Here is an 83,936-nt window from a genome sequence, read left to right as displayed (position 1 = left end):
CCAAACACTAAATCTATTGTGTTTTTATTTTTTTTGTGTGGTGTACTAGAGGTGGGGGGCCGGGCCGGGCCCCCCCCCCCCCGCCTCTGGCGTGACTAGCTGCAACCCTCGGCCGGAGGCGCGGTCTCCGACAGCTTCAGGCCCTGGATGCCGCCGAACCACTTCTCCAGCAGCTGCTTCATGGTGCCGTTGTCCCACAGCTTCTTCACCGCGGTGTTGACGGCCTCACACGTCTTGCTGTCGCCCTTCTTCAGGCCGATGCCGTACTTCTCGTCGGTGAAGCCCTGGCCGAGCACCTTGAAGTTGCCGCCGGCCTGCTTGGCGAAGCCCGCCAGGATCAGGTCGTCGGTGGTGACGGCGTCGAGGTTGCTGCCCGACAGCTTCTGCACGCACTCGGAGTAGGTGGCGGCGTCGACGGTCGTGGCGTCGATGTCGAGCTTGCCGTCCGGGGGCGGGTCGGTGACGCGCTTGTAGGAGTTGGAGCCGGCCGCCTTGCAGATCTTCTTGCCCTTGAGGTCCTGCGGGGTGTTGATCGCGGTGTCGTCCTTGCGGACCATGATGTCCTGGTGCGCGATCACGTACGGGCCGCCGAAGGACACCTTGCCCTTGCGCTCCTCGGTGATGGAGTACGTGGCGAAGATGATGTCGACGGTGCCGTTCTGGAGGAAGGGCTCGCGGTTGGAGGAGGCCGACTCCTTCCACTCGATCGAGGCGTCCTTGCCGCCGTTCATCTCCTTCAGCACGGCCTTGGCGACGTCGACGTCGAAGCCCTCCGGCTCCGACCCCTTCTTCAAGCCCAGGCTCGGCTGGTCCCACTTGGTGCCGACCACGACCTTGCCGCCGCCCTGGACCTTCTCCAGGACGCTGGCGTAGGTCTTGTCCCCGCCGCAGGCGGCCAGAGCGGCGAGCATGCCCACTCCCGTGACCACCGCTCCCAAACGACGCATGTGCATGTATACCTGCCTCAAAATCTCAGTGCGTGAGGATCTTCGAAAGGAAATCACGCGCGCGGTCGGTCTGCGCGTTGGTGAAGAACTCGTCGGGGGTGTTCTCCTCCACGATCTGCCCGTCCGCCATGAAGACCACCCGGTTGGCGGCCCGGCGGGCGAATCCCATCTCGTGCGTGACGACCATCATCGTCATGCCGTCTCGTGCCAGCCCGATCATCACGTCGAGCACCTCCTGGACCATCTCCGGGTCCAGGGCCGAGGTGGGCTCGTCGAAGAGGATCATCTTCGGGTCCATGGCCAGCGCACGTGCGATCGCGACCCGCTGCTGCTGGCCGCCGGAGAGCTGGGCCGGGTACTTGTCCGCCTGCGCGGCGATGCCCACCCGTTCCAGCAGCTCCATGGCCCGCGTGTCGGCCGCCTGGCGGTCCTTGCGGCGCACCTTGATCGGGCCGAGCGTGACGTTCTCGCGGATGGTCTTGTGCGCGAACAGGTTGAAGGACTGGAACACCATGCCGACCTCGGACCGCAGCCTGGCCAGCCCCCTGCCCTCCTCGGGCAGCAGCCGGCCGTCGAACACGATCCTGCCGTCGTCGATCGTCTCCAGGCGGTTGATCGTCCGGCAGAGCGTGGACTTCCCACCGCCCGAAGGGCCGATGACCACCAGAACCTCGCCACGAGAGACGGTCAAGTTGATGTCCTTCAGGACGTGCAACGCCCCGAAGCGCTTGTTGACGCCCTCCAACTGAACGAGTGGAGTGGCGTCGCCGTTCTCCGTCATGGACCAAAACGGTAGAGGTCATTAAGACGCTGGTCACTAACCAGGTGGTACCGATCCGGTCACATCGTGCCGTCAAGCTGGTGTTTTAGACGGGGGCGGCTGCCGCGAGCCGGACAACGACTACCCTTGAACCTGCCATGACTGTGACCCAGGAGAGCGCCCGCACGTACGAAGTGCGCACATACGGGTGCCAGATGAACGTGCACGACTCCGAGCGCCTTTCCGGCCTGCTGGAAGACGCCGGCTACGTGCCGGCCCCCGACGGCGCGACGGCCGACGTCGTCGTGTTCAACACGTGCGCCGTGCGGGAGAACGCCGACAACCGCCTTTACGGAAACCTCGGCCATTTGCGGCCGGCCAAGATGGACAACCCGCGCATGCAGATCGCGGTGGGCGGCTGCCTGGCCCAGAAGGACCAGGGCGACATCGTCCGCAAGGCGCCCTGGGTCGACGTCGTCTTCGGCACCCACAACATCGGCTCCCTGCCGGTGCTGCTGGAGCGGGCCCGGGTGGCCGGCGAGGCGCAGGTCGAGCTGAAGGAGTCGCTGGAGGTCTTCCCCTCCACGCTGCCCACCAAGCGCGAGTCGGCCTACGCGGCGTGGGTCGCGATCTCGGTCGGCTGCAACAACACCTGCACGTTCTGCATCGTGCCGTCGCTGCGCGGCAAGGAGAAGGACCGCCGTCCCGGCGACGTCCTGTCCGAGGTGCGCACGCTCGTCGGCCAGGGCGTCCTCGAGGTGACCCTGCTCGGCCAGAACGTCAACACCTACGGCGTCGAGTTCGGCGACCGGCTGGCCTTCGGCAAGCTGCTGCGCGCCTGCGGCGACGTCGAGGGCCTGGAGCGGGTGCGCTTCACCTCGCCTCACCCGGCCGCCTTCACCGACGACGTCATCGCCGCCATGGCCGAGACGCCCAACGTCATGCACCAGCTCCACATGCCGCTGCAGTCGGGCTCCGACCGCGTGCTGCGGGCCATGCGCCGCTCCTACCGCGCCGAGCGCTACCTCGGCATCATCGAGCGGGTGCGGGCCGCCATGCCCGACGCGGCCATCTCGACCGACATCATCGTCGGCTTCCCCGGCGAGACCGAGGACGACTTCCAGGCCACCCTCGACGTCGTCCGGCAGAGCCGCTTCGCCAACGCCTTCACCTTCCAGTACTCCATCCGTCCGGGCACCCCGGCGGCCACGATGGAGGACCAGATCCCGAAGGAGGTCGTCCAGGAGCGTTACGAGCGCCTGGTGGCCCTTCAGGAGGAGATCTCCTGGGAGGAGAACAAGAAGCAGGTCGGCCGCACGCTGGAGGTGCTGGTCGCCGAGGGCGAGGGCCGTAAGGACGACGCCACGCGCCGCCTGTCCGGCCGCGCCGCCGACAACCGGCTCGTGCACTTCGCGGTGGGCGAGGAGACCCCGAGGCCCGGTGACATGGTCACCGTCGAGGTCACCTACGCCGCCCCCCACCACCTGGTCGCCGACGGCGCGGTCCGGGCGCTGCGGCGCACGCGGGCCGGCGACGCCTGGGAGGCCCGCCAGGGCGCCCCGGCGAAGGGGCCCGGCGTGCTGCTCGGCATGCCGTCCGTCGGCCGCCCGGCGGCTCCCGCCCCGGCCGCCGGGGCCTGCTCGGCGCACTGAGTCACCGCGTTCCCGCACCCCGCCGCCCCTTCCGGGCGGCGGGGTGTCCGGCGTGGGTCAGCGGCGGAGGCGGTCGAGGAAGCTGTAACACGGCTGCCGGCGGAAGTCGTCGAACGTGGCGCACGGGTCGGGCGCGCCGGCCCGTACGGAGGGAGGCGGCGGCGGGGGAGGCGCCTGACGGTCCGGCTCGGGGACGACCCGTTCCCTGGGCGGCGCCTGCGGGGACGCGTGCGGAGCCGGACGGCGTACGGCGGCCCGCCGGGACGGACGCGGCGGCGCGACGAGCGGCGGATGCGTCGGAACCGCCTTGAGGGAGACCGGGGACGACGGCCCGCCCTCCATCGGCCCGCCCTTCAACGGCTCGCCCCTCACCGGCGGGAGCGAGGGGTCGCCCGGCTCCGTCGCCGTGGGCCGGGCGGGCGCCGGCACGGCCTCCATCCAACCCGGCGACCAGGGGCCGGGCGACCAGGGGCCGGCCGACGGGGTGGGCGGCGCCAAGGACGGCTCGACCACCGGCGAGACCGCGATCTGCGAAGGAAAATGCGATCTTGGGATAAGCGGTGTTTCCTGATCGAATTCACGACGGCTTTGCGGGCGCGATTCCGGAGAACTGGTGAATGCCAGGAAAATCCCGAGGCCGGCCGTGACGAGTACCCCGGCCGCTCCGGCCGCGGCGCCCAACCGGGGACGGCCACCTGCGCAAACAGATCTTTGGGGGGACAAGTCGTGATTCCTTTGTGATTGGTGTGCGAGCATTCCACTGATGCGGCTAGTGTGGTCCATCACCCGCGGAAGCCGGCGAGCTTTCCCCGATACGACCGCAGGGAGCTGCACCACCATGCATGATCCGACCGAGACGGATCGTCAGGAGATCCTGTCCGGGCCGGGCCCGTCCCCGAGGCCCCCCGGCAAGAGCAGGAAGACCGCCATCATCGCCGCGTCGGCCCTCGTCGGCGTGCTCGCCGCGGGCGGCGCCGGCTACCTGCTGGCGGCCAAGCCCGGCCAGAGCACCCAGCAGGAGCAGGGCTCCGGCCGTCCGTCCCCGGCCACGAGCGCCGGCGACGAGGTGTTCGAGGCCGACGAGGAGGCCACCATGGGCGACGCCACCACCGACGCCCCCGACGACGGCCTGCCCACCGACGGTTCCGACGACTCCGCCATGGGCGACGCCGTCACGGACACGGGTGGCGGCTCCGACCCCGCCGACAAGGGATCGACCGGTTCCGACGGCACCGGCGGCACGACGCAGACGGGCACCGGCAAGAAGCCCGTCACACCGTCCACCAAGGCCCCGCAGCCGGAGGGCGACACCCCCGCCGACGGCCCCGCGGGGGAGCTGACCGGCCAGTGCGCCAAGAACGGCTGCTGAACGGACCGCGCCAAGTGGCTCGCCCTTTCCGGCCGGTAATGGACCTGCTGGAGAGCCGGCCGTCCTCGTAGGGTGCCGGGCATGACGACTGACAGAGCGGCCACGTTGCGCCGGCTGCACGTGCCCGGCAGCCCGCTGATCCTGCCCAACGTCTGGGACGCCGCCTCGGCGCGCGCGGTCCAGGAGGCCGGCTTCCCGGTGGTGGCCACCGGCAGCGCGGCCGTCTCCCGCGTGCTGGGGTACGCCGACGGCGAGAGCACGCCGGTCGGCGAGATGATGGCCGCCGTCGCCCGTATCGCCAGGGCCGTGGACGTCCCCGTGACCGCCGACGTCGAACGCGGTTACGGGCTCGCGCCCGGCGAGCTGGCCGAGCGGCTGGCCGAGGCGGGGGCGGTGGGCTGCAACGTGGAGGACTCCGACCCGCGTACCGGCGAGCTGGTCGACGCCGGGGCGCAGGCGGACTACCTGGCCGGGATGCGGGCGGCCGCGGGCGACGCCCTGGTGATCAACGCACGGGTCGACACCTACGTACGGGGCCTGCGCGACCGGGCGGCGGCCGTGTCGCGCGGTCGGCGCTACCTGGAGGCGGGGGCCGACTGCGTGTACCCGATCACGCTGGCGGACGAGGGCGAGATCGCGGCCCTCGTCGCCGAGGTGGGCGGGCCGGTGAACATCCTGTTCCGGCCGAAGGCGCCGTCGTACGGGCGGCTGGCGGAGCTGGGGGTGGCCAGGATCAGCTTCGGCGGCGGCCTCCACCAGGCGGCCCACGCCTACACAGAACGCCTGCTCAAGGCCATCGAACAAGGCCACGACCCCTACCCGACCTGACCACCGACACCTGGCGCGCACCGGGGTTCCGCGGGGTCGGGGTCCTGGGCGGGCTGGCCGCCGGGGGGTGGCGGGTGGCGCGTACGCTTGCGCTCGTGCTTGTCGCCGCGGCCGTCTGCCCGCAAACCCCGCTGATCGTGACCGGGCTGCCCGAGCTGCGTGCGGCCTGTCGTACCGCGGTCGCCGCGCTCCGGGCCGCCCGCCCCGACGTGCTGGTCGTGGTGGGCGGTGCGGAGACGACCCGCTCCTACGACGGCGCCGCGGCGGGCAGCCTGCGGCCCTGGGGCTTCGAGGTCACGGTGGGCGAGGGCCCGCCCGTGCTGCCGCTGTCCCTGACCGTCGGCCGCCGGCTCCTGGACGACGCCGACCAGCCCTCCGACCGGCCGCCCACCACCGACGCCGAACGACCCCTCGCTCGTGACGCCGAGGGGGTTCCCGCGCGGGCGGTTGCCTTTGACGCCGCGCCGGCCGAGTGCCGGGCGATCGGTGCCGAGCTGGCCGGCCTCGGGCGGGTCGCGCTGCTGGTCATGGCCGACGGCTCGGCCTGCCTGACCCCGCGGGCCCCGGGCCGGTACGACGAGGCGGCAGGGCCGTACAACGACCTGATCGCCGAGGCGGTCGGCAGGGCCGACGCGGCGGCGCTGGCCGCGCTCGACCCGGTCGAGGCCGACCGGCTCTGGGTGACCGGCCGCGCGGCCCTCCAGGTGCTGGCCGGCGCGGCCGAGGGGACGCCGCTGACGGGCACGCTCCTCATGCGGTCGTCGCCCTACGGCGTCGGCTACTTCACAGGCGTGTGGAGCTGACGGCGCGGCACCGGGAGACGCGTCAAGCGAGGGGGCGGCGGCGGGGGACGGGGATGCGCATCAGGTCGCGGGCCGTGATCACTTCGCCGTCGAAGCTGCGCCGTACCTCCTCCACGAACGACGGCTCCTCGGCGAACCCGTACCGCTCGGAGAAGTGCGTGAGCACCAGCCTGCGCACGCCCGCGTCGGCCGCCACCACGCCCGCCTCGAACGCCGTCAGGTGCCCGTACTCCTTGGCCAGCGCGCTCTCGGCGGACAGGAACGTCGACTCGATCACCAGCAGGTCGGCCCCGGAGGCGAGCTCGAACACGGCGTCGCACAGGCGGGTGTCCATGACGAACGCGGCGCTCTGCCCCGGCCTGGGCTCGCTGCACTCGGCGAGCGTGACGCCCCGGACCGAGCCCTTGCGCTGGAGCTCGCCGACCTCCGGGCCGCGGATGCCGTGGCGGGCCAGCCGGTCGGGGAGCATGCGGCGGCCGTGCGGCTCCTGGATGCGGTAGCCGTACGACTCGACGGGGTGGGACAGGCGGCGGGCGATCAGCGGCCCCACCCCGGCCAGCGCGCCGGAGACCGGATGCTCCTCGATCACCGTCGTGTCGGCGAACGCGGCCGCGTGCCGCAGCCTGCGCCAGTAGGTCTCGCCGGCGGCGGGGAAGACCGCGCGCACCGGATGGCGCACCCGGTCACGGGCGATGCGCTGCACGACCCCGGGCACGCCCAGGCAGTGGTCGCCGTGGAAGTGCGTCACGCAGAGCCAGTGGACGTCGTTCGCGCTCAGCCCGGCGTGCAGCATCTGCCGCTGCGTGCCCTCGCCCGGGTCGAAAAGGTAGCCTTGCCCGTCCCAGCGCAGAAGGTACCCGTTGTGGTTACGGTGTCGGGTGGGCACCGCGCTGGAGGTGCCCAGCACCACGAGTTCACGTGAGGACATGATGACCACGGTCGCGTTCGCCGAGGTGCCGACGCCGGTCGGCCCGTTCGTCCTGGCCGTCACCGAGCGGGGGCTGGTCGCCTCGGGATGGGGATCGCCCGCTGGACTGGCCGGCCGGCTCGGCCTGGCTGAGGTTCATGATGCGGATCGTACGGCCTGCGCCGTCGCCGAGCTGAACGCTTATTTCGCCGGCGAGCTGCGCACGTTCAGCACCCCCGTGGACTGGCGGCTGATGACGGGCTCCCGGCTGCAGGTGCTGCAGGCCCTGCACCGCGTCCCGTACGGCGCCGCCGTCACCTACGGCGAGCTGGCCCGGCGCGCCGGGTCGAGCGTGCCCGCCCGCGGCATCGGCTCGATCATGGGCTCCAACCCGATCCCCATCATCGTGCCCTGCCACCGGGTGGTCGCGGGCAACGGGCTGGGCGGGTTCAGCGGCGGCGTGGGGGTGGAGACCAAGCGCTGGCTGCTGACCCACGAGGGATACCTCCAGCCGACGCTCCTCGACCTGTAGGTGGTCCGTCCACACCCGGACAGTTGACACACTGGTCGGTGTGCGCCAGCAGCCAGTCATCGCCGTCGTGGGTCCCACGGCGGCCGGGAAGTCCGATCTCGCCGTCGACATCGCGCTCCGGCTCGGGGGCGAGTGTGTCAACGCCGACTCCATGCAGCTCTACCGCGGCATGGACATCGGCACGGCCAAGCTCACCCTCGCCGAGCAACGCGGCGTCCCCCACCATCTGCTGGACATCTGGGACGTCACGGTCACGGCCAGCGTCGCCGAGTACCAGCGGCTGGCCAGGGAGCTCTTCGCGAAGATCGACGTCCCGGTGCTGGTCGGCGGCAGCGGCCTCTATGTCCGCGCGGCCCTCGACGACCTGGAGTTCCCCGGCACCGACCCGGTGATCAGGGCCCGGCTGGAGGAGGAGCTGGCCGAGCGCGGCCCGGCCCCCCTGTACGAGCGGCTGCGCGAGCTCGACCCGGCCGCCGCCGAGGCGATCCTGCCGAGCAACGGCCGCCGCGTCGTGCGCGCGCTGGAGGTGATCGAGCACTCCGGCCGGCCGTTCTCGGCCACCATGCCGTCCTACGACGCCGTCTATCCCAGCGTGCAGCTCGGCCTGGAGGTGCCGCGGCCCGAGCTCGACGAGCGCATCGAGCTGCGGGTCGAGCGCATGTGGGCGGCGGGGCTGGTCGAGGAGGTCCGCGCGCTGCTCGGGCAGGGCCTGGCCGAGGGCCGCACGGCGGGCCGCGCGCTCGGCTACGCCCAGGTCATCCGGTTCCTGGAGGGGGAGTGGAGCGAGGAGCAGGCGTTCGCCGAGACGGTCAGGGCCACCAGGCGCTTCGCCCGCCGTCAGGAGTCGTGGTTCCGCCGCGACCCGCGGGTGCGCTGGCTTCCGTACGACGCCCCCGATCTGCTTGAACGCTCCCTCGCGCACATCGCCGACCCGGGTGCGGCATAAACTCAGGCAATGCGGTTTCTCAAGGGGCACGGCACCGAGAACGATTTCGTCATCCTGCCCGATCCGGACGACGGTGTGGAAGTGACGGCCGCGCTCGTGGCCAAGATCTGTGACCGGCGGGCCGGGATAGGCGCCGACGGCGTGCTCCGGGTCGCCAGGACCAAGCAGCACGCCGAGGTGGCCGAGCAGGCCGCGGTGGCCGACTGGTTCATGGACTATCGCAACGCCGACGGCAGCGTCGCGGAGATGTGCGGCAACGGCGTACGCGTCTTCGCCCGTTACCTGGTGGACGCGGGGCTGGTGGAGGGGGCGGAGTTCTGCCTGGCCACCAGGGGCGGCCCGCGCCGGGTCCGCGTCGAGCCCAACGGCGACATCACGGTCGACATGGGCAAGCCCGCCGTGCTGGGGGAGAGCGTGGCGGGCGTCGGCGGCCACGAGTACTCCGGTCTCCATGTCGACATGGGCAACCCCCACCTGGCCTGCGCGATCGGCGACCCGGTCGTCCAGCTCGACCTCAGCCACCAGCCCGGCTTCGACACCGGGGTCTTCCCGGCGGGCGTCAACATCGAGCTGTTCAACCCGGTCGGCGTCAGCCGCGTGGTGATGCGGGTCTACGAGCGCGGCTCGGGCGAGACGCGGTCCTGCGGCACCGGCGCCGTGGCGACCGCCGTGGCCGCCGCGCACATGTCCGGCGACACCACCGGCACCTGGACCGTCGAGGTCACCGGCGGCTCGCTGACCGTCATCCTCGACGAGGACACGAGCTACCTGTCCGGCCCGGCGGTGATCCTGGCGAGCGGCGAGCTGATGCTTGCAGAATGATGTTCTCCTGAGGGATGCTGGGTCCACTTTCCGAACCGAGGAGGGGTTGAGGATGGCGGACCCGCGTACCACGGCGGTTCAGGTCAAGGCGCCGATCGGCCAGTACGGCGGCGGCTTCATGGTCTCCCGCGAGGCCAAGGCCGTCTGTGAGGAGCACGGGCTCGGCCCGCGCGAGCTGTACTTCCGCGGGCGCTGCGGGGTGCTTGGCGAGTGCCACGCCGACGTGGTCACCTCGGTGGCGGTCTTCTTCCCGGCCGCCCACGTCGAGGAGAGCTGGAACGGCGGCAGGAAGATGCCCGTCGAGCGGGCCGTCGAGCTCTACACCGAGGCGTGCAGGCAGTGGGGGCGGCGCAAGTTCGGCGGCCACGACGGCTGCGCCAGGATCGCCGAGCTGCTCGAACCGGTCGTCGCGCAGGCCTCGCCGGTGGGCGCGCCGCTGTTCGCCGGCTGGCGGGCGGTGCCGCTGCCGGACGACGCGCCCGCGCGTGCCGTCCAGCTCATGCACGTCCTGCGCGAGCTGCGCGGGGGCCTGCACGCCAACGCCGTGCTCGCGGCCGGTCTGCACCCCCTGGAGGCCACGCTCGCCGCCGTCCACGACACCACCCCCTTCGGCTACGCCGACGGCGTGACGATCGCCAGGTTCTTCACCTGGCCCGAGCCCTACGCCACCCCCGGCGCCGAGGTCGTGGCGCGGCGGGCGCAGGTCGAGGAGACCACCGACGACCTGATGGCCCCGGTCTTCTCGGTCCTGCGCGACAACGAATCGGACGAGCTGATCGAGCTTCTGCGTTTTGGGCACGCTCGTTGACCTGGCAGACTGACTGCCCATGGACGTGGACATCTGGGCCTGGGTCGGCGAAACCCAGCAGCAGCTTTCCGAGGCGGGCAACGTTGGCCTCGCCATGGCGCTGGGAGACCTTCCCGCACAGGCCTACGAGGGCCGGTATCCGCAGCTCGACGTGATGGCCCCGGCCATCGCCCAGCAGGCCGAGACGCTGGAGCTGCCCTGGCTGGAGTTCTACGCCCGCTACTGGCACCTCGTGGGCCGCATCGGCGACCGGGCCCAGGGCGCGGTGGCCATCGACGACGCACGGCAGCTGCTCACGTTCGCCCAGCGCGAAGACGTGCGCGACTGCCCGGCCACCCCGGCCGCCGTCGAGGCGATGGCCATCGTGTGGGCCAACACCGACGGCCCCGGCTACGCCGGCGACCGCCTGGAGACGGTGGGCGCCTTCCTGGAGGGCATGAGCCCGGAGCGGCCCGCCTTCAGCGGCCTGGTCACCCAGTACGTCGCGGCGCTCGTCGACGCGGGCAAGGCCGGCGAGGCCGTCGCCTACGCCGAGTCCGCGGTCGAGCGGCTGCGCACGGCCGGTCGCGAGGCGAGCTGGGAGCTCGGCGCCGAGAGCGCCCGCGCCCTGCTGGCCGCCGGCCGGGCCGACGACGCGCTGGCCGCCCTGCAGGCCGCCGCCGACCTCGCCCCCGACGACCCGCCCGCCAAGGCCCATCGCGAGGGCGTGCGCCGCGCGCTCATCCTGGCCGAGCTCGGCCGCACGGCCGAGGCCGTCGACGCGCTGCCCGACCTCGACGTGGTCGGCGAGCACCCGCGCGTCTTCGTCGAGTGGTCGCGCGCGGTCGCCAAGCTGGCCGGGTCCTCCCAGATCACCAACACCTGGCAGCTCGGCCGGGTGCTGCGCCAGTGGATCGACTACTTCGGCATGATGGGCGGCTACCGCGCCCGCGTCGAGCTCGCGCTGGTCGCGGGCGACCTGGCCGTCGCCAGGAACGGCGTGTGGCAGGCCCGGCTGCTGGCCGACCTGGCCGAGTCCGGCGCGGCGGAGCTGCGCGGCGAGACCGGCGACCTGACCGAGCGCGTCGCCGCGCTGCGGGCCGCCGCCGACGCCGCCGCCGAGCCCGCGGCCCCCGGGCCCCTGCCGGAGCGGGTCGGCCTGTTCGACGCCGCCGACGGCTTCAACGCCGACCCCGAGAAGTGGGTGGGCTGGCTCGCGCCGCTGTCCGGCGAGGACCTGGAGGCCACCCGCCGCCACACCACCACGCTCGGCTTCCTCGGCTTCCCCGCGGCGGGCGCCGACATCTACTGGAAGCTGCTGGTCGACTCCGGCGACATCGCCTCCGCCGACCCCGACGACGTGGCCTACCTGACCACCCTGCTCATCGAGGCCCGCCAGGACGAGCGCCTGGAGCAGATGGCCGCGCTGCTGCCGCACGCCGCCCAGTACCTCGCGCTGGCCAGGCTCCACAGCGCCCGCGAGCGCTGGCCGGAGACGCTCGACGCCGCCGAGCACGCGGTCGCGGCCGGGGCCGGCATCGAGGCCAGACGCCTGCTGTCCGGCGCCGCCCAGCAGCTCGACCACAACGACAGGGCGGCCGGCGTGCTGGCCGAGGTGCTCGACGAGCTGACCGACGAGGACACCTGGCGCATGATCGTCATGGCCACCTCGGCGGAAGACTGGGACACCGTGCGCAAGGGCGCGGCCAAGATCGGCATGCCGATCAAGTCCAAGCAGGGCCCGATCGAGGAGGAGATGGGCCTGATCCGGCTCATCCTCCCGGCGCCCGACGGCGGCCAGCGCCAGGTGTTGTCCATCCGCACCGGCCCGGCCACCGCCCGGCTGGCGCTGCCGCAGCCGCGCGGCATGGACTACAACGCGGGCGACCTGGTCGTGTTCGACCCGCAGCTGCTGGAGCCCGTCCCGGAAGACCCGCAGGAGCAGCAGAACTTCGTGCCGCCGTTCGCGGCCGTGCGCATCCTGCGTCCCGGCGGTTACACCAGCTACTTCTTCGACGGCGCCGCGCCGAGCGAGCAGGACTGGGCGGAGTTCACCGAGGTCATGGCCGAGCGCGGCTGGCCGATGTGGGTCTACAGCGACGAGAACTACGCCGTCACCCACCCGACCAGCGGTGAGTCGCTGCCGGGCGTGTTCGGCTGGGTCGCGGTGCCGCCGGACGTGTCGGCCGCCGAGGTCGACGCCCTGCTCGACGACGCCACCGAGCGCTGGGTGCACCCGCTGGCCTGGCTCGACCTGGCCCGCGAGATCGACGTCGAGGTCGAGCGGCACGAGCGCATCGTCAAGGAATACGGGCTCTGACGTGCTGGAGCGCTTCAGCCTCGACGGCAAGGTCGCCATCGTCACGGGCGCGTCGTCGGGGCTGGGCGTGGCCTTCGCCCGCGGGCTGGCCGAGGCCGGCGCCGACGTCGTGATCGGCGCCCGGCGCGCGGATCGGCTGGCGGAGACCGGGCGCCTGGTCGAGGAGGCCGGGCGCCGCTGTCTTCCGGTCCAGACCGACGTGGCGCTGCCGGAGGACTGCGACGCGCTGGTCGCCGCGGCCGTGGCCGAGTTCGGGGCGGTCGACGTGCTGATCAACAACGCGGGGGTCGGCACCGCCGTGCCCGCGCTGCGCGAGCGGCCCGAGGAGTTCCGCCGGGTGGTGGAGATCAACCTGCACGGCACGTACTGGATGGCGCAGGCGTGCGCGCGGGTGATGCGGCCGGGCTCGTCGATCGTGAACATCGGCAGCATCCTCGGCGCGACCACCGCCGGGCTGCCGCAGGCCGCCTACAGCGCGTCGAAGGCGGCCGTGGCCGGGCTCACCCGCGACCTGGCCCAGCAGTGGGCGGCCCGGCGCGGCATCCGGGTCAACTGCCTGGAGCCGGGGTTCTTCGCCTCGGAGATGACCGAGCAGTATCCGCCCGGCTACCTGGAACGCATGCTGGAGCTGCGGGTGCCGATGAATCGGGCCGGCGACCCGGCCGAGCTGGTGGCGGCGGCGGTCTTCCTGGCCTCCGACGCCTCGTCGTACGTCACCGGTGTCACGCTGCCCGTGGACGGCGGCATTTTGATCACCTAGACGGTCCTTGCAGTACGTTGTCGGGAATGACCGCCCCCTACGTACGTTCCTACCGTCCGGCCGATCTGGCCGCCGTCTACGACATCTGCGTGCGCACGGCCGACGCCGGTGGCGACGCCCGCGGCCAGTACGCCTCCGACCTGCTCATGGGCGACATCTTCGCCGCCCCCTACGTCTCCCTGGAGCCCGAGCACGCCCACGTCGTGGACGACGGCACGGGCCGGGCCGTCGGCTACGTCGTGGGCACCGCGGACACGGCGGCGTTCGTCCGCCGCTACCGCGAGGAGTGGATCCCGGCGTCCGCGGCCCGCTGCCCCCTTCCCGCCGACCCGCCGGTCACCGCGGACGACCTGATGCTCGCCCTGCACCACCGGCCCGAGCGCATGCTGGTGCCCGAGCTGGCCGATCACCCCGCCCACCTGCACATCGACCTGCTGCCCGACTGGCAGGGCAAGGGCTGGGGACGCCGGCTCATGAGCGCCTTCGTCGACGGCCTGCGTGCCGCCGGGGTGCCGCGGCTGCATCTGGGGATGGTCAGCACGAACGCGCCCGCGCGGGCCTTCTACGACCGGCTCGGGTTCGCGGAGCTGGCGGTGGCCGACGCCGGGCCGGTGACGTACCTGGGACGGGACACCTCGCCACTCGGCTAGCTCTTGTCCGCGGGAGTCCAGGGCCTTATGTTCGTTGCGTAGTCCGGTGCGTGTTGCGTATTAAGGAACAACCGGAGGCGTGATGGGTCGGCCGCGCGTGGTGATCATCGGAGCCGGGATCGTGGGTTGCGCGGTGGCCGACGAGCTCACCGAACGCGGCTGGAGCGACGTCACCGTGGTGGAGCAGGGCCCGCTCTTCGCCGCGGGCGGCTCCAGCTCGCACGCCCCCGGCCTGGTCTTCCAGACGAACCCGTCCAAGACCATGACCGAGTTCGCCGCCTACACCGTGCGCAAGTACACCGCGCTCGGCGCGCACTGCTTCCGGCAGGTCGGCGGGCTGGAGGTGGCCACCACCCCCGAGCGCTGGACCGACCTGCACCGCAAGCTCGGCTGGGCGCAGTCGTGGGGCGTCGAGGGCCGCCTGCTGGAGGCCGCGGAGTGCGCCGAGCTGTGGCCGATGCTGGACCGCGGCCGGGTGCTGGGCGGCTTCCACGTGCCGAGCGACGGCCTGGCCGCCGCCGTGGCCTGCGGTGAGACGCAGGCGGCGCGGGCCGTCGAACGCGGTGCGCGCTTCCTCGGCGGGCACACCGTGACCGGCGTCGAGCAGCAGGGCGGCCGGGTCACCGGCGTGTCCTGCCTGGTCGCGGAGGAGTACCGGACGATCCCGGCCGACGTGGTCGTGTGCGCGGCCGGATTCTGGGGCCCGTCGATCGGGGAGATGGCCGGGCTGACCGTGCCGCTGCTCCCGCTGGCCCACCAGTACGCGAAGTCCGGCCCCCTGCCCCCGCAGCCCGAGGGGCCCATCCTGCGCCACCAGGACCGCGACCTGTACGCCCGGCAGCACGGCGACCGCATCGGCATCGGCTCCTACGCCCACCGCCCCATGCCGGTCGCCCAGCACGAGATCGGCCCCAAGAGCACCACCATGCCCTCGGTCCAGTCGTTCACCGAGGAGGACTTCGAACCCGCCTGGCGCGACGCCGCCGAGCTGCTGCCCGCCCTGGCCGGGTCCAAGTACGAGGACGGCATCAACGGCGTCTTCTCCTTCACCGCCGACGGCTTCCCGCTGATCGGCGAGGCGCCGCACCTCGACGGGTTCTGGCTGGCCGAGGCCGTCTGGGTGACGCACTCGGCCGGGGTGGCCAGGGCGGTCGCCGAGCTGCTGGTGACCGGCCGGTCGCAGGTGGACCTGCACGAGTGCGAGCTGGCCAGGTTCGAGCAGGCGCAACTGTCGCCCGCCTACGTCGAGGAGCGCGGCCGGCAGAACTTCGTCGAGGTCTACGACGTCATCCACCCGTTGCAGCCGATGGAGTCGCCGCGCCCGATGCGGACCAGCCCGTTCCACCCGCGCCAGGTGGAGCTGGGCGCGTACTTCCTGGAGTCGGCCGGATGGGAGCGGCCGCACTGGTTCGACGCGAACGAGCCGCTGCTCGCCGGCCTCGACGAGCCGCGGATCGGCGCCGACCGGCGGGACGCGTGGGCCGGCCGCTACTGGTCGCCCGTCGCCGCCGCCGAGGCGTGGGCCACCCGCGAGCGGGTCGCGCTCTACGACATGACCTCGCTCAAGCGCATCGAGGTCAGCGGCCCGGGCGCGGCGGCCTTCCTCCAGCACATGACCACCAACAACGTGGACAGGAAGCCCGGCACGGTCACCTACACCCTGCTGCTGGACGCCGCCGGCGGCATCCGCTCCGACCTGACGGCGGCGCGGCTGGCGGAGGACAGGTTCCAGCTCGGCGCGAACGGCAACCTCGACCTCGACTGGCTGACCCGGCACGCCCCCCGCGGGGTGCACATCAGGGACATCACGCCCGGCACCTGCTGCGTCGGCGTGTGGGGGCCGCAGGCCAGGGAGCTGGTGCAGGGCCTCACGGACATGGACCTGTCCAACGACGGCTTCCGCTACTTCACCTGCCGGTCCGGGTACGTCGGGCAGGTCCCGGTGCTCGCGATGCGCGTCTCGTACGTGGGCGAGCTGGGCTGGGAGCTCTACACCAGTGCCGACATGGGGCTCAAGCTGTGGGACACGCTGCGGGCCACCGGGATGCCGGTCGCGGGCGGGCGGGCCGCGTTCAACAGTCTCCGGCTGGAGAAGGGGTACCGGCTCTGGGGCGTGGACATGACCACCGAGCACGACCCGTACGAGGCCGGGCTGGGGTTCGCGGTCAAGGAGGACAAGGACTTCCACGGCCGCGACGCGCTCCGCGCCGAGCCGTCCCGCAGGCTCGTGCCGCTGCTCAGCGCCGAGGTGGTCATGGGCAAGGAACCGGTCCGGCACGCCGGCCGCGTCGCCGGGTACGTCACCAGCGCCGCCTACGGGCACACCATCGGCCGTCCGATCGCCTACGCCTGGCTGCCGGCCGAGCTGGCCGCACCGGGGACGCGGGTGGACATCTCCTACCTCGGCCGCCGCGTGCCCGCGGAGGTCGCCGCCGAGCCGCTGTTCGACCCCCGGATGGAGAAGATCAGACGTTGACCCACCCCGGCTTCCTCTGGCGCAACCCCGATCCGCGGCCCTCCTACGACGTGGTCGTCGTGGGCGGCGGCGGGCACGGCCTGGCCACCGCCTACTACCTGGCCAGGAACCACGGCCTGACGAACGTCGCCGTCCTGGAGAAGGGCTGGCTGGCCGGCGGCAACATGGCCCGCAACACCACCATCATCCGCTCCAACTACCTGTGGGACGAGAGCGCCGCCCTCTACGAGCACTCGCTGAAGCTGTGGGAGGGCCTGAGCGCGGAACTGGACTACGACCTGCAGTTCAGCCAGCGCGGCGTGCTCAACCTGGCGCACAACCTGGGCGACGTGCGCGAGGGCAGGCGGCGGGTCAACGCCAACCGGCTCAACGGCGTGGACGCCGAATGGCTGGACGCCGACGAGGTCAGGAAGTTCTGCCCGATCGTCAACGTCTCCGGCGGGGCCCGCTACCCCGTCCTGGGGGCCACGTTGCAGCGGCGCGGCGGCATCGCCAAACACGACCACGTCGCCTGGGCGCTGGCCCGCAAGGCCGACGCGTACGGCGTCGACCTGATCCAGGGCTGCGAGGTGACCGGGTTCGAGATCACCGGGAACCGGGTGACCGGCGTGCGCACCTCGCGCGGGCCCATAGCGGCCGGCACGGTCGCGCTCGCCTCGGCCGGGCACACCTCGGTCCTGGCCGAGCGGGCCGGGATCCGGCTGCCGCTGCAGTCGCACCCGCTCCAGGCGCTGGTGTCGGAGCTGCTGGAGCCGGTGCTCGACTGCGTCGTCATGTCCAACGCCGTCCACGTGTACGTCAGCCAGGCGCACAAGGGCGAGCTGGTGATGGGGGCGGGCATCGACGCGTACAACTCCTACGGGCAGCGCGGCGGGTCCCATGTGATCGAGACGCAGATGGCGGCGGCCCTGGAGCTGTTCCCGCTGTTCAGCCGGGTCCGCGTGCTGCGGACGTGGGCCGGGATCGTCGACGTCTCGCCGGACGCCTCCCCGATCATCGGCCCCACCCCCGTGGACGGCCTCTACGTCAACGCCGGGTGGGGCACCGGCGGCTTCAAGGCGACCCCCGGCTCCGGCTGGGTGTACGCCGACACGATCGCCAACGGCCGGCCGCACCCGCTCGCCGAGCCGTTCGCGCTGGAGCGGTTCACCACGGGGGCGCTCGTCGACGAGCACGGCGCGGCGGCGGTGGCCCACTGATGCTGCTCCTCGACTGCCCCCACTGCGGCCCCCGCGACGAGAACGAGTTCCACTACGGCGGCCAGGCCGGGATCCCCTACCCGCAGGCCCCCGGCGAGCTGTCCGACCAGGAGTGGGCCGCCTACGTCTTCCTGCGTGACAACCCCAAGGGCTGGTTCCGCGAACGCTGGTTCCACACGCACGGCTGCCGGACCTGGTTCACCGTCGAACGGCACACGGTCACGCACGAGATCAGGAAGGCGCCATGAGGTTCACCTTCGACGGCCGTCCCCTCCAGGGGGAGCCCGGCGACACGCTGGCCGCCGCGCTGCTGCGCAACGAGGTGCGGGTGGTGGGCCGCGGCGTCGAGTCAGGCCGCCCGCGCGGCGTCTTCTCGGCCGGCCCCGAGGAGCCGAACGCCCTGGTCCGCGTGGGTGCCGACCCGATGCAGGCGGCCACGACCGTGGAGCTGTACGACGGGCTGGAGGCGTGGAGCCTGCGCGGCAAGGGCCGGGTGGACCTCGACGCGGCCGACGACCGGCGTTGCGACAAGGGGTACCTGCACTGCGACGTGCTGGTGGTCGGCGGCGGCCCGGCCGGGCTCGCGGCGGCCGCCGCGGCGCGCGCGGCCCGGGTGATCCTGCTCGACGACCAGCCCCGCCTGGGCGGCGACCTGCTGAACAGCCGGGTGCTGCTCGACGGCGCGCCCGCGCTCGACTGGGTGGACTCGCTCGACCTGTCCGGCGTGCGGGTGCTCACCAGGACCACGGCCGTCGGCTACCACGACCACAACTACGTGGTGGCCGTGGAGCGGCGGGCCCGCGGCGAGCGGCTGTGGCACATCAGGGCCCGCCGGGTGATCCTGGCGACCGGCGCCCACGAACGCTCGCCCGCCTTCCCCGGCAACGACCGGCCCGGCGTCATGCTGGCCTCCGCCGCCCGCGCCTACGCCAACCGGTACGGCGTGCCGCCCGGCCGCCGGGCGGTCGTCTTCGCCTGCGCCGACTCCGGCTACGAGGCCGCCGCGGACCTGCGCGCGGCCGGCGTGGAGATCGCCGCGATCGTCGATCCGCGCCCCGAAGGACTCACCCCCGACGCCCTGGCCGGGCAGGTGATCAACGGCACCACGGCCGGCGCGGACGGCGTGCTGACCGGTGTGCGGGTGGGGGAGCGGTACATCGAGGCCGACCTGCTGGCCGTGGCGGGCGGCTGGAACCCCGCCGTGCACCTGTTCAGCCAGTCGCAGGGACGGGTGCGCTTCGACGAGGGCGTGCAGGCGTTCGTGCCGGACGCCTCGGCCCAGGCCGAATGCTCCGCCGGCGCCTGCCGCGGCCGGTACGGCACCCGCGAGGCCATCGCCGACGGCCACGCCGCCGGCCGGGAGGCCGCCGGTTCGGCCGCCTGGGAGCTCCGCGTGCCCGACTGCGACGAACGGCCGCCGCGGCCGCCCGCCGCGTTGTGGCTGGTCGAGGGGGACGGCGACGAGCCCGCCTTCGCCGACCTGCACCGGGACGTGACCGTGGCCGACCTGGCCAGGGCGACCGGGACCGGGATGCGCTCGGTCGAGCACGTCAAGCGCTACACCACCGCGGGCACCGGCGCCGACCAGGGCAAGACCTCGGGCGCGGTCGTCGTGGGCGTGATGTCGGCCCTGCTCGGGACCGCGCCGGGGCAGGTGGGCACGACCACGTTCCGGCCGCCGTACACGCCGGTGTCGTTCGCGACGCTGGCGGGGCGCGACCGGGGCGCGCTCTCCGACCCGGTCAGGACCACCGCCATGCACGCTTCGCACGTCGCGGCGGGCGCGGTGTTCGAGGACGTCGGCCAGTGGAAACGCCCCCGCTACTTCCCGCTGGACGGCGAGACGATGGAGGCCGCCGTGGCGCGCGAGTGCGTGGCCGCCCGCGCCTCCGTCGCCGCCATGGACGCCTCCACCCTGGGCAAGATCGACATCCGGGGCGCGGACGCGGGCGCGTTCCTGGACCGGATCTACACCAACACGTACTCCACGCTCGCCGTCGGCGCCTGCCGCTACGGGCTCATGTGCCGGGCCGACGGCATGGTGTTCGACGACGGCACCACGACCAGGCTCGCCGACGACCACTACCTGATGACCACGACCACCGGCAACGCCGCCGCGGTGCTCGACTGGCTGGAGGAGTGGCGGCAGACCGAGTGGCCGGAGCTCGACGTCTCCTTCACCTCGGTGACCGACCACTGGGCGACGGTCGCCGTGGCCGGCCCCAAGGCGCGGCGGGTGATCGCCGCCGTCGCGCCCGGCGCGCTCGGCCTGGCCTTCATGCGGTACGCCGAGACGGACGTGCTCGGCGTGCCCGGCCGGGTGTTCCGGATCAGCTTCTCCGGCGAGCTGGCCTACGAGGTCAACGTGCCCTGGCCGTACGGCAGGGCGTTGTGGGAGGCGGTGCTGGAGCTGGGCGCGGTGCCGTACGGGACCGAGGCGATGCACGTGCTGCGGGCCGAGAAGGGGTTCGCCATCGTCGGCCAGGAGACCGATGGCACGGTCACGCCGCGGGACCTCGGCATGTCGTGGATCGTCTCCCCGCGCAAGCCCGACTTCGTGGGCAAACGCTCGCACGCCCGCCCCGACACCGCCCGCGACGGCCGCAAACGCCTGGTCGGCCTGCTCGCCGACGACCCCGCGGCGCCGATCGAGGAGGGCGCCCAGCTCGTCAGGGGCGGGCCGGGCGCGCCGATGCTGGGGCACGTGACGTCCGGCTACGCCAGTGCGGCGCTCGGCCGTACGTTCGGGCTGGCCATGGTCAGGGACGTCGTGCCCGGGGACCGGCTCACCGCGGTGTCCGGGGCGGCGGCCACCGGCGTGACGGTCGTCGAGCCGGTCCTGTACGACCCGGACAACACCCGCCGCGACGGCGACCCCCTGGAGGAGGACGCGCCCGCGGTCCTCGGGGGCGTCCCGGCGCGGGAGAGCCCGGCGGCGGCGTTCGCCGGGCGGTTCGCGGCGGCGAGCGGGCCGTCCGTGCGGCTGCGCGAGCTGCCGTTCGAGCCGATGTGGGAGGTCCGGGGCGCCGATCCCGGTGTGGGCCTGCGGCTCGGCCCGTCGTGGTGGCTGGTGACCGGGGACGCCACGCCGGGGCCCGGCTGGGTGGACGTCTCGGGGCAGCGGACGATCCTGGAGCTGTCCGGGCCGGGGGCGGACGACGTCCTGATCACCGGCTGTCCCGTGGACCTGCATCCCGATGTGTTCCCCGGGCACGCGCAGACGCTGCTGGGCCGGGCCTCGGTGATCCTGGAACGGCGGGCGCCCGGCGAGTACCGGATCCACGTCAGGTCGTCGTTCACCGCGTACCTGGCAGAGTGGCTGTTGGACGCTCTTTTAGCGTTATAGGACCATTTAGGGGTACTTGCTATACCTAGACTTTACGAAAACCGAAGTCTGGGGGATCACGTGCGCGTACGGGCGTTCACGGCCGGTGTGGCCATGGTGACGATGTTGGCCGGCTGCGGCGGCCTGGAGGCGCAGTCGGGCGGCGGCCCCGACCCGGCCAAACCGGACTCTGCGTCGGTCTCGGACGCCCGCAAGAAGCTGGACAAGCTCAAGGTCAAGGGCCGAGCCCCGCGCACCGGCTTCGACCGCGACAAGTTCGGCCCCGCCTGGGCCGACGTCGACCACAACGGCTGCGACACCCGCAACGACATCCTCAAGCGCGACCTGAAGGACGAGACGTTCAAGTCGGGCACCCACGACTGCATCGTGCTCACCGGCACGCTGGACGACCCCTACAGCGGCAAGACCATCAAGTTCAAGCGCGGCCAGGACACCAGCACGGCCGTCCAGATCGACCACCTGGTGCCGCTGTCGGACGCCTGGCAGAAGGGCGCGCAGCAGTGGTCGCCCACCAAGCGCAAGGAGTTCGCCAACGACCCGCTGAACCTGATGGCGGTGGACGGCCCGCTGAACAACCAGAAGAGCGACTCCGACGCGGCCACCTGGCTGCCGCCGCGCAAGGCGTACCGGTGCGCCTACATCGCCCGCCAGATCGACGTGAAGAGCAAGTACGACGTCTGGATCACCGACGGCGAGAAGAGCGCGATGGCAGGCATACTCAAGGACTGCTGAGAGCATCGTCGGGGGCGGTCAGCGTCAGCTCCACGCGGGCCCCGCCGCCCTCGGGCGCCGTGACGGCGAGCGTGCCGCCGCACGACTCGGCGGTGCGCCGCGCGATGTCCAGCCCCAGGCCGGTCGAGCCGCCCCCGCTGATCCCCCGCTCCAGCGATGCCGGGTCGAACCCCGGCCCCGAGTCCTCGACGACCAGCAGGGCCCCGGCCGGTCGGGACGACAACCGGACGGCCATGGCGGTCCCCTCCGGGGTGTGCGCGAACACGTTGCCGAGCAGCGCGTCCACGCACGCGGCCAGCTCCTTGCCGCCGACGGCGACCGGCGCGGGCGCGTCGGGCAGCGACACCGACACCGGCCGCCCCTGGTCCTCGGCCAGCACCGACCAGAAGCGCACCCGCTCGCGCACCACCTCGGCCGCGTCGCACGAGCCGCGCCCGGCCGAGCGCCGCCGCGCCTCGGTGATGACCGCGCTGACCGCCCGCTCCAGCGCGTCCACCCGGGCCTGGACCCGGGCGGCATCCTCCGGGTCGCGCAGCGACTCGGCCTCCAGCCGCAGGCCGGTCAGCGGCGTGCGCAGCCGGTGCGACAGGTCGGCGACCGACTCGCGCTCGGCGGCCAGCAGGTCGCCGATGCGCCCGGCCAGATGGTTGAGCGCCAGCGCCACCGACCGCACCTCCGGCGGCCCGCCCGGCTCGGCCCGCGCGCTCAGGTCGCCGCCGGCCAGCCGGTGCGACACGCGGGCCAGTCCGACCACGGGCCTGGTCACGGCCAGCGCCAGCCGGTCGGCCAGCACGATGCCGAGCACCACGAGCCCCAGCCCGAGCACGAGCAGCGCCAGCCAGGCCGCCCGCACGCCGTGCGTCAGCTCGTCGTCCGGCACGAACACCCTGATCACGGCCGTGCCGTCGGGGGACTGCGCCGAGACCAGCACCTCCCGGCCGCCGGGGGCGACGGCGGTCACGCTGCGGCCCGTCGCGGCCAGCCGCACGGCGTCGGAACGACCGGCGGGCGCGCCCATCGTGCCCCCGCCGGGCAGGAACACCGTCACCCGCCGCGGCACCTGCTCGACGGCCAGCGGCAGGTCGGGCGTGCCGACCGCGACCGCGACGGACTCGGCGGCGGCGGTGGCCCGGCTCATCGCGCCGTTCTCGGCCACCGTGCCGATCAGCAGCGCCATCGGTACCAGCAGCGCGATCAGCACGAGCGACGTCGTCGCCGCCACCAGCAGCGCCAGCCAGCGCCTCACGACGGTCCGACCAGCTTGACCCCGACGCCCCTGACGGTGTGCAGGTAGCGGGGCTCGGCCGCGGTCTCGCCGAGCTTCCTGCGCAGCCACGACAGGTGCACGTCCACGGTCTTGTCGGCGCCGCCGTACGGGAGCCGCCACACCTCGGTCAGCAGCTCGCGCTTGGTGACCACCTCGCCGGGCCGGGCCGCGAGGAAGTGCAGTACGTCGAACTCGCGCGGCGTGAGGTCGAGGGACACGCCGTCGAGCGTGGCCGTGCGCGCACGGGGATCGACCCGTAGCCCGCCCACGGCCAGCGGCTCCGGCGCGGCCTCGCCCGCGCGCCGCAGCACCGCCCGCACCCGGGCGTCGAGCTGCCGGGCGCTGTACGGCTTGACCACGTAGTCGTCGGCCCCCGCGTCCAGGACGGGCACCATCTCGGCGTCGCCGTCGCGGGCGGTCGCCACGATCACCGGCACCCGGCTCACCGCCCGCAACATGCGCAGCAGCTCGACGCCGTCGAGGTCGGGCAGGCCCAGGTCGAGCACGATCAGGTCGGGACGGTCCTGCACGGCCAGCCGCAACCCCTCCAGCGCGGTCGGGGACGAGGAGACCGCGTGGCCGAGATCGCGCAGGCCCCGGCTCAACGATGTCCGGATGGTCACGTCGTCCTCGATGAGCAGGATGTCAGCCATATACCCAAACCGTAGACGGTCCGTGGCGATGCACCGAGCATCGTTGGCGTCGCCTTAACCTGCGCTTAGCCGTACGTGGGGGAGGGTGAGGGCGTGAAGCGTCTCGTGCTGGCCTGGGCCGTCACCGCGGCCGCCGCGACCGGGGCGGCCGTGGCCGTGCTCGGCCTGCTCGGAACCGGGGTGACCGGCACGTCCAGCCGGGTGCTCAGCGGGCCGGAGGTGCGCGCCGCGCTCTCCACGGCCACCGCGCGCGCCGCCACGCCCATGCCGCGGACGTCCGCCCGCGCCCAGGACCGGCTCATGCGCACCCCGGCCGGCACGGTGATCGCCTCCTGCTCCGGCGGCCTGGTCACCCTGCGCTCCTGGAGTCCCGCCCAGGGCTACTCGGTGGACGGCGTCCAGCCCGGCCCGGCCCGCGAGGCGAAGGTCGAGTTCGAGCCGGAGGACGGCGAGGAGGTCGAACTCAAGATCTTCTGCACCCCCGACGGCCCCGCCACCCGCTGACCGGTCCGCCGGGCCCTCAGGACTCGGCGGCGAGCGCCGACTTCTGGCGTTCCGCCTGCCGCCTGATCTGTCCGAGCACGGTCGGGTTGACGCCCTTCGACGCGAACAGCCCCACCATCCGGTCCAGGACGGCGGAGGCCCGCGCCAGGTCGCCCCGCCGGGCCTCGGCCCGAGCCAGGCGGCGCAGCACCAGGTTGAGGGTGATGTTGTCGATGCCGTCCTGCCGGACGACCCGGGACAGGTGCTCGATGCCCTGCTCGGGGTCGGGCGGCCGGACGCGCAACCGGTTGCCCGCGGTCAGCGCCTTGAACCCGCGTTCGGCGTTGAGGCCCTTGACCAGCCGGGCGTAGACGGCGAGCGGGTGGCCGCCGTACCGGTCGAGCAGCTCGTCGAGCGCCTGGTTGCCGGCGTGCAGGGCGGGCGAGTCCGAGCCGAGCAGCGAGAACAGCTTGCCCTGCTGCTCGCCCAGCATCAGCTCGGCCACCGCGTGGTCGTCCCGGCCGGCGGGCGGGCGCACCCGGATCACGCACGGCGGGGACAGGACGCGGGAGCCGTCGGCGGCGACGTACCGGGCGCGTACCCGGTACTCGCCGGGCCGCTGGAAGTAGTGGCCGTCGCGGCCGTGGCCGACGTAGGCGCTGCGGTACACGGCCGGGTTGCGGTCGTCCAGGCGGATCTGCGGGGAGGCGTCCACGCAGTGGCGCATCATCGGCCGGTACAGGACGGTCCCGCCGTCCGGCCGGGTGATCGAGACCTGGCTGAACTCGGTGTCGGGATGCAGGTGGCAGTGCGTGGCGCGCGGCCCGCCCGTGACGGCGAGCTTGAGCTCCACCACGACCGGCTCGCCCAGCTCGAACGACTCCTTGGCGCGCAGCTCCAGCCGCAGCCCTGAGTCGCCCTCGACCGGCTGCTCGAACGGGGTCGCCTCGGCGGCCCCGGTGCCGAAGGCGTTCGCGCCCATGGCCACGTCCCGGTAGAAGCCGTGGCGGAGGTGGACCAGCTCCGCGTCGGTGAACTGGAACGGGAAGGCCGCCCAGTAGCCCGGCTCGCCCCCCGGACGGTAGTTCTGCACGTAGTTCATCCACGACAGGTCGCCGAAGCCGCCGCCGGGGCCGAGCGGCTGCGGCGGCACGGCCAGGTCCTTCTGCCAGGAGTGCAGCAGGTTGAACGCGTGCCCCAGCTCGTGCATGTACGTCCGCAGCTGCGCCCGCTGGGCCTGCGGCGTCGTGCCCTTGATCTCGTCGTGGAAGACGGCCGAGCCCTGCCGCTGGGAGGCGCCGTCGTAGTCGAACATGATGCCCCGGTAGCCGCTGACGTGCCTGCTCGCCACCAGCAGCCACACCCGCCAGGCCGGCCCGTCCGCGTACGCGCTGAAGTGCTGGGTCATGGCGTGGTGCAGCTCGGCGTCGTCCCAGGCCAGGTCGGCGCCGGAGCCGTCCACCGGGATCACGCCAGGCGGGGCGAGGGTCAGCTCGACGCCGGCCTCGGCGTAGGCGGCGGCGACGCTCAGCGTCCTGGCCGGGCAGCCGGTCGGCGCGGGCAGCGAGCCCGTGCCGTACGACACGAACGGCACGGTCCCGGCCACCGAGTCCTGCTCCAGCAGCACGCTGCGGAAGTACGGGGAGGAGAAGGCCAGCCGGAAGTCGCGCCCGGCCAGCGTCGCCGTGCCGTCCCGGCCGGTGACCGTGACCGTGACGTGCTGGTCGGGGGTGTCGAAGGTGAACGCGCCCCGCCCCTCGACGCGCGTGCCGTCCCCCTCGGCCCGCACGGCCGGGGCGCCGACGACGAACGAGCCGGCGTAGGAGGGCGTCGAGCCCGTCACGGTGAACAGGTCGCCGCTGACCCTGCCGGTGGGCCTCGGCCCGTCGACGTCGACCCGGAGCGCGAGCCGGGAATCACCGTCCTGCCCCTCGTACAACCCGCTGATCATGGCAGCTCCCCGGGGATGACTGGGTCATATGCCAGGGAGACTTCTCCGGCGGCGCGGACGTGTCAACGACCTCCGCGAACTTCCAGCGCCCCCAGCAACTCCTCGGACGCCCTGGTGATCGCCTCCACCGCCCGGTCGAACGCCTCGGCGTTGTGGGCGGCCGGGGCGCGGAAGCCGGAGATCTTCCTGACGTACTGGAGCGCGGCGGCCCGCACGTCGTCCTCGGTCACGCTCTCGGCGTACGGCGGCCGCAGGGTCTTGATGCTTCTGCACATGCTCTCAACGGTAATAGCCGATGCGCTGGCTTATCTCCCTCGCGCCCGCGGCAAGCAGCTCGCCGACCTCGGGCAGCCGCTCGGGCGTGAGCCGGTACGACGGCCCGGACGCGCTGACCGCGGCCACCACCGAGCCGTCGGCCCCTCGGATCGGCGCCGCCACCGCGTTCAGCCCGACCTCCAGCTCCTCCACCGTGGCCGCCCAGCCACGCCGCCTGATCTCCTCCAGGCCCAGGCCGGCCGGAGAGGTGACGGTGCGGGGGGTGAAGCGCTCCAGCTCGCCGGCCAGGCGCAGGGCGCCGAAGGCGAGCAGCACCTTGCCGCTGGAGGTGGCGTGCGACGGGGTGCGCTGGCCGACCCAGTTGTGGCCGCTGATCGCCGCCGGGCCGCGCACCTGGCTGATGTTGACCGTGTCGCCGTCCTGGGGGACCGCGATGTTGACGGTCTCGCCGACCGCCTCGGCCAGCCGCAGGCACACCTCGCGGCCCTCCCTGGACAGGTCGAGCTGGGCCGTGGCCGCGCCGGCCAGCCGTACGACGCCGAACCCCAGCCGGTAGCGCCCCCGGTCGCCGCTCTGCTCCACCAGCCCGCCCTGCTCCAGGGCGGCCAGCAGCCGGAACGCCGTGGACTTGTGCACGTCGAGCTCGACCGCGAGGTCCGTCACCCGGGTGGCGCCCTCGCGGGCCAGGATCTCCAGGATCGCGATGGCCCGGTCGACGGACTGAACCGTCGTGCTGTTGCTCACAGCGCAACAGAATAGCCGCCGGAGCCGTTCGGCAGGCGCTACTTCGACGTGGCCGGGGCGAGCTCGCGGCCGAAGTCGGAGGCGATCCTCCGCATGCCCTCGGCCAGCTCGTCGCGGTCGAGGGCGTCGATGCGCTCGGCCGGCCCCGACACCGACATCGCGGCCACCACCCGCTCGCCGTCCCGGACGGGCACCGCCAGGCAGTGGACGCCCAGCTCCTCCTCGCCCAGGTCCATCGCGTAGCCGCGCTCATTGACCCGGTCGAGCTCGGCCAGCATGCCGGCCGTGTCGGTGATCGTGTTCGGGGTGCGCCGCGGCATGCCCGTACGCTCGAACACCGCCATCGCCTCGGCGGCCGCCCGCCCGGCCAGCAGCGCCTTGCCCACGGCCGTGCTGTGCGGCAGCACCCGCCGGCCGACCTCGGCGAACATGCGCAACCTGCGCGGCGAGGGCACCTGCGCCACGTAGACGACGAAGTCGCCTTCGAGCACCGCCAGGTTCGCGGTCTCGCCGGACAGCTCCACCATCCGCGTCAGGTACGGCTGCGCCCACACGCCCACCATGCTCTCCGCGATGCCGCCCAGGCGGACCAGGCCGCCGCCCAGCGCGTACCGGCGGTCGGACTCCTGGCGCACGTAACCGCGGGCGAGCAGCGTCTGCAGCAGCCGGTGGATCGTCCCGTACGGCAGGCCCGTCCGCGCCGCTATCTCCGACAGCCCGGCCTCGCCGCCGTGCTCGGCCAGCGCCTCCAGCACGTCGAGCGCCCGCTCGACCGACTGCACGCTCACAGCGACACCCCGCGCAAGGAAGCGTCCAGCACCTCGGCGGTGTGGGCCACCCTGATCTCCTTCCCGGCCCGGCGCATCGCCGTGGCGATCTGCATCGTGCATCCCGGATTGGCCGAGACCAGCAGCTCGGCCCCGGTCGAGGCGACCGCCTCCGCCTTCCGGTCGCCGAGGTCGCGGGCCGCCTCCGGCTGCAGGATGTTGTACGTCCCCGCCGACCCGCAGCAGATCGCCGACTCGGGGACCTCTCGCAGCTCCAGCCCGGGGATGCCGCGCAGCAGCTCGCGCGGCTGCGCCCGGACGCCCTGGGCGTGGGCCAGGTGACAGGCGACGTGGTAGGCGACGGTGAGCGGCAGCGGATGCCGCCTGGCCGCCGGGCCCAGCTCGGCCAGGAACTCCGACAGGTCCCGCACCCGGAACCCCGGATCGGCGCCGAACAGCTCGCCGTACTCCTTCATCACCGAGCCGCAGCCGGCCGCGTTCACCACGACCGTCTCGACCCCCGCCCTCCTGAACGCCCTGACCGTCCGGCGCGCCAGCCGCCGGGCCTGGTCGGCGCGCCCGGCGTGCACGCTGAGCGCCCCGCAGCAGCCCTGCCCGGCCGGGACGAGCACGTCGCAGCCCTCCAGCGCCAGCACCCGCGCGGTGGCCGCGTTCACCTGCGGGAAGAACTCGCCCTGCACGCACCCGGTGAGCATCGCGACCACGGCCCTGCGCCTGCCCCTGGCCCTGACCAGGCGCGGCAGACGCTGCCGGTGCTCCACGCGCGGCGCGAGCGCGGCCATGGCGCCCAGGCTCGGATGGGCGCGCGTCAGGAACGGCGCCATCCGCCCGGCCAGCCACATCGTCGGCCGCAGCAGCCGCAGCCTGCGCGGGTAGGGGAACAGGCTGAACACGATCTCGCGCACCGCCCGCTCCCGCGGCTCGCGCACGTGCGTGCGCTCGACCTCGGCCCGGGTCTGCTCGATCAGCCGGTCGTAGCGCACGCCCGACGGGCACGCCGTGACGCACGCCATGCAGCCCAGGCAGGCGTCGAAGTGCCCGGCCATCTCCGGGGTGACCGGAGTGCCCTCGACGTGCTGCTTCATCAGGTGGATGCGCCCGCGCGGCGAGTCCATCTCCTCGCCCCACAACGCGTACGTCGGGCACGTCGGCAGGCAGAACCCGCAGTGCACGCAGTCGCCGATCAGCTCCGGGTCCATGGTCACAGTCCTCCCGCCAGCCGTCCGGGCGACATCCTGCGCCCGGGGTCGAAGCGTTCCTTGACCCGCCGCATCAACGGCAGCGCGCTCACCCGTCCCCACCTGTCGACCCCGGCGTACGGCGCGGCCAGCACGTTCACCCGGCCACCCGCGGCCTCGACCCGCTGCCGCAGCCCGTTCACCAGGCCCCGCAGCGCGTCCTCGGCGACGGGGACGCCCGGCTCCAGCAGCACCCGGCCGGCGACCACCGACCCGCGCAGCGACAGGCCGCACCCGGCCGCCGCCCGCAGCGCCGCGTCCGCCGCCGCGGGTGGGAAACGCACCTCGACCAGCACCTCACCCCGTGGGACGACCCCCCACCAGGACGGCGGCTCGCCGGTCACCGCCCCGCCGCCGGCCAGGTCGCGCAGCGCCTCGGCGCGTGCCTGCGCGGCCGTGCCCTCCACCAGCACCGCCAGCGTCACCGGCCCGTCCGGCTCCGGACGGTCCACCTCGACCGCGCTCGGCTCGGCCTGCGCGGCCGCCAGCGCCGCCGCGGCGCCCGGAACGTCGTCCGCGGGCATCCCGGCGACCACCCAGCGCCGCTCGCCGGGCAGCGGATGCAGCCGGAACGTGGCCTCCGCGATCACCCCGAGGGTGCCGTACGAGCCGGTGAACAGCTTGCCGAGGTCGTAGCCCGCGACGTTCTTGACCACCTTGCCGCCCGACCGGGCGACCGTGCCGTCGGCCAGCACCACCGTGACGCCGATGAGCAGGTCGCGGGCGGTGCCGTGGCGGAAGGCGCGGGGGCCGGGCAGGGCGGCGGCGAGGGTGCCCCCGACGGTCGCCTGCTCGCCGAACGGCACGTCGAGCGCCAGCTCCTGCCCCCGCGCCGCGAGCGCCGCCGCCAGCGCCGCCGTCCGCACGCCGGCCTGCGCGCGCACCACCAGGTCGCCCGCCGCGTGCTCCAGGACCGCGTCCAGGCGGGACAGGCCGAGCAGCACGTCGCACCGCTCCGGCGGCGGACCCCAATGCAGCTTCGTGCCGCTTCCCGCGGGCATCGCCGCCAGGTCGGCCGCGGCGCACACGCGCAGCACGGCGGCGACCTCCTCCACGGTCTCCGGCAGTGCCACCCACCGGGCCCCCCACTCGTGCGCGGGGTCTTCGGGCCCGGCCGCCCTGACCGTCACGCCGGTGCCCGAGAACGGATCCGCCATCAGAACTGCTCCGCCCTGCCCGACTCGACCAGCGGGTGCGTACCCTTGCGCACGCCCGGCACCTCGCCGCACAACCGCGGCGTGGGGAACACCTTGCCCGGGTTGGACAGGCCGCCCGGGTCGAACGCGCACCGGACGAGCTGCATGGTGTCCAGATCGGCGCCGGTGAACATCTTCGGCATGTAGCGGGCCTTGTCCACCCCGACGCCGTGCTCGCCGGTGATCGAGCCGCCGTGCTCGACGCACAGGTCGAGGATCGCGCCCGAGACCGCCTCGGCCCGCTCGCCCGCGCCCGGTTCGGCGTCGTCGAACAGCACCAGCGGGTGCAGGTTGCCGTCGCCGGCGTGGAAGACGTTGGCCACCCTGATGCCGTGCTCGCGCGAGAGCCGGTCGATGGCCGCCAGCACGCCGGGCAGCGACGTGCGCGGCACGACGCCGTCCTGGACGATGTAGGCCGGGCTGATCCGGCCGACCGCCGCGAAGGCCGACTTGCGCCCCTTCCAGATGGCCGCGCGCTCCTCGGGACCGGCCGCCACGCGCAGCTCGAACGCGTCCGAGCAGATCTCCGTCAGTCGCGCGAACTCCCGCTCGACCGACTCCTGCGGCCCGTCCAGCTCCACGATCAGCACCGCGCCCGCTCCCCGCGGGTAGGAGCAGGCGACCGCCGCCTCGGCGGCCTCGACGGCCAGCGCGTCCATCATCTCGATCGCGGCCGGCACGATGCCCGCCCCGATGATCGCCGACACCGCCCGGCCGCCCTGCTCGATGTCCTCGAACGCGGCCAGCACCGTGGTCACCGCCTCCGGCGCCCGGCTCAGCCGTACGGTGATCCTGGTGGCGATGCCCAGCGTGCCCTCCGAGCCGACGAACGCGCCGAGCAGGTCGTAGCCCGGGTCCATGCGGTCGAGGACGACCAGGTCGCCGTCGGGGGTGACGATCTCGCACGCCTCGACGTGGTTGACCGTGAAGCCGTACTTGAGGCAGTGGGCGCCGCCGGAGTTCTCGGCCACGTTGCCGCCGATCGAGCAGACCTGCTGGCTGGAGGGATCGGGGGCGTAGTAGTAGCCCGCGTCGCGCACGGCCTCGGTGATCGCCAGGTTCGTCACGCCCGGCTCGACCACGGCCCTGCGGTCGGGCAGGTCGATCTCCAGGATCCGGCGCATCTTCGAGGTGACGATGAGCACGCCGTCCTCGCGGGGGAGCGCGCCGCCCGACAGGCCCGTGCCCGACCCCCTGGCCACGAACGGCACCCCGAAGTCATTGCACAGCCGGACGACCCCGGCGACCTGCTCGGCGGTCGCGGGCAGCACGACCACGCCCGGCGTCGCCCGGTGGCTGGTCAGCCCGTCGCACTCGTAGGTGCGCAGGCGTACCGGATCGGTGATCACCGAGTCGGGAGGCAGCAGCGAGCGCAGCGCCGCCGTCAGCGTGTCGAGCACCAGTCACTCTCCAGATCCGTCACCTCTAGTGTGCGACTGTTTCCACCGGTCTGGCCAGTTTTCGGAGGCGATTTGGCTGGGGTTTCGGGGGGTCCACTTATGTCCGGCGCTGGCGCGCCGGACATAAGTGGAAATTTCAACATCTACGGCATTTGGGCGTACGCCGGCAGCGTCAGGAACTCGGCGAAGTCGTCGTCCAGCGCCACCTCCTTGAACAGCGCCGTCGCCTGCCCGAACAGCCGCTCGTCGTAGCCCGGCTCGGCCGAGATCCGGGCCAGCTCCTCGGCGATGATCCGCTCGACCAGCTCCCTGGTCACCTGCTCACCGGTGTCGGCCAGCGTGATGTCGTTGTGGATCCACTGCCAGATCTGCGAACGGGAGATCTCGGCCGTCGCGGCGTCCTCCATGAGGTTGTGGATCGCGACCGCGCCCAGCCCGCCCATCCAGGCGGCCAGGTAGCGCAGGGCCACGTCGACGTTGCTGCGCAGGCCCGTCTCGGTGATCTCGCCGGGCGTCTCGGAGACCGACAGCAGGTCGGCGGCCGAGACGCGGACGTCCTCGCGCAGCCGGTCGAGCTGGTTGGGCCGCGCCCCCAGGACGCCGTCGAACACCTCGCGGCACACCGGCACGAGGTCGGGATGGGCCACCCAGGAGCCGTCGAACCCGTCGCCCGACTCGCGCGTCTTGTCCGCCCGCACCTTCTCCAGCGCCACCGCGTTGACCTCGGCGTCGCGCCGGGAGGGGATGAACGCCGCCATCCCGCCGATGGCGTGCGCGCCGCGCTTGTGACACGTACGCACCAGCAGCTCGGTGTAGGCCCGCATGAACGGCGCGGTCATCGTCACCGCGTTCCGCTCGGGCAGCAGGAACTCCCGGCCCCGCGTGCGGAACTTCTTGATCACGCTGAACAGGTAGTCCCAGCGGCCCGCGTTGAGCCCGGCCGAGTGGTCGCGCAGCTCGTGGAGGATCTCCTCCATCTCGAACGCCGCGGGGTAGGTCTCGATGAGCACGGTCGCCCTGATGGTGCCGTACGGGATGCCCAGGAGCTCCTGGGCCCGGGTGAACACCTCGTTCCAGAGCCGCGCCTCCAGGTGCGACTCCATCTTCGGCAGGTAGAAGTAGGGCCCCTTGCCCTTGTCGAGCTGACGCTGCGCGCAGTGGAAGAAGTAGAGCCCGAAGTCGAACAGCGACGCCGACACCGGCCGCCCGTCCACCTGCGCGTGCTTCTCGTCCAGGTGCCAGCCGCGCGGGCGCACCACGATCGTGGCCAGCTCGTCGTCGGGCCGCAGCGCGTACGTCTTGCCGCCGGTCTCGAAGTCGATCGCCCGGTCGAGTGCCTCGCGCAGGTTGAGCTGCCCGGACACGCAGTTCTCCCACAGGGGCGAGTTGGCGTCCTCGAAGTCGGCCAGCCACACCTTGGCGCCGGAGTTGAGCGCGTTGATGGTCATCTTCCTGTCGACCGGCCCGGTGATCTCGACGCGGCGGTCCGTCAGGCCGGGGGCCGGCGGCGCGACCTGCCAGTCGCCCTCCCTGACCTCCTTGGTCTCCGGCAGGAAGTCGAGCGTCCCGCCGGCCGACAGCTCCGCCTGACGCGTCTGGCGGGCTTCGAGCAGCTCCAGCCGCCTGGCGCCGAACTCCCGCTGGAGAGCCGCCACGAAGCCGAGCGCCTCCGGCGTGAGGATCTCGTCGAACCGTTCGAGCATCGGGCCGGTGATCTCCATGTCCCCCTCTTTTCCGTAGAGTGGAAAACCGATTCTGGATTGTGGAAGTGAAGCTACTCCGCCCGGGGTTCCCGGGTCAAAGGCTGGGGTATCCCTGGGACGTCTTCCGGGGCATCCCCGATGCGGAGGGGGTCATGCCCGCGAAAGGATCGGGGGCATGAAGACGATTGCTGTGGCGGGCGGGCTGCTGGCCGCCGCGCTGGTGCTGACGGGTTGCCGGATCGAGAGCATCGGCGGTGCCACGAACCAGGACACCGTGTCCTACCAGGTGACGGACAAGGTTTCCAAGCTGCAGGTCAGAAGCGACGCCGGCGATACGGTGATCACCGAGACCGACGGCACCGCCGTCCGGGTGGTCGAGACGTTGCGCTGGCGGGGCGACGACAAGCCCAAGCCGCAGCACAAGGTCGAGGGCCAGGCGCTTCTGGTGACCTATGACTGCCCGTCGGCCTGGGCGAACTGCAGCGTCGACTACAAGATCGAGGTTCCCAAGGGGCTGGCCGTCGACCTCGACAGCGACTCGGGTGACATCACCTTGCGGGCACTGAGCGGTCAGCTCGACGCCAGGCTCGACTCCGGCGACCTCGAAGGCTCAGGGATGACCGGCAAGAAGGTCTACGTCAAGGCCGACTCGGGCAACATCGAGCTCAAGTACGCCACCGCGCCGGACAGCGCCGAGCTGGAGGCCGGCTCGGGCGACGTCGTCCTGAAGGTGCCCACGGGGTCCTACGACGTGAAGACCGACGTGGACTCCGGCGACGCCTCCGTCTCCATCAAGTCCGACCCCAGCTCGCCCCGCAAGATCTCGCTGACCGCCGGTTCCGGCGACGTGACGCTCTCGGCGGGATAACCAGATGATGACGCCGGGGATGTCGTGCCACCATCGTGGGAAGACACCGAGGTGTCCAGACGTTCCCTCATAGAGATGACACGAATGCACGAATACACCGCGCTCGACGAGTTCGAGACCGGCGACATGGACCTCGAGGAGCGCCAGGCGCTGCGCCGCGTGGCGGGCCTCTCCACCGAACTCCAGGATGTCTCCGAGGTCGAGTACCGGCAGCTGCGGCTCGAGCGGGTCGTCCTCGTCGGCGTCTGGACCTCCGGATCCGCCGAAGACGCCGAGAATTCCCTGCTGGAGCTCAAGCTCCTGGCCGAGACCGCCGGGTCCGAGGTGCTCGAAGGGCTCATCCAGCGGCGCCAGAAGCCCGACCCGGCCACCTACATCGGCTCGGGCAAGGCCCTGGAGCTGCGCGACGTGGTCGAGTCGACCGGCGCCGACACCGTGATCTGCGACGGCGAGCTGGCCCCCGGCCAGCTCCGCCAGCTGGAGGAGACGGTCAAGGTCAAGGTCATCGACCGTACGGCGCTGATCCTCGACATCTTCGCCCAGCACGCCAAGAGCCGCGAGGGCAAGGCCCAGGTCGAGCTGGCGCAGCTGCAGTACCTGCTGCCGCGCCTGCGAGGCTGGGGTGGCAACCTGTCCCGCCAGGTCGGCGGTCGCGCCGCGGGCGGCGTGGGCATCGGCGGCCGCGGCCCCGGTGAGACCAAGATCGAGCTCGACCGGCGCCGCATCCGCGAGCGCATGTCCAAGCTGCGCCGCCAGATCAGCGGCATGTCCACCTCGCGCGAGACCATGCGCCACCGGCGCCAGCGGCGCGAGGTCCCGGCCGTGGCCATCGCGGGTTACACCAACGCGGGCAAGTCCTCGCTGCTCAACCGCATCACCGGTGCGGGCGTGCTGGTCGAGGACGCGCTGTTCGCCACGCTCGACCCGACCGTGCGCCGCGCCCGCACGCCGGAGGGCCGGCTGTTCACGATCGCCGACACCGTCGGCTTCGTGCGCCACCTGCCCCACCAGCTCATCGAGGCGTTCCGGTCCACGCTGGAGGAGGTCGCCGACGCCGACCTGATCCTGCACGTCGTCGACGGCTCGCACCCCGACCCCGAGGGTCAGCTCGCGGCCGTCCGCGAGGTGTTCGCCGACATCGAGGGCGCCTCCGAGGTGCCCGAGGTGGTGGTGATCAACAAGGCCGACGCGGCTGACCAGGAGGTGCTCGACCGCATCGCCAGGCGCGAGCGCGACAGCATCGTGGTCTCCGCCCGCACCGGCAAGGGCGTCCCCGAGCTCATGCGGCTCATCGAGGAGCGGCTGCCGCGCCTCGACCACGAGGTCAACCTGCTGGTGCCCTACGACCGGGGCGACCTGATCTCGCGGGCCCACAAGGAGGGCGAGGTGCTCTCCGTCGAACACGTCCAGGACGGCACCGTCCTGCACGCCCGCGTGCTGCCGAGCCTGTTCCAGGAGCTGGAGCGGGTGGGCAAGCCGGTCGAACGCGTCTCTTAGCGGGACGGCTGGGCAGCTCTCGCTCAAAGTAGCGCAGAGCTGCCCAAATAGGGCAGTGGTCCCCGAACCCTGGGGTTGCTAGGATGGCCAGACCTAACGTTGGTCTGGTTTTTTGGTTTCGGTTCTGGGTTTCGGATGATGACGTCGAGTGCGAAAGTCGTCAGCGGGGGCCATGGGGGCGAGGCGTGGCAGGGTGACGGATGGGATGAGTGGTCTTTCTTCCGAATAACCCTGTACACCGAGCCCGGCTGTGAAATAACGTAACTGAACTGAAATCGCCGGGTCACGTCTCCGGCGATACGGTCACCGCACAACATCACGCGGATGAGAGCAGGAGACCCCCCATGTCGTCCGGACCCGGAGCGGACTCAGTGGGCGCGGCACAGGCCGTGCGCTGGGTGCTGCGCCTGCACGGGGTGGTGCGATGACCGTTCGGCTCTTGACCAACATCGGCCGCCTGTGGACGGGTAACGAGGTCCTCAGCAACGCGGCCATCCTCGTGCACAACGACCGCATCGCCTGGGTCGGGCGGGCGCCCGACCTCCCGCAGAGCGTGCCCGGCGTCGTCGACGACATCGTCGACGTCGACCACGTGGAGAACCTCGGCGGCGCGCTCGTCACGCCCGGCCTCATCGACGCCCACACGCATCCGGTCTACGCGGGCAACCGCTACGCCGAGCTGGCCATCCGCACCGGCGGCTCCAGCGCGGCCTCGATCACCGCGGCGGGCGGCGGCGTCGGCTCCACCGTCACCGTGACACGCGGCACCGACCCCTGGACGTTGTGCAACGGCGTGCGCGAGCGGCTGCGGAGCTGGCTGCTCAGCGGCACCACCACCGTCGAGGCCAAGACCGGCTACCACCTCACGCGCGACGGCGAGCTGGCCGACGTGCGGCTCCTGCGCGAGCTGGAGAAGGAGCCGATGATGCCGCGGGTGCACGTCACCTTCCTCGCGGCGCACGTCGTGCCTCCCGAGTACTTCGGCCGCCAGCGCGAATACGTCGAGGCCGTGGGCGCCTGGTGCGCCGACGCGGCGGCGGCCGGCGCCGACAGCGTCGACGTCTACTGCGACGAGGGCCACTTCACCACCGAGGAGTCCCGCTGGGTCCTCGCCTCGGGCCGTAACGTGGGGCTGCTCCCGCGCATCCACGCCGGCCTGTTCAGCCGTCGCGGCGCCGTGCAGCTGGCCGCCGAGCTCGGCTGCGCCTCCGCCGACGGCCTGCACCACATGTCCGACGAGGACATCGCGATCATGTCCCGTTACGGCGTGCCCGCGGTGGTCTGCCCGGCCACGGCGCTCCAGCGCGGCCACGTGCCGCCGGTCCGCCAGATGATCAAGCATGGCGTGCAGATCGCCCTCGGCAGCGACCACAACCCCGGCTACTGCGGCATCACCTCGATGTCGCTGGTCATCGCCATGGCGGTGTCGGCGTTCGGCATGAGCGTCAACGACGCGCTGCGGGCGGCCACGCTGGGCGGCGCGACCGTCCTCGGGGCGCCCGACCGCGGGGTGCTGGCTCCCGGGCGGCTGGCCGACATCGTCCAGTGGGACGCCGACCACGAAGGCGCCTTCGCCTGGTCCTTCGGGCTCAAGCCGCGCCGGGTCTGGCGGGGCGGGACGCCCGTCCAGTAACCCCGGACTCGGGATCGGGTGGCTAATCTCGGGATATGCCGCCCTCTGTCGCCGTTGTCACCGATTCCACCGCTTACCTGCCCGCTGTGCCCGGTGTGACGGTGGTGCCGGTACAAGTGGTGGCCCGCGGCATCCCGCACGACGAGGACACCTTCACCGGCGACCTGGCCACCGCCACCACCTCGCGTCCGTCGCCCGCGCGCTTCGCGGCCTGCTACGACGCGCTGGCCGCCGCCGGGGCCACGGGCGTGGTCTCGATCCACCTGTCCGGCGAGCTGTCCGGCACCGTCGAGTCCGCCCTCGCGGCGGCCAAGGACGCGCCCGTGCCGGTGGAGGTGATCGACAGCCGGTCCATCGCGATGGGCCTGGGCTATCCCGTGCTGGCGGCGGCGCGGTCGGCCGCCGCCGGCGCCTCCCTGGCCGACGTGGCCGCCGCCGCCCGCCGTACCACCGCCGTCACCCGGACCTTCTTCTACGTGGACACCCTGGAGTACCTGAGGCGGAGCGGCCGCATCGGCGCCGCCACGTCGTTGTTCGGGTCAGCCCTCATGATCAAACCGCTGCTGCACATCGTGGACGGGCGTATCTCCCTGCTGGAGAAGGTGCGGACGTCGGGGCGGGCGATCGCGCGACTGGAGGACCTGGCGGTGAAGGCGGCCGTGGAGCTGGACGGGGCCGGGGTGGCCGTGCAGCACATGGGGGCTCGGGGGCGGGCCGAGGCGTTGGGGGAACGGTTGTCCAAGCGGGTGGCGGGGGTTCGTGAGGTGCGGGTGGTGGAGGTGGGGGCGGTGATCGGGGCTCATGTGGGGCCGGGGATGCTGGGGGTGACGGTCACGGGGTACGAGGGGTGACCGGCTTGGCCCGTTTGTTTAGGGATCGTCGTCTGGTCGGTGCTGTGTTTTCCACAGCCATCTCGTCTCTTGGCTTCGCTGTCCCCAGAATTCGGTTCGGTAGCTGGGGAGTGCGGGTGGCTTCCGTAGGTTCGTCGGCGTGCGATCTCAGGACCCGACGGCAGAGCGGACCATAGCCGAATCCAGGCTCCGGTCGATCACGAGCCCTGCCCGCCGGCCGCGTCCGGGACGACGCAACAGACATCCTTACGGCGACGAGGCCCAGAACCTCCCGACGTCCCGGCTCAGAGCAGCCCCACCTTCTGCGTCCGCTTCTCCTGCGGGCCCTTCTTTCGTGGGCCCTTCTTCGGCAGGCCCGGCGCGGCCGTGGGGGCCCCTCCTGGCGGCTCCTTGGAGTGACTCGCAGGCGAGGCCACCGGCCCGCCAGGTCGCCCCTCAGAGGGCCTCAGGGGCCGACCAGCGGAATGAGCCTCGGCCCGACCTGAGGGATGAGCGTCGCGTTGAGCCTTCGTCCGAGCTGTGGGGGGAGCCTCGGCCTGAATCGGGGGCCGGGCGTTCGGCGGGGCCTCAAGCGATGTCGCGGCCCGAGCATCAGGCAGAGCAAGAGGATGAGCCGGAGGAGAGCGTCCTCCGAGCCGAGGGGCGGGCGGGGCGTCGGAGCGGGTCGTGGATCGAGTCCCAGGCCGCCACAGAGGCGCCTCCGCACATCCCTCGGCGGCTCACAGGCAGCCCCGCCCCCATGCCCCCGACCTTCCAGGCGTTCCGCGACGCCATCACCTCGGCCCAGCCCTCCACCACCATCGACCTCAGCAAGCCCGGCCTGCGCGTGCTCGTCGCCGTCGGTGCCCTGGCCGTCGCGGTCGCCGTCTTCCTCGTCTGGCGCTCCCAGCCCACCCCCGAGCCCCTCCCGCCGCCACCCGTGGCAACCCCTCCATCCCCGTCACCCACCGCCGCCAAGGTGACCGTCCAGGTGGCGGGCAAGGTCCGCAATCCCGGCGTCTACCTGCTCCCGCAGGGCTCCCGCGTGACGGACGCGGTGACGGCGGCAGGCGGGCTCAAACACGGCGCCTCCACGGGCCCCCTCAACCTGGCCAGACGCCTGATCGACGGAGAGCAGATCATCGTGGGCGCCCCCTCCGCGGTCGTCGCCGCCGTACCGCCCGGATATCCCGGCGCCGACCCCGCCACAGCCATCCTCGACCTCAACGCCGCCACCCCCGACCAACTCGAAGAACTCCCGGGAGTGGGAGAGGTGCTGGCCGCCAGGATCGCCGAGTTCCGCACCGCCCACGGCGGTTTCACCAGCGTGGACCAACTTCGCGAGGTGAGCGGCATCGGTCCGAGAAAGTACGAAGAGATCAAGCCGAAGGTCCGCGTCTGACATGCCGCCCCTGTCCGATCCCTCGCGCCGCGGCCCCGCTGCGATCCCCGTGCCTCCCGTCGCCACCGCCCCTCTGCGTCCCGCCGCCGCGGACGACGGCGAGCACAAGCGTTCCTGGACACTCGTCCTCCCGGCGCTGTCCGCCTGGGCCGGCGCCCTGATCATGCTCGGCCAATCGCCCATTGTGGGCATGACGACAGCCGCTGTCACCGCCCTGGCCGCCGGTGCCCTGGCCTGGCACACCCGCTCGCCGTTCACCCGCTCGCCCCTCATCTGTTCGCTGATCAGCAGGTTCCTGCCTGGGGCGTTCGGGCCTGTCCTGTCCGCCTCTCCACTGCTGCTGCCGTTCAGCCGCCACCGGTCGCCACGTTCGTCGTCCTCTCCCTCGGGACGGGGCCCTTCCGGTCGGCCTTCGCCCTTCTGGGGTGCCTGGCGGAACGTCGTGCTCGCCATGCTCATCTGCGCGGCGGCGACCTCCGCGTCTGTCGCCTTCCGCGTCCAGGCACTGACCACCGGCCCGGTGGCCGAGCTCGCCGCCAGGAACGCGACCGTGACCGCCCAGATCGTCCTGTCCGATGACCCGAAGCGCAGGTCACGCAGAAGCGGCCACTTCAACCGGGACAGCTACGTGATCCCGGCCACGCTCAAGATCATCGAGTCGGCTGCGGGGGAGGGAGGCAGATCCACTACCGGTCAGCCGGAGGGGAACCGTCCCGGTCTCCCTGGAGGGAGTGACGGAGGTGTGACGCAGGCATCCCCGCCACCGGAACGCCAAGCCGTCGATGTCCCCATCACGGTGTTCGCCGGCGGCAACGCCTGGAGCACCCTGCTGCCGAGCCAACGCCTGCAGGTCACCGGCCGCCTGGCGCGACCAACGCCCGGCGACCTGGTGGCGGCCATCCTCCTGGTACGAGGCGAGCCCCGCATCCTGACACCACCTTCGTCCCTGCAGACCATGGCGGGCGCCCTCAGAACCGGCCTCCGAACAGCCGCCGACCCCCTGCCGCCCGACCAGCGCGGCCTCCTGCCCGGCCTGGTCGTCGGGGACGTCTCCCGCATCGACCCTCAGGTGGCCGCCGACCTCAAAGAAGCGGGCCTGAGCCACCTGAACGCCGTAAGCGGCGCAAACCTTGCCATCGTCGCAGGTGCCGTCCTGGCACTCTCCCGCCTGGTCGGCCTCCCCCTGCCGCTGAGAGCCGTTCTCGCGGCTGTCGCGATGCTTGCGTTCACCGTGGTGGCCAGGCCGTCCCCGAGCGTTCTGCGCGCCCTGCTGATGGGCCTGGCCGCCGCGCTCGCCCTGGGTACCGGGCGGGCCAAGGACGGCCTCGCCGCCCTCTCGGCAACCGTCCTCCTGCTGGTGCTGTTCGCGCCGGAACTGGCGCGTTCGTACGGCTTCGCCCTCTCGGTCGCGGCCACCGCCGGCATCCTCCTCCTCGCACCACGCTGGCGCGACAAACTCTCCACGCCACCACCGACGGAGACCGGCGACCGCGACGCCACCACAGCGTCCACAGCGACAGGCCGGAAACCGGAGGAGAGGAAGCGCAGCAGCGTGTACGGGCGTGCAGCGAGCGCATTCGACGAGGCCGGTGACTGCCGTGCGACCTCGCTCCCCGAAGATGCGTCCGCTGGCCGAGGGCGTGCCGTCGCAGGGATGTGCCGCTTGCCGAGGTGGCTGGCGGAGGCGCTGGCCGTGTCGGCTGCCGCGCAAGCGGCCGTGACGCCCGTCCTGGTGCTGATGTCGGGTCAGGTGACGCTGGTGGCGGTGCCCGCCAACCTGCTCGTGGCTCCCGCCGTGGCTCCCGCGACCCTGCTCGGTTTCGCCGCCGCCCTGGTGGCTCCGATCTGGCCGGACGCCGCCGGCATGCTGGTCATCCCGGCCGGATACGCGGTGGGCTGGATCGTCACCGTGGCTCGCTGGGCCGTGAACGTCCCTCTGGCCACCCTGCCCTGGCCGGGCGGCCTCCCCGGTCTGGGGCTCCTCGTCCTCGCCGTGGCCGTCGCGATCCCGGTTCTCAGGCACCGTCGTTGGCGGACGATGGCGCTGCTGACGGCAGGGGCCGCTCTGGTCGCCGTCCTGGTGATCCGTCCGCTGACGGGGGCTTGGCCGCCCAAGGGCTGGTTGATGGTGATGTGCGACGTCGGGCAGGGCGACGGCCTGGTGGTGGCGGCCGGCCCTGGACGAGGCGTGGTCGTGGACACCGGCCCGGACCCGGTCGTCATGGATCGATGCCTGCGCAGGCTCGGAGTCGAGGACGTTCCCCTGCTCGTCCTGACCCATCCGCACGCCGACCATGTGGACGGCCTGCCGGGCGTGCTCAGGAACCGGCGCGTGGGAGCCGTGATCGTCAGCCCTCGGCCGACGGCGGTGCAGTCCAGCGCGCGGATCTCGGCCGTACTGGCTCGACACCGGATTCCCGAAGGGAACGCGGAACCTGGCACGCGATGGCGGTTCGGCCCGTCCGAGCTCACCGTCGTCGCCCCTGACCCGACGTCAGGCGGGAGGAGCGGCCAGGGCGAAGGCAGCGTGATCAACAATTCCAGCGTCGTCATCCACGTACGCTGGCGTGCCGGTTCCGTCCTGCTCGCCGGAGACCTCGAGACCGAGGCGCAGGACGATCTCGCACGCCGCCTCACCCTGCGTGCCGACATCCTCAAGACCCCGCACCACGGCTCGAATCGCCAGTCCCCGGCCTTCCTCGGCTCGCTGGGTGCACGAGCCGCCCTGATCAGCGTGGGCGCCGGCAACGACTACGGCCACCCGGCCACATCGACCCTCGCCCTCCTCCACCGCGTCGGCGCCGCCATCTACCGCACCGATCGATCGGGTGACCTGGCAGTCATCGAACACGAAGGCAGCCTGGCCGTGGTCCCCCGTGGACCGTGAGCGGTCCGACGCCGGACGAGCGGGACCCCGGACCACCGGGGCACGAGGGAGCGGGGACTGGTGCCGGTGGGGGTGCCCGAACGGATGAGGAACTGGCCGCCGGGGCCGTGGTCGAGGTCGTGAGCGGGTCGTGGGCCGGTGACCGTTCACGCCCGGTGGCCGGCTGACCTCCCGGACGGGGACGTCGGCGGCTTGCGGGGCGGTGGCTGTTCACGCCTGGTGGTGAGCTGATCTTTCGGACGGAGGTGTCAGCGGGCCGCGGGCGGGTGACCGGGCGGCGGGTGACCGGGTGGCGGGTGACCGGGCGGCCGGTGACCGGGCGGCCGTCGGCCACCGCAGAAGAAGCGCGCTTTCTTGCGGCGGCCGCCCTTTCTGGAAGGTTCTCCCAGATGCTTGAGAAGGATCTTCAGCTTGTCCCGGTCGTGGTTGACGATGTGGGTGCGGAGCTGCACGACGTGGCCGCGGCCGGCCCACTGCCCTGGTTCGCGAACGACTGCCTGACCTGATCGGCGAAGTCCTCGGAGATGACGCGGCCATCGCGGCCGGAGGCGTACTGTCCGGCGACGAGGACGGCCTCTCCGCAGGCGCGGGCGATGTGGCTGTAGCCGTGTCCGACCGGGTTGTGCAGAGTATCGGGGTTGATGAGCCGGCCGATGTCAGAGCGCTGCCACGGACGGCAACCCGTCGCGCTATTTCGCGATCGCCTCGCGGACGGACGGCACGATCTCCCGGGCCCAGCGGGCCAGCGTGGTGAGGTCGGTGGCGCCGTGGCCGGAGGAGAAGAGGATGAAGCCCGAGGCGTCGTGCTCCAGTACCGCTTCGGTCAGCTCCTCGACCCACTGCCCGACGGAGCCGCCGATCCAGCGCCCGTCGTGGTCGCGGGTGGCGGCCAGCGGACGGTCGGTGATGCGGCCCGGGAAGTTGTAGATCGTACGGATGTCGCGCGGGTCGCGGCCCACCGCGGCCGCCGCCTCGTCGATGACGGGCCGCGAGGTGCGATACCGCTCGCTGCGCCAGTCGGCGGCGTGGCCGGGGATCCAGCCGTCGGCCACCCTGCCCGTGGCGGCCAGGGATTTGGGCCCGTTCGACCCGGTCCACACCGGGGGCGCGGCCACGGGGGCGGGCTCGATCCGGCGCACCCGGTAGTGGCGTCCCTCGTGGGTGACCGGCGCACCGCCGCCCGACAGCTTGCGGATCAGGACGATCGCCTCCTCGAAGGCGTCCACGGCGTCGCCGGGGGTCTGCCGGGGCACGCCCATGTCGGTGATGCGGTCCCACAGCCCGCCCGCGCCCATGCCGAGCACGACGCGGCCGTCCGACAGCGCCGACAACGACGTCACCGTCCTGGCCAGCATGGGGGCGGGCCTGGTCGGCAGGTTGGTGACATTGGCCAGGCCGGCGATGTGCCGCGTACCGCCCAGAAGGAAGCCGATCGTGGCGTAGGCGTCCAGCCGCTCGCCGAGATAGGGATGGTCGGACAGCGAGAAGAGATCAAGCCCGTCCCGGTCGGCCTGCTGAACCATGCGCAGCAGCTCGGGCAGGTCCTCGAAACCGGAGTGCGCGCCAAAACCGAACACCACGTCAGATGCGGACACAGTATTGCCTTTCATGCAAGGAGGGGTCACCAGGCGTACGCTTCTGGTGCGGGTTTGGGGCCGTTGGGGCCGGGCGGCGGGAACAACTCGTCCAGTCTGGCCAGGGTGCTTCCGTCGAGGGTGATCGCGGCAGCGCGGAGCGAGCCGTCGAGCTGCCCGGCCGTACGGGGCCCGATGATCGGCGCGGTCACCCCGTCCTGGGCGAGCAGCCAGGCCGGCCCGACGTTCGCCGGGTCCTCGCCGAGGTCGGCGCAGAGCTGCTCGTACGCCTCGATCGTCTCCTGGTGCCGGGCGAGGCCGGCGGCCGACCGGCCCGTGGCTCCGCGGGAGGCGCCGCCCTGCTCCCGCTTGCGCAGGACACCGCCGAGGACGCCGCCGTTCAGCGGCGACCACGGGATCATACCCAGCCCGTAGTGCCGCGCCGCGGGCAGCACCTCCAGCTCCGCCCGGCGGTTCATCAGGTTGTAGATGGACTGCTCGGCGACCAGCCCGACCGCGTGTCGCGCCCGTGCCGCCTCCTGGGCCTGCGCCAGGTGCCGGCCGGCGAAGTTGGACGAGCCGAAGTAGAGCACCTTGCCCTGTTGCCGCAGCACGCCGAAGGCCTCCCAGATCTCCTCCCGCGGCGTGTTCCTGTCGATGTGGTGCATCTGGTACAGGTCGATGTGATCGGTGCCCAGCCGCCTGAGCGAGGCGTCGCACGCGCGCCTGATGTGCAGCGCGGACAGGCGGCTCTCGTTGGGCCGGCGCCCGGTCGGGAGGTAGAGCTTGGTGGCCAGGACGGTCCTGTCGCGCCTGCCGCCCCCTCGGGCGAACCAGCGGCCGATGATCTGCTCGGTGAGGCCGTCGGCATAGACGTCGGCGGTGTCGAAGAAGTTGATGCCGTGCTCGTGTGCGCGATCCATGATCGCGTGGCTGTCTGGTTCGGACGTCTCCGTCCCGAAGTTCATCGTGCCCAGGGCCGGCCGGGACACCGACAGGCCGCTCCGGCCGAGCTGGACGTGGTTCATCTCGGACCACCTGAGGCCGGACCCTTGCGCATCGCGGCCTCGGCGGCCGACGCCCGGTGGACCGCCAGGCCGTCGTGGTCTCCGACGATCACCACGACTGTACGACTCGTCATCATGACTCCAGAAAATTCAGTTCGCGCTCCGAACTATAATCGTTCGTAACACGAACTGCAACCGGCCTCGGTCCGCCCCTCCGGCGGGTGTGGCGTCGAGTACCAGGTTGTCGGTGCCGCATGGCATGCTGCCTGACATGGCGGGAACCGATCCAGCACTTGTCACCCTGGTCCTCGGCGACGAGGAGCTGCTTGCCGAGCGGGCGGTGGGTGTCGTCGTCGCGGCGGCGCGGGCCGGCGATCCGGGGGCCGAGGTGCATGATCTCGTCGGCGGAAAGGTCGCCACCGGCGAGCTGACCCAGCTGACCTCGCCCTCGCTCTTCGGCGATCGTTCGGTGGTCGTCATCCGCTCGGCGCAGGACCTGCCGAAGGACGTCGTCACCGAAGTGGTGTCCTACGCGAAGCAGCCGTCGGACGACGCGGTTCTCGTGCTGGCGCACCCGGGTGGGGTGAAGGGGAAGGCGCTGGTCGACGGGGTGAAGAAGGCCGGGGCCAAGGTGGTGACGATCAACAAGGTCACCAAGGCCGGCGAGCGGCTGGAGTTCGTCAAGGCGGAGATCAAGCGAGCCGGGCGGAACATCGCGGGGGATGCGGCCCAGGCGTTGCTCGACGCGGTGGGCAACGATCTGCGCGAGCTGGCGGCGGCGTGCAGTCAGCTCGCGTTCGACACCGAGGACAAGACGATCAGCGCGGCGGCTGTGGCGCGCTATCACAAGGGGCGGGCCGAGGTCACGGGCTTCAACGTGGCCGACTCGGCGATCGAGGGGCGCCTGGCCGAGGCCCTGGAGCAGCTGCGTTGGGCTCTGGGCACCGGTGTGGCCCCTGTGCTGCTGGTGAGTGCGCTGGCCGGTGGGCTGAGGTCGCTGGCCAAGGTGGGGAGTGCGCCGCGCAACCTGCGCGGCGGGCAGCTCGCCGCCCATGTGGGGATGCCGCCCTGGAAGGTCGACCGGGTCAAGCGCCAGCTGAACGGCTGGCGGCCGGAGGGGTTGTCCCGGGCGATCCAGGCGGTGGCCACTGCGGACGAGCAGGTCAAGGGCGGCGGGGCGGACGCGGCGTACGCCCTGGAGCATGCCGTGCAGGTGATCGTCGCCAGCCGTACGGGCCGGTAGCGAACACCCGCGCCACAGGACCTGGCAGGCCAGGTCCTGTGGCGCCCCGGCGGTGCTTCTCAGGGGTGGCGCAGGGGGCGGAAGAACGTGGTGATGTCGGTCGCCAGTCGGGCCGGTTCTTCCAGGGGCATGAAGTGGCCGCCTCGGGTGGGGGTGTTCCAGTGGCGCAGGTCGGTCAGGGCGCGTTCGGCGAAGCTGCGGGGGAGGCTCGCCACGGAGGGTTCGTGGCTGAGGGTGACGGCGGACGGCACGGTGATGGGCGGCCGCGGCGGGTTGCGGGGCCAGTCGTAGTACGACTTGAACGAGGTGCCGATCGAGCCGGTGGTCCAGTAGAGGGTCAGCATGGTGAGCAGGGTGTCGCGGTCGAACCGGGATTCCAGGTCGCCGTGGCAGTCGCTCCAGGCGCGCAGCTTGTCCACGATCCACGCGGCCAGGCCGGTCGGTGAGTCGAGCAGGGCGGCGGCGATCGTGTCGGGACGGGTGAGCATGATCTCGCTGTAACCGCCGTCGCGCTGGTCGTAGGCCGCTTCGGCGTCCAGGAAGGCCTGTTCGTCCGGGGTCAGCGGCGGGACGTCCAGGGACGCGGGGGCGGGTGGATGGATGAGGTGGATCCCGGTCACCTGGTCCGGATAGAGGGCGCCGAGCCAGCCGACGGCCGCCCCGCCGATGTCGCCGCCGAAGGCCCCGTAGCGTTCGTGGCCCAGGACCTCGGTCATGAGCAGGTGCAGCATGCGGGCCATCGCGGCTCGGGTGAGGGGCTCGTCCGGCAGGTCGGAGTAGAGGAAGCCGGGCATCGACGGGATCACGACGTCGAAGGAGTCGTCGGGGTCGCCGCCGTACCGGGCGGGGTCGGCCAGGCGTGCTGCCAGGGGCAGCATCTCCAGGAAGCTGCTCGGCCAGCCGTGGCAGAGCAGGACGGGCAGCGGGGCGCGGCCGGTGCCGGGGATGCGGATGAAGTGGAGGTCTCGTCCCTGGACGGGGGCTCTGTAGTGGTCCAGCTCGTTCAGGCGGGCTTCCTGGGCGCGGAAGTCGAACCTGTAGGCCCAGTACGTCACGAGGTCCCGCAGGTATGCCGGGTCCGTTCCGCCCTCCCAGGGGCGGTGGTCCAGCGAGCGGGCGAATCTGGCGTTGCGGAGACGGGTGCGCAGGTCGTCGAGTACGTCGTCGGGAACCTCTATGCGGAACGGCGTCACGCCCATGTGGTCTCCGGTGTCGGAAGTGTCATCCCAGCATGGGTACCACCGGACGCTCGCCGGTCTCAATGCAATTGATTCGGGTTCGTCTCCACGTAGAGCAGAAGCTGTTTGAGCAGGTTGTCCAGGGTGTCCTGGTCGTCGGGGGAGAGGGTGTTCACCAGGGCCGTCTCCAGCACGGCCAGGACGGCCATGGCGTCCGTCCAGAGGTCGTGCCCCTTGGGCGTGAGCTCGACGTCCACGCGACGGCGGTCTTCGGTGCTGCGGACGCGGCGTACCAGACCTGCCTTCTCCAGCGTGTCGAGGCGGCCGGTCATGCCGGCGGGGGAGAGCAGCAGCTCGGCGGCCAGCTCGGTGGGGGTGGCGGTGCCGTTGTGGGCGGCCAGCCGGTGGAGCGTCTGGAACTCGAAGTCCTGGACGCCGGTCTGGGCCAGCGCGGCCGCCTTGGCGTGGCCGAGGTGTTTCACCAGCGCCTGCATGCGGGTCACGATGCCCTCCACCCGCTCGTCGAAGGGCGCCTTGCCGCGCCAGCGGGCCAGATGACGATCGACGGAGTCCTCCACAGCACAGGATCATACGCCAACAAGTAATTTGTTGACGAATCATTCGCTGACGAAATACCTTCTGGGTCATGTCGTTTTCGTTGTTCGCCGGGCCCAGGAACCGGCTGCTGGCCGGACGCTGCATGTCCGCGCTGGCCACGGCCATGATCCCCACCACGCTGACCCTGGCCGTGCTGCGCGCCACGGGGTCGGCGGAGGCGCTGGGGCTGGTGCTGGCCTGCGAGATGGTGCCGTTGCTGTTGTTGCTGCCGGTCGGTGGCGTGCTGGCCGACCGCGTCAGGCCCGGACGGGTCGTGCTGCTCGCCGACCTCACGCGATGCCTGGCGCAGGGGCTCATGGCGGTCGAGCTGCTGGCCGGGGTGAATCGGGTCCCCGACCTCGCCGTGTTGTCGGCGGTATCGGGGGCGGCGATCGCGTTCGGGAGTCCTGCCGTGCCGCGGCTGGTGGTGGCGGTGGTGCCGGGGCCGGACAGGTTGCGGGTGAACGCCCGGATCGGGGTGGTGACCAGCCTGTCGGCGGTCCTGGGGCCGGCGCTCGCGGGGACGCTCACGCTGGCCGCCGGGCCCGGGTGGGCCGCGGGGGTCACGGCGGTGTTGTTCGCGTGCTCGGCGCTGACTCTCGGTGGGGTCGTCGGCGGGGTCGTCGGTGGGGATGGCGCGTCCGTGGGCGGGGCGGAGGTCGTGGGGGAGCGGAAGGCGGTCTCCGGCGGGGAGGCCGGGCGGCGGCGGTGGGGGGTTGGGTTCGGGCGGGAGCTGGCCGAGGGGTTCGGGGAGGTCAAGGGGCGGCCGTGGTTCCTGGTCTGTGTGCTGGCGCACGGCGTGTGGCACTTCATGGCCGGGTTGTTCCTCACCCTGGGCCCGGTGGCGGCCGTGCAGCGGTTGGGCGGCGAGGCCGGTTGGATGATCATCGTGCAGAGCGGCACGGTCGGGCTGCTGGCGGGGGTGCTGGTCGCGCCGCGGTTGCCGGTGCGCAGGCCGCTGGTGGCCGTTCAGGTGGGGGCCGCGCTCTATCTGCTGCCGATGGTGGCCTTGCCGGTGGCGGTCGGGTTCGGGCTGTCGGCCGTGGTGGTCGCGGTGGCGTACTTCGTGGCCATGGTGGGGCTGGGGGTGCTCAGTCCGTTGTGGGAGACGGTGGTGGCTGAGGAGATCCCTGAAGGGGCGTTGGGGCGGGTGCGGTCGTTCGACCAGCTCATCTCGTTCGCGGCGCGGCCGGTGGGGCTGGCCGTCGCGGCGCCGCTGGCGGGCGTGACCGGGATGGGGGTGCTGATGGTCACCGGTGGGGTGGTGGTCGCCGTCGCCAACCTCGCCGCCGTGGTGCGCTCGCCCAGGCCCGCGCCCCCGCCGGCCGCCGCCGATCGGGATCAGGTGACGGCCCGGCGCGGGTGGGGGAGGAGCGGCCGGGTCAGGTGAGGGCGGGTTCGCGGACGATGCCGTCGCTGATCTCCAGCACCCGGTCCGCCAGCGTGATCAGGCTGGGGTCGTGCGTGGCGACCAGCGCCGTCACCCCCTCGCTGCGCACCAGCGCCCGCAACAGCTCCATGATCTGCCGTCCGGTCTGCGAGTCGAGCTGCCCCGTCGGCTCGTCGGCCACCAGCAACCTGGGCCGGTTGGCCAGAGACCGGGCGATCGCCACCCGCTGCCGCTGCCCGCCCGACAGCTCGTACGGCCGCTGGTTCATGTGCTGCCCCAGCCCCACCAGCGCCAGCAGCAGCCGGACCCGCTCCTCCCGCTCGGCGGACGGCACGCGGGCCAGCCGCATCGGCACCCCCACGTTCTCGGCCGCCGACAGCACCGGGATCAGCCCGAACGACTGGAACACGAAGCCCACCACGTCCCGGCGCAGCTCCAGCAGGGCGTCCTCGGACATGGACGTGACCTCGCGCCCGTCCACGACGACCCGTCCGGCGTCGGGACGGTCCAGGCCGCCGATCTGGTTGAGCAGCGTGGTCTTGCCCGACCCCGAACGTCCGCGGACCGCCACCAGCTCGCCGGGGAACACCTCGAAGGACACCTCGCGCAGCGCGACGACCTCCTTGGGCCCGCTCCGGTAGACCTTGCGGACCCCCTCCACCACGACCAGGGGCTCATTGCTCATGGGAGGGCTCCTCTCGGGCGGGCCAGACGCCGATGTGGTCGGATTCGAGTTCGAGGCGCACCCGGCGTTCCATGTCCAGGGCGTTCATGAAGTCGCGGGGGAGCTGCAGGCGGCCCACGCGGTCCAGCACGGCGTACTCCTCGGCGACGATCTGCCCCTCGGCGCCCTCGCGCCGTAGCGTCTCGCTGCTGGTACGTCCGTCGCGAATGCCCACGGTGCGGTCCACCTGCTCCGACACCAGCGGGTCGTGGGTCACGATGACCACGGTCACGCCGAGCTCCCGGTTCGCCTTGCGCAGGGAGTCGAAGACCTGCTCGGACGTCTCGCTGTCGAGCTCGCCGGTGGGCTCGTCGGCCAGGATGAGCTGCGGCTCGTTGGCCAGGGCGACGGCGATGGCGACCCGCTGCTGCTCGCCGCCCGACATCTCGGGCGTGCGGCGGTCGGCGCAGTAGCCGACGCCGAGGAGCTCCAGCAGCTCGCCGGCGCGGGCGCGGCGCGCCCGGCCGCCGCCGGCCAGCTTCATGGGCAGCTCGACGTTCTCCCTGGCGGTCAGGTACGGCAGCAGGTTGCGCGCGGTCTGCTGCCAGATGAAGCCCACCACGGAACGCCGGTAGCGCAGCCGGTCCTTGGCGGTCATCGCCAGCAGGTCGGTGCCCGCGACCCTGGCCACCCCGGCGGTCGGCACGTCGAGCCCCGACAGCACGTTGAGCAGCGTGGACTTGCCCGACCCGGAGGCGCCGACGATGGCCACCAGCTCGCCCTTGTCGATCACCAGGTCGAGGCCCTGCAGGGCGACGACCTCGACGCCCTCGGTCTTGTAGATGCGCACCAGGTTGTCGCAGACGATGTGCGCGTCGGCGCCGAACGCGGTCTTCTCCCGCGTGGCCTTGGCTTCCAGCTCTGACAGGGTCGGGTTCATGTGAGGTCCCCCACTCGAAGGACGGCGCCGAGGCTGCGACGGCGGCTGATGGCGGTGTGCGTGTACGCGCCGAGCACGGCCACGACGGCCAGCCCGGCCGCCAGCGCGGTCGGCGTGATCAGGTCTAGGGAGTAGTCACCGACGGGCAGGTCGCCGGCGTAGGAGGACAGGTCGACGCCCGGCCCGAGCGCCGCGGGCAGCCCGAGGCCGAGCAGGAGGCCGGCCAGGGCGGTCAGCAGGATCATCGGCATGATCTCCAGGACGGTGAGCCGCTGCGCCTGCCGGTCCGACAGCCCCAGCGTGCGCAGGAACGACAGCGCCCTGGCCCGGTCGGCCGCCCCGATCACCAGCGAGAGGATGACGGCGACCAGCGCGTACGCGGCCAGCGCCACCGTGACCACGACCAGCGTGGTCCGCACGGTGCTGGTCAGCGGGTCGTCCTGGATGGCGGCCAGGGCCAGCGCCTGGGACTCCACGGTGCCGAGCGGGACCAGCCGGCGCAGCTCGTCGAGCGCGGGGTTGCCGCCGATGAGCAGGGTGTTCACGGCGGGCCGCACGAGCGAGTCCATCGGCAGGATCACGAACTTGCCCTGGTTGTAGAAGCCGGGCACGGAGGTGATCACACCGCCCTCGGGCACCTTGAGCCGCGACTGCCAGCCGATCTCGTACGTGCCGCGCCCCTTCAGGTCGGGGGAGACGAAGGCGCCGCCGCCGGTGGGCACGCCGATCGGCGCCCCCGCCAGCAGCCGCCGCCACTCGGGCAGGTTCACGGCGATGGCCTCGGCGCGCTCGGCGCCGTACCCGACCTGGACCCGGCCGGTCTGCGCGAGCACGACCCGCTCGACACCCGCGACCTTGCGCACCCGCTCGATCGCGTCGGCCTGGATCTCGATCCGGGACGTGACCTTGACCGGCGCGCCCACCTGCTGCCAGGACGCCAGCCGCTGCGTGCTCACCAGCCCGTCGGAGATCACCGCGGCGAACACCGACACGCCGAGCGCGGGCAGCAGGATGAGCACCGGCAGCACCGACGCGGAGCGCGCCCTGGCCGCCCTGGTCAACCCCAGGAACGGCACGGCCCCGGGCCGCCGCGCGGCCAGCCGGACGAGCAGCCGCAGCGGGTAGGGGTAGCAGCGCAGGATGATCACCGCCGCGGCGAGCGTCAGCGCGATCGGCACCACCAGCAGGAACGGGTCGAACCCGGCCGAGGCGGCCAACCCGCGGGTGCGCAGCAGGTACGCCCCGGCCAGCGCGAGCACCACGACCAGCACCTCCAGCGTGAGCCGGCGGGCGGACGGCCGGGCGGTGCTGACGTCCGCACGCTGCTCGTGCAGCGGCACGCGGTGCGTGACCGCCAGCCCCGCGGCGGTGTACCCGACGGCGGCCAGCATCACCAGCAGCGGCCCGACGTGCACGATCGGCAGCACGGGCCCGGGGACGAACCAGGACAGCGCGTACCCGGCGAGCCCGGCGGGCACGACGGCGAGCGCGGTCAGCGCCGCGCCGGTGCCGGCCACCTGCCCCAGCGACCCGCCACGCGCCCGCGTCAGCGCCAGCGTGTGGTCGAGCCGGCCGGAAAGCAACTGCACGGCCAGCACGATCACGCCGACCGCGACCAGCAGCAGGCCACCGAGCACCAGGTACATCACGGTCTGCGCGGTGGACTGGGCGGCCAGGAAGTCCGTCAGCAGCTTGGGCAGCGCGGTCAGCACCCGGTACGGGCTGTACGAGCCCGACGCCTGCAACCCGATCACCCGCTCGAACTCGCCGACGGCCGTCCGGAGGTCTGTCGTGGCCAGCGCGTCGGCCTTGTCCGGGGCGATGGGGAGCACCCAGTTGTAGGACAGGTTGCGCCCGTCGCCGCTGAGCGCGGTCAGCCCGTCGTCGGACATGATCGTCGTGATGTGCTTCTCGAACTCCATCTTGCCCGGCGGCAACATCCTGGTGACGGTCAGGATGTCGCTGTTGTGGCTCCAGTAACGGTCGTCGGCCTTCTTGGCCCTGAACGCGCCGACCAGCTTCACCGCCACGTAGTGGCTCTCGCCGAGCACCTTGACCTGGCCGATCTTCAGGTCCATCGCGGTCAGCGCGGACTCGACCAGGCCCACCTCGATGAGCGGGATCGTCTCGCCCTCGAAGCGGGTGGTCGAGGGCTTGCCCGGCGCCTGCCCCTGCACCCAGTCCACCCGCCGCTCGGCGTCGGACAGCCAGCCGAGGTTCATGAACATGGTGCCGCCCGAGCCGTTGATCGGGGTGACCTCGGTCTTGGCGCTCATGTGGCTGTCGCCCGTGCCGGCGGGCACCACCAGCGACCGCAGCGCCGGGGGCACGAGCTGGCGCCAGCGCCGGTCCCTGGACTCGAACTGGTCGCGTTCGTGCAGGTCCTCTTCCTTCGACATCGACGCGACCGTCACGGTCAGGTCGGCCTGCTCGGCGGTCGCGGTCCTGAGCGCCTCGCGCAGCGCCTGGTCGAACGACGACTGCATCGCCCTGGGCAGCCCCGCGACGAGCAGGCAGGCGCTCAGCGTCAGCACGAAGAGCACGGCCACCGCGCCCAGGTGCGTGCGGGCCAGCAGCGGGATCCTCACTGTTCCTCCCGAATGCCGAGACCCTGCCTGCGCAGGTTGCGCGCCAGTCCGGCGACGATGGCGAGCAGCACCGCGGCCACCCCGGCGAGCATGGCGCCCGTGGCGCCCCACGGGATGTCGAGCACCACGCCTGGGGTGACCGCCGACGCCTGCCCGGTCAGCACGATGTGCGGCACCACGAGCATGCCCACGACCACGGCGAGCCCGGTCCCGGCCGCCAGCGACAGCCCGATCACGAACGTCTGCTCGATCGCCAGCATCCCGAACACCTGCCGGGAGCTCACGCCGAGCGCCCGCAGGATCGCGAACTCGTTCATCCGCTCGCGGGCCGCGACCGCCGCGTTGACCAGGAAGCCGAGCGCCGCGAACACCAGCGCCGCGAGGAAGCCCAGCATCAGCGCGCCCTGGAGGCCGCTGGCCAGCGGGTCGTCCTGCATCTTGGCGGCCAGGGCGCGCTGGTCGATCGCGGTGACGTCCCATGCGGGACGGCCGGTGAGCGCCGCCGCCGCCCGGCCGTCCGGGGTGGCCAGCCACCACTCGGTGGCGGGCCTGGGCAGTTGCGCCGCCGCCAGATCCTGAGCCTGCATCGTCCCCCAGTCGGCCAGTACGGCGTGTTGCCCGGCGGTCGTCGTCGGCATCGTCTCCACGACGGCCACGACCTTGACGTCCATGACCCTGCGGTCGATGCTGGCCCGTCCCACCTGGCCGACGCCCAGCTTGAGCGAGCCGGCCAGGCCGGCGGTGAGCACCACGGGCAGCGGTCCCCGGACGGACGGCGCCCCGAAGGCGGCCGCCGCGGGCTGCCGTCCGGTCGCCTTCACCGACACGGCGGGCGCGGTCACCGGCCGCCCGTCGGCGCTGATCCCGGTCACCGTCAGCGTCCCGCTGCCGGAGGGCGGCGCGCTCGTGACCAGCCCGCGCAGCGACAGCGGGTACGTGATCTTCCCGTTCCGCCCCGCCAGCGCCGCGAGGTCCACGTCGACGGTGTTCTCGCCCGCCTTCAGCACGCCCAGCGACACGTCGCGCCACACCCCGAGCGCGTCGGACAGGACCAGCCGCACCGGCAGGTCGGCGTCCGTCGTGGCGCGCAGGGTGAGCGCGGCCGGCTGTCCCGGCAGGTCCAGCTTGCCCGCCTGCGGCCCGGTCAGCGCCCGGGAGATCTCGGCGATGGGCCGGTCGGCCAGGTCGGGGCGGAGCTGGAACAGTGTGCCGAGCTTGGCCGCGTCGATCCCGATGAGGATGGCGTTCTCGCTGCTGACCTCGGTCTGGCCGCGGAAGACCGGCGAGGCGGCGGTCACGCCGGGCAGGGCGGTGAACGCCGTGCCGCGTCCCAGCGGGCCGAGCTCGGGGGCGTCCGGCGGGCCGGACAGGCGCAGGTCGGCCCCGGCCTGGTGGCGGGCCTGGTCGAGCTGGGAGGCGCGCCAGGTGGCGGCGGTGGCCATGGACACGATGCCGATGGCGATGGCCATGGTGAGCAGCAGCGCGGGGCCGGCGTACTTGAGCGGGCGCCTGCTGACCTGCCACGCGCCGAGCGCCGGGGCGAGGGACGGGCGCCTGGAGGTGATCCGCTCGGCCACCGCGGAGATGCGCGGGACCAGCCGCAGGCCGAGCATGCCGCCGGTGAGCAGGGCCAGCGCGGGACCGGAGATGATCAGCGGGTCGATGCCGAGCCCGCCGCCCGCGGTCGTGGTGACCGGCGCGCCGTAGTGCTGCAGCTGCCAGATCGCGAGGCCGGCCACGACCAGCAGCGCCACGTCGGCGCCCGCGCGCTCGATCAGCCCGCGCCCGCCGCCGCGCCCGCGCGCCGACTGCTCCTCCACGTACGTGCGCCGCGCGCCGGCCAGCGCGGGCAGCACCAGCAGCACCGCCGAGGCCAGGGCCACGGCCACCGACACCAGGAACGTGCCCAGGCCGACCGAGGGGTCGAGCCGCACGCCGGACGCCTTGATCCAGGGAAGCCGGCTCACCAGCCCGAGCAGCGGCGGCCCGAGCAACGGCGCGACGACCGCGCACGGGACCGCGACCAGCATCGCCTCGCCCCCGGCCAGCGCGGCCAGCCGCATCGTGCCCGCGCCGCGCGAGCGCAGCAGCGCCACCTCCATGCGCCGGTGGTCGGCCAGCAGCCGGGCGGTGAGCATCAGCGCGTACGCCGCCAGCAGCAGCAACTGCAGCACCGGGATCAGCATGGTCGAACGGGCCACCAGCGAGGCGGTGTCGAGCTGGGTGAGCATCTCGGGCAGGCGGCTGGTGGTCACGCATCTCGGGCAGTCGCCGGCCTTCAGGTGCGCGCCCACCTCGCCGACCGCCACGGCCAGCGGGCGGAGCTGGGCCGGCGTCAGCGAGCGCAGGTCGGGCTCGGCGGTCCAGGTGGCGTTCACGTTGGTGGCGAAGCGGGCGATGAACGTCTCGCGCGAGACCATCAACGGCCCGTACGTGGTGAAGTCGCCGCGCTCGACGCCTCTGCTGAGCAGTTGCTCCCCGGTCCAGCGCTCGCCGAAGGGGTCGTCCAGCTGGAACACGCCGGTGATGCGCACCTGGACGGGCTCCGGCGACAACCGCCCCACGGTGGTCAGCTCCTGGCCGACCTTGAACCCGGCCGCCGAGGCCGCCGACAGCGAGACCGCCGCCTCCACCCGGCCGTCGGCGGGCTTGGGCCACGCGCCGGAGACGAGCTTGGCGTGCTGGTCGAGGCCGTCGTAGCTGCCGAACCTGAGCAGCTCGGGCCGCTCCTGCTTCTCCTGGCCGGGCATGGCGTAGGAGTCGGAGCGGAAGCTCGTGGTGAGCGCCGGCGCCTTGGTGTAGGCCTTGGCCAGCTCGGCGCGTACCGCGCGGTCGTAGACGGGGAACGTCTTGTCGGTGACCGGCGCGCTGATCGTCGCGGACGTCTGGCGCAGGGACGCGGTCTCCATCGTCCTGCGCACACCGGCGTCGGCGATGGAGGAGGCGTACATGGTGAGCGCCACCAGCGTGGTGGTGGCCAGCAGGATCGAGCCGAACGCGGCCAGGAGGAGCAAAGGCTCGCTGAACGCCCGTTTGACGACCAACGGCCCCCGCATGTGTCCCCCTTCGTCCGTTTAGTGAACCCTCACGGAGAGGGCGGACGAGAGGCAAGGTGATCTTGTCAAGGGATGCTCAGCCGATACCCGGCGGCGATGCCGATGTGATATCGAAACTGTGACAAGAAGTGCACAAAACCAAGAACGCCGCACCCCATGGAGGAGTGCGGCGTCAGCGCTCGCCCGGCTGTCGCCGGGCGGCCAGAGCTTACTTGGCGGCCAGGGCGGCAGCCTGCTTGGCGATCGCCGACTTGCGGTTGGCGGCCTGGTTCTTGTGGATGACGCCCTTGCTGACGGCCTTGTCGAGCTGGCGGGCGGCGACGCGCTGCAGCGCCGCGGCCTGCTCGACGTCGCCCTGCTCGGCGGCCTCGCGGAACTTGCGGACGGCCGTCTTCAGAGAGGACTTGACCGCCTTGTTGCGCAGACGCGCCTTCTCGTTCTGCTTGTTGCGCTTGATCTGGGACTTGATGTTCGCCACGAAGAAGCCTCGGTGAAAGTCTAAGGATGGATGGGGCGCGCGGGCTCGATGAGAGGGCGCGCCACACGCAAGTGAACAGGGTACCAATAACCCAGGTGGCTGCTCAAATCAACGCACCAGGTGTTCTCAGTTTAGGCCAGCCAGCGGGTCATGTACTCCTTCCAGTCCTCTTCGGTGGCGGCGAAGTCGACGTACAGGGCCAGGCCGAAGCGCTCGCGGCGGCCGTGGCCGGACAGCGCCAGCCGGGCGCCCTCGGCGGCCATCGCCACGCTCTCGGCGGCGTCCAGCCAGGGCAGGCCGTGGTCGTGGTAGGCGGGGGCGCCGACGAACAGGGACTTGCCGTCCGGGACGAGGTCGAGGGCGAGCGCGGCCTGCCTTGCCACGTAGCCGCCGTAGAGGGACTGTGTGGGGGCGCCCGAGTCGTACGTCATGATCGCGACCTGGTCCACCCGGTTCACGACCTTCTGGAAGTAGCCCTGCGACCAGTATTTGTCGTGGCCCAGGACGAGCCTGCCCGCCGGGCGCATGAGGGGATAGGGCTCGATCTGCGGGGTCGAGGTGGACAGCAGCTTCGTGTACGTCCTCGTCCGGTCCAGGAGGTCGAGGAACTCGTCGTCGCCGTCGCCGATCGGCTCGAAGTTGTAGTGGACGCCGTCGTAGCCCGCCTTCATGATTGCGGCCACGCCGGCCAGGACGTTCGCGCGGGACGCGGCGTCGTCGAGGTCGAGGCCGTTCTCGACGGACTGGCCCAGCCAGGCGGAGACGCGGACGCCGGGCAGGTGCCGATGCATCCATGTCACGAAATCTGCGGCCTTGGGGTGCTTGGCGGGGTCAAGGCGGCCGTCCCACTCGAACGGGCCGGAATGGACGTACACGTCCTTGATGCCGGTGGCGCGAAGGCGTCCGGCCAACTGCTCCACGTCCTGCTCCGTACGGCGGCCGTCGACCCAGGCGTGGCCGAGCCAGAGGGCGTCGTTGCCGGTGCTCTTCGCCCAGGCCGCCGGGGCACCGGTAAACTGGAGACGGAGCGCGACGGCGAGCAGGCCGGCCAGCGCCACCACGACGGCCAAGGCCAGCGCGACCAGGCGCAGGCCGCGGCGGATGACGGTCCGGATAATCATCTGGGCATGTCACCATGAAAGACGCTTGACCTCAACCCTGTCGAAACGGACTTCGGTGCGCACTCAGCCTGGCCAGACCGACCCCGCGTTGATCCGCAACTTCTGCATCATCGCGCACATCGACCACGGCAAGTCGACCCTTGCCGACCGGATGCTGCAGATCACCGGCGTGGTCGACGAACGCTCCATGCGCGCGCAATACCTCGACAGGATGGACATCGAGCGCGAGCGCGGCATCACGATCAAGTCGCAGGCCGTGCGGCTGCCCTGGGACGGCCACGTCCTCAACATGATCGACACCCCCGGGCACGTCGACTTCACCTACGAGGTGTCCCGGTCGCTGCAGGCGTGCGAGGGCGCGATCCTGCTGGTCGACGCCGCGCAGGGCATCGAGGCGCAGACCCTGGCCAACCTCTACCTGGCCATGAACGCCGACCTGCACATCATCCCGGTGCTCAACAAGATCGACCTGCCCGCGGCCCAGCCGGAGAAGTTCGCCGAGGAGCTGGCCGGCCTGATCGGCTGCGACCCCTCCGACGTGCTCAAGGTGTCGGGCAAGACCGGCGTGGGCGTGCGCGAGCTGCTCGACCACGTGGTGGCGACCGTGCCGGCGCCCGTGGGCCAGGCCGACGCCGCCGCGCGGGCGCTCATCTTCGACTCCGTCTACGACACCTACCGCGGCGTCGTGACGTACGTCAGGGTCATCGACGGCCATCTGAGCAAGCGCGAGCGCATCCTCATGATGTCCACCAACGCCACCCACGAGACGCTGGAGATCGGCGTCATCTCGCCCGAGCCCAAGCCCGCCGAGCGCGGCCTCGGCGTCGGCGAGGTGGGCTACCTGATCACCGGCGTGAAGGACGTGCGCCAGTCGCGCGTGGGTGACACCGTCACCTCCTCGGTCAAGCCCGCCAAGGAGATGCTGGCCGGCTACGAGCACCCCAAGCCGATGGTGTTCTCCGGGCTCTACCCGATCGACGGCGACGAGTACCCCGAGCTGCGCGAGGCGCTCGACAAGCTCCAGCTCAACGACGCCGCGCTGGTCTACGAGCCGGAGACCTCGGCGGCGCTCGGCTTCGGATTCCGCGTCGGCTTCCTCGGGCTGCTGCACATGGAGATCGTGCGCGAGCGCCTGGAGCGCGAGTTCGGCCTGTCGCTGATCTCCACCGCGCCCAACGTGGTCTACCGACTGGTCATGGAGGACGGCAAGGAGCTCACGGTCACCAACCCGTCCGAGTTCCCGACGGGCGGCAAGATCGCGCAGGTCTTCGAGCCGGTCACCAAGTCCACGATCCTGGCGCCGGCCGAGTTCATCGGCGCGATCATGGAGATCTGCCAGGGGCGGCGCGGCCAGCTCCTCGGCATGGACTACCTGTCCGAGGACCGCGTCGAGATCCGCTACACGCTGCCGCTCGGCGAGATCATCTTCGACTTCTTCGACCAGCTCAAGTCGCGCACCCGCGGCTACGCCTCGCTCGACTACGAGCCCGCCGGCGAGCAGGAGGCCGAGCTGGTCAAGGTGGACATCCTGCTGCAGGGCGAGGCCGTCGACGCCTTCAGCGCGATCGTCCACAAGGACAAGGCCTACACCTACGGCGTCGACATGGCCAAGAAGCTGCGCGAGCTGATCCCGCGGCAGCAGTTCGAGGTGCCGATCCAGGCCGCCATCGGCGCCCGGGTCATCGCCCGCGAGAACATCCGGGCCATCCGCAAGGACGTCCTGGCCAAGTGCTACGGCGGTGACATCTCCCGTAAGCGCAAGCTGCTGGAGAAGCAGAAGGAAGGCAAGAAGCGGATGAAGATGGTCGGCCGCGTCGAGGTGCCCCAGGAGGCCTTCGTCGCCGCGCTGTCCACCGACTCCAGCGCCGCCGACAAGACCAAGAAGTAGCCGCTACAGGCCCAGCACGGCGGGCGTTCGCGCGAGCGCCCGCCAGTGCCGGCCGGGGTCGGGGAGCAGGCGGCGGGCCCGCAGGTCCATCAGCCCGCCGACGCCGGTCAGCTCGGCGGCCGGCTCGCCGTCCGTGCCCCTGAACTCCTGCCTGATCCTGAACGTCTTCCCCTCGCCCCACTCGAACGCGCAGGTCACCTCCACCTCGTCACCGGCGCGCAGCTCGCGGTGGAAGCGGATGGTGTTCTCCAGAGTCACCGGGCCGACGCCGGCCTCCCGCAGGTCGTCGATCGAGATGCCGGCCGCGCGCAGGCACTCCCAGCGGGCGTGGTCGCCGTACTGGTGGTAGACCACGTTATTGAGGTGGCCCTGGGTGTCGAGCTCGTAGCCGCGTACGGCGATGCGTACCGAGAAGGTCATGATCGTTCCTCCAGCCAGGCGTGCGATTTGGCGGTGAGGTAGCGCAGGCCGTCGTCGCCGAGCTCCACCCAGTCGCCGCGGGTCCAGCCGCCGGTGGTCTGCGGGGCGAAGCCGTGCCGCTGGAACAGCGCCGACGCCTCCTTCTGGGTGAGGCCGCGGCGCCCCCACTCCGCGATGACCCGGGCCGTGCGCTCGGCCTCGCCCAGCTCCTCCTCGCCCAGCGCGGCGGCCAGCTCCTCCAGGCCGCGCGCCATCAGACGCAGCGAGGCCTGCACGCGGGCGATGTCCATCGGCGCTCCCAAATCGCTATTCGATTGCTATCGATAGCCTAGCGATGGAAGCGGCTACCCTGAAAGGGTGGAAGTGGTGCGAACGGAGCGAATGGTCCTCTCCCGGGTGTGCCCGGAGGACCTCGAAGCCGTGCACGAGATCCACTCCGACCCGCGGACGAACGTCTACAGCTCCGCCGGGCCCACCGTCGATCTGGAGGCCAGCCGGGCCATGCTCGACCTGTGGCTGGCCGACTGGGCCGAACGGGGGATCGGCTACTGGGCCGCCCGGCTGACCGGGGGGTCGCAGGTGCTGGGCATCGGCGGCCTGCGGCACGCGGCCCTGGACGGCGAGGACGTGCTCCACCTGTACTACCGTTTCCGCCCCACGGCCTGGGGCCACGGGTACGCGGTCGAGCTCGCCAGGGCGGCCCTGCGCGTCGGGCGCGGCCTCGGCACCGTGGTGGCCCTGATCGGGGACGACAACGAGCCGTCCCGCCGGGTGGCGGAGAAGGCGGGCCTGCACAGGGAGCGCACGATCCCGTACGGCGGCGTGCCGAGCGACCTCTACGTCGCCTGACTCCTCAGGGGCGGGTACGCCGGCCCGGACGGGGCCTCACCAGGACGCCCGCCAGCGCCACCAGGCCCGCCACCGCCTGGGCCGCCAGGAACGCGCCCGGCGCGACAGGCCCGGTGGCCAGCGCGACCACCGCGGGCAGGCAGCCGAGCAGCGCCAGGTCGGCGCCCGTCGCCGCCCACAACACCGGGCCGGTCGGGACCGCGCCGCCGGGGGTGTCGATGACCGGCATCGAATGGTCGACCGGCCCCCTCCTGGCCATCCGCAGCGCGCCGGCCGCGAGCGCGGGCCCGATGAGCAGCCCGAACAACCACGTACCGGACGGAAGGCCGCCCACAGTCGCGACACCGGCCAGGGCCAGGGCCGCCCATGCGCCGCCCAGCAGGCCGGGCAGCAGCGCCCGTGCCGCCAGCGCCGGACGCCGGCCCACGCCGGTCAGCCGGGCCAGGGCGGGGTTGTCGGCGTCCCGGCGCGCGCCGGACGTACCGGACGCCGCCACCGTCAGTGCCCCGCCGAGCACGGCCAGCCCGAGAGCCGCCGGAGCGGCGCCCGCCTGGGCGAACACGGCGGGCAACGCCGCGCTCGCGGCCGTGGCCGCCAGCCGCCAGGGCCGGCGGCCGAGCCGCACCCAGTCCTGCCAGGCCAGCGCGAGCGGCGCGGGCAGCCCCGGCCACGGCCGTGAGGCGAGCTTCCTGGCCCGCCAGTGGTTGTCCTCGGCGATCCAGCTCAGTGCGCCGGGATCGAGGGTGACGGCGGCGTTGGTGACGTGCCCGGCCCGGGTGGAGGCGGTCAGCAGCAGGCGGGTGGGGATGGCGGCCAGCGAGCTCCACGCCCGGCGGGCCAGGACGGCGGCGAGCGCCGCCATGGCCGACGCCGTGGCGGCGAGCACGGGCGGCGGCGCGTTCGCGGCGGCCACGAGCGCCGTACGGGCCTGGCCGCTGACGGCGACCACGGCCAGCACCAGGAGCGCGACCAGCACGCCGGTCAGCCAGAGGTGCCAGGTCGGGGAGGACTGGGCGAGCATCGCCAGCGCCATGCCCGCCACGCTCGCCGCCGTCGCCAGCGCCAGCGCCGCCAGCAGTCGCCACACCAGCGCGCCGGGCGCGCCGAGCGCCGCCAGCAGCGCGAGCCCGAGCAGCAACCCCGCCACCAGCGCGACGAACATGAGCACCCGCCCGGTACGCCCGAGCAGCCGCCGCCGGTCCAGCGGCGAGGTCAGCAACCAGGACGCCTCAGCCGCGGGCACCATCACCGGCCCGGCCACCCGAGCCAGCGCCAGGCAGCCCGCGAACCCCAGCAGCACCAGGGCGACGCCCGCGCCCATCCGCCCCGGCTCGACCGTCCCGCCCAGACCGGACACCACGGATGACAGCGGCTGCCCGACGACGGCGAGCAGCACGCACAGGCCGAACAGGCTGACGTAACGATCGACCAGCCCCGCGGGGGCCCGCCCGCGCGCCCGGACGAACGCCCGCACCGACCGCACGCTCACCTCGCCCGCGCTCACCTCGCCCGCGCTCACCTCGCCCGCGCTCACCGCCCGGCCGCCTTCCCCGTCAGGCCGGTCTCCCGGGCGACGGCGTCGTGGCCGCTCATGCGGGCACCCCCGCGGGGGAGACCCGGCGGGCGGCGCCCGCGAGGGTCTGGTCGTGGGTGGCCATCACCACGGTGCCGCCCTCGTCGGCGTACTCCGCCAGGAGTTCGCCGAGCCGGACGCGGAAGGCCACGTCGAGGCCGCGTTCGGGCTCGTCGAGCAGCAGCAGCGTGCTCGGCCTGAGCAGCGTGGCGGCCAGGCAGAGGCGCTGGCGCTGGCCGGTGGACAGGTTGAGCGGCGGCGCGTCGGCCCGTTCGGTCAGCGCGAACTCCGCCAGCGCCGAATCCACCGTCATGCGTGCCTCGGCGTACACGGCGCCCATGAGTTCCAGGTGCTCGCGCGCCGTCAGCCCCGGGTACCAGGCGGGCTCGTCGCCGAGCAGCGCCACCCGGCGCCAGAAGGGCGCGTCGTCGGCGGGCTCGGCGCCGAACACGCGGACCTCGCCGGAGGTGGCGGGCTGGAGGCCGGCCAGGCAGCGCAGCAACGTGGACTTGCCCGAGCCGTTGGGCCCGACGACCGCCACTACCTCACCCGGCTCGACGGCCAGGTCGAGGCCCCGGAGCACCGGATTGCCCCCGAGCTCGACGGACAGGTCCGCGACTTCGATGATCAAACCGCTCACCGTTCGAGCGTAGCCACCCCGCCGGCCGCCCGCGTGACCGGCCTCCGGGGCCTTTCCGCGGCCTTGCCGAGAGCGGGAGGGCCGATTCTGTCGGTGCCGGTCGCTACCTTTGCTGTTCCCGAACACCAGTGCTACTGGAGGGTGACGTGATTGCTTCTGAGCGATTCGAGCGTGCCGCTGTGCTGGGCGTGGCCGTGGCGGAGGAGACCCGGCGGCTGCTGCGGCTTCACCTGAGACCCGCCGAGGTGGGCGGCGACGGCAGAGTGGTGGTCGACGTGCCCTATCCCGACGCGGCGGTGGTGGCGGCGCTGCTCGACGTCGCGGCCGAGTGTTTCGGCGAACGCGGCGGCTCGGTCGAGGAGACCAGGCAGGCGGCCCTGGAGACCCTGTTACAGCTGGCCGAGTTCGACGCCGACTCCCAGCTCGCCCGGGTGGCGCCGGAGCCGGGCGACAGGCGCGGGTGACGGCTCGGCGAACAGGCCGAATGGGCACATATCCGTTCTTCGGCGTCGATGGGCTGAGAAAAGCGGAAAAATCGGTGCGTCACGTGCCCGTCCGTCCGCTACCGTCGCGGCATGCGCATCCTCTCCGTCAACGTCGGGCTGTCGTCCGACGCGGAATGGGCCGGCAAGCTCGGCCGTACGGCGATCGACAAGCGGCCCGTGCCCCACCGGGTGGCGGTGCTGCGCAACGGCCTGGCCGGCGACGAGCGGGCCGACACGCCCAACCACGGCGCCCCCACCCACGCCGTCTACGCCTACGCCCGCGAAGACTACGACTGGTGGCAGGGCGAGCTGGGCCGCGACCTGCGCGACGGCCGTTTCGGGGAGAACCTGACCACCGCCGGCCTCGACGTCAACGGCGCCCTGGTGGGCGAGCGGTGGCGCGTCGGCAGCGCCCTGCTGGAGGTGACCGGCCCGCGCACCCCCTGCGTGGTGTTCCGCAACTGGATGGACGAGCCGGGCTGGCTCAAGCGCTTCACGCGGGCCGCGCGGCCGGGCGCCTACCTGGCCGTGGTGGAGCCGGGCGAGCTGGGCGCGGGCGACGAGGTGGAGATCGTCTCGCGCCCGGAGACCGGCATGACCGTGGCGGACGCCTTCAGCGCCCGCCACGGCGACGCCGACGCGCTGGCCCGGGTGCTCGCGGTCCCCGGTCACGACCCGCAGTGGGACGAGATGGCCGCGCGGGCGGGCCGGGCGGGCGGCCAGCGACCGTCCACCGGCCGGGCGCCCGTCTAGCGCAGGACGGCGTACAGGGCCGAGGTGAGGGAGGCGCGGGCGTCGTCCTGGTCGATCGACCACATCATCGAGCCGCCCAGCCCCTTGAGCCGGATGTAGGCCGCCTTCTGCAGCAGCGACGCCGGGTCGTCGTAGGACCAGAACTCGTTGCCGTCGTACAGCCACATCGCGCCGGTGCGCAGGTCCCGGTAGCGCTTGCCGGGCTTGGCCGCCAGGTCCTTGTAGTCCTCGCTGCCCGGCCCCCACTTGCCGGCGGCCGGTCCGGTCGCGGGCTGCCAGAGGCCGTCGCCGCCGCCGGTCACGCCGGTCCAGCCCTGCCCGTACGCGGGCACGCCCACGACGATCTTGCGGCCGGGCGCGCCGCGCGACAGGTAGTCGCGGACGGTCTGGTCCACGCTGTACCTGACGGGGTTGGGGTCGCGGCGGTCGTTGAACAGGTTCCCGTTGTGCCCGGTCCGCGATTCCCACGTGCCGTGCAGGTCGTACCCCTGGACGGTGGCGAAGTCGAGCGACCGGAACACGCGGCGCACCTCGAACCCGGCGTCGATCTTCGCGGCGGCGGCCGGGAGGAAGGCCGTGAGCTGGGAGCTCGCCGAGAAGGCCCGGAGCTGGGCGCGCAGTTCCTCGACGAAGAGGGTGAAGTTCCGCCGGTCCTCCGGCCTGATCACGTTCCCGTCGTTGCCCGCCGAGCCCGGCCACTCCCAGTCCAGGTCGACGCCGTCGAACACGCCGGCGCCCGCGCCCGGCTCCAGGCCCGGCAGGTTGCCGCGCAGCCACAGGTCCACGCACGACCGGGCCAGCGCGGACCGCGACTCGGCGGTGAGCACGGCGTCGGAGAAGTACTTGGACCCGGTCCAGCCGCCGAGCGAGATCAGCACCTTGAGTCCGGGGTGCTTGGCCTTGAGCTTGCGCAGCTGGTTGAGGTTGCCGTTGAGCGCCTGGCCCGGCTGGTCGGCGACGCCGTCCACGCTCTGCTCGGCCGGCACCGGGCGCTGCCAGTCGGCCCAGGGGTCGGCCGAGTAGCAGGAGCCCTCGGCGTTGACGAAGCCGAAGGCGTAGTTGAGGTGGGTGAGCTTGGCGGCGGCGCCGCTGGTGTCCACGTCCTTGACGTGGTAGTCGCGCCCGTACACGCCCCACTGGATGAAGTAGGCGACCCGCTTGAATCCGGGATGGGCCTCGGCGGGCGCGGACACCGCCGTGAGCCCGAGTAAGAGCGAGAGTGCGAGGAGGATCTTCTTCACGGGCGCTCCTGGGGGGGAACTTATAAGAAACTTTCCTATAAGTTGACGCGATCGTAGAACCGTCACCCCGTGCCGTCAACGACGCGCGCCACCTCCTCGGCGCTGGAGAACAGCCGCCACGCGCGCGCCGGGTCGCCGAACAGCGACAGCACCAGATCGGCCACCTCCTGCCTGGTCGCGGCGGCGGAGAGCAGGGTCAGGACGTGCTCCGCCGGAGGCCGCAGGAAGGCGTTCGTCCACGCGACGACCGGCTCGGCCGCCACCCACATGCGCCGGGCCGTCTCCCGCGCGAACGCCGCGTCGTACGGCCCGCCCGCCGCGATGGCGTCGGCCGCGATCCAGGCGCAGGCCGAGCCCAGGTTCGCGCCCTGCCCGGTGATCGGGTCGTTGGTGACCCAGGCGTCGCCGATCGCCAGCGCCACGCCGCCGCCGGGCAACTCGGCCACCGCCTCGCGGACGACCGGCGTGATCGCGCCCTGCAGCAGGTCCTCCGGCCCGAGCAGCTCGAACGCGGCCGGATCGAGCTGCTCGGCCAGTCGCGGCGCGTGCTCGGGCAGCAGGGCGAGCAGCGTCTTGCAGAACTCGTCGGCGGGCACCCGGGCCAGCACGTCGAGCGGCCCGCCGGGGATCGCCTCGACCAGGACGCCGCCCCGCACGCCCGACCGCGTCATCATCGCCATGCACAGGATCTCGCCGCAGTCGGGCGAGATGTTGAAGCCGAAGGCCGGCCCCGGATCGAACCCGTGGAACAGCCCGGCGGCCAGGATCCGCTGCGGCTCCTCGTACGGAGACCACGCCGGAACGCGCGGGAACAGCTCGCGCACCGAGCGCCGCCCGGTGGCCACCACCATCAGGTCGTGCCCGCGCGACCAGCGGGCGACCTGGCCCGCGTCCGGGGGGAGGGGATCGACGACCAGGTGGCCGCCCCTGCTCGTGTAGTCGTCCATGAGTGCCGGCAGCAGCGCCCGGAAGTCGACCCCGTGGAACGGCTCCGTCACGCGGCCGGTGAACTCCAGCGGCGGATCGCCCTTGATCGAGAGGCTGCCGCTGACCAGCAGGCAGCCCGGGTCGAGGAAGTGCAGGCTGCCCAGCTCCCGCTCGCGGTCCTGCGCGCGGCCCATCCTGCCGACCGTGTTCGGCAGCCGCCCGCGGCCCAGGTCGGCCGCGTCGCCCTCGCTGTAGAGCGTGGTCGCGACGCCGAGTTGCTGCAGTCGCAGGGCCAGCGTCAGCCCGGAGATCCCCGCGCCCACGATTCCGACGCCCGTCATGTGCCGCCTCCTTCGATGGCTCGGAGCACACCCGTGAGCAGGCACACTGGATGACGTGCCATCCACCCTGCCCGACGGCGATCCGGCGCCCGCCTCCGGCGAGCTGCCCGACAGCGCGCTGCGCGGGCTCGGCGAGCGCCCGTTCGGCTTCTACGTGCACGTGCCCTTCTGCGTCACCCGCTGCGGCTACTGCGATTTCAACACCTACACGGCCGCCGAGCTAGGGCCCGGTGCCTCCCATCGCGACTACGCCGACACGGTCGTGGCGGAGGTGCGCCTGGCCCGGCGCGTGCTCGGCGACGCCGACCTGCCCGTGGAGACGGTGTTCTTCGGCGGCGGCACGCCCACGCTGCTGCCTCCCGAGGACCTGGCGCGCGTCCTGGCCGCCATCGACGCCGAGTTCGGGCTGCGGCCGGGGGCGGAGGTCACCACCGAGGCCAACCCCGAGTCCGTCGACCCCGCCTACCTCGACAAACTCCGTCAGGGCGGCTTCAACCGGGTCAGCTTCGGCATGCAGAGCGCGCGTGAGCACGTGTTGCAGGTGCTCGACCGCAGGCACACTCCGGGCCGTCCGGCGCGGGCCGTCAAGGAGGCGCGGGCGGCCGGGTTCGAGCACGTCAACCTCGACCTGATCTACAGCACGCCGGGGGAGTCCGACGACGACTGGCGGGCCTCGCTGGCCGCCGCGATCGAGGCCGGGCCCGACCACGTGTCGGCGTACTCGCTGATCGTGGAGGAGGGCACCAGGCTCGCGGCCCGGATCCGGCGCGGCGAGCTGCCGATGCCCGACGACGACGTCGCCGCCGACCGCTACCTGATCGCCGAGAAGATGCTGACCGAGGCCGGTTTCGGCTGGTACGAGGTGTCCAACTGGGCGACCTCCGAGCAGGCCCGCTGCCGGCACAACCTGCTCTACTGGACCGGCGGCGACTGGTGGGCCGCCGGCCCCGGCGCCCACAGCCACGTCGGCGGCACCCGCTGGTGGAACGTCAAGCATCCGGCCGCCTACGCCCAGCGCCTGGCGGCGGGCGCCTCGCCCGCACACGCGCGCGAGGTGCTCACCGGCGACGACCGGGCCGCCGAGCGGCTGATGCTGGAGCTGCGGCTGGTCTCCGGCTACCCGCTCGCCGAGGTCGCCCCCGGCGCGCGCACGTCCGTGGCGAGCGCGCTGGCGCGCGGGCTGCTGGAGCCCGAGCCGTTCAGGGCGGGCCGGATGGTGCTCACCCTCAAGGGGCGGCTGCTGGCCGACGCCCTGATCACCGAGCTCATGTGATCAGGCGGATGGCGAACGGGTAGCGGTAGTTCTCGCCCCGGTTGGTGGCGATGGCCGCCTGCACGTGGAAGATCAGCGACACGATCCACACGATCGGGAACAGCAGCAGGCCGACCAGCACGATCGTCAGCACGCTCGCCACCAGGTAGCCGATGAACATCGTGATCTGGAAGTTCAGGGCCTCGGCGGCCTGGTCCCTGACGTAGGGGGACTCGTCCTTCTTCATCAGGTAGATGATCAGCGGGCCGATCCAGGAGACCAGCAGGCCCAGCAGGTGGGAGAGCATGGCCATCGTGGTGTCGTCGCTGCCGCGGCGCGGGCCGAACCTGCCGGGCACGTACGGCCCGGCGGGGTAGCCGTAGCCCGGCTGCTGCCCGTAGCCCGGGGCCTGGCCGTGGCCGGGGGGCTGGCCGTAGCCCGGCGGCGGGGGCACGTATCGGGGCGGCGAGGACATGGGGCCGGGCTGGCTCGGCGGCTGCCGTCCGTAGTCGGGCTGGGAGCCCGGCTGCTGGCCGTAGCCGAGCTGTGGGCCCGAGCCCTGGTCACGGGGTACGTCGGAAGGCGGGACGTCGGGGGTGGAGTCGTCGGGCGGCGGGTCCTGGCTCATGATGCCTCCGTAACGAAGTCGATCAGTTCCTCGACCCGGCCGAGCAGCTCCGGCTCCAGGTCGGTGTAGGACGAGACGGCGCCCAGAATGCGCCGCCAGGCGTCCGCTGGCTCCATGCGCCAGCCCAGTGCGGCGAGCACGCCCTCCTTCCACGGCACCCCGCGCGGCACGTCGGGCCAGCCCGGGATGCGCAGCACGGACGGTTTGACGGCCTGCCAGATGTCGATGTACGGATGACCCACGACGAGCACGTGCGGCGAGGTGATCCGGGCCGCGATCCGGCTCTCCTTCGACCCCGGCACCAGATGGTCGACCAGCACGCCCAGCCTGCGGCCCGGCTCGGGGGCGAACTCGGCCACGATGGCGGGCAGGTCGTCGACGCCCTCCAGGTACTCGACCACGACCCCCTCGACGCGCAGGTCGTGGCCCCAGATCTTCTCCACGAGCGCGGCGTCGTGCACGCCCTCGACGTAGATCCGGCTCTCCTTGGCGACCCGGGCCCGCAGCCCCTCCACGGCGATGGACCCGGACGCGCTGCGCCTGGGCCCCGCCGGGGCCGCGGCCGCCGGGCGCACCAGCGTCACGGCCCTGCCCTCCAGCAGGAACGCGGCCGGCGCCAGCGGGAACAGACGGCGTTTGCCGAACCGGTCCTCAAGGGTGACGGCCTCCTTGTCGCAGGCCACCACGGCGCCGCAGAAGCCGCTGTCGGCGTCCTCCACGACCAGGTCGAGTTCGGCGGGCACCTTCGGGATCTTGCCCTTGCCCGGCCGCCGCCAATTGCCCGCCAGCACATCACCCTCGTACACACGGGGACCGTAGCAAATCACCCGCTGACCGCAAGGCGCTTACGCGCGCCGCTGCGCCGTACGAGGATGACGACGGTGCCGATGATGCCGATGAGCAGGCCGGCGCCGGGGAACAGGAACAGCGCCGCGACCCCGCCGAACACGCCGCCCGCCGCGGAGAGCACGTCACGGCCCACGCCGAAGCGGGCCGACGACTCCTCCTGCGTGGCGCAGGTCAGCTGGTAGTCGCCCTTGGCGGGGGCGTTGACGGCGAGGATCTCCTGCCAGGTGGTCCCGCCGGCGCTGAGCGTCTGGGTGCCGGAGACCTTGACCAGCCTGGCCTGGGCCGGGCCGCCGGAGATCTCGCACTGGTAGTTGACCCGCGTGTCGGTGGCGATGTAGACGGCCGGGCGCTTGGCGGGGTCGATCGCGACCTTCACGCTTTCGCCCGCCGCGAACGTGGTCGTCGGGGCCATGTCCGTGACGCTGCTCAGCACGCCACCGGCGAACACGACCACGCCCACGACGCCCAGCACGACGGCGACGGCCCACACGAGGGCGATCCACCACAGGCGCGGCTTGATCGCCTTGCCGTCGATCCTGGCCGGGAACTGCGGCTGCTGACCGTACTGGTTGTGGGGGCCGTACTGGTCGGGCTGGCCGTACTGGCCGGGCTGGGCGTACTGGTTCTGCTGGCCGTACTGGGGCGGGGGGCCGTACTGGGCGGGTGGCTGTTGTTGCTGGTAGGGCGGCTGGCCGTGCTGCTGGGGCTGGTACGGCTGCTGACCGTACTGGTTCGGCTGACCGTAGTAGGGACCCTGCCCCTGGGGCGGTCCGTACTGCGGGGGCTGGGAATTGTCGGTCATGCGGCAAGTGTGAGGCCTGTCGCTTGTAAGTCGCTAGCAACAGGATGGGACCTGGTGTTATCGCACCTTGTGGGCGAGAGCCGTACACTTGGCACTCGGGAACACGGAGTGCTAGACCTGTCGTTTCCCTGTTAGGCAGAGGCAGGAGGTGAGCACGTGCTCGACGATCGGAAGCTTGCGGTGCTCCGCGCCATTGTCGAAGACTACGTGTCCACCAACGAACCGGTGGGCTCCAAGGCGCTCGCGGAGCGCCACAACCTCAAGGTCTCCCCGGCAACGGTCAGGAACGACATGGCCGCTCTGGAGGAGGAGGGCTACATCACCCAGCCGCACACCAGTGCGGGCCGCGTGCCGACGGACAAGGGCTACCGCCTGTTCGTCGACCGGCTCTCGCAGGTCAAGCCCCTGTCGGGGGCCGAGCGGCGGGCGATCGAGACCTTCCTCGCCGGCGCGGTCGACCTCGACGACGTGGTCTTCCGCACCGTGCGGCTGCTCGCGCAGCTCACCAGGCAGGTCGCGGTCGTGCAGTACCCGACGCTGACCCGTTCCACGGTCAGGCACGTCGAGCTGGTCCCGCTCCACGACCGGCGGGTCATGCTCGTGCTGATCACCAACACCGGGCGCGTCGAGCAGCGCGTGATCGAGCTGCCCGAGGTGGTGGAGGACGACCGCATCGCCCATCTGCGCGCGGTGCTCAACTCCTGCCTCGACGGCTGCGGGCTGGGCAACGTCCCCGAGCTGGTCGCCGACCTGCCCGAGCGGCTGCCCGCCGAGGACCGGCCCGCCGTGGCCACGATCCTGTCGGTGCTGCTCGAAACCCTCGTCGAACGCCATGACGAGAAGATCGTGTTCGCCGGCGCGGCCAATCTCGCGGGCGCCGACTTCGCCACCGGCCTGCGCGACGTGCTGGAGGCGCTGGAGGAGCAGGTCGTGCTCATGCGGTTGCTCGGCGAGACTTCCACAGACACCCCGTCCGCGCTCACCGTGCGCATCGGCTCGGAAAACCCCTACCTTCGCGGCACGTCCATCGTCGCAACCGGATACGGTTCTGGCGACAACCAACTGGCCCGGCTCGGCGTGCTGGGTCCCACGAGGATGGACTACCCCGTGACGATGGGCGCCGTACGCGCGGTGGCACGCTACGTCAGCCAGATCCTGGCTGCATCTTAAGAGGTCGATAAGTGGCAAACAGCGACTACTACGCCACCCTCGGGGTGCGCCGTGACGCCAGTCAGGACGAGGTCAAGAAGGCCTACCGCCGCCTCGCCCGCGAGCTGCACCCCGACGTGAACCCCGATCCTGAGACCCAGGAGCGGTTCAAGGAGATCACGCAGGCCTACGAGGTGCTGTCCGACCCGAACAAGCGCCAGATGTACGACCTGGGCGGCGACCCCTTCGGTGGCGGCGCGGGTGCGGGCGCGGGCGCCGGCGGCTTCGGCGCGGGTTTCCCCTTCAGCGACATCATGGACGCCTTCTTCGGCACCGCGGGCGGCACCCGCGGGCCGCGCTCGCGCGCCAGGAGGGGCCGCAACGCCACCATCAGGGTCGAGCTCGACCTGCGCGAGACGGCGTTCGGCACCACCCGCGAGCTGGTCGTGGACACCGCCGTGCTGTGCGAGGTGTGCCACGGCGCCGGCGCGGCCCCCGGCACCCACCCCGACGCCTGCGACATGTGCAACGGGCGCGGCGAGATCTCCCAGGTCACCCGCTCGTTCCTGGGCCAGGTCATGACCTCGCGGCCGTGCCCCCAGTGCGGCGGCTTCGGCAGCATCATCCGCCACCCCTGCCAGGAGTGCTCGGGCGACGGCCGGGTGCGCACCCGCCGTACGATCAAGGTCCGCATCCCCGCGGGCGTCGAGGACGGCACCCACATCCAGCTCGCCGGCGAGGGCGAGGTCGGCCCCGGCGGCGGCCCGCCCGGAGACCTCTTCCTGGAGATCGTCGAGCGCGCGCACGAGATCTTCGAGCGGCGCGGCGACGACCTCCACTGCACGGTCCAGATCCCGATGACGGCCGCCGCGCTCGGCACGATCCTCGCCGTCGAGACGCTCGACGGCTCCGAGGAGCTCGACGTGCGCCCCGGCACCCAGTCCGGCCAGGTCATCACCATGTACGGGCGCGGCGTGCAGCGGCTCAACGAGTCCGGCAGGGGCGACCTGCTCATCCACGTCAACGTCGAGACCCCGACCAAGCTCGACCAGACGCAGGAGGACCTGCTGCGCGAGCTGTCCAGGCTGCGCGGCGAGGAGCGGCCGCCGGGCAAGTTCGCCCCGGGGCAGCAGGGTTTTTTTTCCCGCCTGCGTGACGCCTTCAACGGCAGGTGACGATCACCCGTGACCGTCCCCGTGTTCCTCGCCGAGGACCTCGACGGCGCCGAGCTGACGCTCGACGGCCCTGAGGGGCGGCACGCGGCCTCCGTGCGGCGCCTGCGCGCCGGCGAGCGGGTCGACCTGACCAACGGCGCGGGCGACGTCGCCGAGTGCGTGGTGCGCGAGGTGTTCAAGGACCGCCTCGTGCTCGACGTGCTCGCCCGCTACACCGTCGAGCCGCCCGCGCGGCGGCTGGTGGTCGTCCAGGGGCTGCCCAAGGGCGACAGGGGCGAGCTGGCCGTCGAGATGATGACCGAGGTGGGGGTCGACGTGATCGTGCCCTGGGCCGCCTCGCGCAGCATCACGCAGTGGAAGGGCGACAAGATCGCCAAGGCGCTGGGCCGGTGGCGTTCCACGGCCCGCGAGGCCGGCAAGCAGGCGCGCCGGTTCCACCTGCCCGAGGTGGCCGAGCTCGCCTCCACCGCCCAGGTCGAGGGGCTGCTGGCCGACGCGGCGCTGGGGCTCGTGCTGCACGAGGAGGCCGCCGAGCCGCTGTCGAAGGTGGCGCTGCCGCCCGGCGGCGACATCGTCGTCGTCGTGGGGCCCGAGGGCGGCGTCTCGGAGGAGGAGCTGCGCAGGTTCGCCGCGGCCGAGGCGGTGCCCGTGCTGCTCGGGCCCACCGTGCTGCGCACCTCCACGGCGGGGGTGGCGGCGGCGGCCGTGCTGCTCGCGCGTACCGGGCGCTGGTAGGCCCGGCTCAGGGCGCTCTCACGGTGTCGTGTGCGGCACGTCCACCAGCGGGCTGCTCAGGTCGCTCGGGCCGGTGGGCGTGTCGTCCGGCGGGCACTCGTCGGAGGGGCACGAGGTCGGCGTGTCGGTCGTCTCCGGCGGGGTCGGCGTGGGGGTCGGGGTGATCTCGGGGCACTCCTGGTCGCCGGCGGGCTCACCGCTCGGGCAGGGCGTCGAGGACGGCGTCGGCGACGGCGTGGGCTGCCTGGTCGACCTGGCCGCCTCCGAGGGCCGGTGGGTCTCGCTGTGGCTCGGCGGCACGACCACCGCGGGCGGCGGCTCGGCGCTGTGACTGTCGGGCCTGGGCGGCGTGGACAGCCTGGTCGAGGAGTTGCCGGGGGTGGTGGTCGAGTTGTCCACCACCTTGACGGGCGTCTCGAAGATCTGGGAGCGCAGCCCGGGAACGACCATCACGATCGTCCCCGCCACCAGCACGGCGCTGACCGCCGCCGCGCCCGCACGCCACCAGAACAGGTTACGGAGGCCGCGCCGCTCGATGCGGGCGCGGATGATCTGCAGACCTTCCGGCGAGGGCACGACCGCGTCCGCCTCCGCGCGGAGCGCACGGCGCAGGACGTCGCCGTACTCGTCGGGGGGCTGGGTCATGACATCTTCTCCAGGACGGACCGCAACGCGGCCATTCCACGGGCGGTGTGGCTCTTGACCGCGCCCTTGCTGATGCCCATGGCGTGGGCGATCTCAGCTTCGGACAGATCTCCGTAATAACGCAGAACCAGTGCTTCTCTCTGTCGGGTCGGCAGGGCGCGTAACGCCTCGATGACGGCGGAGCGTTCCAGCTCGCCGATCGCGCCGTTCTCGGCGCTCGGGGCGTCCGGCAGGCCCTTGGGTGCGTACTTCTCGACGACCGCGCGGTGACGCAGCACGGAACGGGACCGGTTGACGACAGACTGACGCAGGTAAGCGAGTGCCTTGTCGGGATCGCGCAGTCTGCGCCAGGCGCCGTGAATGGCGACGAACGCGTCCTGCACGACTTCCTCGGCGGTTGCCATGTCACGCACCAGCAACACCGCGAGACGCACCAATGACCGGAAGTGCGCGCTGTAGAGCGCGGTCACGGCCATGTCGGCATCCCACCCGACCGGCACCGCCCCCATCGACCTGTCGGCCAGAAGGGTTTCGGTGGTCACATCAGTGGGACGCGCGGCCTTCCCAGAGGGTTTACTCTCTTCCGGTTCTGAAGGTTTCCCCGGTTCCTTAGGGTGCATTACCCAGTCGTGTTCCTCGCCAGGTGGCGCTCGCCCGACCCTGAATCATCTTTTTTGCTCTGAAGTGTCGCACACTAACCCTAACCGCGCGGATCTTCGGGCGCACGACACCACGGATTACCGATTCGCAACGGACAGCCGAACGGTCGCTCTCGATAGGGTACTGCCGTGAGCGACTGCCTCTTCTGCAAAATCGTGGCCAAGGAAATTCCGGCCGACGTCGTCTACGAGAACGCCAGGGCGCTGGCGTTCCGCGACATCAATCCGCAGGCCCCGACCCACGTGCTGGTCATCCCGCGCGCGCACTACCCCGACGCGGCGTCCCTGGCGGCCGCCGACGACGGGCTCGCCGACGACGTGCTCAAGGCCGCGCACGCCGTCGCCGTCCAGGACGGCGTGGCCGAGGGGGGCTACCGGGTCGTCTTCAACACCGGCCCCGGCGCCGGCCAGACCGTCTTCCACGTGCACGCCCATGTTCTCGGAGGGCGTGACCTCACGTGGCCGCCCGGCTGATATTGACGCGAGCAATCAGCCTGGTGCCGGATACGATGGGCGGAGAAGAACACCGAACAGACCGGGAGGCATCAGGCCGCTGGCCTGCCCATGTCCGAACTACATGAATCCCGACGCACGGCACCTCCCTCGCGCACTCAAGCCAAGGTGCTGATTCCGGACGAATACCCGATGGTCAGCCTCCTCGGCTCCCGTGACGAGCTGCTTCGCGTCATCGAGGGCGCCTTCAGGGCCGACATCCACGTGCGGGGCAACGAGATCACCGTCACCGGCAGCCCCGACGAGAGCGGCGCGGTCGTGCGCCTGTTCGAGGAGCTGGTCGAGGTGCTGCGCAGCGGGGGCGAGCTCACGCCCGACGCGGTCGAGCGGAGCATCGCCATGCTGCGCATGACCTCCGACCGTCCGGCCGAGGTGCTCTCGCTCGACATCCTGTCCTCCCGCGGCCGCACGATCAGGCCGAAGACCGTCAACCAGAAGCGGTACGTCGACGCGATCGACCAGCACACGATCGTGTTCGGCATCGGGCCCGCGGGCACCGGCAAGACGTACCTGGCGATGGCCAAGGCCGTGCGCGCGCTGCAGGAGAAGCGGGTCAACCGCATCATCCTGACCAGGCCGGCGGTCGAGGCGGGCGAGCGGCTCGGCTTCCTGCCCGGCACCCTCTACGAGAAGATCGACCCCTACCTGCGGCCGCTCTACGACGCGCTGCACGACATGGTCGACCCCGACTCGATCCCCAAGCTGATGGCCGCGGGCACGATCGAGGTCGCGCCGCTGGCGTACATGCGCGGCCGTACCCTCAACGACGCCTTCATCATCCTCGACGAGGCCCAGAACTCCTCGGCCGAGCAGATGAAGATGTTCCTGACCCGGCTGGGGTTCAACTCCAAGATCGTGGTCACCGGCGACGTGACCCAGGTCGACCTGCCCTCGGGCACGGTGAGCGGGCTGCGGGTCGTCCAGGACATCCTGGAGGGCATCCCCGACATCCACTTCGCCCGCCTGTCCAGCGCCGACGTCGTGCGCCACAAGCTGGTGAGCGACATCGTCGACGCCTACGGGCGCTACGACGCCACCCAGGCCGCCCAGGAGCCCAAGGCCATCCACCGGGGGAAACGACGCCCGTGAGCATCGAGATCAACAACGAGTCCGGCGTCGGCGTCGACGAGGAGAACCTCGTCGCGCTGGCCACCCACGTGCTCGGCGAGATGGGCATCAACCCGCTCGCCGAGCTGTCCATCGTGGTGGTCGACGAAGACGCCATGTCCGAGCTGCACGAGAAGTGGATGGGCGAGCCCGGCCCGACCGACGTGCTGGCCTTCCCGATGGACGAGCTGCGTCCCGGCGGCGGCGCGCGCGGCGACGGGGAGAGCCCGGCCGACCCGGCGCTGCTCGGCGACGTGGTGCTCTGCCCGCAGGTCGCGGCCAGGCAGGCCAAGGAGGCCGGGCACAGCGCCCAGGCCGAGCTGGAGCTGCTGTGCACCCACGGCATCCTGCACCTGCTCGGCTACGACCACGCCGAGCCCGAGGAGCACAAGGAGATGTTCGGGCTGCAGGCCCGGCTGCTCGAGTCCTGGCAGGAGGTGCGCGACTCGCGGTGAACGCCTGGTTGCTGTGGGCCATCGCCCTTGTGATCATCGGTGGCCTGATCGCCAGTGCGGAAACGGCACTGACGCGCATCTCCAGGGTGCGCGCGGAGGAGTTCGTGCGCGAGGGCCGGCGCGGGGCCGAACGGCTCCAGGCCATCGTCACCGACCCGCCCCGCTACCTCAACCTGCTCCTGCTGCTGCGCCTGAGCTGCGAGCTGGTCGCCACGGTCATCGCCACGTTGCTGTTCATCGATCTCATGCACGACCAGGGCTGGGCCTACGTGGCCGCCGCGGCCGTCATGATCGTGGTCAGCTACGTCGTCGTCGGGGTCATGCCGCGTACGCTGGGGCGCCAGCACGCCGAGCCGGTCGCGCTGGCCGGGGCGCCCGTCGTCTACGGCCTGACCCGCATCTTCGGCCCGCTGCCCAAGCTGCTCATCCTGCTCGGCAACGCCCTGACCCCCGGCAAGGGCTTCCGCGACGGCCCGTTCACCTCCGAGGCCGAGCTGCGCGACCTGGTCGACCTGGCCGAGGAGCGCCGGGTGATCGAGCCGGACGAGCGCGAGATGATCCACTCGGTCTTCGAGCTGGGCGACACGCTGGTCCGCGAGGTCATGGTGCCCCGCACCGACATGGTCTACATCGAGCGCGGCAAGACGATCAGCCAGGCGCTGTCGCTCGCGCTGCGCAGCGGCTTCTCCCGCATCCCGGTCGTGGGCGAGAACGAGGACGACGTCATCGGCATCGCCTACCTCAAGGACATCGCCCGCAAGATCCACGAGTCGGGCGAGGGCGGCGGCAAGGAGACGGTCGAGTCGATCATGCGGCGGGCCGCGTACGTGCCGGAGAGCAAGCCCATCGACCAGCTCATGCGCGAGATGCAGGCCCGGCAGATCCACATGGCGATCGTCATCGACGAGTACGGCGGCACCGCCGGCCTGGTCACCATCGAGGACGTCCTGGAGGAGATCGTCGGCGAGATCACCGACGAGTACGACCAGGAGGCCCCGCGCGTGGAGACCATGTCCGAGGGCGCGCTGCGGGTGACCGCCCGCATGCCGGTCGACGAGCTGGGCGAGCTGTTCGACACCGAGATCGAGGTCGACGACGTCGAGACCGTCGGCGGCCTGCTGGCCCACGCGCTCGGCCGGGTGCCGATCGCCGGGTCGCAGGCGGAGGTGGCGGGGCTGGAGCTGACGGCCGAGAGCCTGGCCGGGCGGCGCAATCGCATCAGCACGGTCGTCGTCCGCCGGGTAGCGCCGTCCGAGGAGGACGACGCCCAGGCCGCCGCCGAGCGCGACTGACCCACTTTGCGGGGAGATGTCGCAAGCGTTCTACAAGTCGTCTGCAAGTGGGGTCCGGCAGTCTCATACCTGACACCCGGTGCGGTGGGTGTCACGAGGAAGCGTCCGAACGCCGGGTGGGGTTCGCGGCCGGAGGGCGCTCCTGGGGGGACGACGACGTTCCGGCCAGCTAGCCGGCCAGGATGTCGATCGGCGTAAAGGGTGTTCTCGTCTGGAAACCGGGCGAGGGCACCCTTTTTGCGTTTGGTGGAGACTCTGCGGAGATTGCCGCATTCGTCGCCGGGGGAGGCTGCGGTCCAGGGGGAATCATGAAAGCGCGGATCATCGTGTACGGGCTGCTGGCCGCGACCCTGGCGGGCTGCGCGGGCGGCGGCAGCGGCGCGGGCGTGGCGGCCGTCGTCGACGCCCAGGCCATGGCCCAGCTCCGTGAGGTGCTCAACCGGCGGCCGAGCCTGCCGGACGGCTTCGCGCAACGGCCTGAGCAGGCCTGGCGGGTGCCGTTCGGCCGGGTGGACCAGGCGTGCAGGTCCGCGCTCGACGTGGCGGCCGGGCACGCGCCCCAGGAGGGGCTCACCGGCCAGGCGGCGGTCAGCTACCAGGGGGACGGCCTGGGGGAGCGGGCGGCCGTCGGCCTGGCCCGGTACGCAGGCGACGAGGCCGAGGCGCGGTTCGACGACCTGAGCGAGGCCCTGGAGTCGTGCCGGGAGATCCGCACGGCGGGCGGCACCGCCCTGCGGGCCCGCAGGCTGGACGTCGGCGACGCCGTCCGTTCCGGGGACGAGGCCGCCGCGGCGCGGTTGCGCGGACGGCTGAACGGCTACCCGTACGCCCTCGACGTCGTGCTGTCGCGGGACGGCGACACGCTGGTCTCCGTCGTGCACGCGGGCATGAGCGACGTGAACCGGGACCGGACGAGGAAGCTGGTCGCCGCCCTGCTGTCGATGTCCACCGCCTAACCTGGTTCCCGTGACTCTCGATCCTGAAGACAGCAAGATCATCACTCTGGCGCGGGCGGTCAGGGCGCGCAACGAGGCCGCCGAGGGCGCCGCCGTGCGCGACGAGACCGGGCGCACGTACTCGGCGACCGGCGTCGCGTTGTCGTCGCTGACGCTGTCGGCGGTGCAGGTCGCGGTGGCCATGGCGGTCTCCGGCGGCGCGCGTTCGCTGGAGGCGGTCGCGCTGGTGACGGCGGGCGAGCCGGCCCCGGCGGACGAGGCGGTGGCGGCCGAGCTGGGCGTCAAGGCCCTGCTCGTGGCCGGTCCCGACGGCATGCTGAGGTCCTGACGTGGGCATGTCGCCGTTCCTGGCCCGGTTGCGCGCCAAGATCGGCAACGACCTGCTCATGCTGCCGTCGGTCAACGGCTGCGTCTTCGACCGCGCCGGGCGGGTGCTGATGGCCCGGCACGGCGACGACGGCCTGTGGGCCACGCCCGGCGGCGGCGTCGACCCCGGCGAGCGGCCCGAGGAGGCGGTGGTCAGGGAGCTGCGCGAAGAGCTGGCCATCGAGGTCGAGGTACGCGGGCTGGTCGGCGTCTACGGCGGCCCCGAGTACCGCACGGTCTACCCCAACGGCCACGAGGTGGCGTACGTCATCGCCATGTACGCCTGCACCCTCGCCTCCGGCACGCCGACCCCCGACGGCGAGGAGATCAACGGCTACCGGTGGGTGACCGAGCACGAGGCCGGCGGCCTGACGACGCCGGCCTGGACACCCCTGGCGCTGCCCGACGCGTTCGCCTGGTGGCGTGAACATGGCAGCTGATAAGCGACAATGCACAATGTGACTTCGCCAGACAATCACCGCGCCGGATTCGCCTGCTTCGTGGGAAGGCCGAACGTCGGCAAGTCCACGTTGATGAACGCCCTGGTCGGCGCCAAGGTGGCGATCACCTCGTCCAAGCCGCAGACGACCAGGCGGGTCATCAGGGGCATCGTGCACCGCCCCGACGCCCAGATCGTCATCGTGGACACGCCGGGCCTGCACCGGCCACGCACCCTCCTCGGCGAGCGGCTGGACAGCCTGGTGCTGTCCACGCTCACCGAGGTCGACGTGATCGGCTTCTGCGTGCCGGCCAACGAGCCGATCGGCAAGGGCGACCGCTTCATCGCCGACAAGCTCGCGGCGGTGAAGAAGACGCCCGTGGTCGCCGTGGTGACCAAGTGCGACCTGGCGAGCCGGGAGCAGGTCGCCCAGCAGCTGCTCGCGGTGTCGCAGGTGGCCGAGTTCGCGGCGGTCGTGCCGGTGTCGGCGCGGTCGGGCGAGCAGCTCGACGTGCTGGGCGACGTGCTGATCGAGCACCTGCCCGAGTCGCCGCCGCTGTACGAGGGCGGGCAGCTCACCGACGAGCCCGAGCAGGTGCTGGTGGGGGAGCTGATCAGGGAGGCGGCCCTGGAGGGCGTGCGCGACGAGCTGCCGCACTCGATCGCCGTGGTCGTCGACGAGATGCTGCCCCGCGAGGGCCGCGACGACCTGCTCGACGTCTACGCCCACATGTTCGTCGAGCGGCCCTCCCAGAAGGCCATCGTCATCGGGCACAAGGGCGAGCGGCTGCGCGAGGTGGGCACCAAGGCCCGCCAGCAGATCGAGGCGCTGCTCGGCACGCGGGTCTACCTCGACCTGCGGATCAGCGTGGCCAAGGACTGGCAGCGCGACCCCAAGCAGCTGCGCCGTCTCGGCTTCTTCGACTGATCCCCGCCGGTGACCCGGCCGGGCCGGACGGTCAGCGCGCGCGGCGTACCAGGGCCAGCACGGACAGCACGACGATCGCGACCGAGCAGGCCAGCGCGGCGAACCAGCCGAACCTGATGACCGGCTCGACCGACAGCAGCCGGCCCAGGTCGATGGAGAGCCGGTCGCCGACGCGCTGCGGGTCGGCGACGAACAGCACCAGCAGCAGCGTGGCCACCGCGCCCGGCACCACCGCCAGCGCCGCCACGCGCGGCCGGCCGCCCAGCAGGCCCGTGACGCCGAGCGCCAGCGCGGCCAGCCCGGCGAGCAGCGTGTAGAGGCCCGTGCTGACGTCGACGCCGCGCACGTCGTCGGAGACGCCGCCGCCGAGCAGGTCGCTGCGGGCCTCGATGCCGGCCCAGGGCATGATCACGGTGAGCACGAGGAGGGCGGCCGCGACGGCGACGGCCAGTGCGGCGCCGCGGCGCGCGGACGCCGTCCGGGCGGGCTTGAGGTCATCGGCCACACGATCACTGTAAGCCGGGCCCTCGGCCCTCACCACCCGACGCGACGGACTCGTCACCAAGCCGGACACCCGCCGCGGCGGGCGTTGGGGTGCAGAAGGCGGAGCGGCGGGTCAGCGGGTGGCCAGGAAGGCGCGGGCGTTGGCCGCGGCCCGGCGGTCGCCGGTCTCGTCGAAGACCTCCAGGGCGGCCGTGGCCAGCTCCCTGGCGCGCTCGGCGGCCCCCTCCGCCCGGTTCACCCGGGCCAGGGCCAGCAGCGCGTACGCGTCCAGCAGGCGGTCGCCGAGCCGTACGGCGATGCCCCTGGCACGTTCGGCGGCCGACCTCGCGTCGGGCTTGGCGCCCTGCGCCAGCCGTACGGCGGCCAGGTCGAGCAGGGTGTCGGCCTGCCGGTGGCGGTCGCCCAGCTCCGTCAGGTGCCCGACGGCTGCCAGGAGGTGCACGGCGGCCTCCTCCAGCCGGCCGGCGCGGCGCAGCACCGCGCCGAGCACGCGTTCGGCGTCGGCGGCGTCCCGCTGATGGTCGGCCGCCTCCAGGCAGGCCAGCAGCGCCCGCTCGGCCTCCTCCAGCCGGTCGCGTTCCAGGTGCACGCGGCCCAGGCGGCGCCGGGTGTGGTTGACCTCGCGGGCCCGGCCCTGGCGCTGGAACATGTCGAGCGCCACCCGCAGCCGCTCGTGGGCCGCCTCCCAGTCGCGCTCGGCGAGGTGCAGGTCACCCTGGTCGAGCAGGACGAGCGCCTCGCCCAGGTCGTCGCCGGCCCGCCGGGCGGACTCCAGCGCCCGCCCCGAGACCGCCCGCCAGTCGTCGAGGAACCGATGGCGCTCCAGGTACGGCCCCAGCAGGTGCGCCAGGCGCCAGCACGGCTCGTCCAGGCCGGCGGCGTGCAGGTCGGCCACCAGGCTCACCAGGAACGGCCGCTCGGCGTCCAGCCACTCGACCGACTCCCTGATGTCCCTGGTCACCACGGCCGTGCCCGGGTCGCCCGACACCAGCGAGAACCGCGACGCCTGCACCCGCGACAGCACGAGCTCGGCCACCTCGCCCAGCACGCCAGGCACCGGCTGCTCGCGCGCGAACAGCCGGGTCAGGTCGTGCATCCGGTAGCGGACCTGGCCGGCCGCGTCCACGCCGTGCGTCTCCAGCAGGCCCGCGTCCACCAGGGCCTCGGCGCCGCCGCCGAGCCGGTCGGTGAGCCAGTCGGCGAAGTCGGGGGCCGACAGGGCGCCCAGGCCGCGCAGCGTGCGCCTGGCGGGCTCGGGCAGCCCCTCGTAGCCGATCGCGAACACGCTGCGGACGGCCTGGTCGCCCGCGTGCAGGCCGTCGAGGCGCTTGTGCTCGTCCTGCAGCAGGCCGACCAGGTAGTCCACCGTCCAGTTGGGCCTGGCCGCCAGCCTGGACGCGGCGATGCGCAGCGCGATCGGCAGGCTGCCGCAGAAGCGGGCCAGCCGGTGCAGCGCCTCGTCCGCGGGCCGCCCGGAGCCGGCCACGAGCAGGGCCAGGGCGTCCTCCCGGCCGAGCACGCCGACCGACAGCCGGGTCGCGCCGGTCAGGCCGCCGAGGGACGAGCGGCTGGTCACGACCGTCGGGCAGGACGTCAGCAGCGGGCGCACCTGGGCCTCGCCGGTGGCGTTGTCCAGCAGGACCAGCAGGCGGCGGTTGGCCGTGTAGGTGCGGAACAGGCGCTCGCGCTGCTCCAGCCCGGCCGGGATGGCCTGGGCCGGGCAGCCGAGCCAGCGCAGGAAGTCCTCCAGGACGGCCGAGGGGGCCGTGGTCTCGCGCAGGTCGGCGTACAGGATGCCGTCGGGGAAGGACTCGCGGGCCCGCCAGGCGGCGTGCGCGGGGCCGGGCGCCGTGGGCGCCGCCGCCGGGCCCGCGGCC

The 83,936-nt window shown here is 72.4% G+C and carries 77 protein-coding genes and 1 pseudogene; 41 read left to right on the top strand and 37 right to left on the bottom strand.

Annotated features, from left to right (window positions below; translation table 11 throughout):
• Window positions 1–95 precede the first annotated feature (95 nt).
• The gene (locus ABZ444_RS36445) at window positions 96–911 is read right to left on the bottom strand and encodes a glutamate ABC transporter substrate-binding protein (protein ID WP_358007253.1); all 816 of its coding nucleotides are present in this window, start codon (window positions 909–911) and stop codon (window positions 96–98) included.
• A 61-nt stretch (window positions 912–972) separates the two neighbouring features.
• A complete protein-coding gene (locus ABZ444_RS36440) occupies window positions 973–1,728 on the bottom strand; it encodes an amino acid ABC transporter ATP-binding protein (protein ID WP_358007250.1) in 756 nt (251 codons plus the stop codon).
• A 137-nt stretch (window positions 1,729–1,865) separates the two neighbouring features.
• On the opposite strand from ABZ444_RS36440, the gene miaB reads away from it, so the two are divergent.
• Complete coding sequence (miaB, locus tag ABZ444_RS36435; RefSeq protein WP_357985141.1) at window positions 1,866–3,359, top strand: tRNA (N6-isopentenyl adenosine(37)-C2)-methylthiotransferase MiaB; 1,494 nt, start codon at window positions 1,866–1,868, stop codon at window positions 3,357–3,359.
• Window positions 3,360–3,416: 57 nt separating this feature from the next.
• Here the strand turns inward: miaB and ABZ444_RS36430 are convergent, their stop codons facing one another.
• On the bottom strand, window positions 3,417–3,872 hold the full coding sequence (locus tag ABZ444_RS36430; RefSeq protein WP_358007247.1) for a hypothetical protein: 456 nt from the start codon (window positions 3,870–3,872) through the stop codon (window positions 3,417–3,419).
• A 325-nt stretch (window positions 3,873–4,197) separates the two neighbouring features.
• On the opposite strand from ABZ444_RS36430, the gene ABZ444_RS36425 reads away from it, so the two are divergent.
• The 3 genes from ABZ444_RS36425 (at window position 4,198) to ABZ444_RS36415 (ending at window position 6,359) form a co-directional block, all read left to right on the top strand.
• Window positions 4,198–4,728: a hypothetical protein gene (locus ABZ444_RS36425; RefSeq protein WP_358007244.1), complete on the top strand. Its 531-nt coding sequence runs from the start codon at window positions 4,198–4,200 to the stop codon at window positions 4,726–4,728.
• Window positions 4,729–4,809: 81 nt separating this feature from the next.
• Window positions 4,810–5,556, top strand: a complete 747-nt coding sequence (locus ABZ444_RS36420) for an isocitrate lyase/phosphoenolpyruvate mutase family protein (protein WP_358007241.1) — start codon at window positions 4,810–4,812, stop codon at window positions 5,554–5,556.
• A gap of 95 nt (window positions 5,557–5,651) precedes the next feature.
• Window positions 5,652–6,359, top strand: coding sequence for a hypothetical protein (locus ABZ444_RS36415; protein WP_358007239.1), 708 nt, complete (start codon window positions 5,652–5,654; stop codon window positions 6,357–6,359).
• A 22-nt stretch (window positions 6,360–6,381) separates the two neighbouring features.
• Here ABZ444_RS36415 and ABZ444_RS36410 read toward each other — a convergent pair whose 3' ends face one another.
• Window positions 6,382–7,287, bottom strand: coding sequence for a ribonuclease Z (locus tag ABZ444_RS36410; protein WP_357985155.1), 906 nt, complete (start codon window positions 7,285–7,287; stop codon window positions 6,382–6,384).
• Between ABZ444_RS36410 and ABZ444_RS36405 the strand changes: the two genes are divergently transcribed.
• From ABZ444_RS36405 to ABZ444_RS36350, 12 genes are all read left to right on the top strand, one after another.
• The gene (locus ABZ444_RS36405; RefSeq protein ID WP_358007236.1) at window positions 7,286–7,798 is read left to right on the top strand and encodes a methylated-DNA--[protein]-cysteine S-methyltransferase; all 513 of its coding nucleotides are present in this window, start codon (window positions 7,286–7,288) and stop codon (window positions 7,796–7,798) included. The genes ABZ444_RS36410 and ABZ444_RS36405 overlap by 2 nt on opposite strands.
• Before the next feature lie 40 nt (window positions 7,799–7,838).
• Window positions 7,839–8,744 (top strand): tRNA (adenosine(37)-N6)-dimethylallyltransferase MiaA, encoded by a 906-nt coding sequence (gene miaA, locus ABZ444_RS36400; protein ID WP_358007234.1) that lies wholly within the window; start codon window positions 7,839–7,841, stop codon window positions 8,742–8,744.
• Between the two features lie 9 nt (window positions 8,745–8,753).
• Window positions 8,754–9,566 carry a diaminopimelate epimerase gene (gene dapF / locus ABZ444_RS36395; protein WP_358007232.1) on the top strand — a complete coding sequence of 271 codons (813 nt, stop codon included), beginning with the start codon at window positions 8,754–8,756 and terminating at the stop codon, window positions 9,564–9,566.
• A 52-nt stretch (window positions 9,567–9,618) separates the two neighbouring features.
• On the top strand, window positions 9,619–10,374 hold the full coding sequence (locus tag ABZ444_RS36390; protein ID WP_358007229.1) for a hypothetical protein: 756 nt from the start codon (window positions 9,619–9,621) through the stop codon (window positions 10,372–10,374).
• Between the two features lie 19 nt (window positions 10,375–10,393).
• Window positions 10,394–12,673: a tetratricopeptide repeat protein gene (locus ABZ444_RS36385; RefSeq protein ID WP_358007226.1), complete on the top strand. Its 2,280-nt coding sequence runs from the start codon at window positions 10,394–10,396 to the stop codon at window positions 12,671–12,673.
• Between the two features lies 1 nt (window position 12,674).
• The gene (locus ABZ444_RS36380) at window positions 12,675–13,433 is read left to right on the top strand and encodes a glucose 1-dehydrogenase (RefSeq protein WP_358007223.1); all 759 of its coding nucleotides are present in this window, start codon (window positions 12,675–12,677) and stop codon (window positions 13,431–13,433) included.
• 26 nt (window positions 13,434–13,459) lie between these two features.
• On the top strand, window positions 13,460–14,083 hold the full coding sequence (locus ABZ444_RS36375; protein ID WP_358007220.1) for a GNAT family N-acetyltransferase: 624 nt from the start codon (window positions 13,460–13,462) through the stop codon (window positions 14,081–14,083).
• Between the two features lie 82 nt (window positions 14,084–14,165).
• Window positions 14,166–16,559, top strand: coding sequence for an FAD-dependent oxidoreductase (locus tag ABZ444_RS36370; RefSeq protein WP_358007217.1), 2,394 nt, complete (start codon window positions 14,166–14,168; stop codon window positions 16,557–16,559).
• Window positions 16,556–17,758, top strand: coding sequence for a sarcosine oxidase subunit beta family protein (locus ABZ444_RS36365; protein ID WP_358007214.1), 1,203 nt, complete (start codon window positions 16,556–16,558; stop codon window positions 17,756–17,758). Before ABZ444_RS36370 ends, ABZ444_RS36365 begins: the two co-directional genes overlap by 4 nt.
• A complete protein-coding gene (locus ABZ444_RS36360) occupies window positions 17,758–18,006 on the top strand; it encodes a sarcosine oxidase subunit delta (RefSeq protein WP_358007211.1) in 249 nt (82 codons plus the stop codon). The genes ABZ444_RS36365 and ABZ444_RS36360 overlap by 1 nt, the downstream gene beginning before the upstream one ends.
• Window positions 18,003–21,104 (top strand): 2Fe-2S iron-sulfur cluster-binding protein, encoded by a 3,102-nt coding sequence (locus ABZ444_RS36355; protein WP_358007208.1) that lies wholly within the window; start codon window positions 18,003–18,005, stop codon window positions 21,102–21,104. Before ABZ444_RS36360 ends, ABZ444_RS36355 begins: the two co-directional genes overlap by 4 nt.
• A 60-nt stretch (window positions 21,105–21,164) precedes the next feature.
• Window positions 21,165–21,836, top strand: a complete 672-nt coding sequence (locus ABZ444_RS36350; protein WP_358007205.1) for an HNH endonuclease family protein — start codon at window positions 21,165–21,167, stop codon at window positions 21,834–21,836.
• On the opposite strand, the gene ABZ444_RS36345 is transcribed toward ABZ444_RS36350, so the two are convergent.
• Both ABZ444_RS36345 and ABZ444_RS36340 read right to left on the bottom strand, forming a co-directional pair.
• On the bottom strand, window positions 21,823–23,082 hold the full coding sequence (locus ABZ444_RS36345; RefSeq protein WP_358007202.1) for a HAMP domain-containing sensor histidine kinase: 1,260 nt from the start codon (window positions 23,080–23,082) through the stop codon (window positions 21,823–21,825). The two genes, ABZ444_RS36350 and ABZ444_RS36345, sit on opposite strands and share 14 nt — an antisense overlap.
• Entirely contained in the window at window positions 23,079–23,756 is a 678-nt protein-coding gene (locus ABZ444_RS36340; protein ID WP_352322768.1) for a response regulator transcription factor, read from the bottom strand. The genes ABZ444_RS36345 and ABZ444_RS36340 overlap by 4 nt, the downstream gene beginning before the upstream one ends.
• A gap of 93 nt (window positions 23,757–23,849) precedes the next feature.
• Here ABZ444_RS36340 and ABZ444_RS36335 point away from each other — a divergent pair, with 93 nt between their 5' ends.
• On the top strand, window positions 23,850–24,260 hold the full coding sequence (locus tag ABZ444_RS36335; RefSeq protein ID WP_358007199.1) for a hypothetical protein: 411 nt from the start codon (window positions 23,850–23,852) through the stop codon (window positions 24,258–24,260).
• A 16-nt stretch (window positions 24,261–24,276) separates the two neighbouring features.
• Here the strand turns inward: ABZ444_RS36335 and ABZ444_RS36330 are convergent, their stop codons facing one another.
• From ABZ444_RS36330 to aceB, 8 genes are all read right to left on the bottom strand, one after another.
• Complete coding sequence (locus ABZ444_RS36330; protein WP_358007196.1) at window positions 24,277–26,190, bottom strand: hypothetical protein; 1,914 nt, start codon at window positions 26,188–26,190, stop codon at window positions 24,277–24,279.
• 62 nt (window positions 26,191–26,252) lie between these two features.
• Window positions 26,253–26,465 carry a DUF2277 domain-containing protein gene (locus tag ABZ444_RS36325; protein WP_352322770.1) on the bottom strand — a complete coding sequence of 71 codons (213 nt, stop codon included), beginning with the start codon at window positions 26,463–26,465 and terminating at the stop codon, window positions 26,253–26,255.
• A 4-nt stretch (window positions 26,466–26,469) separates the two neighbouring features.
• Window positions 26,470–27,210 carry an IclR family transcriptional regulator gene (locus ABZ444_RS36320; RefSeq protein WP_358007193.1) on the bottom strand — a complete coding sequence of 247 codons (741 nt, stop codon included), beginning with the start codon at window positions 27,208–27,210 and terminating at the stop codon, window positions 26,470–26,472.
• A 38-nt stretch (window positions 27,211–27,248) separates the two neighbouring features.
• Complete coding sequence (locus ABZ444_RS36315; protein WP_358007190.1) at window positions 27,249–27,998, bottom strand: IclR family transcriptional regulator; 750 nt, start codon at window positions 27,996–27,998, stop codon at window positions 27,249–27,251.
• On the bottom strand, window positions 27,995–29,197 hold the full coding sequence (locus tag ABZ444_RS36310; protein WP_358007187.1) for a heterodisulfide reductase-related iron-sulfur binding cluster: 1,203 nt from the start codon (window positions 29,195–29,197) through the stop codon (window positions 27,995–27,997). The genes ABZ444_RS36315 and ABZ444_RS36310 overlap by 4 nt, the downstream gene beginning before the upstream one ends.
• 2 nt (window positions 29,198–29,199) lie before the next feature.
• Entirely contained in the window at window positions 29,200–30,393 is a 1,194-nt protein-coding gene (locus ABZ444_RS36305) for an FAD-binding oxidoreductase (protein ID WP_358007184.1), read from the bottom strand.
• Window positions 30,393–31,832: an FAD-linked oxidase C-terminal domain-containing protein gene (locus ABZ444_RS36300; RefSeq protein ID WP_358007181.1), complete on the bottom strand. Its 1,440-nt coding sequence runs from the start codon at window positions 31,830–31,832 to the stop codon at window positions 30,393–30,395. Before ABZ444_RS36300 ends, ABZ444_RS36305 begins: the two co-directional genes overlap by 1 nt.
• A 143-nt stretch (window positions 31,833–31,975) precedes the next feature.
• Window positions 31,976–33,553, bottom strand: coding sequence for a malate synthase A (gene aceB, locus ABZ444_RS36295; protein ID WP_358007178.1), 1,578 nt, complete (start codon window positions 33,551–33,553; stop codon window positions 31,976–31,978).
• 157 nt (window positions 33,554–33,710) lie between these two features.
• On the opposite strand from aceB, the gene ABZ444_RS36290 reads away from it, so the two are divergent.
• The 6 genes from ABZ444_RS36290 (at window position 33,711) to ABZ444_RS36265 (ending at window position 42,652) form a co-directional block, all read left to right on the top strand.
• Complete coding sequence (locus tag ABZ444_RS36290) at window positions 33,711–34,403, top strand: DUF4097 family beta strand repeat-containing protein (RefSeq protein ID WP_358007175.1); 693 nt, start codon at window positions 33,711–33,713, stop codon at window positions 34,401–34,403.
• 84 nt (window positions 34,404–34,487) lie between these two features.
• Entirely contained in the window at window positions 34,488–35,900 is a 1,413-nt protein-coding gene (hflX, locus tag ABZ444_RS36285; RefSeq protein ID WP_358007261.1) for a GTPase HflX, read from the top strand.
• 424 nt (window positions 35,901–36,324) lie between these two features.
• Window positions 36,325–37,533: an imidazolonepropionase gene (gene hutI / locus ABZ444_RS36280; RefSeq protein ID WP_125633626.1), complete on the top strand. Its 1,209-nt coding sequence runs from the start codon at window positions 36,325–36,327 to the stop codon at window positions 37,531–37,533.
• A 35-nt stretch (window positions 37,534–37,568) separates the two neighbouring features.
• Complete coding sequence (locus ABZ444_RS36275) at window positions 37,569–38,384, top strand: DegV family protein (protein ID WP_358007172.1); 816 nt, start codon at window positions 37,569–37,571, stop codon at window positions 38,382–38,384.
• A gap of 739 nt (window positions 38,385–39,123) precedes the next feature.
• The gene (locus tag ABZ444_RS36270; RefSeq protein ID WP_358007169.1) at window positions 39,124–39,765 is read left to right on the top strand and encodes a ComEA family DNA-binding protein; all 642 of its coding nucleotides are present in this window, start codon (window positions 39,124–39,126) and stop codon (window positions 39,763–39,765) included.
• Window positions 39,766–40,285: 520 nt separating this feature from the next.
• Window positions 40,286–42,652, top strand: a complete 2,367-nt coding sequence (locus ABZ444_RS36265; protein ID WP_358007166.1) for a ComEC/Rec2 family competence protein — start codon at window positions 40,286–40,288, stop codon at window positions 42,650–42,652.
• Between the two features lie 689 nt (window positions 42,653–43,341).
• Here the strand turns inward: ABZ444_RS36265 and ABZ444_RS36260 are convergent.
• Window positions 43,342–44,247, bottom strand: coding sequence for an LLM class flavin-dependent oxidoreductase (locus ABZ444_RS36260; RefSeq protein WP_358007163.1), 906 nt, complete (start codon window positions 44,245–44,247; stop codon window positions 43,342–43,344).
• Between the two features lie 26 nt (window positions 44,248–44,273).
• Entirely contained in the window at window positions 44,274–45,254 is a 981-nt protein-coding gene (locus tag ABZ444_RS36255) for an aldo/keto reductase (protein WP_358007160.1), read from the bottom strand.
• A 250-nt stretch (window positions 45,255–45,504) separates the two neighbouring features.
• Here ABZ444_RS36255 and holA point away from each other — a divergent pair, with 250 nt between their 5' ends.
• Entirely contained in the window at window positions 45,505–46,476 is a 972-nt protein-coding gene (gene holA / locus ABZ444_RS36250) for a DNA polymerase III subunit delta (RefSeq protein ID WP_358007157.1), read from the top strand.
• A gap of 59 nt (window positions 46,477–46,535) precedes the next feature.
• Here the strand turns inward: holA and ABZ444_RS36245 are convergent, their stop codons facing one another.
• Window positions 46,536–47,675 carry an epoxide hydrolase family protein gene (locus tag ABZ444_RS36245; RefSeq protein WP_358007154.1) on the bottom strand — a complete coding sequence of 380 codons (1,140 nt, stop codon included), beginning with the start codon at window positions 47,673–47,675 and terminating at the stop codon, window positions 46,536–46,538.
• Between the two features lie 59 nt (window positions 47,676–47,734).
• Window positions 47,735–48,232 carry a MarR family transcriptional regulator gene (locus tag ABZ444_RS36240; protein ID WP_358007152.1) on the bottom strand — a complete coding sequence of 166 codons (498 nt, stop codon included), beginning with the start codon at window positions 48,230–48,232 and terminating at the stop codon, window positions 47,735–47,737.
• Between the two features lie 68 nt (window positions 48,233–48,300).
• On the opposite strand from ABZ444_RS36240, the gene ABZ444_RS36235 reads away from it, so the two are divergent.
• Window positions 48,301–49,641 carry an MFS transporter gene (locus tag ABZ444_RS36235; protein WP_358007149.1) on the top strand — a complete coding sequence of 447 codons (1,341 nt, stop codon included), beginning with the start codon at window positions 48,301–48,303 and terminating at the stop codon, window positions 49,639–49,641.
• On the opposite strand, the gene ABZ444_RS36230 is transcribed toward ABZ444_RS36235, so the two are convergent.
• The 6 genes from ABZ444_RS36230 to ABZ444_RS36205 form a co-directional block, all read right to left on the bottom strand.
• Window positions 49,634–50,326 carry an ABC transporter ATP-binding protein gene (locus tag ABZ444_RS36230; RefSeq protein ID WP_357985262.1) on the bottom strand — a complete coding sequence of 231 codons (693 nt, stop codon included), beginning with the start codon at window positions 50,324–50,326 and terminating at the stop codon, window positions 49,634–49,636. The two genes, ABZ444_RS36235 and ABZ444_RS36230, sit on opposite strands and share 8 nt — an antisense overlap.
• Window positions 50,316–51,245, bottom strand: coding sequence for an ABC transporter ATP-binding protein (locus tag ABZ444_RS36225; protein ID WP_352352447.1), 930 nt, complete (start codon window positions 51,243–51,245; stop codon window positions 50,316–50,318). The genes ABZ444_RS36230 and ABZ444_RS36225 overlap by 11 nt, the downstream gene beginning before the upstream one ends.
• Window positions 51,242–53,833 carry an FtsX-like permease family protein gene (locus ABZ444_RS36220; RefSeq protein ID WP_358007146.1) on the bottom strand — a complete coding sequence of 864 codons (2,592 nt, stop codon included), beginning with the start codon at window positions 53,831–53,833 and terminating at the stop codon, window positions 51,242–51,244. Before ABZ444_RS36220 ends, ABZ444_RS36225 begins: the two co-directional genes overlap by 4 nt.
• Window positions 53,830–56,889, bottom strand: a complete 3,060-nt coding sequence (locus tag ABZ444_RS36215) for an ABC transporter permease (RefSeq protein WP_358007143.1) — start codon at window positions 56,887–56,889, stop codon at window positions 53,830–53,832. Before ABZ444_RS36215 ends, ABZ444_RS36220 begins: the two co-directional genes overlap by 4 nt.
• A 208-nt stretch (window positions 56,890–57,097) precedes the next feature.
• Entirely contained in the window at window positions 57,098–57,367 is a 270-nt protein-coding gene (gene rpsT, locus ABZ444_RS36210) for a 30S ribosomal protein S20 (protein WP_106235424.1), read from the bottom strand.
• A 131-nt stretch (window positions 57,368–57,498) separates the two neighbouring features.
• The gene (locus tag ABZ444_RS36205) at window positions 57,499–58,488 is read right to left on the bottom strand and encodes a hypothetical protein (protein ID WP_358007140.1); all 990 of its coding nucleotides are present in this window, start codon (window positions 58,486–58,488) and stop codon (window positions 57,499–57,501) included.
• A 55-nt stretch (window positions 58,489–58,543) separates the two neighbouring features.
• Between ABZ444_RS36205 and lepA the strand changes: the two genes are divergently transcribed.
• The gene (gene lepA / locus ABZ444_RS36200; protein WP_358007138.1) at window positions 58,544–60,376 is read left to right on the top strand and encodes a translation elongation factor 4; all 1,833 of its coding nucleotides are present in this window, start codon (window positions 58,544–58,546) and stop codon (window positions 60,374–60,376) included.
• 3 nt (window positions 60,377–60,379) lie between these two features.
• Here the strand turns inward: lepA and ABZ444_RS36195 are convergent, their stop codons facing one another.
• Both ABZ444_RS36195 and ABZ444_RS36190 read right to left on the bottom strand, forming a co-directional pair.
• Window positions 60,380–60,796: an acyl-CoA thioesterase gene (locus ABZ444_RS36195; RefSeq protein ID WP_358007136.1), complete on the bottom strand. Its 417-nt coding sequence runs from the start codon at window positions 60,794–60,796 to the stop codon at window positions 60,380–60,382.
• Window positions 60,793–61,086, bottom strand: a complete 294-nt coding sequence (locus ABZ444_RS36190) for a hypothetical protein (RefSeq protein WP_358007134.1) — start codon at window positions 61,084–61,086, stop codon at window positions 60,793–60,795. The genes ABZ444_RS36195 and ABZ444_RS36190 overlap by 4 nt, the downstream gene beginning before the upstream one ends.
• Window positions 61,087–61,162: 76 nt before the next feature.
• Here ABZ444_RS36190 and ABZ444_RS36185 point away from each other — a divergent pair, with 76 nt between their 5' ends.
• Entirely contained in the window at window positions 61,163–61,645 is a 483-nt protein-coding gene (locus ABZ444_RS36185) for a GNAT family N-acetyltransferase (protein WP_358007131.1), read from the top strand.
• Between the two features lie 4 nt (window positions 61,646–61,649).
• Here ABZ444_RS36185 and ABZ444_RS36180 read toward each other — a convergent pair whose 3' ends face one another.
• On the bottom strand, window positions 61,650–63,179 hold the full coding sequence (locus ABZ444_RS36180; RefSeq protein ID WP_358007128.1) for a DUF6297 family protein: 1,530 nt from the start codon (window positions 63,177–63,179) through the stop codon (window positions 61,650–61,652).
• Window positions 63,180–63,234: 55 nt separating this feature from the next.
• The gene (gene ccmA / locus ABZ444_RS36175) at window positions 63,235–63,858 is read right to left on the bottom strand and encodes a heme ABC exporter ATP-binding protein CcmA (protein ID WP_358007125.1); all 624 of its coding nucleotides are present in this window, start codon (window positions 63,856–63,858) and stop codon (window positions 63,235–63,237) included.
• A 146-nt stretch (window positions 63,859–64,004) separates the two neighbouring features.
• Between ccmA and ABZ444_RS36170 the strand changes: the two genes are divergently transcribed.
• Window positions 64,005–64,322, top strand: a complete 318-nt coding sequence (locus ABZ444_RS36170) for a hypothetical protein (RefSeq protein ID WP_358007122.1) — start codon at window positions 64,005–64,007, stop codon at window positions 64,320–64,322.
• A gap of 111 nt (window positions 64,323–64,433) precedes the next feature.
• On the top strand, window positions 64,434–65,096 hold the full coding sequence (locus ABZ444_RS36165; protein WP_358007119.1) for an MOSC domain-containing protein: 663 nt from the start codon (window positions 64,434–64,436) through the stop codon (window positions 65,094–65,096).
• On the opposite strand, the gene ABZ444_RS36160 is transcribed toward ABZ444_RS36165, so the two are convergent.
• Together ABZ444_RS36160 and ABZ444_RS36155 are read right to left on the bottom strand one after the other, a co-directional pair.
• Window positions 65,093–66,337 carry a glycoside hydrolase family 18 protein gene (locus ABZ444_RS36160; RefSeq protein WP_358007116.1) on the bottom strand — a complete coding sequence of 415 codons (1,245 nt, stop codon included), beginning with the start codon at window positions 66,335–66,337 and terminating at the stop codon, window positions 65,093–65,095. The two genes, ABZ444_RS36165 and ABZ444_RS36160, sit on opposite strands and share 4 nt — an antisense overlap.
• A 62-nt stretch (window positions 66,338–66,399) precedes the next feature.
• Complete coding sequence (locus tag ABZ444_RS36155) at window positions 66,400–67,605, bottom strand: styrene monooxygenase/indole monooxygenase family protein (RefSeq protein WP_358007113.1); 1,206 nt, start codon at window positions 67,603–67,605, stop codon at window positions 66,400–66,402.
• Between the two features lie 55 nt (window positions 67,606–67,660).
• On the opposite strand from ABZ444_RS36155, the gene hemW reads away from it, so the two are divergent.
• Window positions 67,661–68,878 carry a radical SAM family heme chaperone HemW gene (hemW, locus tag ABZ444_RS36150; protein ID WP_358007110.1) on the top strand — a complete coding sequence of 406 codons (1,218 nt, stop codon included), beginning with the start codon at window positions 67,661–67,663 and terminating at the stop codon, window positions 68,876–68,878.
• Here the strand turns inward: hemW and ABZ444_RS36145 are convergent.
• Genes ABZ444_RS36145 through ABZ444_RS36135 form a run of 3 tightly spaced genes read right to left on the bottom strand, consistent with a single transcriptional unit; the run spans window position 68,871 to window position 71,136 of the window.
• Window positions 68,871–69,485, bottom strand: a complete 615-nt coding sequence (locus ABZ444_RS36145) for a DUF4870 domain-containing protein (protein WP_358007107.1) — start codon at window positions 69,483–69,485, stop codon at window positions 68,871–68,873. The genes hemW and ABZ444_RS36145 overlap by 8 nt on opposite strands.
• Complete coding sequence (locus ABZ444_RS36140) at window positions 69,482–70,291, bottom strand: DUF3097 domain-containing protein (protein WP_357985309.1); 810 nt, start codon at window positions 70,289–70,291, stop codon at window positions 69,482–69,484. Before ABZ444_RS36140 ends, ABZ444_RS36145 begins: the two co-directional genes overlap by 4 nt.
• Window positions 70,292–70,308: 17 nt before the next feature.
• Window positions 70,309–71,136, bottom strand: coding sequence for a DUF456 domain-containing protein (locus tag ABZ444_RS36135; protein ID WP_358007102.1), 828 nt, complete (start codon window positions 71,134–71,136; stop codon window positions 70,309–70,311).
• 156 nt (window positions 71,137–71,292) lie between these two features.
• Between ABZ444_RS36135 and hrcA the strand changes: the two genes are divergently transcribed.
• The 3 genes from hrcA to ABZ444_RS36120 are packed head-to-tail and all read left to right on the top strand — an operon-like array spanning window position 71,293 to window position 74,195.
• The gene (gene hrcA, locus ABZ444_RS36130) at window positions 71,293–72,306 is read left to right on the top strand and encodes a heat-inducible transcriptional repressor HrcA (RefSeq protein WP_358007095.1); all 1,014 of its coding nucleotides are present in this window, start codon (window positions 71,293–71,295) and stop codon (window positions 72,304–72,306) included.
• An 11-nt stretch (window positions 72,307–72,317) separates the two neighbouring features.
• Window positions 72,318–73,460, top strand: a complete 1,143-nt coding sequence (dnaJ, locus tag ABZ444_RS36125; protein ID WP_358007092.1) for a molecular chaperone DnaJ — start codon at window positions 72,318–72,320, stop codon at window positions 73,458–73,460.
• A gap of 9 nt (window positions 73,461–73,469) precedes the next feature.
• The gene (locus ABZ444_RS36120) at window positions 73,470–74,195 is read left to right on the top strand and encodes a 16S rRNA (uracil(1498)-N(3))-methyltransferase (protein ID WP_358007089.1); all 726 of its coding nucleotides are present in this window, start codon (window positions 73,470–73,472) and stop codon (window positions 74,193–74,195) included.
• A gap of 18 nt (window positions 74,196–74,213) precedes the next feature.
• Here ABZ444_RS36120 and ABZ444_RS36115 read toward each other — a convergent pair whose 3' ends face one another.
• Both ABZ444_RS36115 and ABZ444_RS36110 read right to left on the bottom strand, forming a co-directional pair.
• Entirely contained in the window at window positions 74,214–74,840 is a 627-nt protein-coding gene (locus ABZ444_RS36115) for a hypothetical protein (protein ID WP_358007086.1), read from the bottom strand.
• The gene (locus tag ABZ444_RS36110; protein ID WP_049573205.1) at window positions 74,837–75,349 is read right to left on the bottom strand and encodes a SigE family RNA polymerase sigma factor; all 513 of its coding nucleotides are present in this window, start codon (window positions 75,347–75,349) and stop codon (window positions 74,837–74,839) included. The genes ABZ444_RS36115 and ABZ444_RS36110 overlap by 4 nt, the downstream gene beginning before the upstream one ends.
• A gap of 279 nt (window positions 75,350–75,628) precedes the next feature.
• On the opposite strand from ABZ444_RS36110, the gene ABZ444_RS36105 reads away from it, so the two are divergent.
• From ABZ444_RS36105 to era, 8 genes are all read left to right on the top strand, one after another.
• Window positions 75,629–75,973: a histidine triad nucleotide-binding protein gene (locus ABZ444_RS36105; RefSeq protein WP_357985324.1), complete on the top strand. Its 345-nt coding sequence runs from the start codon at window positions 75,629–75,631 to the stop codon at window positions 75,971–75,973.
• A 90-nt stretch (window positions 75,974–76,063) separates the two neighbouring features.
• Window positions 76,064–77,101, top strand: coding sequence for a PhoH family protein (locus ABZ444_RS36100; RefSeq protein ID WP_352352470.1), 1,038 nt, complete (start codon window positions 76,064–76,066; stop codon window positions 77,099–77,101).
• Window positions 77,098–77,574 (top strand): rRNA maturation RNase YbeY, encoded by a 477-nt coding sequence (gene ybeY, locus ABZ444_RS36095; RefSeq protein WP_358007083.1) that lies wholly within the window; start codon window positions 77,098–77,100, stop codon window positions 77,572–77,574. Before ABZ444_RS36100 ends, ybeY begins: the two co-directional genes overlap by 4 nt.
• Complete coding sequence (locus ABZ444_RS36090; protein WP_358007080.1) at window positions 77,571–78,866, top strand: hemolysin family protein; 1,296 nt, start codon at window positions 77,571–77,573, stop codon at window positions 78,864–78,866. Before ybeY ends, ABZ444_RS36090 begins: the two co-directional genes overlap by 4 nt.
• Before the next feature lie 308 nt (window positions 78,867–79,174).
• Window positions 79,175–79,822 (top strand): hypothetical protein, encoded by a 648-nt coding sequence (locus ABZ444_RS36085; RefSeq protein WP_358007077.1) that lies wholly within the window; start codon window positions 79,175–79,177, stop codon window positions 79,820–79,822.
• A gap of 1 nt (window position 79,823) precedes the next feature.
• The gene (locus ABZ444_RS36080; protein WP_358007258.1) at window positions 79,824–80,150 is read left to right on the top strand and encodes a cytidine deaminase; all 327 of its coding nucleotides are present in this window, start codon (window positions 79,824–79,826) and stop codon (window positions 80,148–80,150) included.
• 7 nt (window positions 80,151–80,157) lie between these two features.
• On the top strand, window positions 80,158–80,628 hold the full coding sequence (locus ABZ444_RS36075; protein WP_358007255.1) for an NUDIX domain-containing protein: 471 nt from the start codon (window positions 80,158–80,160) through the stop codon (window positions 80,626–80,628).
• A 9-nt stretch (window positions 80,629–80,637) separates the two neighbouring features.
• The gene (gene era / locus ABZ444_RS36070; protein ID WP_358007074.1) at window positions 80,638–81,555 is read left to right on the top strand and encodes a GTPase Era; all 918 of its coding nucleotides are present in this window, start codon (window positions 80,638–80,640) and stop codon (window positions 81,553–81,555) included.
• A 31-nt stretch (window positions 81,556–81,586) separates the two neighbouring features.
• On the opposite strand, the gene ABZ444_RS36065 is transcribed toward era, so the two are convergent.
• Both ABZ444_RS36065 and ABZ444_RS36060 read right to left on the bottom strand, forming a co-directional pair.
• Window positions 81,587–82,060, bottom strand: a complete 474-nt coding sequence (locus tag ABZ444_RS36065) for a hypothetical protein (protein ID WP_358007071.1) — start codon at window positions 82,058–82,060, stop codon at window positions 81,587–81,589.
• Between the two features lie 111 nt (window positions 82,061–82,171).
• A pseudogene (locus tag ABZ444_RS36060) lies at window positions 82,172–83,936 on the bottom strand (SARP family transcriptional regulator); the annotation flags it as partial.

This window comes from Nonomuraea sp. NPDC005730 (genome assembly GCF_040630865.1).
Taxonomy (GTDB): domain Bacteria; phylum Actinomycetota; class Actinomycetes; order Streptosporangiales; family Streptosporangiaceae; genus Nonomuraea.
This window is presented reverse-complemented; position numbering and strand designations above follow the sequence as displayed.

Coding starts and splice junctions, on each gene's coding strand:
- ABZ444_RS36165 (WP_358007119.1), top strand. CDS start 64,434: ATGCGCATCCTCTCCGTCAACGTCGGGCTGTCGTCCGACGCGGAATGG.
- aceB (WP_358007178.1), bottom strand. CDS start 33,553: ATGGAGATCACCGGCCCGATGCTCGAACGGTTCGACGAGATCCTCACG.
- ABZ444_RS36445 (WP_358007253.1), bottom strand. CDS start 911: ATGCTCGCCGCTCTGGCCGCCTGCGGCGGGGACAAGACCTACGCCAGC.
- ABZ444_RS36235 (WP_358007149.1), top strand. CDS start 48,301: ATGTCGTTTTCGTTGTTCGCCGGGCCCAGGAACCGGCTGCTGGCCGGA.
- ABZ444_RS36215 (WP_358007143.1), bottom strand. CDS start 56,889: ATGCGGGGGCCGTTGGTCGTCAAACGGGCGTTCAGCGAGCCTTTGCTC.
- ABZ444_RS36420 (WP_358007241.1), top strand. CDS start 4,810: ATGACGACTGACAGAGCGGCCACGTTGCGCCGGCTGCACGTGCCCGGC.
- ABZ444_RS36390 (WP_358007229.1), top strand. CDS start 9,619: ATGGCGGACCCGCGTACCACGGCGGTTCAGGTCAAGGCGCCGATCGGC.
- ABZ444_RS36245 (WP_358007154.1), bottom strand. CDS start 47,675: ATGGGCGTGACGCCGTTCCGCATAGAGGTTCCCGACGACGTACTCGAC.
- ABZ444_RS36310 (WP_358007187.1), bottom strand. CDS start 29,197: ATGGACCCGGAGCTGATCGGCGACTGCGTGCACTGCGGGTTCTGCCTG.
- ABZ444_RS36155 (WP_358007113.1), bottom strand. CDS start 67,605: ATGACGGGCGTCGGAATCGTGGGCGCGGGGATCTCCGGGCTGACGCTG.
- ABZ444_RS36110 (WP_049573205.1), bottom strand. CDS start 75,349: ATGGGGGCGGTGCCGGTCGGGTGGGATGCCGACATGGCCGTGACCGCG.
- era (WP_358007074.1), top strand. CDS start 80,638: ATGCACAATGTGACTTCGCCAGACAATCACCGCGCCGGATTCGCCTGC.
- ABZ444_RS36145 (WP_358007107.1), bottom strand. CDS start 69,485: ATGAGCCAGGACCCGCCGCCCGACGACTCCACCCCCGACGTCCCGCCT.
- ABZ444_RS36115 (WP_358007086.1), bottom strand. CDS start 74,840: ATGACCCAGCCCCCCGACGAGTACGGCGACGTCCTGCGCCGTGCGCTC.
- ABZ444_RS36075 (WP_358007255.1), top strand. CDS start 80,158: ATGTCGCCGTTCCTGGCCCGGTTGCGCGCCAAGATCGGCAACGACCTG.
- ABZ444_RS36370 (WP_358007217.1), top strand. CDS start 14,166: ATGGGTCGGCCGCGCGTGGTGATCATCGGAGCCGGGATCGTGGGTTGC.
- ABZ444_RS36100 (WP_352352470.1), top strand. CDS start 76,064: ATGTCCGAACTACATGAATCCCGACGCACGGCACCTCCCTCGCGCACT.
- ABZ444_RS36425 (WP_358007244.1), top strand. CDS start 4,198: ATGCATGATCCGACCGAGACGGATCGTCAGGAGATCCTGTCCGGGCCG.
- ABZ444_RS36135 (WP_358007102.1), bottom strand. CDS start 71,136: ATGACCGACAATTCCCAGCCCCCGCAGTACGGACCGCCCCAGGGGCAG.
- ABZ444_RS36275 (WP_358007172.1), top strand. CDS start 37,569: ATGCCGCCCTCTGTCGCCGTTGTCACCGATTCCACCGCTTACCTGCCC.
- ABZ444_RS36195 (WP_358007136.1), bottom strand. CDS start 60,796: ATGACCTTCTCGGTACGCATCGCCGTACGCGGCTACGAGCTCGACACC.
- ABZ444_RS36355 (WP_358007208.1), top strand. CDS start 18,003: ATGAGGTTCACCTTCGACGGCCGTCCCCTCCAGGGGGAGCCCGGCGAC.
- ABZ444_RS36325 (WP_352322770.1), bottom strand. CDS start 26,465: ATGTGCAGAAGCATCAAGACCCTGCGGCCGCCGTACGCCGAGAGCGTG.
- ABZ444_RS36225 (WP_352352447.1), bottom strand. CDS start 51,245: ATGAACCCGACCCTGTCAGAGCTGGAAGCCAAGGCCACGCGGGAGAAG.
- ABZ444_RS36360 (WP_358007211.1), top strand. CDS start 17,758: ATGCTGCTCCTCGACTGCCCCCACTGCGGCCCCCGCGACGAGAACGAG.
- ABZ444_RS36290 (WP_358007175.1), top strand. CDS start 33,711: ATGAAGACGATTGCTGTGGCGGGCGGGCTGCTGGCCGCCGCGCTGGTG.
- dapF (WP_358007232.1), top strand. CDS start 8,754: ATGCGGTTTCTCAAGGGGCACGGCACCGAGAACGATTTCGTCATCCTG.
- ABZ444_RS36410 (WP_357985155.1), bottom strand. CDS start 7,287: ATGTCCTCACGTGAACTCGTGGTGCTGGGCACCTCCAGCGCGGTGCCC.
- ABZ444_RS36340 (WP_352322768.1), bottom strand. CDS start 23,756: ATGGCTGACATCCTGCTCATCGAGGACGACGTGACCATCCGGACATCG.
- ABZ444_RS36375 (WP_358007220.1), top strand. CDS start 13,460: ATGACCGCCCCCTACGTACGTTCCTACCGTCCGGCCGATCTGGCCGCC.
- hflX (WP_358007261.1), top strand. CDS start 34,488: ATGCACGAATACACCGCGCTCGACGAGTTCGAGACCGGCGACATGGAC.
- ABZ444_RS36085 (WP_358007077.1), top strand. CDS start 79,175: ATGAAAGCGCGGATCATCGTGTACGGGCTGCTGGCCGCGACCCTGGCG.
- ABZ444_RS36385 (WP_358007226.1), top strand. CDS start 10,394: ATGGACGTGGACATCTGGGCCTGGGTCGGCGAAACCCAGCAGCAGCTT.
- ABZ444_RS36255 (WP_358007160.1), bottom strand. CDS start 45,254: ATGAACCACGTCCAGCTCGGCCGGAGCGGCCTGTCGGTGTCCCGGCCG.
- ABZ444_RS36270 (WP_358007169.1), top strand. CDS start 39,124: ATGCCCCCGACCTTCCAGGCGTTCCGCGACGCCATCACCTCGGCCCAG.
- ABZ444_RS36305 (WP_358007184.1), bottom strand. CDS start 30,393: ATGGCGGATCCGTTCTCGGGCACCGGCGTGACGGTCAGGGCGGCCGGG.
- ABZ444_RS36440 (WP_358007250.1), bottom strand. CDS start 1,728: ATGACGGAGAACGGCGACGCCACTCCACTCGTTCAGTTGGAGGGCGTC.
- ABZ444_RS36330 (WP_358007196.1), bottom strand. CDS start 26,190: ATGATCAGCGGGTTGTACGAGGGGCAGGACGGTGATTCCCGGCTCGCG.
- ABZ444_RS36205 (WP_358007140.1), bottom strand. CDS start 58,488: ATGATTATCCGGACCGTCATCCGCCGCGGCCTGCGCCTGGTCGCGCTG.
- ABZ444_RS36230 (WP_357985262.1), bottom strand. CDS start 50,326: ATGAGCAATGAGCCCCTGGTCGTGGTGGAGGGGGTCCGCAAGGTCTAC.
- miaB (WP_357985141.1), top strand. CDS start 1,866: ATGACTGTGACCCAGGAGAGCGCCCGCACGTACGAAGTGCGCACATAC.
- hutI (WP_125633626.1), top strand. CDS start 36,325: ATGACCGTTCGGCTCTTGACCAACATCGGCCGCCTGTGGACGGGTAAC.
- ABZ444_RS36190 (WP_358007134.1), bottom strand. CDS start 61,086: ATGGACATCGCCCGCGTGCAGGCCTCGCTGCGTCTGATGGCGCGCGGC.
- holA (WP_358007157.1), top strand. CDS start 45,505: ATGGCGGGAACCGATCCAGCACTTGTCACCCTGGTCCTCGGCGACGAG.
- ABZ444_RS36405 (WP_358007236.1), top strand. CDS start 7,286: ATGATGACCACGGTCGCGTTCGCCGAGGTGCCGACGCCGGTCGGCCCG.